We start from the raw sequence: 115,343 nt of genomic DNA, 5'->3' as shown, positions 1-115,343 counted from the left end.
GAATGCTTGTATGAGGCAAAAAATAGTGGCAGAAACCGTACACACGTGACAGAAAGTGTCGTCGGATAGACAAGGCGTATCGGAATCCCGATGCGCTGTTTTCATGTGAAAAACTGTAGACCACGAGATGGCCTACAGTCATAGAGTTGTATGTTCGTCAGCATGCGGTTCCCACGCATCCAAAAAGTTATGGGGCGGGTGAACGCCCTCGAGCGTCCGAAATTCGTAATCTCGCTCTTTCGCATAGCGGATGATTGTATCGAGTGCTTCTGGCGTCATCGAATGATCGTGCGCTAAGATGATGGAAGCAATATTGGCGGCACGATTCGCCTCGAGTCGATTGAACACGCGTTGTTCGACGCGGGCATTGTCTTGTTTATATACATGATCGAGACTACCGACATTCCAGTCCCAAATCTCAAAACCGGCATCGGTCATCACTTGCCAATGCGCAGGCGTCATGCCTTCATCACTCCCGTAAATCGTCCGGGCCATATTCGTATGGATACCGGTCACCTCGTAAACGAGACGTTGTACGTCTTTCATTTGACGGACGGCCGTCATCGGTGATGCATAAAACTCCTCACGCTTGTGTGTCATCCCGTGTAAAGCAATCAAGTGACCCTCATCGACGATGCGGTGAAGGAGATGCTCATTCCCCTCGATATTCTTCCCAAGGATGAAGAAAGTGGCCTTTACCTGATGCTTCTTCAAAATATCGAGCAGCTTTCCGGTTTTCCAGTTCGGTCCATCATCAAGCGTCAGATAGATGAGGCTCGGGTCGTTATACGCTTTCGGTTCCGGGATCGCCGCCTGTGACAAAGTACCAATCAACAAAAAAATAGACATGAGTAATAGAACGCGTTTCTTCATTCCAACAATAGCTCCCTCGAGTCAAAAAACAAGTGACATATGACACATACCTAATCATATATCCGAGACATCGAGACGATAAATTTGTTCGTCGAGTTCTGTCGTGAGATAGGTGAAATTCAATTTCTTCAATAGCGCGATGGACGCCTCGTTCGTCTCAAGGACGCCGGCCTTTAACACTTCCGCACCTTGGTCGGCCAAGTGACGAATCAATCCCGACATCACCTCGAACGCATAACCTTGGCGAGCGCGTGCGGGTGTGATGGTATAGCCAATCCAATACGTCGTACCTTCTTGGTGGATATACACGTCCCCAATCAACCCATCTGTCGCTTGGTCGATGATAGCGAGTTGCATACCGTGTTGAAGTGATTGTGCGCCGAGTAGTGCGTTCTCGTACTCGGTATAGCTAAGACCTTTGAACGATTGATGCTTCATCCAGTCAAAGTCGTTCCGATACGCCATGAACGGTTCGATATCATGTCGTTCGAACGGTCGGATGAGGCAGCGGGTCGTCGTGAATGTCATCGTGAACCCCTCCTGTATCCTCTTAGTGTACCGTGGATGATCAACAGGGGATAGTCATAGAAAAGCCCCTCAATCCTAAGATTGAAGGGCGTGTTGTCAGTTCGTGACCGACGGTGCTTTATAGTGCTGGACGAGCTTGGTAAACAACCGTGGCTAGTAAAAGTACGGTCTTCCCAAGAAGCTCCCCCTTTAATTTGCGAAGCAAATAAGTGGCGAGTAGTTCACTAGCTTATATGACATTTACAAAAAACGTTATCACGACAAATGATAGACCAAGCAAGATGAATGCATATCCTAAGACTTTTGGTCTGAAAAAAGATAGAAAAAAACTGAACAGGATTTCAGTTCCGTCTGTCGGTGATCCGGTCTCTTTAGACTTCGTCTGATCTTTTGACCTAATGAGCAATACGCCAAAGAAGAAAAAGGGGATTGCCGCAATCAAAGAATCAAGGATGTTACTCATTCGATTTTACCTCGTCTTTCATCATCTAGAATGGATTTCTAATCATGAAAAGTATAACATCTCTTTCGCTCTAAGAATCTAACCTAGAAAAAAGATTAATTGTGTGGATCAATAAATAAGGCCGAGTTCGCGATGAACTCGGCCTCTTCTTAAACATGCTTCCGCTGAAACGCTGAAATAGCTTCATATTCTTCCGACAGGTGACGCGACAGGCGAATGTAAATCGGTAAGAGCTCCCGATATACATTCGTCGCTTCCATGTTCGGTGTATGCTCGTGGGTCACTTGAGGCACTTCTTGGAATTCCTCGATGTCCCCGAAGGCATACTCTCCGAGCATGATTGCCCCAAGACATGAACTCTCGTGACTTTCCGGCACGACGACCGGTGTATCGAAGATGTCTGCCATCATTTGGCGCCAGAGGCTCGATTGGGCAAAGCCACCCGTCGCATGGATGCGGTTCGGTGCGCCCGTCAACTCGTCGAGTGCGAGCATGACCGTATAGAGGTTGAAGATGACGCCTTCTAACACAGCGCGGATGAAGTGCTCCCGTTTATGGTGAATGCTAAGCCCGAAGAAGGAACCCCGTGCATTTGAATCCCAAAGTGGAGCGCGTTCGCCCATCAAATACGGATGGAACAGGAGACCGTCCGCACCCGGTTTGACCGTCTCGGCGATTCGGGTCAACACGTCGTATGCGTCAATCCCGAGCCGTTTCGCTGTCTCGACCTCACTTGCTGCGAACTCGTCACGAAGCCAGCGGAGGATGATGCCACCGTTATTGACCGGTCCACCGATCACCCAATGCTTGTCCGTCAGCGCATAACAGAAGATGCGACCTTTCGGATCTTCGACCGGTTCTGAGACGACCGTCCGGATGGCGCCGCTCGTCCCAATCGTCACGGCGACGACTCCTTGTTCGAAGGCACCGACACCGAGGTTCGAGAGCACGCCGTCACTTGCCCCGATGACGAGCGGGAAGTCCCAACCGATCGTCTCGGTCACTTCAGGTGTCACATGTAAAATTTCTGTCGTCGGCACGAGTTCGGATAAATGATCTGGTGTCACACCGGCGACTTCAAGTGCTTCCGTGTCCCAACCCTGTTGTTTCAAATTGAACAATCCCGTTGCCGAGGCGATAGAGTGGTCGACGACGAAGCGTCCCGTCAATCGATAGAAGACATACTCTTTGATGGAGACGAACTTGACTGTCTGTTCAAAGACGTCAGGATGTTCCGTTTTCAACCAGCGCAATTTCGACAGCGGTGCCATCGGATGAACCGGAGTCCCCGTGCGCATATGGAGCGCACTCGCATCAAAGTCGCGTTTGATGTCTTGCGTATATGGATTCGCCCGACTATCGGCCCACGTGATGCTGTTCGTGAGCGGACGTCCTGAGGCATCGAGTGCAATCAAGCTGTGCATCGCCGAACTGAACGATGCGAAGCGAATCGGACCGTCCGCTTTGGCGCGGACCGCCGAGACGGCTTCGAGCACGGCCCCATAGATGACGACCGGGTCTTGCTCGGCCGTCTCCGTATCGGGCGTGAGAAGCGGATACAACACGTTATGTACCGCCAGTTGTTGATGACCGTTGAACAGGACGGCTTTCGTACTCGTCGTCCCGATATCGACCCCAATCGTAAACACACAATCACTTCCTAACTTAGATGATGAATAGGCTAATCAAGAACACGACGGCGAAGCCGGTGAGTCCGATAATTGTTTCCATGATCGTCCATGACTTGAGCGTGTCTTTCACGTCGAGACCGAAGTAACGGTTGACGAGCCAGAAGCCCGAGTCGTTGACGTGTGAGAGGACTGTCGCCCCTGAAGCGATGGCGATAACAATCAAACCGAGTGCCGCGCCCGTGATGTTTTGGATTTCAAGTAGCGGTGTGATGAGTCCTGCTGCTGTGACCATCGAGACCGTTGCCGATCCTTGGGCGACGCGGACGACCGTTGCAATCAAGAAGGCGAGTACGATTGCCGGAAGTGGTGAACCAGCCATCATTTCACCGAGGACGTCACCGACACCTGAGTCGATGAGGACTTGTTTGAACACGCCACCGGCCCCAGTGACGAGGATGATGATCCCGGCTGGTTCGAGTGCTTTCGTTGCAATCTCTTGTACTTCGTCACGTGAATACCCACGGCGTGTCCCGAGGAAGACGAACGTGAGAAGCGTTGCAATCGTCAAGGCGACGAACGGGTGTCCGAGGAACGTCAAGAAGTCACGGACGGCGTTGCCTTCATCCAAGAGTACCGCTGAGAGCGTATTCGCCAAGATTAACACGAGCGGGATCAAGATGAGCGACAAAATCATTTTAAAGCTTGGCAATTCTTTCGATGTGTCGATTTCTTCAAATTCCATGTAGTCCGGAATCGTCACATGAATCTTCTTAGCAATATACTTCCCAAAAACGGGACCGGCTAAAATCATTGCTGGAATCCCGGCGAGGACACCGAATAAGATGACCCAACCGAGGTCGGCACCGATCAAGTTCGCAACAGCGATCGGACCAGGTGTCGGCGGGATGAAGCTGTGCGTGACCGCGAGGCCCGCGAGGAGCGGAATCCCATAGTAGAGAAGCGAACGTCCCGTCTTTTTGGCGAGGCCGTATACGATTGGGACGAGAATGATAAACCCGACATCGAAGAAGACCGGAACGGCGACGATGAACCCGGTAATCCCGAGCGCCCATTGTGCCTTATCTTCCCCGAACTTACTGACGAGAGTCTGGGCGAGGCGTTCCGCGCCACCTGACACTTCAAGCATTTTCCCGAACATCGCACCGAGACCGACGACGACGGCGACGAAGCCGAGCGTTCCGCCCATCCCGTTTTGAATGGAAGCGATGACGTCCCCAAGCGGCATGCCGGCTGCGACCCCGACGATGAGACTGACAAGTAACAATGAAACGAATGCGTGAAGCTTTGTGCGAATGACTAAAAATAAGAGCAAGAAAATCCCGGCTAAGGCGATCAAAATAAGTGTTGAGCCAGACATTGAGTATTCCCCCTAAATTCCGAATATGTAACCGTTTACAGTTTTTGACAAAGGAAAAGGCCATTTCCCCGTGACCTTTTCCGCATACTTTACTTCTTAACGACCGCGTGACCACCGAACTCGTTGCGGAGCGCGGCGACGACTTTACCTGAGAACGTATCGTCTTCAAGTGAGCGGTAGCGCATCATGAGCGACAAGGCGATGACCGGTGCGGCTGCCTGAAGGTCAAGCGCCGTCTCGATCGTCCATTTGCCTTCACCTGATGAATGCATGACTCCACGGATTTCATCGAGCTTCGCATCTTTCTTGAAGGCGTTCTCCGTGAGCTCCATGAGCCAAGAGCGAACGACCGAACCGTGATTCCAGACGCGTGCGACTTGTTCGTAGTCGTAATCGAACGGGCTCTTCTCTAAGATGTCGAATCCTTCCGCGATAGCCTGCATCATCCCGTACTCGATTCCATTATGAATCATTTTCAAGAAGTGACCGCTTCCGGCAGGTCCTGTATACAGGTAGCCGTTCTCGACAGACAAGTCTTTGAAGATTGGCTCGATTGTCGGCCATGCGTCCGCGTCACCCCCGACCATCGTACAGGCACCGTTTCGTGCACCGTCTGTCCCGCCGCTCGTTCCGCAATCAAAGAACTTGATGTCCTTCTCGGCAAACTGTTCGGCGCGTGCGACCGAGAGCTTGTAGTTCGAGTTGCCACCGTCGATGACGATGTCACCCGGTTCGAGTCGCTCATATAGCTCCGCGAGTACCGCTTCCGTGACGTCTCCGGCAGGGACCATCGCCCAGATGACGCGTGGCGTCGACAACTTGCTCACGACATCTTCGAGTGTCGGCACGATTGTGAACGCGTCCGATGTGACGTCCCCGACGTCCGTCCCGACGACTGTATGTCCATGGTCACTCAAGTTGAGGGCCAAGTTGTACCCCATTTTTCCTAAACCAATCAAACCAATTTCCATATTGTCACCCCTGAAAAAGAATTTTTTTCCGTCTCTAGATTCATCATATCAAAATAAATTCGATTTACAAGTCTAATCACGGAATTTTTTTCTTTTTTCGAATATAAAAATTCGACCCCCAAGGTGGAGGTCGAATAATTTAACTCGATGATGCTTTCTTATATTGCTGGAAGAAGACGTCGATGTCTTCCGCCGGCAATGGTCGATTGTAGTAATACCCTTGCGCCTGGTTGCACGATTCGGCTTTTAGGAAAGCGACTTGATTCTCCGTCTCGACACCTTCTGCGATGACGTTCAAATCAAGCTCATGCGCCATGCGGATGATCGTTTTGACGAGGGCGGCGTCCTTCTCGTCACTTTCGATATTCTTCGTGAAGTGCTGGTCAATCTTCAGCGTATCAATCGGGAACAGCTTCAAGTAGCTGAGAGACGAGTAGCCCGTACCGAAGTCGTCGATCGAAAGGTGCACACCGAGGGCGACGAGCTCGTGCATCGTCTCGATGGCACGGTCCGCGCTCTGGATGACGCTCTCGGTCAACTCGAGTTCTAAATACTGTGCCTCGAGACCGGACGCGTCAAGGGCGCGGCTGACGACTTCCGGTAAGTCTTTTTGCGCGAACTGAATGGCCGAGATGTTGACGGCGACCCGGAACGGGGGGATGCCGGCATCTTGCCACGCTTTGTTTTGGCGACACGCCTCATTCAAGACGAACTCGCCGAGACGGTGGATGCTTCCCGTCTCTTCGGCGATCGGAATGAACTCACCAGGGGAAATCATCCCGAGTTCTGGATGGTGCCAGCGGACGAGCGCCTCCATGCCGATGATGCTCTCCGTCTCCAACTGGATTTGCGGTTGATAGTGGACGGTGAACTCGCCACGCCCGATTCCTTTTCGGAGTGCCATCGACAAGTTCGAACGACGGGACACAGATTCGTTCAATTCGTTCGTGAAGAATTGATAGCCGTTTTTCCCGTCTGCCTTCGCCCGATACATGGCGATATCGGCGTTTTTGATTAAATCCTCTGCCGTATCCCCGTCGGACGGGTGAAGACTGATTCCAATGGAAGCTCCGGTGAACACTTCCTCGTTCTCGAGTTCGAACGGTGGGTTCAAGACGTTAATCAACTCTTGCGCGCGATGGGCCGCGAGGTTACTTTTCGTATACGGTGACAAGATGATGAACTCATCTCCGCCGAGACGGGCGAGCGTGTCCGACTTTTGAATCGTCGACTGGATCCGGGTCGTCACTTGCTTCAAGAATTGGTCGCCGATCGAGTGACCGAACCGATCGTTGATGACTTTGAAGTTATCGAGGTCGATATAGTATAGGGCGAACGGTTCTTGCTGGGATTGACCGAGTAGCGCATCGAGGCGGTCGCTGAATAGACGGCGGTTCGGGAGACCGGTGAGCGGGTCCAAATAGACGAGGTCGTTGATTTGCGCCTCGATTCGTTTCCGTTCACTGATGTCACGGATGATGCTACTGAAGAAGATGCCCTTGTCCGTCTTCCATGTACCAAGTGACATCTCAATCGGGACTTCGACACCGTCTTTTCGTAAGCCGATCAGTTCGACCGTTTGACCGATGACACGTTTCTCACCCGTCTTCTCGTAACGTTGCATCCCGCGTTCGTGCGCATCACGGAAGCGTTCCGGAATGATGGCGACAATCGATTGCCCGACCATCTCCTCATACGTATATCCGAACAAGTCAGTCGCTCCTTGATTCCATTGGAGGATGACACGGGTATGGTCGGCGACGATGATGGCATCAGACGCCGATTCGATGATCGATTCAAACTTCATCTCGAGTTCTTCAGACTGTGCCTCGAGCTGTGATGCCGTCCTAAGAGAGATATACATGATCACGAACAAGGTCATGACGCTCGCTGCGATGACGTAGGCGAGAAGAGTGCTATCGACCGCATAACTGCTCATCGACTTGCTGACTCCTTCCGTCGGCGTGAAACGGGCGGCACCCATCCCAACGTAGTGCATTCCGGAAACAGCGACACCGATCAAGACCGAACTGGCGAGACGGCGCCAATGGAACCGCGAGACGTTCGGGATATAAAAGAGAATATACAGTCCGACGAGCGATGCTACATAAGCAACAAGTGCAGACGCGATCCACATGACCGGGTCATAGGTGAGGATGGCGTTCATCTGCATCGCTTCCATCCCGATGTAATGCATCGAGACGACCCCGACACTGATCAAGAATGCGCAAAAGACGAGTTGCGTCGGTCGTGTCTCCGGATGGCTGATGATCCAGAAGGCGAGACCGGAGGCGACGACGGCCGGTACGATTGACAATAAGACAATCCCGAGATGATACGTCACATCATCGTTTAGGTGAAACGCCAGCATGCCGATAAAGTGCATCGCCCAAATCCCGAGCCCGAGACTGAAGGCCCCGGCTGCGACCCAGCTGAATCGTGAGGCGTATTTCGCATATTTCAAACGACTGCTAATATCGAGGGCGACACCGGCAGCGAAGATGGCAACGGCGATGGAAAGAATGACGAGTGGTAAGTTGTGCGAGCTACTGAGGTGATGTTCGATTCGAAACAGTCCTTTCGATTTCAAATGGTACAAAGAGTGAACTAGTCAAAAAGTGCTTAATTAGAGTAGCACATGAATCAATCCCACTTCCTGTCTCCTTTTGTAAGGTGGGTCAATCTTTTAGACGAATCACACATTGCGGAATTTTTTTCGAAACGGTATCGTTAGATGAAGAAGAGAAAGGGTGATTCTTGATGGAAACGATGAACGGGACGGCCCGCATCCGTGGTGCCTATTCGACACTCAGCAAGAAAGAACAGCGTATTGCCGACTACATCTTAAAACAACCAGAACAAATCATTCATCATACGATCAATCAAGTGGCAGATGACCTTGACGTCGCCGAATCGACAGTGTTCCGCTTTTGTCAGCGCGTCGGCTTCAAAGGCTATCAGGCGCTCAAAATCGCACTCGCCTCGGATGTCGTCGCACCGCTCCAAGACATCCATGAAGACATCACGGAGGCGGACACGGCGCTTGAAATCGCGGAGAAAATTTTTTCGACGAACGGGAAGACAATCGAGTCGACGCGTCAGATTTTAGAAGGGGACTCCTTGGAGAAAACCGTTGAATTGTTCCTCGGGGCACGCCGCATCGAATTCTTCGGGAGCGGTGGGTCAGCGGTCGTCGCGTTAGACGCATACCACAAGTTCGTCCGAAGCGGGCTACAAGTGAGCGCCATCCTCGAGTCACACATGCAGCTCATGTCGGCCTCACAATTGACGACAGAAGACGTCGCCGTCGTCATCTCGCATTCCGGGGCTTCTAAGGAAACACTCGATATCGCCAAACTCCTAAAAGAGAAAGGTGTCCCGACGATCGCCATCACGAACTATGCGAAATCACCACTCTCGAAGATTGCCGACGTCTCGCTTTATACGGTGTCTCAAGAGACGGCGTTCCGTTCAGAGGCGCTCGCTTCCCGAATCGCGGAGCTCAGCTTGATCGATGCCTTGTTTACAGCTGTCATGATGCGACGTGGGGACGCGGCACGTGCGTCTCTCCAACAGATGCGTGAGGCGATTTCAATGCGCCGAATCTAGAGAAAACAGGGTTAACTTCTACAAAAAGGTGGAAATTATAAACTCTGAGGGCAAAGCGAGGCTTAGAGAGAGAAGGTGGACCGATGAACCATATTGATTTTTTATCTTCCGACCACTACAACGAGTTCAAACGGTTAGCACAGCGGCTCACGGATCCTGGCAGTACCAGTCGTGAATACTTCGCCGCACTATATGTACTTGCGGGTCATTCGCATATCCGAGAATGTTTGCTTCCTTATATTGACCTCGAAGCAGGGAAGATTCGAACCTCCACAATCATCGATGATAATACGTTCGATAAACGAGAGTTTGTTCTCGCCAAACTCGTCATTCATTTGTATAACTCAAAAGAATGGGTCCTTCCGACCGAGTTGATCGCCTTACCGGAAGAAGACTATAAACTAGCGATGCAGGCGATCACGCTTTGCCGAAATGAACAATTTGACGGGGTCACGATCCCGAGCGACTGATGACACCCTGTTCCGTTTCCGACAGGGTGTTTTTCGTTTAGTGAAAAAGGAGGAGAGACCGTGTCACTCAATACATCGATGTTGGCTATTCTGCTCATACTGTTTATCGTAGTGATGACCGGACCCCCGTTGTTACTTTTCTATTTCTGGCGACGGGACCGACACCAGCGTGAACACTCCGTCCTCCGCAACTTCCCGATTCTCGGTAAGCTTCGATACATGTTCGAGAAGATGGGACCGGAGCTTCGTCAATATTTGTTTTTGAATGACAATGAGGCAAAACCGTTCTCGCGAAACGAATATGAAGCGGCCGTCATTGCCGGGAAATATAAGTCGCGCATCATCGGCTTCGGTTCGGAGCGAGACTTTGACGCGGGTGGGTTCTATCTTCAAAACGCCCTTTATCCGACGAATCGGAACGAGCTACGGATCGACAATTCAACGAAAGTGTCGACATGGGTGTATGAACTCGATGAGGATAACCTCTTCACCCGAAAAGAGCATCTCGTCGAACGTGACATCTCTCCGTACTTATTGACAGAAGAAGACACCATCATTATCGGGAAAGAGACGTGTCGGGAGCCGTTCTACGTCCGCGGGCTCGTCGGGCAGTCAGCGATGAGCTTCGGTTCGCTCGGTGACAAGGCAATCACGGCCCTTTCCATCGGACTCGGCCGGGCGGGCGGGACATGGATGAACACGGGGGAAGGCGGTCTTTCGGACTATCATTTGAAAGGAAATGTCGACATCATCTGCCAAATCGGTCCGGCACTATTTGGTGTCCGGGATGAAGACGGGGCGTTTTCGGTGGAAGCGTTCAAACAGAAGAGTGCGCTCCCGCAAGTGAAGGCGTTCGAATTGAAACTCGCGCAAGGGGCGAAGACGCGTGGGGGACATATCGATGGCTCGAAAGTGACCGAGGAGATTGCCCGCATCCGACACGTGCGTGTCGGTGAGACGATTGACAGCCCGAACCGATTCTCCGAGTTTCAGACGCACAAGGAACTGTTGGGCTTCATCGAAAAGTTGCGTGAGATTGGTGGGAAGCCGGTCGGCATCAAGCTCGTCGTCGGCAATATACAGGACATGGAATCGCTCGTCGAAGCGATGGCGACGTCTCAAATCGTGCCAGACTTCATCACGATTGATGGGAGTGAAGGCGGAACAGGGGCGACGTATCAGGAACTCGCCGATACGGTCGGGTTGCCATTGAAGGCGGCACTCCCATACGTCCATCGCTTGTTGATCGACCACGGTCTTCGTGACCGGATCAAACTGTTCGCCTCGGGGAAACTCATCACGGCGGACAAGGTGGCGATTGCTCTCGCCCTCGGTGCCGACCTCGTCAACATCGCCCGCGGGCTCATGTTCAACGTCGGCTGCATCCAGGCGCAGGTGTGTCATACGAACCGTTGTCCGGTCGGTGTCGCGACGACCGACCCGAAACTGCAGCGTGCTCTTGTCGTCGACGAGAAGAGCTTTCGGGTCACGAACTATATCATCTCGCTTCGGGAAGGACTGTATAATATGACGGCCGCCGCAGGGGTCCGTTCCCCGACGGAACTGTCACGAGAACACGTGATTTATCAGGAGCCGGACGGGCGTGTAAGAACAATCGAATAAAACATTCACTGCGTTTTAGCAGTAGCTTTATAGCTTCTTTGAACGAACGATTCGAATAAAATAGGATTTTCTAACAACCGTTGACCACGCAAACACATTCGTCGTGGGCGCAACTTGGCGTGACTAGGGGTGACAAAATAATCATCCGGATACGTGCGAAGTACCTGACGAATGACCTCTCGAATCGAAACCGGGTCATCTTTCACCCATTGCTCATGCATCGACGGGACATTGTCGAGAATGAGTTGAATCTGGTCGTCGTTACGAATGAACGGATTCACACAGACGCGTCTGGTTTGAGCTCCTTGGAACACATGAAACGTGTGGGTGAGGGTATCGTCATCAATCGAACCGATGACATATCCCGTTTCCCATGCTTTACCGCAACCATCCCATACAGAAAAGAGGTGTCCCGGATATACGATTGTCGTATTCGATCGCTCCATCACTTCATACCGATGGTGATCCCCGAGCGCGACATAGGCAAAAACATGAGGGTGAAGTCGAGTATTCGAAAAGGCACTTGCACGCCCATGACTAAGTAGCAGGTTAGGGTGTGATGGTTCGAGCGGAGGAATGTGATTGAGGGCTTCGACTAATCCGACCTGGTTCGACGTGCAACTAACCCCGTATATGCCGACTCCTAGAGCCGGGTCGAAGCGATATCCTGGTTCGACAAAACAATGGACGTGGGTAACCGTCTCCCACACTTTCTTGTCACGATGGCGATTGACGTCATGTTCGCCAAAGACGATATAGATGGACGCACCGAGGAATGTCCATTCTTCTAAATAAGGCATAAGGTCATATGAATCACTGACCTCGATGTCTCCGGCAATCAGTACCGCAGCGATCTCGTGTTCACGAATAACTGATGCGAGTTGCTGGAGTTTGTCGCGTTGAATGTCAAAGCTAGACCGTTCCGCATGAATCGCATCTCCTGTATATCGAGCGTGATGTAGGTCGGCAATATGTAAAAAGTTTGGCATGTGGTTCAACTCCTCAACCTAGCAGTTCTGCCTCACATGAACAAAATCCTTCAAAAGGTACTAAGAAATGGAGTGAACGGGAACACGTAACTGTTGGAGATTATTCGAGGAGGGATTCCATGAAAGCTCTATTTTTGAACTGCACGTTAAAAGGTGGCGACACGACGTCGCATACAGAAGGACTGATTCGTGACATCTTGCCGCATTTTGACGCGCTTGGGGTCGAGTCGGAAATCGTTCGGATCGTCGACTATCACGTCGAGTTCGGGGTGACAGAAGATGAAGGGGACGGGGATGAATGGCCACAGATTTTTGAGAAAGTGAAAGGGGCAGACATCGTCGTCATCGGGACACCCCTTTGGCTCGGGGAGAAGAGTAGTGTCGCGACGCAAGTGGTCGAGCGGTTATACGGGGGCAGCGGCTTGACGAACAAGTCAGGTCAGGCGATCTACTACAACAAAGTCGGCGGGGTGGTCGTCACCGGGAATGAGGACGGGGCGAAACACGCATGTGCTGGTATTCTTTATGCCTTATCCCACATCGGTTTCACCGTGCCACCGAATGTCGATACGTATTGGGTCGGGGAAGCAGGACCAGGTGATTCGTATATCGATGCCGGGCGTGACAATGCGTTCACGAAGTCACACGGGAAGACGATGGCGTATAACCTCGTCCATTTCGCGCGCATGTTGAAGGTACACCCGATTCCGGCAGAAGGAAATACGATGGAGTGAAGAGTGGCCTCGGCATACGCCGAGGCCATATGGATTACTCCTTCTTCTCCACCGCATGTCCCCCGAACTCATTTCGGAGCGCGGCGACGACTTTACCGGAGAACGTGTCGTCTTGGAGCGAGCGTTGGCGCATCATGAGCGAGAGGGCGATGACCGGCGTCGGCACGTCATACTCGAGCGCCGTCTCGACCGTCCATTTGCCTTCACCCGATGCATGCATGACCCCGCGGATGTCATCGAGCTTCGCATCTTTGGAGAAGGCGCTCTCGGTCAGTTCCATGAGCCATGAACGGATGACAGAGCCGTGATTCCAGACACGGGCGACATCCTCATATTCATAGTCAAACGGGCTTTTCTCGAGCACTTCGAACCCTTCAGCGATTGCCTGCATCATGCCATACTCGATCCCGTTATGGACCATCTTCAGGAAATGACCACTCCCACTCGGACCGGCGTACAGATACCCGTTGTCGGTCGAGACGTCTTGGAACAGCTGCTCGATTTTTCCGAACGCTTCCAAATCCCCACCAATCATCGTACAGGCCCCGTTCCGTGCCCCGTCCATGCCGCCACTCGTCCCGACATCAAAGAAATAGATGAGCTTTTCTTTAAAGTGCTCAGCGCGACGCATCGACTCCTTATAGTTCGAGTTGCCCCCGTCGATGACGATGTCCCCAGGGGAGAGAGCTTCATATAAAACGTTCAACACATGTTCGGTCACGTCTCCTGCCGGTACCATCACCCAGATGACGCGTGGCGCCTTCAGTGCAGCGACGACTTCTTCTAAAGACTGTTTTGTCTCGAACTGACTCGTCGAGACGTTCCCCGGGTCATAGCCATAGACGCGATGCCCGTTGTCCGTCAAGTTCAGTGCCAAGTTCAGCCCCATCTTCCCGAGCCCGATCATTCCGATTTCCATTCGTTCCACCCCATTTGTTAGATTGGTTGTCTTAATAGGGTTACCCGAAACAATCGGGATTCAAAAGAGCGGTTTGATCGGGTCGACGCGATAAGCGAGGATACGGGACACCGGAATCATCTCACCATCCGATAATGAAATCTGTCCCGTCAATGAGTTTAAGGATTGGAGGGTCTGTTCAAATGTTTGATAGGCGTCATATTCGGAACTGCCATACACGATAAACTCACAAGTTTGTTTTTGGTCTAAAAAACACGTCACGATGAAGCGCATCGATTAATCCCCTTATTCATCAAATGGGTTACTATTACATTTATTTTAATGATTCATACATATTTTACAAAAAATAAAACAAATGAACCATTATGTTTTCTGAAAATAAGGAAAAGGAACTATGAAAAACGATAAACTTTCGACATTCTTTCCATATTGGCGCAAAAAAATGTGATCAATTTTGAAATCGTGACCAAATGTGTAGGGCTGTTGTAGGACATGCAGGCATTTCACTCGAAGGGCGTATGTTATGATGGACAGCATCTTATTAAACTTTCAAAAAGTCTTGTCGATACTAGCGATATGAGAAATCGACAACGTCCGACAAGTATTCACCTCTTTTATAAAAAAGCGGAAAACTCTGTCGATTCAGCGTGATAAAATGAAACCTGTGTCAATTATGGTCAATCGGGGATAGAAAGGTGCTTATGTCATGGAAGAGCAACAGCCTAAAAAGAGAGTCAAGAAACGTCGTCGTAAAGTGTCACCCGCGAAGCGCATCGCCATCATCGCAGGTGCTGTGATTGGAGTGTTCCTGCTCATTGGAGCCGGGATGGCCTACTATTTGTATAATCAAGTCGATTCAACAGTCGACCGTTTGAACGAATCGGCCGGGCTCAGCCCAGAACGGATGAACCAACAGACAATCTCGGATAAAAAACCGGTCTCGGTGTTACTGCTTGGGGTCGACCGTCGCGCGGACGAACAGGGACGCAGCGACTCGATCATCGTCATGACGCTCAACCCGAACTCGGATGAGAGCGCGATGCTGAGCATCCCGCGTGATACGAAGACGGAGATCGTCGGGAAAGGGACGACTGACAAGATCAACCATGCTTACGCGTTCGGCGGCGCCGAGATGGCGATGGATACGGTCGAAAACTTCCTCGGCATCCCAATCGATTATGTCGCGGAAGTCGATATGAAAGGCTTTCAGGACGCGGTCAACTTATTCGGCGGCGTCGAAGTGACGAACAAGTTCGCCTTCACGTCAGGTGAATATTCGTTCGAACCGGGGACGGTCAACCTTGACGGAGCAGAAGCGCTCGCTTATACACGGATGCGCTACGATGACCCGAGCGGAGACTTCGGTCGCCAGGAACGTCAACGTGACGTCATTACGGCGCTCGTCAATAAAGGAACGGATAGCTTCTCGATCGCACGATTCAACAACATGCTCGACGTCCTCGGCAACAATGCCAAGACGAACGTGACGTTCAAAGACATTCGAACGCTCTCGAGCGACTACATGACGGCTTTCAAAAACCAAAGCGTTCTTCGTCTTGAAGGCAGCGGCGGCAAAGAGAGCGACGGCATCTACTATTGGAACCCGGACGAGGCATCACTCGACGAAGTGAAGTCGTACCTCGGACAATTGATGGAACAATGACAGCGGCACTCGATTCGGATGAATCGGGTGCTTTCCTTTGTGGCATAATAAAAAGAAAAAGGAGTGACGGCCGTGCTCGATCGACTGACCCGACTCGCCATCGATGTGAGACATCGCTTCAAGGACCATCATATTAACGACTATAGCGCCACGCTCGCCTTCTTTTGGTTTCTCGCCATCTTCCCGATGTTCTTCGTGCTGTTCGCCGTCATGGCGTGGTTCAAGATCGATCAGGCGTTATTGATCGAACAGATCGAGACGCTCGTGCCGGGGTCGAGCGTGCGGGAATTGTTGTCGATCGTCTACGACGTCAGTGGCAACTTGAATAGCGGGCTCGTGTCGGTCAGTGCTATCATCGCCTTTTGGTCGGCCTCGAACGGGACGGCCCGTCTCGTCAAACTGACCGTCTTCGCTTATGGGGAGACAGAGGCGCGCGGATATGTGTGGCGCCGACTGATCGGCTTGATGACAATCCTTGCCGGCAGTATCGGTGCCGTCATCCTCATCGTCTTCCACGTCTTCGGACAGGAGTTCCTCGATTTATTGTATGCGCTCTATCCTCAGGTCGAGGAGTTCGATCGTCTCTCGACGCTCACGCGTTATACGATCTCGACAATCATCTTGATTTTTGCGTTCTCGTTTTTCTATAAAATTGCCCCACAACAACGTGTCCGATTTATCGAGACATTACCGGGTGCCATTTTCGCCGTCATCTCCTGGCAACTCATCTCGACAGGCTATAGCGTCTATGTCGAGCGGTTCTCGATCCTTGGGGATACGTACGGCACGATCGGGGTCGTCATCCTGCTTCAAATCTGGCTCTATTTGACGGCGGCGACGATGCTCATCGGGGCGGAAATCAATGCCGCCTGGCCACAGCATATGCACCGGACCCCGATGAAGACTCATTTCCCATAAGAATTGGAAAGAAATGATTAGCATTTTTTGGAGACATGCTATAATCCAATGTGGAGCTCGGGAAAAGAAATACAAACTGGACTTATGAAAGAAGGTGGCCCGATATGGCAAAACATCAGAAGAAATCAAAGTGGAAATGGATCCTTGGCATCACAGCGGGCGTACTGACACTTATGCTTGTCGCAGGCGGCTTGTTCGTCTGGTCGATGGTCGACGAGGTCAATGACACGGTGACAAAAGTAAATGATAACTTACAGATCAGTCCGGAACGAAAACAAGTCGAGACGATTGAAGAGAAGCGCTCGGTGTCCGTGCTGTTACTCGGGATCGACAGACGGGGCACGGAACAAGGGCGAAGTGACTCGATCATCGTCCTGACGATGAACCCGGATACGAACGAAGGGGCGATCCTCAGCATCCCGCGTGACACGAAGACGGAGATCGTCGGTCGTGGCTATCGCGATAAGATCAACCACGCCTATGCGTTCGGCGGTGCCGAGATGGCGATGGACACGGTTGAGAACTTTTTAGATATCCCGATTGATTACGTCGTCGAGGCGGACATGGAGGCGTTCACGGAAGTCGTCGATGCGCTCGGCGGGATCACCGTCATGAACAAGTTCGCCTTCAGCTCGGACGGCTATTCGTTCCCGGTCGGTGAAGTGACGCTCGACGGAGAGAAGGCGCTCGCCTATACACGGATGCGCTATGACGACCCGAACGGGGACTTCGGTCGCCAAGAACGACAGCGCGATGTCGTCTCGGCCATCATCGAGAAGGGGCGCACGGACTTCTCGCTTGAGAAAGTGACGAACCTATTAGACGTCGTCGGCAACCGGGCGAAGACGAACATCGAGTTCAAGGAACTTGTGACGCTCTCGACCGACTATATGGGTGCGTTCCGCAACGCAAGCACGCTCCGCATCGAAGGCGGCGGGGGACTCGAGTCGGACGGCATCTATTATTGGAACCCGGAACCGGCGTCACTCGACGGGATCCAGACCGAACTGAAGCGCTTGATGGAATAAGTCGTCCGATTAGGGCGGCTTTTTTTGTTTTGAAATCGGTGAGAAGTGAAAAAAGGTAGAGAGACAGGAGAAGGAGGGAAACGTATGGATTGGCAACAGATTGAACCGATTCTGAATAAATGGGGTGGCGATGAACAGGCGTGGCATCGTCTATTTGACAAGTGGGAAAGTCACGGCTGGCATGATCACGAAGCGCCGAGCGAGAAGACGAACGTTCTACTTGTCGATGCGAGTCTCGTCACGACGGACGGGAAGCCTGATATGGGGGCACTTCATGACGTCCTAGCTAAGCATGTCGCGGGTACAATCAGCGACTTGCATCTCGTTTCGCTCTTTCCTTACATTGGGCGCCAGACGGACACGGCGGTCGACCCACGCATCCGGTTGTATGAGGACTTAGGGGAGTTAAGCGACGACTTTCAACTCATGTACGAACTCGACCCGGTCGCATACAACGTCGAACAGTTCGACGTACTCTCGGAGACGGACGCACTCATCGAGCGGCTCGCCTATGGGGCGACAAAAATCAGAGTCCATGCCCAGTCGTTCCGAGGGATGACACGTGAAGAAGTACAGGACGTACTCAACCTGTGGCATATCGTCTTGCATCACTATAAGCCGAACGGGCAGCTCATTCTCGCTGAGGACGCGCTCGATGAAGCAGAGCCGTATCTCGATGTCGTGGACGCCGTCTGTCACTTCGATCTAGCAAGTCACGTGACGCTCGCACTCGCGCAAGGGAAGGCGACGCGACTGACCGAATGGGCGCGAAAGATGACGGCACCGCCTGAAGGGAAGACGTACTTCCATTTCTTGTCGAGCGCCGAGCGCGACCCATTCGAGAAGAATCTATTGGACAATCATGAGCCGATGCTCCTAGCGGCCCATAGTATCTTGTTCTCGCTTCAAGGGATTCCGTCTGTTGACTATCGGACGCTATTCGGGGTGAGCGGACCAACGGACGAGGAAGAACTCGTCCAATCGCTGAAGAAAGACGAGACACGACTGAATCGCTTCTCGGGGATCATAGGTCAGCTCAACGTGAAACGGACAGAGCCGGCATTGTCACCCTATGCGACCCAACGGATCATAGACGTCGACCCGCACGTGTTCGCCGTCGAGCGGGAAGAGAAAGGGCGTACGGTGCGTCTCTATACGAACGTGAGTGAGAGCGAAGTTGAATTGGATGTTCAAGGAACGAACCTGTTCACGGGGGAACGAATTGAGAAAATCACATTGTCTCCGTATAGTTATGTATGGGTACGCGAATAGGTCTTTTGAATCAATAATGAATTTTCGTTCATAGGTGTATTGACTCATATGATGAATAGGCGGAAAATGGAAGAGTAGGAAGTTTGTACACATCAATAGTCAGTCATCAAAGGAGCGGATTTCCAATGGATTCATCTTTCTTTCTCATGATGTTTCGGTTGACGATGCAATCATTTCTATACTGGATGATCGCGATTTTATTCTTAGCTTTTGGCACATACCTCATCTTCTACCTGTTGGATCGAGAGCGTGCGAACGTGTATCGGACGTGGTGGCGGATTAGTTTCTACGCGGCCTTCCTCGGTTTCACGGTACTTGGGTATGTGTGGGAGAAATTCATGATGGTCGATGTATGGAAATTTATTGTAGTCGCCTTGCTCGTCGTGGTCATCGACTTCGGGCTCATGTCAAGAAAAGGAAAGATGAATCAAAAAAATCAGCTGACGGAAGAACAATCGTTCTGACGCCAGCTGATTTTTTTAGTTATATCCGTTTGGGTTGTTCGACTGCCAGTTCCAGGCGTCGCGGCACATGTCGCGAATGTCATGCTTCGCTTCGAAGCCGAGCATCTGTTTCGACTTCGTCGGGTCGGCAAAACATGTGGCGATGTCACCAGGACGACGATCCGTCACGTTGTACGGCACCGTCTTGCCACTCTCTTGTTCGAACGCACGGACAAGGTCAAGAACACTATAGCCTGTCCCTGTTCCGAGGTTGAACGCCTCGACACCTTTCTGGTCCATGATGTAGTCGAGCGCCTGCAAATGACCTGATGCGAGGTCGACGACGTGAATATAGTCTCGTACGCCTGTTCCGTCCGGTGTGTCATAGTCGTCACCGAAGACGCTCAGTTCGTTCAACTTGCCGACAGCGACTTGCGTAATATACGGCATGAGGTTGTTCGGCACGTCGAACGGGTCTTCGCCGATCTGACCGGATGGATGTGCCCCGATCGGGTTGAAGTAGCGAAGGAGGGCGATGCTCCATTCTGAGTCGGCGACGGCGACATCACGTAAGATGTCCTCGATCATGAGCTTCGATCGGCCATACGGGTTCGTCGCGCTGAGCGGGAACGACTCGTCGATCGGTGTCCGTTCCGGCATCCCATACACGGTCGCCGACGAACTGAAGACGATCCGTTTCACATCGAATGCCTGCATGACTTCTAACAGGACGGTCGTGCCGACGACGTTGTTTTCGTAATAGCGGAGCGGTTCTCTCACCGACTCACCGACAGCTTTCAGCCCTGCGAAGTGGATGACGGCATCGATCGTATGTGTCAAGAAAATCTGTTCGAGTAATGCTCGGTCGAGGATGTCACCGAGATAGAAGGTGACTTCTTTTCCGGTCATCGCCTCGACCCGGTTCAATGCCTCGCGGCTACTGTTTGATAAGTTGTCGAGTACGATCACCTCGTGCCCGGCTTCAAGTAATTGGATGACAGTATGCGTACCGATATAGCCGGCACCACCCGTCACAAGAATCGTTTGAGTCATATGGAATACTCCTTTATTTGTCTAATTTCGTCAGACGAACGCGCGTCGAGTCGTCTTCGCCGATGAAGAGGCGTAGTGAGTAAGTGTCACTTTCATAGACAACACCATCCTCTGTCTCGTACGTCGGTTCACCGAGCTCGAGGAACGTCTCTTTCGTCTGATCCGTGTTCGACCAGTCGATTGCCTCGACTTGCTCGTTCTTCATCGTGAAGAAGAGACCACGGTAGACGAGATACTCATGTAGGGCGTCTGAGTCGAAGCCACTTGCGGCACCAATATTTCCGACCAATTCATTCTCGTTCATCCCGAAGTAAGCTTCCGGCGACTCGTCAAATAACGTCTGATTGACGGAAGTCGACAACCAGTCCAATACGTCAGCATCACTGATGGAGGCAGCCGACCATTCGGTGACGACTTCATCGCGTGACACCCAACCCGTCAACTCATTCAGACCAAGGTCGAGTAGGAGGGCATCGTCGCGTTCTTCGATGACGTCATAACGGTCCCCGATGTCGGCGACGTAGACGACATTTTCGCTATCCGGTTCACTGAGGAGCGGGGCATTTTTGACGCCAATCCACACTTCTTCCATTGCCTTCGTTTCGGCGACCGGTTCAGCTTCTGGTGTGACGGGTTCTTCGGTAGCAGTCGGTGTCGATGATGATGTGATGAGGTCAGATACCATCGGATAAGCCGCATACCCACCGACGGATAAAAGAATGATGGCGAGTAGTCCGATTAACCAACCACGACTTTTCTTTCGACGTGGACGAGCCGGTTTGATTTCACGATGAGATTTCATACGCTCCGTCCGTGAAGGGATCGTCGACTCCGGGACGTAACGTGGTTTCATCGTTGTTGCTTCAGTGGATGTTTCGGTTTCCGGTTCTGTCGTTTCTTCGGGAGACGGTTCAACCACCGCCTTAGGGACGACCGGTTCGGCAACGCGTTGTGGTGTTGGCTTTACAGCTTGTGGGACGATTGCTTCCGAGTGAAGCATCTCACTCTTCTCGAGAAGAGCGACGTAATAGGTCAAAAGGTCTACGTCCGTCTTCCCTTCTTTCAACCAGTTCGAAAAGTCCGCACCAGATTTTTCTTCAACAGAGAGCGAATCGTTTATCTCTCCAGTCAGTTCATGATAAGAGGCGGCAAGTGATTTGCCGTCTGCTAAATTTGTCTCAATACGTTGCTGGACGATGTCTCGTGTCTGTCGGTCGAGTGTGGCGTACAGCTGGAGTAGGCGCTCACTTACATGCACTAGGGGGTCTCCTCCTTTGTTAAGTTCTTCCTTTCAAAGTTTAGCAGATTTACATGTCAAAAAACCCATTTTTTTAAAAACGGGTCATCAACCGATGAAAATTTTGCTATACTGTTTTGGTATTGTCATTTTAAATATTATCTGCGGGAATTTTCCAGCAGTGAATTTACCGGCACAAAGGAGAGAAGGACGGAATATGAACGAAGAAACGATTTCCCTCGGAGAATTATTCTCCATCTTGAAGCGGAGCAAGTGGCTCATCGCTAGTTTAACCATCATGGCGGCACTCATTGCCTTTTTAGTGAGCTCATTTGTGATCAGCCCGACGTATGAGGCGTCGACGCAAGTGCTCGTCGCACCAAAAGAATCACAAAACAACATGATTGACAGCAGTCAAATCCAATCGTCGGTCACACTCGTCAACACGTATCGTGTCATCATTCAAAGTCCTGCCATTCTCGAGCAAGTGCAAGAAAATGTTGTCGGGGCACCTGAGAACATCAGTAATTTGATCTCGGTGAATAGTGAACAAAACTCACAAGTTATCAACATCGCCGTCCAACATACGAACCCGGTCATCGCGACAGATATCGCCAATGAGATTGGGCGTGTCTTCTCGAAAGAAGTACCTGAACTCATGAGCGTCGACAATGTCAAGGTGTTATCGGATGCGAACGTCCCGATGCTTCCGGTCAAACCGAACATTTTACTCAATACAGCGATTGCAGCCGTACTCGGAATGATGATTGGTGTCGCGATCGCGTTCCTTAAAGTCGTCCTCGATCGTCGCATCAAGACAGAACAAGATGTCGAGACGATTCTCGAGCTTCCGGTTCTCGGGTCCATCCCGGTCATCGATCGTGTCGAGATGCAGCAACAACGTCAAGCGAAGGTGAAGGGGGAAGAGGTCCGTGTTTAAGTTTGGAAAAAAGAAATCAAAACATATTCAGTACGATAAGACAGGTCGTGACTTGATCACGGTCTATAAACCGAAGTCGCCAATCTCGGAGCAGTATCGGACGATCCGAACGAACCTCGAGTTCACCGCAGTGGATGACGAGTTACAGACAGTTGCGATTACATCCTCGTCGTCAGGCGAAGGGAAGTCGACGACTGCGTCCAACTTGGCCGTCGTCTATGCCCAACAAGGCAAACGCGTCTTATTGATGGACTGTGACATGCGCCGTCCGACGGCTCACTTCACGTTCCGTCTTTCGAACGGGATTGGGCTCTCGACCGTCCTTGCGAAGAAGACGACACTTGATAAAGCGATCCACTCGACGCAAGTCGAAAACTTGGAACTGATGGCAGCGGGGCCAATCCCGCCGAACCCGTCTGAGTTACTCTCGTCGAAAATGATGGACCGTACACTCGAAGAGTTGAAACAGCATTATGACGTCATCATCTTGGACGCACCACCGATGATGCAAGTCGCAGACACACGCCTGTTGGCACGCAAAGTAGACGGCGTCGTCCTCGTCGTTGGTTGTGACAAGTCAGACCGTCAGATGGTCGTCAAAGCGAAAGAGCAATTGGTCCTTGCAGATGCCCACATCCTCGGAGTCGTTCTCAACAAGCGCGAGCCACAAGGCAGCGACGATTACTACTATTACTACGCGTACGAATAAAAGGAGAATCACGTCATGATTGATATCCATTGTCATCTTCTCCCGGCCGTCGATGACGGTCCGGGAACGGTCGAACAAACAATCGAGATGGCGAGACGCGCCGTAGAGGAAGGGGTGACCGCAATCGTGGTCACCCCCCACGCGTTTCACCCTCAATTCGAGACAGAAGACTTGAACGTCCAAGAAGCCACCGCAACACTTCAAAACGTCTTGCATCAAGAAGGAATCAAGCTCGACATTTATCCAGGTCAAGAGATTCGCGTGTTCGGTGATCTCGTTCAAGCACTTGAAGACGGGGAAGCCCTCTCACTCGCTGGCTCACGCTACGTCCTCGTCGAGTTTCCGAGCGATACGGTCCCGGCGTATGCCGAGCAATTATTCTTCCGATTACAGGCAGAAGGCTATACACCGGTCATCGCTCACCCAGAACGAAATAAAGAACTCACAACGAATCCGAAACGATTGATGGACTTTGTCTCATCAGGTGCCTTGTCGCAAGTGACGACGAGCAGCTTAAAGGGAGAGTTCGGTCAAAATGTGAAGGAGATTGCGTTTGTCTTTTTACGTAATGGCTTGAGCCAACTTGTCGCCTCGGATGCCCATAGTATAGGACGTCGTACGTTTTACTGGGAAGCCGCAAGACAAGCGGTGACGGAAGAACTAGGAGCGGGACGTTGGGAGACGTTGATGGAGAACGCAGAAGCGGTCCTAAAAGATGAATTTGTTTTCGTTGATCCACCGATTTTACCGACGAAGAACTGGCGAGGGAAATGGAAGAAGTAATTCCCCTATTTTTACATAATATGTTGACAATTAATGACTATTATGATTTTTGTCGACACTTGTCGAACGAAAATAGGTTTTAATTCCCTTACCTTGGTTTTTTCATTAGGTCAAAAGTGTTAACCTTAGAATATATTTTTGTAAGGATGTTAAATGCATCCTTTTTTCTATGATTATCTAAATCATACAGATTCATTCATGGGAGGGGCATCATGGTACATAAACAAGTGAAAAAGGCAGTCATCCCGGCAGCGGGTCTTGGCACACGTTTCTTACCGGCGACAAAGGCGATGCCAAAAGAGATGTTACCCATCGTCGATAAGCCGACCATCCAATACATTATTGAAGAAGCAGTCGCTTCGGGGATTGAAGATATTTTAATCGTCACGGGGAAAGGTAAGCGAGCGATTGAGGATCACTTTGATTCAGTACCTGAACTCGAACAAACGCTTATTGAAAAAGGGAAATCAGAATTTTTGGCGCTCGTCGAAGAGACGACAAATATTAACATCCATTTCATTCGTCAATCAAAGCCGATGGGACTCGGTCATGCCGTGCTTCAGGCGAAAGCGTTTGTCGGGGAAGAGCCGTTTGTGGTCATGCTTGGAGACGATATCGTTCAGGCGGAAGTACCTTGTACGCGCCAATTGATTGAGCAGTATGAAAAGACAGCGAGTTCGATTATTGGTGTTCAACCCGTAACAAGTGATGTCACGCATCGTTATGGGATTGTGGACCCTCAAGAATCGTTAGAAAGTGGTTTACATAAAGTGGCTTCTTTCGTTGAAAAACCTGCACCTGGGACGGAACCATCAAATTTGGCGATTCTCGGACGCTATCTATTCACGCCTCAAATCTTCAAATACTTGGAGACACAGGAGGCCGGGACGGGTGGCGAGATTCAGCTGACGGATGCGATTACTCGATTGAATGAGAAGCAACGTGTATTCGCTTATGAATTTGACGGCAAACGCTATGACGTCGGTGAAAAATTAGGATTTATTCAAACAACACTTGAATTTGCTTTACAGAGAGAAGAACTAAGAGATGAAATTTTGAATTTAATGGAAAGAATATTGGATAAAGTAGAATCATAATAGCTTTATATTTTAATATATTTAATTAATTTATGTGTAGAGGAGATTGAGAATGTCTATAGTTAGAACAGATAATGAATTTAATAATTTTTACGAAGAGTATGCGGTTTCTACTCAAAATATTTATGAAAAAGGAAATAATTATAACGTCTATGAGCAAGTGTTTTTCAGAGCTTTTGATATTTTATTTGCTATACTAGCGTTCATAGTCTCGGTACCAATTATGCTAGTTACAATTCTTTTGATTAGATTAGAGAGTCCAGGTTCTGCATTTTATGTACAAAAAAGAGTTGGATTAAATGGTAACTACTTCAACATGTATAAATTCCGTTCGATGCACATAAATGCTGAAATTGATGGACCGCAATGGGCTAAAAAAGATGATAATCGTGTTACTAAAGTTGGGAAAATTATTAGAAAAATGAGAATTGATGAATTACCTCAACTATTAAATGTTTTAGTAGGAGATATGAGTTTGATTGGACCTAGACCAGAAAGACCGAACTTTACTGCTGAATTTAATAATGACATTCCGGATTTTGTTCTTAGACTCTCCGTAAAACCTGGATTGACCGGTTGGGCACAAGTAAATGGGGGTTATGAAATTACTCCCCATGACAAATTATTATTAGATCTGTATTACGTGAAACACAAATCTTTAAAATTAGACATCTTGATAATAATAAAAACTATCAAAGTTATTTTTACTGGTGAAGGAGCAAGGTGATTTATTATGCAAAACAAGTGCAATTTGAAAGTTTTGTATATCGGTGATTTTTTGAAAAAGAATGGACCTAGTTGGGTTGATATTTCCCTAACGAATGAATTGGAAAAAATAAATGGATTGATACTGAGTAAAGTTCAAATCAATTTTAAATTTGATGATTATTTAAATAATATCTCTTCAAATGATATCGTTCATATTTCTGGTATTTCTTTCAAAGGACTCTGTTATATGATTGTTGCAAAAATACTTAAGAAAAAAACATCTATGACTTCTCATGGAAGCTTAAAAGTGACGAAAAAGATAGTCAAGGTTAAAAAATATAGAGAAATTATGGAAAGTTCAATTTTTTTATTCAGTGATTTAATAGTAGGGGTATCAGAAAAATATGCGGCTCTATTAAAAAGTAGTTATCCTAAACGTCAACATAAAATAAAGGCAATCAATAATGGGATAGAGATTCAAAATAATATCCAAGTCATGGAAGCTGAGATAAGTAATAATGAGAAATTTATTATTACTTTTGGAGGCGGAAGATCTGATAAAGGTGTTCTTGGTGTATGTGAAGCGATTGAAGAGTTAAACAAAAAAAGAGAGCAAAGGAACAAGGAGTATAAGCTAATTGTTATTGGAGAAGATGGTCCATTTACAGATAAGATTAAAGAATATCCTTTTGTTCAATATAAAGGGTTTGTAAATAAAAAGACTGTTCAAGACTATATTTTAGTTTCCGGTTTATATATTCAAAATAGTTGGTTAGAAACATTTTGTATGTCCGCATTAGAGGCTCTTCATTTGGAGAAATCTGTAATTTTGTCAAAAAACGTATTTCTCCCAATACATCTAAACTCAGAAAGATACTTTGACTATAATAATAAGACCATGATCAGAAATAAAATTGAAAAATTCTATGAGGTTAAAGATGAAAACGTAGATTTAACTAAATTGAATTGGAAAATTAGCGCAAATAAATATCTATCAGAGTGGTCTAAACTTAAAAATAGTGATAGAAATGAGAAATAAAACAATTATCAACAAATAGAATGGATATATTATGAAACAAACTATAATAATTATTTTTTGTGTAACATTGATATCAAAAGTTTTAGGTTTTTTTAGAGATATAGTATTGGCATTTAGCTTTGGGGCATCTACCACTAGTGATATATATTTAATTTCTTTGACTATTCCGGAAGTATTGTTTGCTTTTGTAGCTGTAGGTATTTCAACGAGCTATATACCAATAATAAACTTAATTGAAAATAAACATGGTGAGAAAAGAGTAATTGAGTTTACGAATAGTTTAATCAATTCGCTTATAGTTATTGCTACAATTATTATTATGCTTACTGTTATTTTTACCGAACAGATTATCATTGTTTTTGCATCTGGTTTTCAAGGTGCCGTACTTGAAACCGCAATTTTATATACAAGAATTACTGTCATAAGTATATATTTTAGTGGCGTAATATATGTATATAAAAGCCTACTTCAATTTAAAAATATACATGTAATATCGGCATCATTAGGAATACCATTAAATATTATTATTATCTTTTCGATATTAGGTGCTAGTAAATTCGATGAGATATATCTACCATTTGGATTTGTATTAGCTGTTTTACTTCAACTTATTATATTATCGATATTTGTATATAAAAATAAGTACTATTATCAACCTAAAGTGAATTTTAGAGATAAGTATTTAAAACGCATGATGTTTTTATCATTGCCTATAATTATGGGACTTTCAATTAATCAAATTAATATACTTGTAGATCGAACACTTGCTTCTCAAATAGTAGAAGGTGGAATTGCGGCCTTAAATTATGCTAATAAATTAAATGTTTTTGTTCAGGGAATTTTTATAATTACTATATCGAATTTAATTTATCCTTCGATTTCCAAGATGGCACTTAAAAAAAATTTTATTGGTTTCAATAAAGTTATTAACGATTCAATATCAAATGTCTTGATTATTTTGGCGCCGTCGACTGTAATATTTATGCTCTTTTCTTATGAAATTATTGAATTACTATTTGGATACGGTGCTTTTGATGAAAAAGCAATCATCTTAACTTCAGAAGCATTATTTTATTATTCCTTAGGAATGATTGGATTTGGTTTAAGAGAAGTATTATCTAGAGGATTTTATGCTTTTGAAGATACAAAAACACCTATGAAAAATGCTGCCATTTCAGTTGCAATTAATATTTTGTTGAACTTTGTATTATCTAAGTATATGGGATTAAATGGACTAGCATTAGCAACTAGTATTTCTGCTTCTATCGGAACTATCTTGCTATATTTTAGCTTTAAAAAAAGCTATAGTGATGGTTCTGGAAAAGTTATAAAAATAATTTTTAAGCCGATAATAGGATCGATAGTGATGGGTATTAGTTGTAATTTTATAAATAAGATATTATTGTTCTATGTCAATTCTTTTATTGCATTGCTAATTTCAATATCAATGGGATTAGGTATTTACTTACTTTCTTTATGGGTGATGAATGTCCCACAAGTAACAAATTTCATCAGAAGTTTGAAACAAAAAAATAAATATTGATAATGCTAATAGTGAATGAGAGAAAATTGAGGTGATAGTTTGAAAACGTATTACGAGGACATAGATTTTTTTCATATAATTCTATATCCATTTTATTTAATATTAGTATATTGGTTGTTGATGTTATTATCAAATAAACTATTATTAAAAGATACTTTTACTAAATATTACTACATTGTATTGGTTTTACTTTACTCTAGTATTCTTTTATTTGATTTATACTTAAATTTCATTCCTTTTTTCCCAGACACCTTGCTGTACACGGGATTTATAGAGAATAGTTACAACTCATTTACTAAGCTTCCACTTGAATTGATTAGTTTTAAGTATTTCTCTTATATATTTTCTTGGGTTTCTATTAATAATAGTTTTTTATATTTGACATTTAACTTATTTATTAATCAAATAGCGATAATTATATATTGGAAAGCATGGATGGAATACAAAAGTAATACCATCAAAAAATCCGAACAAAGAGTTTTTTTGATAATTTCGTTTTTCTACCCATTGTCCATTTTATACTCTTTAGTTCCCTTAAGAGAATCTTATTTTGTATTTGCATTTAGTGTATTTTTATACGGTTTTATACAGAAAAAACCTTCAGTAATATTGTTAATTGGGTTAGTCTTAGTGTTTTTATTTAGGAGAGAAGTATTTGCATTATCAGTACTATTGGTGTTTTTGAAGTATATTTTTGCTAAAGACAATTCGATAAATTCAAAAAAATTTTTACTAAGTGTTTGTATTCTTCCTGTAATAGTTTTTATTGGAGATTTAATATCTACAAAGTTACTAAACATCAGTATTTCTCCAGCTTCTTTAAGTAGTTTTAGAAATTACCAACAGATCACGTATATGGACTCAGGTATGACTTATCCAACTGTAAATTGGGATACATGGTTAGATTTATTAATAGACTTACCTGGTATACTTGTGCAATTTATTTATGCGCCGTTACCAATCATTGTCCATACAGATTTTTATTCTAGTATAGCGTATTTGATTGACGCAATATTTATGCTGATATTAACGCTGACATTAATAATAATTTGGAGGAGAAATGATAGGAATAGTCTTTGGTGGATAGTTATTTGTATATTTTTGATTGTTAGTTCTTTGTTTGAATACTATTTGTTAGGAGCTATTCGACATAGATACTTTATAACTATTATGTTGTTTCCTATAATTGCAGAAGGTTTTGTTCGGAAAGGAAGAAATTATGTTAGTTGAAGTGTTAATGTCTACTATGGATAAAAAGGATATAAAAGAAATTGATTTTAAAAAAAAGAATATAAATTCCGATGTTTTGATTATTAATCAATATAATAATATGGAATCTGTTTCTTTAAATAATAATGTTAGAATGCTAAATTTTCCTGAAAAAGGGCTATCTAAAAGTAGAAACAGAGCTATAGAGAACGCCGTAGGAGAAATTTGTATAATATCCGATGATGATGTTGTTTATGTTGAAAATTTTAGTGAAATAGTGAGTGAAGCTTTTGCCAATAACGATGCCGATGTGATTACTTTCCAAGTTATTACTCCTTGTGGAGAAAAATATAAAAAATATGCAGATAAATCGTTTGCTCATACTAACAAATCAATTTTAAAAGTGTCCTCCATTGAAATAGCATTTAATAGAAAGAGAATAAATAAAGCTGGAATTAAGTTTAATGAGAATTTTGGTTTAGGAGCAAAATTCTCATCAGGAGAAGAAAATCTGTTTTTGCGAGATTGTATAAAAAAGGGTCTCGCAATTAAATATGTTCCTTTACCAATAGTAATTCATAAAAAAGAAAGTTCAGGAACTTTGAATAATGATCAGATATTTATTTCGAAAGGTGCTCTTTTTAAAGAACTATTTGGATGGAGAAGTTATTTTGTAAATATTTTATTTGCTATTTTAAAGTACTCTGAATATAAAAAGATTTTTAGTTTGCGAAAAGCTCTTTATCTACTTTTTAAAGGTAATTTAATTTATAGTGGAAATTTTAATTTTTGGAGGGGCTAAGTTGGAATTTAGTGATAAGGTGTCAATTATAACTCCTGTTTATAATTCTGAAAAATTCATTAAAGAAATGATCAGTTCGGTTCAGAATCAATCATTTGAGAATTGGGAATTAATCATTATTGATGATTGTTCAAATGATAATTCTTCAAATATAATTTTAGAGCTTCAGTCAAAAGATGATAGGATTCTATATCATAGGCTTATAAAAAATTCAGGTGCTGCTATTGCTAGAAATACAGGATTAGAATTAGCGAAAGGAAGATTCATAGCTTTTTTGGATAGCGATGACTTATGGGAAGATAACAAATTAGAAGTTCAAATTAGTTATATGAAACAAAATAATATTGGATTCTCATTTTCAGCCTATTCTACGATTTCAGAAACAGGGGAACTATCATCAAAAAATGTAAATGTACCTTTAGTTATGGACTACTCTAAACTACTGAAAAATACAATAATTGGATGTTTGACGGTGGTTATAGATCGTACAAAAATTGGTGATTTTAGAATGCCTAATGTCAGAGCTGGGCAAGACACCGCTACTTGGTTAGCTATTTTAAAAAAAGGTCATAAAGCATATGGAATACAGGAATCGTTAGCAAAATATCGTATTGTTAAAGGGTCTTTGTCGGGCAATAACTTAAGTTCTTTAAAAAGAACCTGGAATGTATATAAGAATATTGAAAAGCTTCCTATACATAAGTTGATTTTTTATTATTGTTTCTATATTCTAAATGCTACTTATAAGAGGATGTTTAAATATTGAAAGTTAAAGATTTTTAGTAAGGAGATAATCATGAAAATCACAGTAGTTGGTACAGGGTATGTAGGTCTTTCCATGGCCGTATTACTTGCACAAAATAATGAAGTCGTAGCATTGGATATTATTAAAGAAAAAGTTGACATGATTAATGCAAAACGGTCACCAATCGTTGATTCAAAAATTCAAGACTTTCTTCAAAATAGAAAGTTGAGCTTAAATGCAACTATAGATAATCTGATGGCAATCAAAGATGCCGAATATGTTGTTATTGCAACACCAACAGACTATGATCCGGTTCTTAACTATTTCAACACCCGAACAGTTGAGAGTGTAATAGCAACAGTTTTAGCGATTAATCCAGACGCCATTATGGTAATAAAATCGACTGTACCTGTAGGCTATACGGAGGAAGTCAAAGCGAAGTTTGATACTGAAAATATCATCTTCTCTCCAGAGTTCTTGCGTGAAGGTCAAGCGTTACATGACAATCTCTATCCCTCACGTATTGTGGTTGGTGAGCAGTCAGAGCGTGCTGAAGTCTTTGCAAACTTATTAAAAGACGCTGCAATTAAAGAAGATATTGAAGTACTGTTAACTGACTCGACTGAAGCAGAAGCGATTAAGTTATTCTCGAACACCTATTTGGCTATGCGCGTTGCATTCTTTAATGAATTGGATACTTATGCTGAAGTTCGAGGTTTGAATTCGAAACAAATTATCGAGGGCGTTGGTCTTGATCCACGAATTGGTTCTCACTACAATAATCCTTCGTTTGGTTATGGTGGGTATTGTTTACCGAAAGATACGAAGCAACTTCTTGCTAACTACGAAGATGTGCCAAACAACATCATTGGTGCAATTGTTGATGCGAACCGTACACGTAAAGATTTTGTGGCAGAATCAATTTTGAAACAAAATCCAAAACGTGTTGGAGTCTATCGTTTGACGATGAAAACAGATTCGGACAATTTCCGTGCGTCTTCAATCCAAGGGATTATGAAGCGTATTAAGGCGAAAGGTGTCGAAGTTGTTGTATATGAACCTGTGTTAAAAGATGACACGTTCTACAATTCGCCAGTCATCAATGATTTTGAGCAATTTAAAGAAACTGCGGATGTTATTGTCACTAATCGATTGCATCCTGAACTTGAAGATGTTGCTGATAAAGTGTACACACGTGACCTATATAGTCGTGATTAAATAAAGCAGTATGCAGAGCAGTTTGATCAACTGCCCTGCATTTTTTAAAAACAAAATTGGACTAACTAACTATTTTAATATATCGGAGATCATAGACCTACTAAATAACTTAAAGGTCATTTCTGTTTCTTCAAAACCTTATCCACGTCACGATTTTTCTTGTTCAACACTTCAATCGTTTCTTGATTTTGTTCTTTCGAAATGTGCAGATACAACTCGGTCGTCTCGGTCGAAGCATGACCGAGTAATCGGCTGATCTTTGTGATTTTGACATCGGCGTTATAAAGCTCCGTTGCGAAGCTGTGACGGAGGACATGGCTCGTGATTCCGAAGCCGAGCTGTTCCTCTGATACTTTCAGGAGATATTCATTCACATAGTTCGCGCGGACTTTTGAGCCGTTCGGCATGATAAACAAGTATCGCGAGTCCTTGTCTGATTTTGGCCGCTCGACCTGAATATAGCGCTCCAACGATTTACGGATCCGTTCGGTCATCGGCACTTCCCGCATTTTATTCCCTTTCCCGTGTCGAATGATGATGTCGTTCGACTCAAACGATACATCCTCGAGTTTTAAATCTAACGTCTCACTGATTCGGAAACCAGCATCGCAGCCGATCAAAAAGATGTTATACAATGTCGCATTGTGTGCATGATGTAGCAGCAAATTCACTTGTTCTCGGCTTAAAATGATGGATTGTCGTTTTGCTTCGGCACCGGGTACATTGACGAGTACGAACGGATTACGTGTGATCCATCCTCGTTTGACCGAGTAGGACATGAACGACTTGAGTACACTCACATATTTTTTAATCGTGTTGAACGCTAGCTCTTCGTCTACAAGTTTGTCTCGATAAGGGAACGCGTGGTCAGTTTCATCCACGTCTTTCAGATACACCACATTCGACTGCTGCATCATCTGCTCGAATCGACGTAACGTGTTCCGATACGTCTTCACCGTCTCGGGTGAACGTTGTTGCCGCATCTCTACATCTTCCAAGTAATTTGTAATGGCGTCTTTGATTTGAATTGGGTTCATTATTAATCACTCCTTCGAATATAACTCTTCTCGCAACTCACGTTGAACGTCGGCCTTATATGCGCGCAATCGGCTTGCGGAGTAGTCGAGTGTCTGTTCCGTGCCGTCAATCAGGTGACAGAGAAGTTCGAAGTGGCGTGGGGATAGGTTCTTTCGTTGTTCGTCGAGCCAGTCAAACAGATGACGCTCGGATGTCATACATTGTTCGGGGAGCCGTTCGGCCGCGACCTCATGTTTCAAGTGCCGTGCGTTCTTTTGTTGATGGTTCAAGATTGCCCCACGGATGCGCTGGAAGCAGTACGTCTTCGATAGCGTACAGCCTCGGTTCAATGCTTCCCATAGGGCGATGCGGGCAATTTGGACACAGTCGTCCTGCTCGTTCGGGTGGATGTTCAAGTGGCGGATGACGTAATGGATCATCGGCTCCCATTCTACGATTTTTTCGTCAATCGTTTTCATCTTCGATTCTTTTCCGAGCGCTCTTTCGTATTCCTAGGTTAGAGCGAGTATAAACGCTATTCCCCCCGCCTAGCGACCGCCCTTATCACACATAAGCCCAAGGGATATCTCCGGTAACATGGGGATTAAGGTGACAGAGGCGTTAGGCATTGGTGTAACAACGACAGAAAGGAGAAGAATAGCGTTTCTTTCCTGATGGCGTTGTATTAACCAGGTGAAGCATTCGATGTGATCAATCAGTGGAATTTCGTAATGAAAAAATGCTTGTCACAATTGGAAATACTTGAAGATAAGTTCAATCGTGTTGCCGACAATCTTTGAAGCAAAGCGATATAGGATTGACGCTATATCTTTTATACTTAACGTATACAATCATCTTCGACTTTGATTAGGCGACCCGATATCACACTTTGGAAAATAAAATTTCCAAGACTGGTACGTGTTTATGTCCGTGATTAGCTATGAAAAAATAGAATTGTGAAATACCCAATTGAAGCGGGTATAAGTACGATTGTGTGCCATGTCACTTAAAGAAATTCTGCTTTCTTAAAAAAAGATGTGCTATGATGTCTTTTGAAATGTATAGACCAATTTCATAAGCTTTATGAAGCAAGTTCAGAACTTCGATTTATAATCATTCAAGACGTTCACCTTTGAGCGATTTCTTGATGTGAAAATGGGGGAATGAATCATGATCTTAACATGCACACCAGTCTTTCAGGAACGACTTTGGGGAGGGCGTAAGCTCGAGACGACGTTCGAGTATGACCTGCCGCAAGGAAACATCGGCGAGTGTTGGGGCATCTCGGCCCATCCGAACGGGATGAGCGTCGTCACTTCCGGTCAATTTGCAGGGCAGACGCTCGCTGATTTGTGGAAGGAGAAACGCGAATTGTTTGGGGCGTACACGCTCGACAGCTTCCCGCTCCTCGTCAAACTGCTCGATGCGGCGGACGACCTGTCCGTACAGGTCCACCCGAACGATGAGGAAGCGATGCGTCTAGAAGGAGAGCCATACGGGAAGACGGAATGTTGGTACGTCGTCGAGGCCGAGCCGGGCGCGGAATTGATTCTCGGACATACGGCGGAGACGAAAGAACAGTTGGCCGAAGCGATCGCGCACGGTGAGTGGGACACGTTGTTACGTCGTCAACCGGTCAAGGCAGGCGATTTCATTTTCGTGCCGAGCGGGACGATCCATGCGATCGGGGAAGGGATTGTCATCCTCGAGACGCAACAATCTTCAGACACGACGTATCGGGTATATGACTTTGATCGGACAGACGACGAAGGGAATGCCCGCGAGCTCCATCTCGATCAAGCGATTGAAGTGACGACGGTACCGGATACACCGACAATCGTCCATCCGACGACGAAAGACGTGACGAGTGGTACGGTTCAGACATTGATCGAGACGGACGAGTTCAACGTCTATCGGATGGACGTCACAGACGGGTTTGTGCTCAGACCACTGGACCGCTTCCGTCTCATCACTGTGTTGAACGGAGAGGGCACGTTGGACGGGGTCCCGCTCGAGAAGGGCGACCATCTCGTCGTGACGGTGAGCGAGCAACCGCGCGTCGTAAAGGGTAGCATGGAGTTAATTGTAAGCGATTGCAATTTAAAGTGAGTAGGACACCACACTGGAAAGGGGAGCTACATATGTTTGGAGCGATTGAATTAGGGGGGACGAAAATCGTCTGTGGCATCGGGACGGAGACAGGGGACGTCATCCGTCACGCGTCCATCCCGACGACGGACCCGGAAGAGACGATGGCAAGCGTGTTCGCGTTCTTTGAAGGAGAAACGATCGAGGCGCTCGGTGTCGGCACGTTCGGTCCGGTCGACTTGAATCCGTCGAGTGAGACGTATGGATGCATCACGACGACACCGAAAATAAAGTGGGCGAACTATCCACTCTATGACGTGTTGAAGGCACATTTTCAAGTTCCGATCGTGCTCGATACCGACGTGAACGGAGCGGCATTCGGAGAGATGGCGTTTGGCGGGGCGACGGACGTTTCGAGTTGTCTCTACATGACGGTCGGTACCGGAATCGGAGCGGGTGCCGTGATTGACGGGGAACTCGTCCACGGGATGGGGCATCCAGAGATGGGGCACATGATGGTCCGTCGTCACCCGGATGATCTGTCGAACGGTGTCTGTCCGTATCACGGAGACTGTCTTGAAGGATTGGCATCAGGTCCAGCCATCGAGGCGAGACATGGCAAGAAGGCGCACTTGCTCGACCCGAGCGACCCGGCGTGGGACATCGAGGCGGATTATTTGGCACAGGCGCTCGTCAACATCGCCCTCATTCTCGCCCCGGAGCGGATGATTCTTGGCGGTGGTGTCATGAAGCAGTCACACCTGTTCCCGAAAGTGCGTGAAGCGTTTCGACAGAAGATGAACGGCTATATCCAAAATCCGTATGTGAATGAGTTGGAGACGTATATCGTCCCACCGACACTCGGTGATTTCGCCGGATTAAAAGGGGCTCTCGCCCTCGCCATCAAGAAAGGAGATGTCGTCCATGCCGGGCGTTGATGTGTCGGTCCGTGAGTTAGAGGCTTACCGCTCGAGCGTCACGATGCCAGACGACTTTGATTTGTTTTGGGAACGAGAACTCGAGACGTTGCGGGAGGTCCCGATGCAGATTGAGCGGAATCCGATCCCCGCTTACGTCCGGAACGTCGAGATGGAAGAAATCCGTTACTTGTCGCATGGGGCGATTGTACATAAGGCGACGTTCGTCAAACCGACAGCGATTGACCGCTCGCTTCCCGTCGTCGTCCTCTATCACGGGTATAACTGGAATACGCACGAGCCTCACATCGCCATGAAATATGTCGTACAAGGGATGGCCGTGCTGCTCGTGGAGACACGTGACCAAGGAATGGACCCGGAGCAATCCGTGCTCATGCCTTTGGGAGGTGCTGCCGGATGGATGACGCGAGGGATTTTCAAGAAAGAGACGTATTATTATACGCGGGTCATGCTCGACGCGGTCCGTGCGCTCGATGTCGCCCTTATGCTGTCAGGTGCGAAATCAGCAATCGTCGAAGGGGGGAGCCAGGGTGGTGGTATCGCCCTTGGGGTCAGCGCCTTGCATCCGAAAGTGAAGGCCGCATTGGTTGATATCCCATTCCTTTGTGATATGCCGCGAGGGGTCGAGCTCGCGACGGACGGCCCGTACATAGAAATCTCGCACTACTTCAAAGTACACGATCCTCTTCACGAGTCGGAAGCGAGAGTGTACGATACGCTTCGTTATGTCGACGGGATCAATTTTGCGAGACGCATCACCTGTCCTGTCATGGTCGGGGTCGGTCTTTTAGATGAGGTCTGCCCTCCGTCGACAGGGTATGCGCTATTCCGTGAACTTTCCGGTGAGAAGGCGTTCCGTGTCTATCCGGAATATGGACACGGCCTCTCGAGCCGCCACGAGGAAGAAAAACTGAAGTTCATCGCCCTGTTATTGTGAGTACTCCGTCATTTTGACGGAGTTTTTTTCATTCTGGGTGAACAAGTCAGACTTCATTGACATATTGGGACGAAGGAACTAGTCATTCATGCAGACAAATGTAAGACGGGAAGCTCTATTCTTGAAATGAAAATAATTTTCAATAAATTCCATAAAAGTAAAATGATTATTTTTACCTATCACCCTCTATGCTATGTTGTTTTTTGTAAGCGGTTACTTACTAGAAGAGGGAGTGAATGGGATGAACAAACGTAACGTAGTTGGTACGGCACTTAGCCTCACGTTGTTGGGAAGTTTATTACCGATGCAAGGAGCGGCAGCTGAAGAGGTGACGAAAGTCATCGATGCCTCTGGTGATGAGATGCGTGTCGGGGGCATCAACAAACTCGCGAACCAGCAGCAACTCATCATCTTCAACGATCAGTTCAGCTACTACACGGAGACGAACCCGGCGAGTACGGAAGTCGTGCTAGAAAAAGTCGGGATCAATACGTACACGGTAGCGGAGAAACGAGGCGGAAACAGTCCGATCCCAGAGAACGGTCTCGTCCTGTCGACGGGGAAAGACACGACGGAAGCGGTCGCTTCGTTCTTGCGTCAGCTCGAAGTCGGGGAGCGCATCATGCTCGAGGAGCCGGTCGTCAAACAAGAAGAACGCACGGCGAACGCGGTCGACCCAACGCGAACGTCGAACCCGGACGGGGCACCGTTCGATGGATTCCGTGGCCCGGACCAGTTGATCGTCTATACGCCTGCGTTCGGAGAGTCTACGAAGACGAATGTATATGGCTATGAGATCACGGTCGAGGACGGCTATGTGACGAAGCTTGGTGGCGGGAATTCAAGCATCCCAGATAACGGATTCGTCGTCAGTGGGCATGGTGTCAGCTCGGCATTCCTCTCAGGGAACAGCATCATCGGGGCGAAAGTCGACGTGACGGACGGGGTCGTTACGATCACACAGGATGTGGACAGCTATGCGTTCCAAAGTGAGAAGGCGATTGAGAAGGCCGAACAGTCGATTGCAAAAGCGCGTGCGGAATGGATTGACGTCCCGCTCGACTTGGCGGATGAGGCGCTCCGTTCCGCTCGGACATATTTAGATCAGGCGAATGGGGAGTCAGACCCGGTCATCGCCTTAGACGCTGTAAGGCAAGCGACGCAGCGTGCGTATGATGCCTATTATTACTCCATCGACTCAGGTGTCGCCGAGCAACGTGCGGTGTGGCATCGTCCGAAAGAATCGACGTTAGCAGGCGTCGAGACCGTCTTAGATCGAATGGAAAAGGCCGGGTTCAATGCGGTCTATCTCGAGACGACGTTCTGGGGATACCCAATCTATCCGAGTGCGGTCCAGGAACAGTATGGACTTCCCACCCAGCACCCGAACTTCAAAAACGGTGATTTCGGTGAGCACGGCACCGACATTCTCGCCGCCTATATCGCGGAAGCGAAAGAGCGAGGCATGACGATTCACGCATGGACAGATGGATTCATGGTCGGGGAAGCGAGCCTAGGTGTCCCATCTCAGTTCAAACAGTATCCGGAATGGGCAGCCGTACAACGGACGAATATGACCGGACAGCCGGCGCCGGACACGTCGAGCCGCTATTACTGGCTAGATATCATGCAGCCTGAAGTGCAAGACTATATGCTTGCGCTCTATGAGGAGATGGAATCGACTTACGACATCAAAGGGTTGAACATCGATTACATGCGACTCCCCCATCATGGTTTTGACAAAGCGTATGGATTTAGCGAACCGACACGAGCGCTCTATGAGCAAGTGAGCGGCATCGATCCGGTTGATTTGAAGAAGGATACGCCGGAATGGGAGGCGTTCCAAACATGGGTACGCGAACGGGAGAATGAATTCGTCGACAAGTTACATGACGTCTCCAAACAAAATAATTCGAAGTTCATGCTGACGGCGACGCCAGAACCAGGAGCGGAAGAAGTGTATATCAGTGACTGGAAAGAAGACATCGATGCCGTCATCCCACAAGCATACGGACATGACTTCAATAGCATTCAAAAGACGGTCCAGGCGAGTAAGAAGCTGATGCCGGAAGGGACGATGTACTTCACTGGGATTTACTCGTTCTATCACCACTTAAGCGAGGGGGCGGCGGTAGACGATGTCCTGTCGGCGAAGTTTGGCACATCGGGTGTGAACATGTTCGCATTCGGTCAAGCGAGCGCGCCATCCGTCGATGCGCTAGGGAAAGGTCCTTGGCGCGAGACGGCCGTCAACCCGGGGGAAGAGCCGCTCCTCGCCATCGAAGCCTTGTTAAAAGACACGCGCCGCGAGATGAACAGCCTGTATATGCCAAAAGGGGCAATGGATAAAAAAGCTGGTCGTGCTCTCGCCAAAGAGATTCAGCGTCTTGAGAAGGCGGCGAGAAAACAGTCGCTCACCATTGAGGACGTACAACGAATCGACCAGTCGCTAGAAGTCATGAAAACAAACAAGCAACTCGAGCCGGTGTTATATGACCGTTTACAGTCACGAACGGCTGACATGAAACAATGGTTACAATACGCCATCGACCGTCAAGGGTTCTAACCGTTGGACTCGTCTCTGAAAAAGGGGCGAGTTTTCATTTAGAAAATTATTTTCATTTTGATTTTAGTATTGCAAATAGATTTCTAAGACGATATGATGAATTTGTGAAAACGCTTTCTATTTTATCTCGGGGAGGAAATGAAAGATGAAAAAACGTACGAAACAACTCGCGGCGAGCGCATCGATCGCTGCCTTGTCAGTCGGCTTGATGGCTTGTAGCAATGAAGAGTCTGGTAGCAGTTCGGCATCGAGTGACGGGGAACTGTCGGGGAAGGTGACGATGTGGACGGCCTCACTCGCAGGGGAGCCATTCGATTCGTATTTTGACGAGATTGAAAAAGAGTTTGAAGAGATGCATCCAGACGTGGATGTCGTCATCGAAGACGTGCCACAAAATGAAATGGAGCAAAAAGTACTGACGTCGTTGACGGGTAGTGACGTCCCAGACGTCGTCAACTTGAACCCACACTATATGTCGAACATCGCGGCACAAGGTGGATTGCTCGAACTCGACGACATGTTGTCGGAAGAAGCGAAAACGGCTTATGTGGATGGTCCATACAAGTCTGGTATGTTCGAAGACAAACTGTACGCCCTTCCTTGGTACTTGACGACGACCGTCTCTTGGTACAACGGCGATCATTTCGAACAGGCAGGCATCAAAGAAGTCCCGACTTCGACAGAAGGCATTTACGAAGCGTCGAAAATGTTGACGGACAAGACGGGTAAACCGGCGTTCTATCCGGTCATCAATGACGGAAACGCCATCATGGAGAAGATGGTCTCCATCGCGGGTGAACCGATCGTCGAAGATGGAAAAGCGACGTTCGCTGACAATGCGAACATCATCAACTATTTCGAGACGATGCAAAAAATGTATGACGAAGGGTTGATCCCGCAAGAAGCGGCTGAAGGCTCGATCAAGACAGGTCAAGAACTCTACATGGCAGGCAACACGTCATTACTCGAAGGTGGCGTCACATTCCTCGGACCGGTCGAGAGCGGCGCACCGGACATTTATGAAGTCTCAAAAGCAGGACAGCCGCTTGAAGCATCAGACGCACCGGTCAACGTTGCAGTCATGAACTTCGCCGTACCGGCGAAGACGAAGAATAAAGAGGCAGCGGTCGCATTCGCCGAGTTTGTCACGAATGCCGACAATCAGCTCGAATTCGCGAAGACGGCAGGAACGGTCCTCCCATCTACGAAAGCGTCACTCGAGGATGACTACTTCACGAATCCGGGAGACTCACCGAAAGCGCTCGGGATGATGCAAGCTTCAAAATCACTCGAACGTGCCGAAGTTCTCGTCCCACCGACAGAGAACAGTGCAGAACTACGTGAAGCGACGAAGAATATCTTCGTTCAAAACTTACAAGGGAAAATGTCAGGTAAAGAAGCAGTAGAAGCACTTGCGAAAGCTTGGGATGACGCGTTCGAGAAATCTGGAGAGAGCGTGACGTTCTAAACGTTGAGAGCTGAATCAAAAGGAGACCCCTCTTTTGGTTCAGCTCGTTTTATTGGAAGGAGACCTGAAGATGAATAAAGAGAATATAGCACTCCCTGTATCGACCACGAAAACGAAGGTCGTCAGACGGAAGAAGAAAAACCTCCTCACCCCTTGGCTGTTCCTACTCCCATCGATTGTTGTGCTCGGCACGTTCCTCGTCATTCCAATCGTCGAGGCGTTCCACTGGAGTTTGTTGGACTATAAAATCATTGCGGGGACTGGAGAGTTCGTCGGACTCGCCAACTTCAAAGAGATTTTTACAGATACGTCGTTCTGGCTCGCCTTATGGAATACGATTTTATTTTTGATCATCGTTCTTCCATTGAATATCTTTTTGCCAATGATTTTAGCAGTTCTCGTCAATCAGGCCATCAAAGGTGTCTCGACGTTCCGCATCCTGTATTACTTGCCGGTCGTCACGCCGATGGTCGTCGCCGCGCTCATGTGGAAGATGCTTTATTCACAGAGTGGACCGATCTCATCGATCTTCGTATCGCTCGGCCTGTTTGACAATCCGACAAACTTACTCGTCCAAAGCTCGACCGCTCTCGTCGCCGTATCCGCGATCACGGTGTGGAAAGGCTTGGGCTACTACATGATCATCTATTTGGCAGGACTTCAGTCGATTTCGAAAGACGTCTATGAATCTGCTGAGATTGACGGGGCGAACGCCTTCCAAAAATTCTGGCGTATCACCGTACCGATGCTCACACCATCTGTCACCCTCGTCTCGGTCATGACGATCATTGCCGGGATGAAAGTGTTCGAAGAAATCGCCTTGACGACAGGTGGCGGTCCGGCTGGCGCGACGACGACGCTCGTCATGTACATCTACAACAAGTTCATGTCACTGGACGTCAGTATCGCATCCGCCGCTGGTGTCGTCCTGCTCCTTCTCGCAATCGGCGCTTCGTTGCTTCAGATGAAGTTGACGAGTTCACGAGAAGAAGATTTACGGGCATAAAGGAGAAGTGAAGATGAAACGTAAACAAACGACACAAAAAATCATGTTGTATCTATTGATGATTTTCATTTCGGTCATCACGGTCGGACCGTTCCTCATCACGTTGTTCATGGCACTCAAGTCGCCAGGGGAAAGCATTTACGGGACGGTCTATCCGACAGACCCGACACTCGCGAACTTCACCGATTCGTTCTCGAAAGCGAACTTCGGTCTCTATTTTTTGAATACGTTCATCGTGACGGCGATCGCCATCCCGTTGAACTTGCTCTTCTGTAGTCTGGCGGCATATCCACTCGCACGGATGGACTTCCGGGGAAGAGGCGTCGTCCTCTCGCTCATCATCGCGACGATGATGGTCCCGTTCCAACTGTACATGGCACCACTTTTCCAACTCGCGGGAGAGCTCGGTCTACGCAACTCTTACATCGGTCTCGTCGTGATGCAGGTGGCGACCGCGTTTGGGATTTACTTGATGCGTCAAGCGTACTTACGCATCCCGAAAGAGCTTGAAGAGTCAGCATACTTGGACGGGGCGAACCGTTTCCAAGTCTGGTATCGCGTGGCGTTGCCGCTCGTGAAACCGACACTCGTCACGTTGGCGATCTTCACGTTCATGGGGACGTGGGGTGACTACTTGTGGCCACTCCTCAACTCGACGGAGAGTAGCATGTACACCCTCTCAATCGGATTGGCGCAACTGTCACAAAACTTCGATGGCTCGAACTTGAAATTGATTAGTGCGGCCTCGATCTTGACGACGATCCCGACATTGATTTTATTCATGGCGCTCCAAAAATACTTTATCTCCGGTGCGACAGATGGCGCCGTGAAAGGTTAAGAGAGAAAGGACGCGGAAGAGATGATTCATTACGCAGGACACGAAATCAAGGTAGTACGAGAAGTCGGGTGTGTCGTCGTTGGCGGCGGGACGTCTGGCGTGACGGCAGCCTATACGGCAGCGAACGAAGGAATTGATACACTTCTCATTGAAAAGACGATCGCACTCGGGGGGACGCAGACAAACGCGCTCGTCTCTCCGATGATGCCGACACACGTACAGCCTCGGGGCGTCAACCGTCACATACTAGACCGACTGGAAGAACGTGGCGTCAAAACGGACGATGGGACGACAAACTGTCGCTGGTTCAACGTCGAGACGCTCACCTCGGTGCTAGACGATTTGTTGGAACAGGTCGGATGTCAGGTGTTATACGATGCGGTCGTCATCGATGTGTTGAAAGACGAGGATACGATCACCCATCTGATCGTCCAGACATGTGCCGGCCTCATCGCGATTCGGACGAAGGCGGTCATCGATGCTTCAGCGGACGCCGTCCTCGCCCGTGTGTCGGACATCCCGACGTCTTCTGGGGATGAGAACGGACATAATCAACAGATGACATTCCGTTTTGAGATGGGCGGTGTCGACCTCGCTCGTGTCCGAGACTATGTGCTCGGACTCGGCGAAACGTTCTGTCAGATCGAGGACCCGGACTTTTTCGAGATCGTCATGGTCCCCGGGAAAGGGCACGTGCTCGAAGGGTTATTCCGGGATGGGTTGGAAACAGGCGAACTCACGACCGACGACTTGAAATACTTCCAAGGGTTCACACAACCGGGCAAACCGGGTGTCTTCTCTTTTAATTGTCCCCACATCCCTGGATTGACGGATACGACCGACCCGTTCGCCCGCTCCGAAGCGGTGCGGATCGGGCGACAGATGATGCAGCGTCTTAGCCGATTCTTGGTCCGTCATTTACCAGGATTTGAGTCGGCGTTCTTATTAAAAGAAGCGACACAGCTCGGCATCCGTGAGTCGTATCGAATTCAAGGGAAGTATGTGTTATCCGAGACGGACTATGCGAATCGGGCCCGTTTCCATGACGCGATCGCCAAAGGTGACTGGTACGTCGATGTGCATCGCGTCAAAGGGGATGAGGCGTTACCGAAGAAATATACGGCGGGTGAATATTATGAGATCCCGTACCGTGCCCTCATCGTGAACGAAGTGACGAATGTCATCTTCGCCGGACGACACATCTCGAGCACGTTCTTGATGCAAGCCTCCCTTCGGATTCAACCGACGTTACGAGACGTCGGGGAAGCGACGGGACTCGCCGTCGCACTCGCATTGGAAACGAAAACGGCACTGAATGAACTCGACGGTGCGTTGATTCGGGAACGAATGGAGGTCCTCCAATGAAACAAGTACATGTATTGAATCATACGCATTGGGACCGGGAATGGTATGAATCGTTCGAATCGTTCCGCTTCAAACTGACGGAAGGGCTGCGCTATGTCGTCGACCGGCTTCAGACTGGACAATTCGATAACTTCTTCTTAGACGGACAGACGATCGTGCTCGACGATTACCGGGAAGTGGTCAGTGCGGACGAATATGAGCAGCTCGTCGAGTGGATCCGGGCAGGCAAAATCGAGGTCGGACCGTGGTACTTACTCGCCGACGAGTTTTTAGTGGCAGGAGAGTCGCTCATTCAAAACTTGAAGATCGGGACGAAGATGGCACGTGAACTGGGTTCGAAACATGATATCGGTTATTTGCCGGATACGTTCGGACATATCGGGCAGATGCCACAGATTCTAGAGCAGTTCGGGATTGGTCACGCCATCCTCTGGCGTGGCGCCGTATCGGATTCATTCGAGAATACGTGGATCGCGCCGAACGGGTCGCACGTCAAGACGTTCGTCCTACCTTTGTTCGAAGGCTATTATCAGACGTTCTTAAAGCACGAGGCATTTCAAAAAGAGATGGATGACTATTTGACACGTAACGAACCGTTCGTGAAAAGTGGTCATTATCTGGTCATGAACGGGGCCGACCATACGTTTACGGCACCGGACATCAAGGACCGGCTCGATGCTATCGATTTGCCGATCCGTCAATCACTCATGTCTGACTACATGGACGCGGTGGCGACACATCGTCCGACCGCCAAGATACACGGTGAACAGCGGGACCCATCGAAAATCTTCATCCTACCAGGTGTTCTCTCGACAAGGACGTATCTGAAGCGTGACAATCAACTCGTTGAAGATGAAGCGCTCAACACACTCGGGTTTTTGAACGCCTTCCTCGGAACGGAGACACGAAATGATTCATTCCGAGAGTATGTGTGGAAACTGATTTTACAAAACCAACCGCACGACAGCATCTGCGGATGTAGCATCGATGCCGTCCATGACGAGATGGAGACGCGTTCAGCACGTGCCCTTGCTGCCATGAGACAGTTCGAACAGACGCAGCTCGACAAGTATTATCCGGCACCGTATTTCGGTGAAGGCTATAACGATCAGCTCGTGGTGATCTCGACCGTCCCCATCGAGCGGATGCTTCCGGTAGAAACAACGATTCGCATCCCGAAACGACTCGACCTCGGACAGATCCGTCTCAGCATGAACGGGCGACCGATTGAGGTTGACGTCTTGCGCCGGGAAGAGAAGGAAGTGTTTCTACGACACATTTTGGCAGAGCCGCATTACGATGAGTATGTCGAGTATGACGTCGTCTTTTCGATCCCGGTCGAAGGGGCAGGAGCCTATGTGTGCGAGATTGAACGGATTGAAGCAGAAGTCGCACGGCCCGACCAAACAGATGACGCCATCGAGAATGCGTTCGTCAAAGTCGAAGTAGACGGTGATGGCCTGACAATCACTGATGTAGCGAGCGGGACACACTATCCAGGACAGCATATCTTCTACTCGAGTCTCGATGCAGGAGACACGTATAACTATTCACCGCCACGAGAAGACCGTTTGACGCAAGCGACGCTACGCCATGCTACGGTGGAGCGTGGTCAAGCCCATCAAACGATGCGTCTCGAATATGCGTTGACGGTCCCAACTTCTTTGGATGATTCACGTCAAACAGGAAGCGAACAGATGGTGACGATGCCGATCACGACGACGGTCACACTTTACGAACACGACCCGCTCATCCGCTTCAAGACGACGGTAGATAACAAGGCACAAGACCACAAGCTCCGTGTCGCCTTTGATGTTGGAACGTGCGAAGTCACGACAGCGGACACGGCGTTTGATTGGAACGAACGGGAGACGATGCGGGACAAGCGATTTGATGCCGAGAAAAATGAAGAGTGCGTCATGGCGCAAGCACCGACGTATTCGTTCGTTCAGGCGAATGCGCACACCCTCGTCCATCGCGGTTTACAAGAATACGAAGTGAGCACATATGACGGCCGAGACGTCGTGGAGCTGACGATGCTCCGTGCGGTCGGCTGGCTGTCGCGACGGGACTTGCGCACGCGTGGAAACGGGGCAGGACCAGGATTTGAAGTCCCGAGTGCACAATGTCTACGTGCAGACACGTTCGAATATGGACTTGTGTTGAACCGAGAGAACGAGTCGGCGACACACATCACGAGCTTCCGTCGGCGACCGATTGTGCATCAAACACGCGCAGCGACAGCGAAGCATTGGTTCACGATGACAGGTGGCGTATTCTCGAGTGTGACAGGAATCGAACCGAATGTGAGTGAGATTCGTCTATTCAATCCGACGACAGAACATGTTTCGGTTACCATGACGTTCGCACAACAGGTAACATTAGAGAGAGTAACGTTAACAGGAGACGTCATCGAACGAGTGGGCGAAACGTTCACGGTCCGACCGAAAGACATCGTGACGATCCGGGTGACGAGCGAAGAGAAATAGACTTTAACGAAGAAGGTGACAAAGATGAGAAAATTCGTAGCGCTCGACATTGGCGGGTCGTTTATCAAGTACGGTGTGTTGACGGAAGATGCGATCTTTATCGAAAAGCACGAGAGTATGACCGAGGCCAATCAAGGCGGGGCTCACATCTTAGAGAAGGTGACGGGCTTCATCCGTGACTTGCAGACGCGTCACGACGTACAAGGTATCTGCATTTCGACGGCAGGACAAGTCGATTCGAAAGAAGGAGTCGTTGTCTATGCCTCGAAATTGATTCCGGCCTACACGGGCACGCGACTAAAAGAAACGTTAGAGGCGACGTTCAGTCTGCCGGTCGAGGTCGAAAACGATGTGAACTGTGCCGGACTGGCCGAGTCATGGATCGGAAGCGGCAAAGGAGCGAAAAGCTTATTCTGTCTGACAATCGGAACAGGAATCGGAGGCAGTTACATTCTCGACAACAAGCTCCATACGGGACATAGCTTCAGTGGGGGCGAGATCGGATACATCCCGATCGAAGGATATGCGTTCGAAGAATTGGCGTCGACGCGTGTCCTCATCGAACGTGTTGAAGCGAGAACGGAACAGACGGGACTGAACGGGAAAGACGTGTTCGAGATGGCGCATGCGGGCAATCCGATTGCCATCGAAGAAATCGACCGCCTCGTCTATTACTTGTCAAAAGGGATCGCGACGGTGACGTATATGATGAACCCAGAAAAAATCATCATCGGTGGCGGAATCACGGCGCAAAAAGACTACCTGTATCCTCGCATCATGAAGCAACTCGCTGCCGACATCATCCCGGCCATCTTGGAGAAGACGACGATTGAGATTGCCCGCAACTTGAACAACGCGGGCATGATTGGGGCGCTTCGTCACTTCTTGCTCCAGGAATCGATGCGACCACTCCGTAGCATCACAACGATTATCGAGTCGAACCATCATCGCTTCACGAAGCGAGAACAGCTCGTCGCAGACTTTATCATCCAGAACCTCGAGGCCGTCCCAAACAAGACGATCACGGAGATGTCTCGTCAGATCAACGTCTCGGAAGCGACGATCACCCGTTTTTGTCAAAAGCTCGAATTCGGGTCATATAACAAGTTACGCCTACTCGCCAAAGAGGCGACCGTCAGCAATCGCTACTACGGTCCCTCGAATATCGATGGGCTCGATGATATCAATGAAGCGTACTTTATGATGATGAAGAAATACGAGTCGTTGTACGACCAAAAAGCGATGAATCGACTGAAGGAAGTGCTTGAATCGACGAACCAGGTCGTCTTATACGCGACAGATGAGTGGTCACCGCTCTTACCCGCCATCAAGACGAAGCTCCTCGAATTTGGCGTCATGACGGACGGATTCTCGGGCGCGCAAGCGATTCAATTATCGAAACGGGCGATTCGTCCAGAGACACTCGTCATCGGGCTCAGTCGCGATGGCTACAGTGAAGAGGTCATCGACGGATTGACACATGCGAAGCGAATCGGTGCTGTCACGGTCGGTCTATCGACACAGAGCGATTCACCGCTCTTCTCTGTCTCTGACATCCGCTTGACCGTCGCCTCGACGGAAAACGCGAATGTGACCTCCATTCGAGAAGTGGCCCTGTTTTATCTATTAGATGTCATCACGCACACGGTTCGGGTGGAAGAGCCGAGCAGTGAGACGATTTGAGGTGTGGCGATGAAAATCGTATATGTACCGATTGATGAACGACCGTGTAATGTCGATGTGGTGCAGCGGATCGTCGGGGTGACCGACGAGGTGACGTTGCTCACGCCACCCGATCATTTATATGGATATAAAAAAGAAGCAGCCGACCAATTAGGGATGCGGGAATGGGTGCAACGTGTCAACGACTGCGATGCTCTCGTTCTCAGCGCGGACATGCTTTGCTATGGCGGGCTATTGCCTTCACGCCTTCATCACATGACAGACACGGACCGGGATACCTTCATCGAGTGGATCCGGACACTTCAGAGTGAGACGAAGGCACCGCTTTATGTCGCGACGATGATCATGCGCACGCCGAAGTATAGTTCGGATGACGAAGAACCTGACTATTATGGACAATTTGGTGCGGAGATCTATCGACGTGCCTGGTTACAGGACCTGGACGAACGGGACGGATTGACTATGGAGGAACAGGATGAACTCGCGAACTTGAATGAGTTGATTCCGACTGAGTATGTCGTGGACTACGAGACGAGACGTGCCTTCAACCGATCCATCAACGAGGCGATGATTCAACTCGTTGAGGAAGGGGTCATCGAACGATTGTTCATCCCGCAAGACGATAGTGCCGAATACGGCTATACGTCGATTGACCAGACGGACGTATTAAGACAAATTCAAGAGCGGCGTGTCTTCACGAAGGTCCATATGTATCCGGGAGCGGATGAAGTGGGTGCCACGATGGTCACTCGGGCCTTTTTAGACCGTCAGGGAACAGCGCCGCGTGTGTATCCGATGTGGAGTAGTGTCCTCGGTCCGACGTTGATCCCGATGTATGAGGACCGACCGTTCATCGAAAGCATGTATGCTCATCTGGACGCGATTGGACTACACCTCGTGGAGACAATGGAAGAGGCGGATTTTGTTCTGGCTTATAACGTACCGGGACGTACGATGCAAGAATCGTGGGATCAAGACGAGCGTGATGTGACGTACACGAGTTTTCGTCACATGCGTCAATTCGTCACCAAGATTGAATCTGCGCTTACGCAAGGGAAACGAGTCATCGTCGCCGACAGCGCCTATGCCAACGGTGGGGATCAGGAGTTGATCATGTGGCTCGATGAGTTGAATCTTCTCGAACAGTTAGACTCTTATAAAGGTTGGAACACGAATGGGAATACGCTCGGGACGACGCTTGCGCAAGGGGTGTTTGCTCAAGTTGGAAAACGAGAACGGATTCGTGAGAACGTCCTCTATCACGTGCTTGACGATTTCGTCTATCAAGCGAAAGTTCGGATGAAGATGACGAATATCGTGTTACCAGAGTATGGAGCCAGCTATTTCGATTTAGGCGGACATGCTGTAGCGATTTCGCAAGAGCGTGACCGTATGATGACGGAAGTGGCGCGACATGTGCTCCGTCATTCATTCCAAGAATCATGGACATTCAACACATCGGCACCATGGAACCGTATGTTTGAGTGCCGATTAGAGTTTGGAGGAACAACCCAATGATTGAACGATTAAGAAATCAGTTGATTGTGTCCTGTCAGGCACTCCCGGATGAACCACTCCACGGTTCGACCATCATGGCCCGCATGGCCATCGCCGCAAAAGAAGGTGGGGCGAGTGGGATTCGTGCGAACGGAATCGAAGATATTCAGGCGATTCAAGCTGTCGTTGATTTACCAATCATCGGAATCATCAAACGGGAATACGTTGGTTCTGATGTCTACATCACACCGACGATAGAAGAAGTCGATGCACTCGTATCTGCAGGTGTTGACTTGATTGCCCTCGATGCGACAAACCGTGATCGACCGGACGGCTCAACGATTGCGACATTCTTCCCGCTATTAAAAGAGAAGTATCCGAATCAATGCTTTATGGCAGATTGCGCCACACTAGAAGATGCGGTCCGTGCTGAACTGTTAGGATTCGACGTCGTCGCACCGACTCTTTTCGGGTATACCGCGGAGACGGCTGGGAAGAAAGTGTATGAAGGTGATTTTCAATTTTTAAGGGAGATGGTGCAAATCGTCTCGATTCCTGTCATTGCAGAAGGGAATGTGATCACACCGGAACACGCGCGACGTGTCCTTGAAATTGGGGCACATGCGGTCGTCGTCGGTGGCGCCATCACAAGACCGCAACAGATTGCGAAGCGGTTTGTGGAAGGGATTTCAATGTGAACTGAAACATGTAAAGAATAGGTTGGGTGGTGGACAGGATATTGTCGATTGCCCAGGCTATTTTTTTATATGATCAAACAAAAGCAAAAGCGCTTTCGGTCATTTCAGACATGCTATACTAAAAGAAAATGACAGGAATAGGTGGAATGGTCATGGGGAACACAACACCACGCAACTCCAAATGGATGAGATCCTATAATCGGGCGCTCATCCTTCGGCTCATCCGGCTCCATCAGCCGGTGTCCCGCGTTGAGCTCGCCAAGAAGACGAGTTTGACAAAGCCGACAATCTCAAACATCGTCAACGAACTAAAAGAAGAAGGACTGATCAATGAGCGGGAGCTCGGTGTCTCGAGTGGGGGACGACGCCCGATCATGCTCGAGCTCGCGGCGAGCGACCGTTTCGTCATCGGCATCGATGCGACACAGCGGAAGCTGCATGGGGTCGTCACGAACATCCATGGGGAACTGCTCGACGAGGCATGGCATGACGAACGGTTCGACACGAACGAAGAGTTCATCGACGCCATCGTCGCGCTCTACATAACGTTGAACGACCGCACGAAAGGGGACGTCATCGGACTCGGTGTCTCTGTCCACGGGATGGTCGAGGCAGGTGACGGGGTCGTCTTGTTCGCGCCACGTTTTCACTTGCACGACATCCCGCTCAAGCGCGAACTCGAGAAACGACTCGGTCAGCACGTCTTCGTCGAGAACGACGTACGGACGCTCGCTCTCGGCGAACTGTATTTTGGGGAAGCCATCGGCATCGAGGAGTTCTTTTATGTGTATGCCGGGTACGGGATCGGGGGAGCGTATGTCCACGCAGGCGAGTTGATCGATGGGGAGCATCATATCGCCGGTGAGATCGGACATATGCGCATCATGCTCGACGGACCGATTTGTTCATGCGGCAACCGGGGCTGTTTAGAGGCGGTCGCAGGTGAGCGTGCCATCTTGAACGAGGCCCGTCAACTCGCACATGATCTGACGCTCGACGATCTTCGTGATTCCGTAAGCTCGAATCAAGACGTTCAAAAGCTGTATGAACGTGCCGGTGAATATATCGGCATCGCCACGCTCAATATGATCCATCTGTTGAATCCGGGTCGTATTCTTCTCGGGGGACCACTCTTCAACTATGCGCCGGACGTCGTGACGAACATCCAGGAGCGTGTCGCCCAGACGGCGCTCACCCTCGATGCCCGTCAGACCGACATCCGTGTCGTCCCGTGGAATGTTAGCCAAGGGGCACTCGGGGCCGCGGCACTCATCACGAACGAGATGTTCGGTGAAATCCAATGAAACAACGAGTCGTCTTTCTCTTGCAGAAAGGCGATTTTTCATTTCTTCATAAGAAAGCGTTTACAACATAAACAAGGGCATGCTATAGTCTATGTGTAGTTAGATAATAAATTTAATTTACTAAGTAAGGGGTGACACTCTCAACGACACGTTTGGAGGGGTAGCGATGCAAAAAGAGACACCATTGAAAGACCAGTTCCACGCGATCTTCGGTCGCTACGGGGCGACCCGATTGTTCGCACGACACGACTTCGCCTTCGACGAAATGGAAGCGTTCACAGGCGAGGAGACGAGCATGATCATCACGCGCTCTAGACGCGACGGCATCTTTCGTCTCTATGACGAGGAGACGCGTGACATCCGATTATTCCGGGCATCGACGCTCTCTCGTGACGTGTCGTTCAACGACATGGACGGCTTGTTCGAACTGTTGCTCTGGCGATTGAAAGAACAAGACGCATTGCCGTTCGGGGCGGACCTTTACGTCGTCGGCCCATACATAGACGGACCGAAGCTCGATTTGGAACTGATCACGTACACGTTGACACGGCTCGGGGATCGCCCGATGCCAGACCATCTTATTCGGGAGTTATGCCATCGTATCGTGGCGTGACAACACATTCAAAGGAGAATGAACATGAAAAAAACGACGATTGCACTCGCATCATCTGTCTTAATGCTCTCATCTTTACTCGCTGCGTGCGGCGATGACGAACAAGCGGCGGCGACAACGGAAGACGGCAAGCCGGTCATCACATGGTGGGGCTGGGCGCCACAACCTGAAGTCGGGGAAGAAATAGCGAAGGCGTTCAACGAATCGCAAGACGACTACGTCGTCAAATTCAAGCGTCTCGAAGATTACGAGCAACAGCTCCAAGTCGCGATGCTCGGCGGTGACGGTCCGGACATCATCGGTCTCAAAGAGCCGATGATCCCACAATACAAGGATCGCCTCGTGCCAGCGAAAGACTATATGGACAAAGCGGCCGGCGAAGGCTGGAAAGAAAAATTGATCGAGCTCGGCATCGAACAGACGACGGTCGAAGGCGAACAGTACGCGGTACCAGTCGGCTTCACAGGACAGGCATACCTCATGTACAACAAGACGCTCCTCGACAAATACGGCGTGACACCGCCGAAGACATATGACGAGACGGTCGCGGCAATCGACAAGATCAACGCCTCAGGCGACAAAGTCATCCCGATGCAACTCGGTGCGAAAGACGCATGGGTCGGCGTCGACGTCTTCAATGTCTTGAGTCATCAGGTCGCACCAGGCTATATCCAGGACGTGCTCGCCGGTGACGCGAAGTGGACGGACAAAGAGATGGTCGAGACGGCTGAACTTTGGCAACAACTATACGAAGACAAAGTGTTCCAAGAAGGGGCATTGGGTCTCGCGACATACATGGACGGCATGAACAATTTCTTCGACAAGAAAGCCGCGATGTGGATCATCGGTTCATGGGAAGCCCACTCGATGACGACGGTCGAGAAGCGCGACAAGTGGAACAACTTCGAAGACGAGATCGGCTTCGTCCCGATGCCTAACCTTGCAGGTGGCACAGAACAACCGGTCATCGCATCGATCGACATGGCACTCGGTGTCAACAAAGAGTCGAAACAACAAGAAGGTGCGGCTGCCTTCATCGCTTATATGACGCAAGGCGAAGGACAAGCGCTCTACATGGAGAAGTTTGAGATGGCACCAGCTGTCAAAGACATCGAAGTGGCATACGAAGACAAGTTCACGAACGACGTCGAGCGTGAGTCTTACGAAATCTTGAACGAGACGGTGAAGAACGCTGTCGCGGGACGCGGAATCCGTGACCCGAAAGTGTACGACGCACTTGGGAAAGAACTTCAAAACATCGCTGCCGGACAAGATGCGAAAGAAGCACTCGCACGCATCCAGGCGATTGCGGACCAAGGTAAATAATCGAACGAGCGCCAGTAGCCAGACTCACTGGCGCTCGATTTTTTGAATCTGAAAGTGAGGGAACCTTATGCAACAAGCAACCGATTTGAACAAGTCCAAGCCGAAGCTCGCGTCGGTGCCACCGAGCGCGCCGAACCCGATCCGGAAGAAAGAGCGGATGAAGCAAAACTTGATCGGCTGGGCGTTCGTCGCCCCGACCGTCCTGTTCGTCATCGCCTTCATCTATTACGGCATCTTCTATAACGCCTATCACTCGCTCTTCTCGTGGGACGGGATCTCGTTTGAGAAAGTGTATGTCGGCTTCGAGAACTTCGCACGGATGTTCCAAGACCCAGAATTTTATAATGCGCTCAAGAACACGGGCATCTTCACGATCTTGACGGTCACGATTCAGGCGGGTCTCGGGCTCGTGTTGGCCTATTTGCTTCACACGAAAGGCGCGGGCCGGACGTTCTTCAAATCGGTGTTCTTCTTCCCGGTCGTCTTGAGCCCGGTCGTCCTCGGGGCGGCGTTCACGCAAATCTTTGACTTCCAGTTCGGCTACATCAACGAATTCCTTCGCATGATCGGTCTCGGTGCTTTGGAGCAGAACTGGCTCGGTGACCAGGATGTCGCGCTCTACGCCATTATCTTGATCAACATCTTCCAGTGGACGGGCTCGTCGATGATCATGTATTACATGGCGATGCTCGCGATTGAACGGGAAGTGTTCGAGGCGGCCAATATCGACGGGGCGGGCTTCTGGCGCACGCTGTGGAGCGTCGTCTTCCCGAACTTGAAAGGGACGACGTTCACGCTGACGATCCTCGGGGTCATCGGTGGTCTGAAGACGTTCGATATCGTCTGGATCTCGACGCAAGGTGGACCGGGTAACTCGACGGAGGTCATCTCGACGTACTTGTTCCGGAAATCGATGCTTCATCAAGAGGTCGGATACGCTAGTGCTGTCGCCATCATCTTGCTCGCGATCGCACTCGGTATCACGTACTTCCAGATGCGTGTACAGAAGAAAATGGACTAAGGGGGAGTAGCTATGGAACTGCAAACGAAAAAAGGAAGATGGTTCACCAATATTGGTCTGTCACTCATGGCGGTCCTCTGGTTGTTCCCGATCTTCGTCATGTTCAAGGAAAGCTTACGTGTCAACGGCTTTGAAAACTATATCGCGACGCTTCAAAACCCGAACTTCCCACAGTTCGTCATCAACAGCTTCATCGTCGCCTTCTTTATGATTCTCATTTCGATCTCGCTTCTCGCTTTTGCGGCGTTTGGCTTCTCGAAGCTCCAGTTCGCTGGGAAGCGACTATTGTTCAATCTCGTCTTGGCAGGATTGATGCTACCGGTCGCCTCGCTCATCGTGCCGCTCTTCTTCACATTGCGTACGCTTGACGGGCTCAACAGCTATTGGGGATTGATTGGTGCCGAGATCGCCTTCTTCCTCCCGTTCGGGCTCATGCTCATCAAGAGCTACTTCGACGAATTGCCGAACGAATTAATGGAAGCGGCGCATATCGACGGGGCGTCGACGTTCCAAATCTTCTATAAAGTCATGATGCCGCTCGCCAAGCCGGCGCTCGCGACGGCGACGATCTACGCGTTCCTCAACTCGTGGAACGAGTACTTGATGGTCCTCACGTTCATGACGGACCCGGCCAAGCAGACGGTGACGATGGCACCGACCTTCTTCACGGAAGCACTCGGTGGGGACCCTGGTAAACTGTACGCCTCGCTCGTCTTGATCAGCTTGCCGACGATGGTGTTTTATATCTTCTTCCAACGCTTCTTACAAAAAGGCATGACTTCGGGAGCGGTCAAATAATCGATTGAGGTGAACAGCATGTATTTAGGAGTAGATTACTATCCAGAACAGACGGACCGTGCGCTTTGGGATGAGGACGTCCGCTTGATGAAAGAGCTCGGCGTCAACGTCATCCGTATGGCCGAATTCGCCTGGACGATGATGGAGCCGGCAGACGGTGAGTTCGACTTCTCATTTTGGGACGAGGTCGTCGAGACGTTCGGCGAACACTTTGACATCGTCCTCGGCACACCGACGGCGACACCACCCGCATGGCTCATCGAGAAGTATCCGGACATCCTCCCGGTGACGAAAGACGGTGTCCGCATCAGTTTCGGTGCCCGTCGTCATTATACGGTCAACAGCCCCGTCTACCGCGAGTACTGTGAACGCATCACCCGCAAGATGGCGGAACGGTACGGTCGTCACCCACGCGTGATCGGCTGGCAGACGGACAACGAGTATGGACATGAACAGTCGGACCGTTCGTACGGCGACGTCGATCAAGTGGCGTTCCAGGAATGGCTGAAAGAACGTTACGAGACGCTCGACGCGCTCAACGCGGCTTGGGGGACCGTCTTCTGGAGCCATACATATACGGCATGGACACAGATTCCGGTTCCTCGCACCGTGTTCCAAGAACATAACCCGTCGCTTCTCGTCGATTTCGATCGTTTCTGTTCGGACGCGTATCGCTCGTTCAACAAACTCCAAGTCGACACGCTCCGTCCGCTCATCCACGAGGACGCGTTCATCACGCATAACCTGGTGTATAGCGACATGGCGATCAACCAGCAACAGATGGCTCAAGATCTCGACTACGTCTCGTTCGACAACTACCCGGTGTGGGGCGGATTGCCGGAGCCGAACCGTTTCGAGAAGACAGCGCACGATCATGATCTTTGCCGCTCGTCGAAACAAGGAAAAGGGTTCTGGGTGATGGAGCAGCTCAGTGGGGCACAAGGATGGAGCCGCATCGGCTACTTGCCGAGACCAGGACATATCCGTCTTTGGACACATCAAGCCGTCGCCCGTGGCGCCGAGGCAATCGTCTACTTCCGATTCCGTGCCGCTGACTTCGGGACAGAAGAGTTCTGTCATGGCATCATCGACCATGACGGAAAGCCGAAACGGAAGTTCGAAGAGGTGAAGCACGTCATGTCAGAGCTTCACGCGCATGGCGACATGATCAACACGGCTGCGTATAAGTCAGACGTCGCCGTCTATTTCGACCAAGAGAACTTATGGGCGTGGACGCATCAACCGCACTCGGACGCGTTCAACTTCAAACAAGAGTTCGTCCGCTTCTATGGTGCGGCCGTCCGTCAAGGCGTCAACACGGATATCGTCTTCCCAGGGGATGCGCTCGACTCATATAAACTCGTCATCGTCCCGCTCTATTTCTTAGGGAATGACGTGTTCGATGAGACGCTCATCGACTATATCGAGAACGGTGGGAACGTCATCTTCACGTATCGTACTGGGGTGAAAGACCCGATTAACCGTTGTCACAACTTGACGCTCCCAGGCAAGTTCGCCGAGTACGCGGGTATCGAGATTGACGAGTATGAGAGCTTACAAGCCGTCCAGTCGAACGAGGTCCGCCTCGGCGACCAAGTGTCTGAGGCGAACATCTGGTGCGACTTGATTACACCAAAGGGTGCCGAGGTGTTAGCGACTTACGGGCAGGCGTTCTATAAAGGGACGGCGGCGATCACGCGCCACACGTATAAAGGCGACGTGACGTATATTGGCTCATCGGTCGACGACGCGATGCTCGACACAGTCTATCACGAGGCACTCACACGCGCCGGCATTGACGCGCACCGACTCCCGGACGATGTCGAGAAAGTCGACCGTCACGGGAACGGGCAGTTGATCCGTTTCTATATGAACCATTCGACCGAGGTCACGTCATCCGTCGAACTTGACGACATGTGGCAGACGCTAGACGGGGAGACGGTGACGGGCAGGCTCGAACTCGAACCGCTCGCGGTCGTCCTACTCAAACGGGAGGTGAAAGCATGATCGTTCGTCACGACAATCGGTTCGCCCTCATCGGGACGAATCTTACCTACGTGTTTGATGTCGATGCACGCGGTCGTCTCGTCCATCAATATCTCGGCGGACGCCTACATGAGTCCGACATCAAAGAACTACCGGATACGCGGGTGTTGCATTCGTCGTTCGAGACACCGGAAGGGGTGGCCGCTTACGAGTTCACCTCGTTCGGCGATCTCGTCTATACGGAACCGACGTTGAAAAGTCATACCGAGACGGAACGGTTGCATGCGTTCGCACTCCGTGATGCACGGATCGATGGAGAGACGCTCGAGATCGATTTGGTCGACTCGATTCAGTCCCTTCACGTGACGCTTCAGTTCACACTCTACCCGGCGTACGACATCATCGCCCGCCGCATGACCATCAAAGCAGGAGAGACGGTCACGCTCGAGAGCGCGCAGTCGTTCAGCCTCGGACTCATCGAGCGCGACATGCGACTCCGTCATTTCAGCGGGGCGTGGACGAGCGAGTTCCAGCTTCAAGAAGGGCCGCTCCTTCCAGGTAAGAAGACGATCGAGAGTCGTCGCGGGTTGACGAGCCATCAAAGCAACCCGTGGTTCGCACTCGACAGTGACGCCACAGAGACACAGGGAGAAGTCGTCTACGGCTTCCTCGGACATTCCGGCAACTGGGCAATCCATTTTGAGAAAGACCAGTTCGGCTTCACGCAAGTGACAGGCGGGATCAACCCGTTCGATTTCGCGAAGACGCTTCAAGCGGGTGAGTCGTTCACGACGCCAACCGGTTATATCGGTTATACACAACGCGGATTCGGCGGCATGAGCCAGAACGCCCACGACTTTGAGCGCGACGTCATCATGCCGGAAGTGACGCGTGACGTGTTGCGCCCGGTCCTCTACAACTCGTGGGAGGCGACCTACTTTGACGTCAGCGAGGACGGTCAAAAACGTCTCGTCGACGAGGCGGCCGCCATTGGCTGTGAGTTGTTCGTTGTCGATGACGGTTGGTTCGGTGAGCGCCATTCGGACGCGGCCGGACTCGGGGATTGGCACGTCAACGAGACGAAGTTTCCGAACGGGCTCGACCCGCTCGTCCGCTACGTCGAGGAGAAAGGTCTCCAGTTCGGGCTATGGGTCGAACCGGAGATGGTCAACCCGGACTCCGACCTGTACCGGGCTCATCCGGAATGGATTTACTATACGGACGGACGCCCGTCGACGACATCTCGGAATCAGTTCGTCTTGAACCTCGCCTTGCCTGAAGTTGAGGCGCACGTGACGAAATGGCTCGATGAGTTACTCGGACGACACGACATCCGTTATATCAAGTGGGACATGAACCGTGCCTTCTCCGAGCCGGACAGCCCACATCTACGTGACGCCAAGGAACTGTGGCTCCGTCACGCGGAAGCGGTGTATCGCATCCTCGACACGTTGCGTGAAAGACACCCGAACGTCGCGTTCGAATCATGCGCCGGCGGCGGTGGACGGATCGACCTCGGTGTCCTCTCGCGCGTCGAACAGGTTTGGACGAGCGACAACACGGACGCACTCGACCGTCTCACCATCCAGGAAGGCTTCTCATACGCCTATAACGCCAAAATGATGAGCTGCTGGGTGACGGACGCGCCGAACTGGTTGAACAATCGTTCGTTGCCACTCGGATATCGGTTCGTCAGTGCCATGCAAGGGACGCTCGGTATCGGCGGCAACCTGCTCGAATGGACGAAAGAAGAATTGGCAGAGGCGAAAGAATGGATTGCTACGTATAAGACAATCCGTCCGCTTGTGCAGCACGGGACGAGCCATCGTCTCGCTTCACTCAAACGGGACGGCTTCCACGCCGTCGGCTATACGGACGGAGAAGACTACGTCGTCCTCGTCAACGCCGACCGGCGCCAATACGGGAAGAATCGCTTGCGCGTGAAGTTGCGCGGACTCGACCCTGAACGGACGTACAAACTAGAAGGGCGCCGCGTGAGCGGACGCTATTTGATGGAACAAGGCATAAACCTCACACAACAAACAGACTATGACGCGTATTGCCTGGTCATCCACCCGGCATGAGCGATGGAAGGGATGAAGCCGTATGCTTTCATTTGAAATGGAACAGCTGAAACAACAATTCGAGGAGGTGTTCGCCGCATCAGTGGACCGGGTGTTCTTCGCACCGGGTCGCATCAACTTAATCGGCGAGCACACCGACTATAACGGAGGGCACGTCTTCCCATGTGCGATCACGTTCGGGACGTATGGACTCGTGAAGAAGCGGGAGGACGATTTGATTCGTGTCTACTCACGCAACTTTGAGGACGTCGGCATCGTGTCGTTCCCTGTGACGGACGGGACGTATGAGGCGAGCCACGACTGGGCGAACTACGTGAAAGGTGTCGTCACGCTTCTTCGACAAGACGGGCACGATATCCAAGGGTTCGACTTCCTCCTTGCGGGCAATATCCCGAACGGGGCAGGTCTCTCGTCATCGGCTTCCCTCGAACTCGTGACGGCGTTCATGTTGAATGAAGTATACGGTCTCGGTCTCGAACGACTTGACCTCGTCCGACTCGGACAGAAAGTCGAGAACACGTTCATCGGCGTCAACAGCGGTATCATGGATCAGTTCGCCATCGGGATGGGCAAAGCCGGGCAGGCGATGCTCCTCGATTGTGAGACACTCCATCACGACTACGCACCAATCTCACTCGACGGATACGACATCGTCATCATGAACACGAACAAACGACGGGAACTCGCCGATTCGAAATATAACGAACGTCGACGTGAATGTGACACGGCACTCGGGTTGATTCAACCAAAATTCGAAGTGGAGTCACTCGGGCAGCTGTCGATGGAGTCGTTCGAACAAGTCGCGATTGACTTGCCGGCGACGCTCCGCAAACGGGCACGCCACGCCGTCTCGGAGAACGAGCGGACGAAACTTGCGTATACCGCTTTACAAGAAGGACGACTCGAGACGTTCGGTCAGTTGATGAACGCGTCACACGCGTCGCTACGGGACGACTATGAAGTGACAGGGCTTGAGCTCGATACGCTCGTCGCGGCCGCGCAAGCGTGTGACGGTGTCATCGGTGCCCGTATGACGGGGGCCGGATTCGGTGGCTGTGCCATCGCCATCGTCCGACAAAATGAGACGAGCGCGATGATCGAACAGACGTCTGCGAAGTATGAAGAGACAATCGGTTACGCGCCGACATGTTACGTCGCCTCGGTCGGGGACGGCGTCCGAGAACTCGTAGAGGAGGAAGTGAAATGAGTGTACTTGTCGTCGGCGGTGCCGGCTATATCGGATCGCACGCCGTCCGTGCCTTATTGAAAGACGGGGAAGACGTCGTCATCCTCGACAATCTCCAGACGGGACACGTCGAGTCGATCCCGCAAGACGTCCGTTTTTATGAAGGGGACTTACGTGACCGTACGTTCGTGAAAGAGGTATTCGCAAAAGAACGGATCACGGACGTTCTTCATTTTGCGGCGAACTCGCTCGTCGGTGAATCGATGACGGACCCGCTCGCTTACTATGACAATAACGTCTTCGGGACACAGGTGCTTCTCGAGACGATGCGGGACGCGGGGGTGAAACGGATTGTCTTCTCCTCGACGGCCGCGACATACGGTGACCAGACCGTCATGCCGATCGATGAGACGGCGCTGACGAACCCGACGAACACGTACGGGGCGACGAAGCTCGCGATGGAGTCGATGATTCGCTGGTGTGACCAGGCGCACGGCATCCGTTCGGTCGCGCTCCGCTACTTTAACGTCGCCGGAGCGATCGCGACCGGTGAGATTGGGGAAGACCATGACCCTGAGACACACCTCATCCCGATCGTCCTTCAAGTGGCGAACGGACAGCGTGACGCCATCACCGTCTTCGGTGACGATTATGCGACAGAGGACGGCACATGTATCCGCGACTACATCCACGTCCAAGACCTCGTCGACGCGCATCTTCTGGCACTCCGTTATTTACGGGAAGACGGGGTGAGCGACGTGTTCAACCTCGGGACGGCGAACGGATTATCCGTGCTCGAAATTGTTGAAGCGGCACGCCGCGTGACAGGCCATGACATCCCGGTCCGACTCGGGGAACGCCGCGCCGGTGACCCGGCGAAGTTGATCGCCTCGTCCGAAAAGGCACGACGGGTCCTCGGCTGGACACCGACCCGCTCAGATGTCGAGACGATTTTGACGGACGCGTGGAACTGGCACGCAAGCCATCCGTTCGGTTATCAGGCGAAAGAGGTGAGACGATGATCGATGTGACGATTGAAGCACTCGTCGAGGCGACGATTCGTGCAGAGTTGATTGACGAGCAGGACCGGATCTATTCACGGAACCGTGTGCTCGCCACGCTTCATAAACTCGACATGGACGTCCCGACGTCTGTGCCGTCGATAGAAATCCCAGACGCATTAGAGGAGCTGGTCGCATATGCGATCGAACAGGAGTTGATCGAACCAATCCTTGAAGAGAAGGACCGGTTCATGGCTGAGGTGATGAACGTCTTCGTCTCGAAACCTTCTGAAGTGACGCGTCGTTTTAATGAACTTCGCGCGACGGACGTGACAGCGGCAACGAGTTTCTTCTATAAAATGAGTCAAGCGTCAAACTATATCCAGACGCGGCGGATTGCGAACAATATCACGTATCAAGCACAGACCTGCTATGGCACGCTTGACATCACCATCAACTTGTCCAAACCGGAGAAGGACCCACGTGAGATCGCACTCGCCCGGACGCAGCCGACTCCGACGTCGAACTATCCGAAAGGGTTATTGGCGATCGAGAACGAAGGCTACGGCGGACACTTAAAACACCCGGCGCGTGCAAACCATCGCGTCATCCCGCTCACGCTCGGTGGACAGCCATGGTCGTTCCAATATTCACCGTACCTCTACTACAACGAGCACTCGATCTTGTTGTCGAACGAGGTGCGCGACATGGTCATCGACCGGGGCGCGTTCGAGCGTCTGATCGACTTTATTACACAGTTCCCGCACTATTTCGCCGGGTCGAACGCGGACTTGCCGATTGTCGGCGGTTCGATTTTGACGCACGACCATTATCAGGCAGGCCGCTACCGGTTTGCGATGGACGATGCGCGCGTCGTCTCGACGTATCGCTCGGAGCGTTATGACCAGGTCGAGATTGAGACGCTCTACTGGCCGCTCTCGGTCGTCCGTCTCCGTTCCCGTCAACAAGAGCAGCTCGTCATGTTGGCGAATCAGTTGCTCGGCTATTGGCGCGACTATGAGGACGAATCGAGTGAAGTTATCCCGTATACAGATGGCGTCCCGCATAACACAGTCACCCCGATTGCGAGACGACGGGACGGGCGCTACGAGCTCGACCTCGTGCTTCGGAACAATCGGACGAGCGACGCACATCCAGATGGGATTTTCCATCCTCATGCTGACGTGCATCACATCAAGCGTGAGAATATCGGCTTGATTGAAGTGATGGGACTCGCCGTCTTACCAGCACGCCTTAAGACGGAACTCGAACAAGTCGTACGATATGTGGCAGGCGAAGATGTCGAAGTTGAAGCGATGCATCAGCAATGGGCGGACGCGTTACGGAAGAAGGCAGGCGACCCGAAAACAATCGTCGACCAAGCCGTCGTCGACAAGTTCGTGAAAGGACTCGAAGACGCCGGAGTCTTCAAACAGACAGAGACGGGGCAGGAACGGTTTGATGTGTTCATCCGTTCGCTTCTGAGTCATGTCGATAAAGTGGAGTACGGAACACCAAGGTCGGGAATGAGAGAGAAAACGAACTAAAGGTGGTTGTACGAGTGAAACAAGCGACGATTCAAAACACCAACGGCATGAAACTATCCGCCATCGACTATGGCTGTGCGATGACGGAACTGACGGCCCCGGACCGAGACGGTAATCTCGACTCGGTCATCTTGAAATATGGGGACGTCTCTCAATACTTAGAAAACCCGGTCTATCTCGGATCGGTCGTCGGGCGGATTGCCGGAAGGATTCGCGATGCGGAAATCGATGGCGTTGCCTTGACCCCAAGCGAAGCGCCCCATCATATCCACGGAGGCGACAAAGGCATCACGGCCCGTCACTGGGAGATGGATGCCGATGAACAGTGCATTCAGTTCACGTATGTGAGCCCGGACGGGGAGGAAGGATATCCCGGAAACGTCTTTTTCAAAGTGTTATATGAACTGACAGATGACAATGAACTGATCGTCACGATGACGGCGGAGACGGACCAACTAACGTGGGTCAACCTGAACCATCACAACTATTTCAATCTCGGGGGACGCCCGACCATCCACGACCATGAGCTGACGCTACCAGCCGATTCGGTCGGGGTGCTCGATGCGGAATCGCTGCCGACAGGGGAGTTGCGGGATGTGAGCGGAAGTCCGTTTGATTTCCGCGACGGGAAAGTGGTCCGGGAGGCGCTCGAGTCAGGAGACGAGGCGATTGCAAAAGCCGGCGGACTCGATCATCCGTTCATCTTGAAGGACGGGGAGACACGGCTACATGACCCGCTGAGCGGACGGACGATGACGGTCGAGACGAATCAACCCGTCATGGTCGTCTATACGGGTAACTTCCTCAGTGAAGAGACACCGGTGACGCTTGACGGCCGACAAAAACATAGTGCGATTTGTCTCGAGGCACAGGCGTTCCCGGACGCCCCGAACCATCCAGACATCGCGACATCGATTGAACTGAAACCGGGTGAGTTGTATCACTCGCGGACGGTGTATCGGTTTGGGGTGGAATGACGATATTTTGAATATACGGCCAAGCGTTGAGAGGATACGCTTGGCCGTATATTTATGTCTGAGATGATAAATTCTTTTGATTCTAAAAATAGCTTTTACAATTCATACTTCTTTGTGAAATAAAAGGGTGTAAAAATATTTAAATGGTGAATATTATTAATGTGAAACTAAAGTGGATGGAGGATAGGTACATGGGATGGTATGCCGCAATCAAGCGAACGTATTGGACGTGGAGGCTCAGCTCCGAGATTCGACGTGAGATTAAACGCATGGAAGTTGCCTTAGAGTCGTTATCTAAAATTACAAATCACTTGAGAGAGCGCAAAACTCCAATATCACAGTATGAGATTGAAGAAAATCTTTCGCCTTACACAGAACTCCATGATAGTTGTATCAAGGGTGAGATCTTGTCTAAACTCGATATGATTCAGACAAGTATCGAACAAACCACAAGCAAACAAACTCGTCCGCTTGCTACTTTAGAAGCAGATTATCGAAAAAAGTTAGAATCTTTCCTATTTGAATTGAATAATCTTCACTTGGTTGCAAAAGAAGTAAATCAACAGTTAGAGCGTTATTATCGGGAGCTAATCAACTTTCAAGAAGAGATTGAACAGTTAAAGCGTAACTATATTGGAGATGCTGCTAAGCGTTCGTTTCAGGAAAAATACCGTGATGTAGAAGCATTTTTTAAAGGAACAGACATTGAACATGCCCAATCATTTCTTTTAATTTTTGCTGATCTCGAAACTTCGATTCGAACATGGAACGAAGAATTTGTCGTGCGAGAGATGTCTGATATGAAACATCTTTTTGATGATATTGATGGAAAGTCCCTAGATTTACAACAACGAAAAGCTGTTGTTGTGGACGAAGATGCAAACTTGGTGGTTGCCGGTGCAGGATCAGGGAAGACGCTGACCATTTCAGCGAAAGTAAAGTATCTCGTTGATCGAAAAGGAATTCGTCCGGAAGAGATTCTGCTCATCTCATTTACAAACAAGTCAGCAGAAGAAATGGAAGAGCGGATAAAAAATCGCTTGGGAATCAGTGTAGACGTCAAAACGTTCCATGGACTAGGGATGGGGATCATTAGCAAGCATACGAAAATGAAGCCTCAAATAGAGGATAATCTTCATAAAATTATTATGGAATATTGTAAACAGGAGTTTTACCGTCACCCTTTGCTATTACGGAAACTGATTGAATTTTTCGGTTACTATCTCCACATTCCAAAAGGAGTGGGGGATTTTGATACGCTTGGAGAATATCACGAGTATCATAAACATCTTGATTTTAAGACGCTAAAAAACTTGAGTCTCGAAAACAAATATATCGACCGGACGATTGCGGCTCAAAAGCGACAAAACGTGACGATTCGAGATGAAAAAGTGAAAAGTCTTGAAGAAGTCATGATTGCGAACTTTCTCTTTTTACACGGAATAAAGTACGAGTACGAAGCCGACTACGAACATCGAACAGCAGACGAATTTCATCGACAGTATCAACCTGACTTTTATTTGCCTGAATATGGCATTTACATCGAGCACTTTGGGGTCGACAAAAATCAGAGGGCGAAATGGCTTAGTCAGATTGAGGAGATGAAGTATATTGATGGTATGGAGTGGAAACGTGCTCTTCACGAGGTTAACGAAACTACCTTGATTGAGACCTATTCATATTACACGAGTGAAGGTAGATTACTTGAACAACTCGAGAAAAAATTACGGCGACAAGGTGTTTTGTTTAAAGAAGTCGAAGTCGTGGAGATTTTTAATCGCCTATATGATTTCAATAAGAAGTCGTATTTTGAAGAATTCGTCAAATTCACTGGAACCTTTCTCACATTGTTTAAGTCGAACGGATACAAAGAGGAGCAGCTTGATAAATTTGTTAGCGGACTTGATTCGAATAACCCGTTCTTGTATCAGCGTACTAAGTTGTTTTTAGAGATTTTTCGTCCTATCTATAAGTACTATGAGCAGCAATTGCGACAGTCAAATCAAATCGACTTTAACGACATGATTATTGAGGCAACGTCTCTCGTCAAGTCTGGTCAAGTAAATCTAGAATATCGATACATTATCATCGATGAATTCCAAGATATTTCACTCAGTCGTTTCCGTTTAGTCGAGGCTATCCGGCATATGGCGAACGCGAGAGTCATGTGTGTCGGGGACGATTGGCAGTCGATTTATCGTTTTACCGGTGCGGATTTGAGCCTCTTTATCGACTTTGAACGATACTTCGGGAAGAGTGAGATATTGAAAATTGAACGAACGTATCGTAACTCGAGAGAGCTTATCAACGTAGCGGGTACATTTATCATGAAGAACGGGAAGCAAATTCGAAAAGACCTTTCTTCATCCAAGCGAACCCGAACTCCGATTCGAATTTTAGGATTTAAAGGGAAATCTGACCTTGTGCAGTCGCTGACTCGTGTAATTGAAGACATCGTGTTAGAAAACGGTGAAGTAACGAGCCTCTTCTTGATTGGACGAAACAACTTCGACATCAAATTTTTAGAGCACAACGCTGCTTTTCGAGTCTCGTTCTCGAAAAAAGGGGCGGATATCGTTTATGAGAAACATCCAAAACTACAAATTAGTTTCTTGACGGCCCACAGTTCGAAGGGGCTCGAAGCGGAAAATGTCGTGCTAGTCAATGCGGAAAACGGAATAATTGGTTTTCCGAACAAGATGGTGGACGATCCTCTCTTGTCTCTCGTCTTACAAAAACAGGAGGAACTAGAGTTCGGGGAGGAACGTCGCTTGTTTTACGTTGCCCTGACTCGTACGAAGAACGTCACTTATATCTTAACGCCGAACGAACGTATGTCGGTGTTCGTGAAGGAATTGATTCGTGAACAGGAAGTGCCTTACTATGTAGCTACAGAGAACGGGGATAGTACTAAAACTCAACCGACATGTCCACGTTGTATCGAGGGACGATTGGTGATTCGGGAAAGTAAAAAAAAGAATCGCCCGTTCCTTGGATGTAGCCACTATCCCACTTGTTCATATACAGTGAAAGATATGACGATTTTGCATAACCCTATCATTTGTCCATCTTGTGAAGGTTATATGGTATTACGGAGCAGTAAAAACGGAAAATTTTACGGTTGTTCGAATTATCCTGACTGTCAACATACGATGCCGATGACACAATAGTATGTTACGTCGTTCAGAAATCAATAACCTCTCGAAAACCTTTAAATTCATTTGGTATAAGCTCGACATGAGTGGATTGAACTAAATCTTAGTAAACTTTATAAATTGCGGACGGTATATCGGTTTGGGGTGGAGTGACAATAAGACCATTGAACTTGCTTATGACAAGTTCGATGGTCTTTCGTGTTACGTGCGGACAGTATATAAATCTGTTAAGACTTTCGTCACGGTAGTATTGACCGAATGAAATGCCTTGGTGTTAAGGAGTGATGTCATAGCATTTGTGATGATGGTGGCATTCGTCCAATCGGAAACATCGATTGTGTCTGTATAGATCCGAGTAAACTTTTTCCCTTCCTGTTTCCCTGATTTCCAAAACGAGATGTTTTTCGCTTCGAGTGCTTCCAGGAGCGGAAGGCGTTCTGCATAATCAATCGGACCAACCTCGACGTAAAGTTTGAGACGTTTACTACCTTTCCGTTCAAACCAGATAATTAATCCATAATTGAGCCAATAGCGCTTCAATTGATCCATCTGTTCCAAGCCGGTTAGCCAATCGTTCATGACAAAGTGAGGAACACGGGAATGAGCCGAATATGTTGTTATCCCTTGTTCTTTCACAAACTCTAGAAATGCTTGTCGTACGAGGTCGCTTCCGGTTTTGAAGATATAGTCGATTGTCTGACACTTTCGATTATAGATCAGATGTAAGTGATGTTTAATCTCATCGTCGAAAGTAGCGAGCGTTTTCACCGCTTGGCGAAGTTCGACTTGTTTTTGTTTCGACGGATTGGCATTGGCGTACAGTAAGTGAATGGCAGACGCATAGTCTTGATACAGTTGAAGAGCCGTTTCCATCGTCTTTTCATCGTCGACGAGGCGTTCTTCGAGCAGGGCAACATAGTATGATAAGAAGTCATGAATGTTATTCGCAATCGTCGCTTTATTCAGTGTGAGTTCTTGTTTGATAATGTGGAGTACGTCTTCATATGTCAGCATCCAATATGCATCGTGCGACGGTGTATCACCTGACAAAGTCAAAAAGACAGGGAGGATGTTCCATTTAGGATAATGTTTCTTGGCGCTCGTTAAATAACGAGCCAATTGACCTGTTGATTCAACTGCATGTACTTTATTTTCAATCAGTAGGACGATGTTCAGCGTTGGGATTTCAATAAGTAAATCGACTGCCCCATGCCCATTGGTAGACCATTCGCGATGGACGACGATGTCAGATAGTGACGCGTGAGCGAATGATAAGTAAGGAAATGCGTCGATTTTATCATCGTTATCGGCTCTCGTCACAAGATTCATGAGTACTTTTCGTAAGAAAAAGCTTCCTAGTCGATGGTTTTCGTTCGGATCGAATAGCCAAGCGAGAACATTCGAATGGCGAATCTCGTATTTTGCGACGCGAAGCACTTTGAACGGATTGAACTCATTGAATTGTTGATTGAGCATATTGAATTCTGGCGTATTTTCAAGTTGTAGGATGGTATCGAGTGAGTAATTCATGTATTCTCCTTAAAAATCAGTTTTCACCACTGAGTTTTTTCCATTCTTGCTCAAGATGAGCATCGACCGCTTTCCAGTCGTAAACGTCTTCGCCAAGCACATGCTTCAACTCTTGCATCGAGGCGAACGCGAAGCGGCTCCATGCTACATAGTTCAAGCGTGTCGCAAATAAAATGGGTACGTTGCCACTTCGAATATATGCATCCATCCCGTCGGTCAAACATAAAGCGCCGTGCCCGACGAGTAGCATTTTCCGAAGTGTCGGCTTGTTGCCGACTGGAATCGAGGCGAGCCATCCGTTTTTATGATAGAAAAGACTCTTTAATCCCCAAAGTAAACGGATGATGAGCTCATTAAAGATGACGGGTACAGACATCGCGACACCGTGACGAGCATCGTACCCACGCTCGAACACTTTTGTTGAGAAGTCAGCGAAGGAGAGGGTCTTCCCATTATGTGAAACTTGCCCGAAGTCGGCGAATTGGAACAGCTCGAAAAACGGGAGCGGAATTCCGGCGCCGCGACGACCATTATCGTGTCCGCGCACACCACTCGAACCAGACACGTCAGATAAGAGATGACCGAACCAGTTGGCAAACCCAGCAAACAGTTTAGCCAGTAAGTTACCACCTTGTAGCTTTTGCGTACCATCCTCTTTCGGCTCGAGCCGAAGCAGGCGACCATCTGATACGAAGCTTGCTTTCCCTGTGAACTGATCCAAAATCGAGAAAAATAAGCCGATGATGTCCGGAGCGTGGGCGAGCGACTTCAAATGGTGGTCTGATGGACGCATATTGAGCGTCGCTTCACCCATCTTCAAATCTTTTGCGTAACGTGCGTCATAGTTCACTTTAAAGCGTCGTTCCAAAAAACCGATAGCACTCGCAATCGAATCGGGTTGCTTGCGAAGGTTCGCCCCGTTCTTCTTGTCTTGTTTCCAGACGAGATTCGCAAATTTGATGACGACGTTGTCGACCTTTTTATCCGACCAACTTCGAAGTTTACTATCGGTCGGGGAGCCGACGAAGAAGCTGTCGATTAGTCCTGCAACAAGACCGCTGAAGGACGCAATCATGTAATCAAAACGGTCGCATTCTGCTTCCTTCAGCAAGAAATCTTCTTTGAACGTTTTCGCCAAATCATGCCGCTGTCGTGCCGTCAAAAGATGGGCGAACGGGTCGTCGAGTCCTAACACGTCATGACGAGTCACGTATGAATCGAGATTCGTTAAGTAGAGATCCCATGAAACGTCCGAGACTTGCACTGATTCGAGGTCCTCGAATGTCGGGACGGCTAATGGCGCCAACTGAGATGTGGCTGTTTGTGGCATCTGGCCATTCATCAGTCGCATCATGTCCTCGAATAAGTTGTCGAGCGCTACCGATTGAGCGTCCTGCGTGTCTTCAAGTTGATTCAAATGGGTATGGATGTCGCCTAGACGTTGCTCAGCCTTCGCCGCTTGGTGTTGTTGGACGAGTAAAGCTTTTGCTTTATCTATCATTTCTTGATCTGATCGGTTCATTTGTCACCGAAGACGTTCTTCACGAGACGCTTCGCCCCACCTGTCACTTCAGCCAGACCACCGCCGGACATCTCAAAGTAGCCAATCGCTTGAAGGGACTCATGTAACTGTTCCAACTCTTCTAAGGCGAGTGTCTCTTTTAAGATGAGCTCTTCCTCGGTACTGAACGTCAAATCATCGAGTTGAATCGGTTGTGGCGTATAGCATGAGTAGACGTATTCGCGTAGTTTCTGATATGTCGGTTTCGAAGTCAATTCGTCCAATCGGATTGTGCTCAGTTTTGGAGGTAACTGCGTGATGATTTGTTCTTTTTGAGAGTGGACTTGTTTGTCTGCACTAAACTGGGCACTCTGACTGAGCATCTGCAACATATTTGATAACTCATTTATTTTTGCTGAGTTGGCGTTTCCTTGTTGAATCGCGACAACGAGTCGGTTTGAGATTTCATTAATGTCCTCGAGCAGGTAGTTGAGCGTTTGTTGCGTGTTGCGGATGATGGCTTGCAACATAAATTCGCGCTGCTTGTTATTCTCGATATCTTTCATGCCGGTGATTTTCTTCAATCCTTGATACGTGCCGACACCAATGACGACCAATACACCGATACCCGTGAACATGCTCGAGAAGCCGAGCAGTCCGCCCATACCAAGCGAGGCGAGACCAGACGTCAATCCGGCGGCACTCAATCCGACGACCGACCCTGACAAATAAATAGCTGTAAGGGGAACACCGACAGCGGCGGCTTTCGCTGCCAAATCTTTCATCGACTTGGCGATTTCTGAGTCGTTTTTACGGAACGTCAAAATATCTTCGTCGCTTTGAATGGCACTTGAAATGAGTTCAATCTCTTCACGCGAAATGGATAGAACTTCCTTCAATTCTTCAAGAAATTTATTTTCAAACCAAGCCGAGAGTGGACGCTTTAATTTGAATAAATAAAGTAAGTCTTTGAATAACGATTTTTCGACTATGGAGAAATCGATGGTCGTCGACAAATCGCGTAACTCATCAATTAAAGTCATCGTCGGAGTGTGCTCGTCAGGATTACTCAAATAACCTCGGAGCTGTAAACGATAGTCGGAACTGAGGTGAATGCGGGTGACGAGCGACATGAGTTCGCTATATTCTTGCGCATCGATTTGATTGTCGTCGAAGAACGTGAAGTTGGATAAGACTTTCAAATACGTAAGCTTATATGATTCCGGTAAGTCGGCGAGTGGCGTCACTTGAGAAACGTTGACGAGCTCATCTTCTTTATCTTTCAAAGCGGCAATTCCGTTCAATAGTTCGACGACGCCTTCGACGTTATACGTCGCAAGTTTATCCGATAGACTGTAATCGAATTCTTCGGTATGCATGACAATGTGTACTTTTTCTTTTCGCTTATCATTTTTATATGTCACTTCACGGTCCAAATCAACACGCTGCAACTCTTTGTAGTAGACGCAAATCGGTTTTTCGAGCAACGGTTTGAAGTAGAAGCGATCCCCTAAAAACAGCATGCCTTCTTTACCGCTCTTAAAAAGTGTCGAGTCGTACAAGGCAACGACATGTTCCGGGAGCGCATCCTCAGCGTAATTCTTAATAGCTGCATTCAACTTTTTATCAGGTATATTCGGTGCGATATGCGTCCCGTCACCGAGTAGTGTGTATGCGTACTCTTTCAAATATGTATTAATATTCATCAGGCAACACCTTCCATATTCTGTTTATAAAGTTATTATATACTTATACATGATTTGGAGTTGAGAAAATATTTTAACTGGTAAAACAAATGGAGTTTGTACATGAACTCTTTGTCTCTATATTAGAATCGGCTTATATGTAGTAACAGCGCTGAACAGAGAAAAAGCACTGTACGATGAACTAAACCATATCGATGAACGCTCCATAAACCAATCGTTTCTCGCAAAGTATGCTGACGGTATCGAAAAATCTTTATGATCAAGGAAGTTCATCTCCCGAGAGGTCGAGTTTTTCTTTAGGTATAAAGACTTAAAGTAAATATCCATTCCCCTGAATCACAAAAAGATTAAGAGGTTCAATATACCTATATGCTAAATTAGTCATGTAAGACTTCACTGATAATGGCAAAACTATGCGAAAGCTAGTGACGCAAAGCTAAAGGGCCTTTAACATGGCAGCCAGTTTCCAAAGGAGGTTCGTCTCATGAAGAAATTCTTCACGGGGATGTTGGTATTGTTGTTCGCTTTGATTGTGTTGCGACCTGCCGCCGTAGATGCGGCGAGTACGCGTGTCGATACACGGACGGGGAAAGTTGACGTGTATATCTCGAGCCAAGACAAAGGCTCATTCAAGTTAGAGATTCGACAAGGCAAGCAGGTTCGCTATCATGATGTCTACAAGGGGAAAAATCATTTCAATTTAAACTATGGGAACGGGGATTATACATTCGCGCTCTATCAGTCATCGGATGGCAAGCGCTATAAGCGCATCAGCCTCCTTCAGAAAACGGTCCGTCTTACTCATTCATCGGCACCGTATCTCCATTCGACTCAAAACGTTTCCATCGATCATGTGACGTCGCGCCTCGCTTCGTCGCTGTCACGTTCATCCTACTCCACTTCACAGCAAACGCTCGTGACAAGCCGTCATGTCGGCAAGACCATTGCCTATGACTATAAAAAACTCACTAAACTCACTTCTACGTATTTGCCTGATCACGCGACAACGTTACGGACGAAACGTGGGATTTGCTATGACTTCGCTTCGTTGAATGCAGCACTTCTACGCGCGCAAGGCATTCCGACCCGTCTTGTCATGGGTTCCGCAAAGGGAGTGACGGGGTATCATGCTTGGAATGAAGTATTTATTAGTGGAAAGTGGCGCATCATTGATGTGACACGGGATGTGACGGAGAAACGTACGACGACGTTCCGTAGCGCCTCTGACTATCGTGCCTCAATCTATTACTGAACAATGACCAAGGTCCCTTCTTGAGAAGGCGGCCTTTTTTTGGTGTGTTCTTTGAGGCGAGTCTCCTTGTTCCACGTTTGTGATGTCTACAAACAAAGACACAGGAGGAAACGTACATGAAACGATGGTTATCCATTGTCTTGACCGTCTTGCTTGTCGTACAGCCGTTCGCTGTAACTGAACTTGCATATGCGGAAGGAACGGTTGATTCTTCCCAAACAGAGAGCACGGAAGAATCGAACCAATTGCTTGATGAGTCATCTGGAGAAGCGACTCCGGATGCCACCTCACCCGGAGAAGGAGAAACGTCTTCGGAAACGACTCCGACACTTCCGAATGAGAGTGATCCGGAGATAGAAACCGCACCACCGGTTCAACCGAGCGAGGAAGGTGGAGAAACACCAGCTCCAGATGAGCCGAAATCTGGAGAACCGGTAGCGGATCAAAAAGCTTCGAAGGAAGCAGTGCTCGACATCGAGGATGAAATCTTGACCGATTATGTAGTGACCGAGACGACAGAGACCGGGGGGACGGTAGATGTCGTCACGACGGATTCAATCGTCAAAATTGACTACAATTGGGCGCTTGCGAACGGACATCCATATGGAGAAGGATCGACGTACCGATTCCAAATCCCAGAGCAGCTCAAGATGTATCGCGCCGTGACGAACCAACCGTTGAACTTTATCGACGAGGGTGAAACAAAGTCGATGGGCTTATTCAACGTTGATGTGAATGGTAACGCGACAATCGTCTTCAATGAAAATGTGACACAGTTTTCAAATATCGGAGGCAAGCTTCAAGTGCTCACGCAAGTGAAGCAAACGACGACCGTCACGGAAGAGAACACAGTCGTCATCACACCGATTCAAGATCAACAGTCTTATACGCTTGAAGTCGGTGTACCCGCACCGGCGAGAGACATTTCAAAAAATGTCGTTCCAAACCGTGTATATAATCCAGAATCATTGACGTGGACTGTCGAGCTAAACAAAGGACTCAAAGCAATCACGGATGCGAAGATGATTGATGCGATTCCGACGGGGCTAAGTTACTTACCAAAGACGTTACGTGTCGAGCGTTTGGTGATCGACATGTCTGGAAACGTGACGGGAGCAGAACCTTATATCGGATTCACGACGAGTTATGAAAACCAAGAGCTCATCGTATCGCTTGGTGACACGAAGAACGCATACCGTATCACGTTCGACACAGATATTACGGATGAAGAAAAGGCGAGCTTCTTGAACACGGCGAACTTAGTTGGCGAGAAGTACAGCACGCTTCCGGCGACAGCTACGGCAACCGTGAAGCGTGGTGTTGAACTCGAGAAGAGTTCACCGGGCTATGTGGATAGTACCCAAACGATTCGATGGCAATCGAAAATCAACTATCGTCAAAAAGAGTTGACGAATTTGACGGTGACCGACTACTTTACAGACACCCACAAGCTATCGAAGTTGGAGTTATATGAAATCCAATTGGATGCGAACGGGAAAGAGGCGTCGCGTACGAAAGTCGACGTGACACCGACCGATCTCGCTAAGCCAGGGTTTGAAGGATTCACATTTGAGTTGGGTCAAAATAAAACGGCTTACTTGCTTCTCTATGAAACGACAGCCAAAGACCGTCAATTTGAAGCAGGTAAGGTAGACAATACAATCACAGTCGGCCAGTTCACGGACGGAGCTAGTCGTGGGACAAATCAAGCCGTCTTGCGAAAAGGTCATGACGCTCCGAACTACAATACGGAGACGATCAAGTGGAAAGTCAATATCAACCGTGACCAGAAAGTCATGAACAATGCCGTTTACACGGATGTATTCACGAACGGTGGTCTCACGTTAAAACCTGAGACGATCGAGATTAAAGAGACAGGAACGAGTAAAAAGCTTAGCCTTGGCACAGACTATACGGTCGATGAGACGGTGGCCGACGGGAAGAAAGGATTTATCATCACTTTCAATCAATCGCTCACAGTCGCTTATGATTTGTCATACGTCACATCGTTTGACTATGTTCAGCGTGATGACAAATCAATTCAAGAGTTGCGTAACCAAGCGACCATCGATTGGAAAGAGTCCGACGAGTCTGAGCGCTCGATTACGGTGAAAGATCAATTCAAGCCTTCGAAGTATTCTCGTGAGAATGGATTCAAAGGTGGCACGTATCATGCGGTGAATAAAGAGATCACATGGTCGCTCGGCGTGAACTTCCATGAATACGAGACGACAGACTTGAAAGTGATCGACACGTGGTCTCCAGGCCAGACACCTATCAAAGATTCATTGCGTGTCATCCCGATTGAACGAGGGTCTGGACAGGACTCATACCGAGAAATCGGGGAGCCGCTCGAAACGAGTGAGTATACGCTCTCGTGGGACGAGGAAAACAACACATTCACGCTTACTGTAAACGGAACGACACAACAAGCGTATGTCATCGTTTATAAAACCTCTCTCGCAGATCAAGTGACGAAGCCTACTTATACGAACGAGGCGGTCGTCACGATTGACGGGTTAGAGCCCGATCGATTGAGCGCATCCGTATCTGTTCAATTCGGTGGCCAACACATTGGGAAAATGGGGACACAAGATGACACGCTCATCAAATGGACCGTCCCAATCAACTACGGACAATCGACATTGGACAATGTCGTCATCACGGATACGCCTTCTGACAACCAAGAGCTGCTTCATTACGAGTACGAGGTCGACGATGAGAAGGTTGTAGACACGAGTATCGTCGTCTATGAGACAACTGTAGACGCAAAAGGGAATGTTACGCAGACGAACACGGTTGTCCCATCTTCAGACTACGATATCGTCAAAAACGAAGACGGTGGGTTCTCGTTGTCATTTAAGAAGACAATTGATCGCCCTTACGTCCTCACGTATGAGTCGCTCATCCTAGCAGCGGTCGGTGATCGCATCTCTAACGAAATTACAATGACTGCCGATCAAATTGAGGTCGAATCGGAGAAGCGTCAATCAAGCGTCACCGTTCGTTTAACGACTGGATTCGGGTCCGCTTCGGGTGAGCTTGGTGATTTGGTCATTCAAAAACAAGATGCCGACACACAAGCCTCATTACAAGGAGCCGAGTTCGTCTTGAAACTCGGAGAGCGCGTCATTCGCCGAGGTGAGACGGACGCTACAGGAACGCTCACGTTCGAACGACTTCTTTACGGAAAATACTCACTTGAAGAAGTGAAAGCTCCAAACGGATACGTTCATTTCAACAAGGCAAAAACGGTTGAAGTATCCGGTAAAAAAGAAGATGAAAAATTTGAATCGATCATCGTGACCAATCAAAAGGTTCGTCAAGACGTCACGTTGACGAAATACTCAGACTCGACGGCAGGGAACGTGTTACAAGGCGCGACATTCGCACTGTACAAACGAGCTGTCGCACCAGAGCTAGAAGACACGTTGATCTTGACGAAACAAACGGATGAGTCAGGTATCATCTCTGTCGAAAACTTGCTTCCGGGGAACTATTATTTCCTTGAAACGATTGCCCCAGGACATCATTTGCTTGATGACAAAACGGAGCATGGATTCGAAATCAAGGAAAACCAGTTGCAACCAACACTCGTGAGTGTCACGAACCAACCGTTCAAATCCATCGAACTGAAGAAAGTCGACTGGAAAGGTTCGATTCTCACATTGAACGATGACAAGAAGGTTGCAGAGTTTAACCTTGTTCTCGTAAAGGATGAAAAGGAAACGGTTCTTCGAGAAGGGTTGAAGGTTGGATTGAATGAGACGTTGCTCATTGAAGACCTTGACCTCGGTGAATATAAACTCGTCGAAACGAAAGCACCGGACGGTTATATCCTCCCAGAAAATCGTGAAGTCGGAACATCATTCCACATCACGCTCGAGAGTCCGAAACGTCAGCAAGTCGTCGTGAAAAACGAGACGATGAAGACGGTTAAACTGATTAAAGTGGATCAGGATAACAAAACAAAAGTTCTTGAAGGGGCGAAATTTGAGCTCTTGAATGACAAAAAAGAAGTCATTCGTGAAAATATCGTGACCGGTGAAGATGGAACGGTCACAGTAGACCGTCTTGATATCGGGACGTACTACTTCAGAGAAGTAGAGGCACCTATTGGCTATATTCAAGACGCTACACTACAATCGTTTGACGTAAATTACGGGGATGATGGCGTGCAGTCGGTCACCGTGATGAACGAGCAACAAAAAGCTGTGCGTCTCGTGAAGACAGATGCCACATCTGGCGCTACATTAGCCGATGCGACATTCTCTCTCTTCCATAAAGATGATACACTCGTTCAAAAAGGGTTGAAGACTGATGGAAACGGAGAGATTTATGTCGACCAGTTAAATCCGGGCGAGTATTATTTCCGTGAAACGTCAGCGCCAGGCGGTTATATGTTGGACTCGAAAAAGTACCCGTTCACGCTCGTTCGCGGAACAAATGACGTCGTCTTGGTCGAAGCGACGAATGACCCATATAAAGCCGTCCAGATGACGAAAGTCGATTCGGAGTCTGGCGAACGACTCGCGGGTGCCACATTCAAACTTGTCGATGAACTAGGAAATCTGGTTCGTGAAGAGCTCGTGACGGATGAACGTGGTGAGATTTATGTTGGAGGCCTCACGCCGGGAACATACGCGTTCATTGAAACGAAAGCGCCGGCAGGTTACTTGTTAGATTCGAAAGAGCAACCATTCAGCGTGTTCGCTCTTCAATCAGTGCCATCGACATTGACGGTGACGAACGAACAGAAAAAAGCCGTCCGCCTCACGAAGACAGACCAAGCAACGAGCGCGTTACTCCCAGGGGCGACATTCAACTTGCTTGACGCATCGGGAGAGGTGATTCAAGAAAACCTCGTCACAGATGCGAATGGTGAGATTTACGTTCGCGATTTAGAGCCGGGCACGTATTCGTTCGTCGAGACGAACGCGCCGGCAGGATATATATTGGATGAAACAGCGCATACGTTCACAGTCGTGCGCGGTACGAATGAAGTCATTGCCATCAATGTGACCAATGACCCGTATAAGACAGTCCGTCTGACGAAAGTAGACGGAGAAACGAACAAACCACTCGCCGGTGCGACGTTTGATTTGGTGGATGCTGACGGATTGATCATTCAAAAAGGACTCGTCACGGATGCATCCGGTTTGATTGAAGTCAACAACCTCAAGACGGGGGACTATGTCTTCAAGGAAACGAAAGCACCGGCAGGATATATGCTCGACGAGACGAAACATACCTTCACGTTCAAAGAAGGCGATGTGTCACAATCATTGACCGTCGAGAATCAACGCATCAAGTCGTTGCTCATTCAGAAAGTGGATGACACAACGAAAAAACCGTTGAAAGGTGCAACATTCGACGTGCTTGATGAGACAGGTAAACGTGTCGCGACGGTGACAACGAATGCATCGGGTGAAACGAACGTAACAAACCTTGCGCTCGGTATGTACACTGTTGTGGAAACGAAAGCACCGATTGGTTACCTTCTTGATGAGACGCCGCAGCCGGTTCGTTTTGAGGCAGGTAAAAACGATACGGTGACACTCATCATCGAAAACACGATGGATCCTGACTACGAATTTGGAGATTCAGAAATTCCGGGTGGCTCAGGAACCGGTGATTCAGGTACGGATCCGGACGTGACGTTTGAAGAGGATGATGTTCCGACAGGAGCCGGTAAGCCGTCTATGACAGACCGGCTTCCGTTCCTTGGGACAAATCCTTCGAATGGTCTATGGATTGGATTGCTCTTACTACTAGTCGGAGCTGGATTCATCTGGTCGGCGAGAAAACGAAAAACCGCATGATGGAACAGGCTTTGCGCGATGATGAATGCGCAGAGCCTGTTTTTGTCTAGTTGATGTAAATTTAGATACTATTATGGGCTATAATGACAATTGAAGTGACTACTAGTGTGAAGGTGGATCTATGAGTCCAGTGATGATTGGAACGGCTTTGTTATTGATTTGTTTACCTTTGGGTTGTCTGTTAGGCATGCGCGCCTTTCAGATGTTTCGGATTCATACGCGATTACGTGCAGGCTTGTTCTCGGTCCGTCATGCGTTACGTGCTGCGAAACATCACCCTGGTCGTCAGTTTGACATACTCGATCCCATTTATCGTGGTGTCATTTTTCAGCTCAACGGAAGGAATTTGATGAAGCGCCCTCAACTCGAGCAAGCCGTCCATGACGAGCTGAATCGTGTGTTGAAATATGGATGGTTGTCTTCCCTGGCTCTTGTCGGAAGATGGGCGCTTGCGATGATTTTTTTCGGAATTGCCAGCGTGAGTGGGAATATCGTCGCGCAAGAAACGAAGTCGTTTGACGTGGCGAACTGGTTTGGTCCACAACACGTCGAAAGTGAGACGACCGTGCTCGGTAAGACGTTCAAACTCCCATACGAGATTGATTCAGCCGAAACGCTCGGGACGGCTATCGCCTATCATATGACCCGCTTCGATGAGACATTCACGACTCCCTACACAGGGGAGACGGGAGACATGCAACAGACGATGGACGCGGCGTGGGAATGGATTGAGCGACATCACATCTATGTGTATCGCCTCTCACGTGGAGGGGAAACAAAATGGATCGAGCAGAATGGCGTCTTCAACTTAAAGATGAAACTGAACTACGACATGACGGCTTCCGAGGCCGCACAAGTACAAGAACGCGTCAACGAAGTGATTCGCGACATGCCGCGTGATTTGGACGAGGTCGGCAAGGTCAAATACGTGAACGACTATGTCGTCTCGCACACTGCCTATAATCTAGATAGTCTGGCCAGTCCATATACGCCGTATTCGATCTTGTTCAACGGGGAAGGGGTGTGTGAAGGCTATGCACTGACGACGCTTTTATTGTTAGAGGCGGCAGGCATCGAAGCACGTTATATTTCTGGGGAGGTCGCAAGCGGTCTCCATGCGTGGAACCTCGTTCGAGTGAACAACGAATGGTACCATCTCGATACGACGTGGAACGACCCGGTCCCGAACCAGCCTGGGAATGGCCGGACGGATTATTTCCTTATCTCGGACGCAACGCTTCGCGCGGACCATACATGGGAATTCGGTCGTTACCCCGTGACAGCCACGCAAAATATTCAATTGTGAGAGCGAAAGGTGATTCCTTTCGCTTTTTTCATACGAAAAGGACCGATCGTTTAATCGGTCCTTTGACTATTCAGGAGTTGACCACATCAGGCGATTGGTCCCTCTTGTAGGATAATTCATGATTTTGTGAAAAGGGTGTTTTCTACATCTTTAAGTGATTTTTTTATTGCGTCGCATATAGAGTAGGATGATGATAATCAATCCGATTAACACGATGAATCCGACGAAGTACCATTTCGAATCGACAGAAATCGATGATTGTTCATCGGATGTCGCATTTGCATTTGAGTTCTCACTAGCCACACTCGAGCTATTCGTAAAAATAGATCCATTCTGGTTTTTTACCGCCACACTAAACGTCTCGCTCGGAAAAGAAAGTGTTTGAATCAAGTTCGGGTCGATTGCATCTTTGGTGGAAACAACAATCATCGCCTTGTCCTCGTTCCATGGAGAGGGCTGAATCCAAGCAAATTCGGAAGACGTCTCTGGGATGAAACCATACTGTGCCAAATCAATTTGCTCGTCCTTCGTGACAATCCAATTTTCTTTTTGTTCATTGAACAAAGGGCTTTCCTCTGGATTTCCAATAAAGAAAATCGAACGATTGCTCACCATTTCTTCAGTCACTTCGCTAGAACGAACGAATTCGACTTGTTCTGTCAAAGGTGTGATCGGTAAGCCACTCATGACGTCTGCCATGTTTTGCAATGATTTCTCGTTCGCTTCATCCGGAACAACGAACAAGATGCCAGAATCCATCGTGAAGAGGCTGGCCATATTTAAAAAGACCTCATTATTTGCCTGTCCACTGTTCACGGGTAACTTGACTTGACTGTCACTCGAAACGAAAATCCAACGATCTAAATCACTTGCGTTACATGGTGCCTCTGAGCGCAATCCGTTTGCCTCAAATGATACATCTAAGAACGTTGCTTTTTTAAGTGTCGAAGCATCAACACGGATGACATGATGTCGCCATTCGTCATCGGTCTCCATGTCTGTTAAAGGAATTGAATGAGGAATACCGTTTACCCATGCAATCAATTCAGGCGAGAGGGCACCTTCTCGTTCCGCTACTAAATTTTCTGAGGCTTTGAAACGCACATCTAGCTCAACTACGGATTGCTTATCGATAACAGGGAGTGGATAAAAGTAGTTCGGACTAACGGCTTGACTCCCGCTTAACATCAAATCTGAGGCACCAAGTGTACGTAAATTAATCGTATCTCCGCTCTTTTGAATGGACGGTGCGCTCGTTAATATCAATTGTTCCCCGTTCAGTTGCTGCCGTTGTTGGACGAGCAATAGATGGTCTAACGTTCCTTCGAAAGCATCAGCATTTTCAGCGAGTACAAACATTGCATCAGCGGATTTTCCATCACTCACAAGACGGGCTTGTTCAAACAAAACTTCTTCATTTTTAGGGAGTGTCTTTAATTCTTGAATAAAATCTTTGACGGGACCATTGAAGGAGTCCGTTTGACCTACGAAAACGTAACGACCATCTAATGACTTTACCTGTTCTTCATATTGAAGGGTCACATAATCTGGATCGGTCGCATCGCCCTTTAATTGTCTGTAAAGAAGAAGACCTGCTTCTAATGAATCTATTTTAGGTGAACTCGGAAGAACAACGGTTAACTTTTGATTTGTCGTCTGAGTGAACGGATTGGGATAGTCATTTAAGGATAGTTCAGCCTTGTTTCCGACTGAAACAAAACTAGATGGCCGAACGGTTAACCAACTTCCCGATGTATTCCCGGTATCACACATCCGCCCCTCTATAATTCCTGTGAATCGAACTGTCACTTCATGTGTGCCTTTTGTTAAATGCTGATTTTGTAGAGGTACTTTCACATTTCCTTGCGAAGTTTTCTTCGTCAACGCTACTGATTTCAATGGTTCACCATCAACATCGATTGTAAGGGCTGAGGGCGGGATCAATAATTCAGAATGCACCCAGTCAAGTGATAAGTATTTCGCTGAACCAGCTGTCTCGTCACCCACCATCGTGTATGTATATGTCCGTGAAGAGGTCTCCCCGGGCAACACGTCATCATTTGTTGTCAGCAGACGCCCACCGATATCACTTGTTGATACGATTGGTAGAGATGAAGGGATACTGCTTGCGGCTTGAGCAGAAGTTGTCGATAAAATCAAAAGCGTACTTAGTAAATACGGCATGTAAGGTTTCATAGTGTGCTCCTCTTTAGTCGAAACGGTCTGTTTTGTACCATTTGACTTCTTGATTGAATACTATACGTTTTGTTTCAAGATAGAGTGAATAAATGACAAGTAAAATCCAAAGTTGGCTATATGTGAAGTACATCAAAATCACGGTGAAAAAGTTTTGTACGTTGAATTCAGAACGCTCGATACTGAGTGTGACAAATACTTCGGTCACAAATAGCAAAAAGGCGAGAATCCATAAGATGAGTGTGATGTTTCCGACTTCAAGACCGATATCGATAAACAAATTAATGATGAATAAACTGTTCGAGAGAATGACTCCAAAGAAGAACAGGAAGTAAGTGAAGAAGAAGTAAATAATGTCGAACACGATTTTTTTTCGCTTCAATGAAAACAGCTGACTCATGAATTTTAGAACTACATACTGATTTCCACGAGCCCATCGTGTTCGTTGTTTCCACCAAACGTTAAGTGTCTGAGGCTCCTGTTCCCAAGTAATCGCAGCAGGGAAGAAACGAATGTGCCATCCGAGCTCATAAACACGAATGGTTAGTTCTGTATCTTCCGCAAGTGCAGCTTCATCCCATCCCCCCAGTTCTTCGATGATCGAGCGACGGATTGCAAAGTTTGTTCCAGGGATTGTTGCGATATTGAACCATTTCCATCTACCGGCTTGAGCCATCCATTGAAAACAAATCGTTTCAATGTTGATTAAACGAGTGAGAAGTGTCTCATACGCATTTGTCACTCGGAATTTCCCTACGACCGCACCAGCTTTCGGATCATTCAATAATCCCATGACTAAATGATAGACACTGTCTTTTTCAGGTGTATTATCAGCATCATAGACAACAATCACATCTCCGGTAGACTGAGTTAATCCATAGTTAAGGGCAGATGATTTCCCTTTCCCTGCATACGCGGGTGTAGTTTGTACGACATGGATGAAGTCGTACTTGTCTGCGAACTCTTGAGCGATTTCGCCCGTTCGATCTGACGAGTTGTCATTAATTAATATGACTTCAAGTTTGTCATGCGGGTAGGCGATTCGTGACATCGCTCGTAAAGTCGCGGCTACCACAACAGCTTCGTTATGAGCCGGAATCAAAACAGAGACTTTTGGTAAGTCTTGCATATGCTTTGACCATTCAGGGATAGGATTTCGAAATGTTATGAAGTGCCAAAACCCACCTTGCATTAAAAACATATGGTATAAAAGCATCACCCAAATCATGACGAGTGAAAATAAGAAGAGTATGTTTGCCATGATTACCCACGCTCCTTAAAGAGTCGTTTTTTACGTTGCGTGCGCAAGTAAAGTGTATATATTAAAAAAGTAAGGACTGCTACTAGCGTAATAAGGGCGAGTGCCAAAAGTGAACGTTCAAGAAATGATGTCGGGAGATACAGCTTTAGTTGATTGATTAATGGAGAACGGTCATCCCGCAATACGAGGGTGCCATCCACACTTGTGACCAATACGTCTGCTGTGCTCACCTGCTCATCTTGCTCACGCAAATTGAACCATCGGAAACCAGGAGTCGATTCCATCATGTCCACGAGAGCAGGTAAGTGCTCTATTCCGATGTAAGGATGGTAAAATCCACCAATCATCGAGTCCCGGACAATCATCATCTCATCACGTGCTCGACGCATTTCCTCGACGGGTCTAGGCAGGTCGGTACGCACATATCCGATTGTTTCCGGATACAGTGTCATCCCATGTAACAGAGTAGGCTTTGAGATGTAAGGCGTGGTCCCCATGACTTCCCAGTCGGTGTTGCTCCACTGTACTTGTCCGAAAATATTCGAAAATTGCTCTGATGCTAATTTATAGCCAGAGTGCGACATTGTGTAGTGAGGTGCTTCAAAACCTAAGGGATGCAGGTCAAGCGAGACGAGCTCATGAATGGAGCGTGTCAATTTCGAACGAATGTAGTTCGTTTCGCCTTCAAGGACCGTTTCCATGTACTGTTGATAGTCATAGTCGTTACTGAACGCTTCTTGTTGCTTTAGTATCGGGGGCGTCTCATTTGAAGGAACGAGAACAGGTTGATTGTTTTCGACATCCCAAAATTCGAAACCCTCTCCCGTTTCAGAAGAGCGATATTGATGGGTGTATCCATGTGAAATCACCGTAGCTCCGCGTTCTTCGAGCCGATTGATCACTTTGAGCAGTTCCGGACGGTCAGTATAGTGAACATTTTGTCCGCTATCGGGATCGACATACACTGCGATCACGGCTAAGAGGATTGGGATATCACGGTCTAACAAGTAATCGCCGACCTTTTCAAGAAGAACCGGATCTGTACTTGGATTAATATCCTCTAATCGAAGGTAGCCCAGATGTTCATTTTTTGCTTCGACCTTAAAAAAGTCATATAAACTGTCTGCCACGAGTAGGGAAGACCGGTTCAAGAGGTTATAGGCTCCCGAGTAAAAATGAGTATCGGTTTGAATAATCAACGGCCGTTTCGTATTTTTCTCAATCAAACTCGCGTGCACGATTGAATCATCATGATTTACCGAAAAAACAGTATCGGCTAACTCAAAGTTCAAATTTGTATCCGTTCGCGTTTGATGAAACTTTGAGACACCTTGAATACGTGTAGTGTCAAGTTTCTCGAAGACATTGAGTTGATTTACATTGTATCCAATGCCATAGAGGGGAATGTTTGACTGATTGATTTGTTCACGAGTCGATTCAGGGATTGAAGAGGGATTCACACCGTAGTAGAAAAGATGACTCGTCTTACTAAGTGAATCCGTCATTACTTCTGTATCGCGAATGATATCAATATTTTCAGAGAATCGAGAAACGAGTGCATCTAATTTGTATACTTCTGGCGGTGTATCATTCGATTGAGAACTATAAATAATTGTAACGTGAGATCCTTGTGCGTGGACCAGTTGTGGCATACAAAGGAACGCAAATAAAAAGAAGAACACTTTATAGCGCATAGCTCTTCAACTCGTTTCGCATGAGACCTAAAACGTCCTTTGTTGATTCAACGCCAGATTGGTTTGTGACGGTATAATGGGCAATATGATTCGTGAATGAAATCGTTTTTCCGTTCGAGAGGTGATAGTCCCCAATCATTTTTCTGAAGCGGTTCAAAATGATTTCCATATTTTCTTCTGAAGCATACGGTAAAATGAGAGCGAACTCCTCAGTGGATAATCGAAATTTTTTATCTGTCGTTCGTGTGGATTGATGTAACCGTTCACTAAAAAACGTTAAGAACCGCGTCGATTCTTCTGCACCATACAATCCTTTAAAATCCGATAAATGATCAATTTTGTACAAAAGAACGGTGAACGATTCACCATGACGATTTGTCCGGTCGATTTCTAATTGAAGCTCTAATTCGAAACGATCGGCATTGTCGAGTCCGGTCTCATCATCAATTGCGACGAGGCGTCTGACTTTTTCGAGTAATGCGATATTGGATTGACTCAATTGGTTGATTCGCTCGTAGATGCTCCCGCTCAAAATCACAAGACCGATAAGCCAAAGTCCATAGTAGAAGAGAGTGGCTTCTGAAAAAAGGAAGGTTTGGTCACCAGGACGAAAGAAGATATTCCAAAAATAAAGACTTCCGAATAAAAATAAGATGAATAAGGTAGTGAATAAACCAGCTCGCATTCCTGCAAACAAACTAATACATACGGCTAGGGCGATGAGCACCATTCCCTCGTTTTGTACTTTTCCTAAATCGGGCACATACATAAACAATACGGCGACGGCAAGGAGCAAAAGACCGATTTGTACACTAATCAGACTCGTTTTACGGAATGAGGTATCCATTCTCAAGTCCCCCTTCTGCTAGTAATGGTAATAAGTTATCAAATGAGTGTGTCTCTTTTGTTGAGATGTCAAGATACCCTCCGAAATATTCAGATGAAGAATCTGAGACCATCGATGACTGTAGACGTGCCATCACTTCTTCCGCGAACTCACGCTCGTCGCGTTCGAGTAAATAAAAAACAGCTAACGCATAGACGGCTTGAGATTCATAATCAACAATTCGTTCTTTTGTCACTCGGTCGTACCGACCAAACACCGGACCTTGATTAAAGGCATCTTTAAAAAACATATAGAAAGAGTTTGTCGATAATCCGAATTGTTCATAACGAAGAGCGACATAGAGTTGGTCAATCATATTGATTTCATCATCGAATTGATACGTTTTCTCGGGAATAGAATAGGACTTTGCAAAGAATGGCTCGCTCAAAGGCGCATTTTCAAGTAGTTTCTTACTGTTTTCGTATAAATCATTTGATGATGACATAAGACGGAGTGCGGATTCATCTAAATAACTAAGGGTCAACACATCACCTGTTTCATTTGTAGACCGATTGATATAATCGACGGGAAGCCCGTCTTTTACTGCATATGTCGTCAGTGGCTCGGCGATGCGTTTGGCTAAGTCGGCGTATGACCTCTCGTCAAATACATCTGCTGCCTGATATAAAGCATGAACGATTCGAGCATCATCAATCCATGCATTGGCCGGACTTTGGGTGATCGTGTCATCGCTTTGTTCGAGTCGCCAACTGACTAGATTAGAGTCATCCAAAAAATAGTGTTTGAGCACATCGACTTGCTGGGCAAATTCGTCTTCACGTTTTTGTTGAACTAAAAATAGGAAGTAAAGACCGAGGGACTCAGACAAAAATTCATGGTCCCGATTGGTGATATCTGTTTGAATCAAACTCTTGTTCGTCATTAAATGTTTTCGAATAAACGATTCAGTTGGGAATTGACTGTTATACTTTTTGGACGGTTTTGGTTCATCTGTGAAACAACCAGATAATAAAAAAAGACATGAAAGTGAGGCAAAAACGAGATATCGCATGAAAATCTCCTTATCAACTTGTCGTAAGTCATGGAATCAGGTAGACAAACAGTAATTCATTACTTGAAAGGTCTGTCCCATTCTAGAATCCATATATTATTAGAATTTATTTTTCATGATTGAATGTCAATACATAAGTCATTTGGTTATTTATACGGGCAGTGGCTAAAAAATCATTACTATATATATATCGGTATTTAATTTAAATAAATTAAGAGGAATTTAGAATTTGGGACGCTAAAAATCTTTTATCAACTTTTTTAGTGTATAAGAACTGAAGCATAGAAACACCTCGTAAAATTCGGATTGGAAATCCAGATTTTACGAGGTGTTTTTAACGTTCTTCTGCAGCTTTTATAAATATTTCTCATAAGGGGTTCTATTTTTCTGAATTGATGCTGGCGTTCCATATGCGATTATACCAGAAGGCAAATCTTTGACGACGGTCGCACCAGCACCGACAACGGTATCGGATTCAATGAGAATATTATGAATGACCGTCGCCCCCATTCCGACAAAGGATCGTTCATTAAGTCGAACATTCCCTCCGAGGTGAGCACCTGGCGCAACGGAAGAGAAAGGTGCGAGATGGCAATTATGATCGACAGAAGACATCGTATTGACGACGTTGTGTGCCTCAAGAACCGTATTTGAATTGATGACACTCCCTGCCATCACAGCTACTCCTGGACCAATGGTTACATTTTTGCCGATGATGGCACTTGGATGAACGGCAGAGATGAATTCAAAATCTGAAGCCTTATCTAAAATTTTTTGTGCAACGATTGAGCGTTGAACATTGTCTCCGATTCCGATAATGCCCTTTCGGATCATGATGTTTGAGCCAATGACTCCTAGAACTGGATATCCGTAAATCATTTTCCCAATCAAGTTTGGACTATCATCATAGATTCCTGCGATTCGATAGATTCCGATTAGTTCTAACAAATCGATTAATACTTGAGCGTGTCCGCCTGCACCAAAAATCACAATCCATTCCATATGAAAGCCCCTCCTTTTTTGTATAAACATGCTGCAATGTTCATCGGTAAAGACAATATTGCCGATTCTCTTGATTTCAAACAAAACGGAAAAGAAGTTGTAAGTTTATTTTCGGTACCATTTAAAAAACAGTAGTGCGTTGCAAAAAAGTTTCATGAATTTCTGTTTGATTGTTTTTGGCAATGGCTAATTCGAAAGGGTAACAATTTCTGGGAGGAGGTTATGATGATGTCACTGACGTTCATGTATATTACCAATCAGCCGAAGGTCGCGCAGTTGGCTGAACAAAACGGAGTGGATTGGATTTTTGTTGATTTAGAATTAAACGGTAAAGTCGAGCGCCAGGGGCACTTGGACACGGTGATTTCTAGGCATACGATGCATGACGTCAGTCGCGTCCGGTCTGTATTAAAGCATGCCAAATTACTTGTCCGACTTAATCCGATTCACTCGGGCTCGGCGTATGAGGTGAAGGAAGCCATTTCGCGTGGGGCGGACATTTTGATGCTTCCTTATTATAAGACGGTTGAGGAAGTGGAACGCTTCATCGAATTGGTGGAAGGACGTGTAAAGGTTTGCCTCCTTTGTGAGACAAGGGAAGCGGTCGAGTGCATGCCTGACGTCCTTCGACTAACTGGAATTGACTATATTCATATCGGGCTAAACGACCTTCATTTGAGTTATCAGCAGAACTTTTTGTTTGAACCGCTCACGAATGGACTCGTTGAAGCGATTGTCACTCAAATTCATGAAGCAGGAATTCCTTATGGGTTTGGTGGCATTGCCCGTATCGGGGAAGGGCACATTCCGGCGGAAAAAATCATTGCAGAGCATAAGCGTCTTGGTTCGTCATTGGTCATCCTGTCCCGTAGTTTTTGTCACCTCGGATCTGTTGAAAAAATAACGGCTAATCAGGCTCAACTATTCCAAGAAGGGGTATGGAGAATTAGAGCATATGAACAACAGCTCGAATCGATGCCATCGGAATGGTTTGAGCTGAATCGTCTGATCTTGACGCGAGACGTGCAAGCCATCACTTCGGATAGACAGCAAAAGAAGGGGATTTTTTCATGAACATTTGGGTGACGGGGATGCGTTTATCTCCAGAACAACAAAAACAGTTGGAAGAACGGGGACATGAGGTCACAGTTCTTCAGAAAGAGTCAGAAATTCAAGGACGAGATGTATCTGAAGTAGAAGTGCTCGTCTGTCAGAACGTGTTTGCCTACCGAGCACTTGAAGATTTTCCTCGATTGAAGGTCGTTCAAGCCGTAAGCGCCGGGCTCGACCGCTTGCCGGTCGCAACATTAGAGAAACGGGACATTCACGTCTATAACGCCGGTGATACATATGCCGTGCCAATGGCGGAATGGGTCGTCTGGCAATTGCTCGACTTTATAAAACATGGTGCTGCGTTTCGGGAAAAACAACAAAATCGTCAGTGGGAAAAAGAACGGCGTCTGCGCGAGTTGAGTGGGAAGACCGCTGTCCTTCTCGGCGTGGGGAACGTCAGCAAGGCGATTGCGAAACGATTACATGCTTTCGAGATGCGCGTCATCGGTGTCGGTCGTCGACCGAAAGACGTTCCATTTGTCGATCGATATGTGTTGATGGATGAACTCCATGAGGTCTTACAAGAAAGTGACGTCATCATTCTCGCGTTGCCACTCACGGATGAAACGTATCATCTGATTGATGAGGCGGCCATTGCGGCAATGAAAGAGGATGCGATCCTCATGAACGTCGCCAGAGGGGCGATCATCGACGAGAGTGCACTCGTCGAAGCGCTTCGAGAAGGTAAGTTTTTCGGTGTCGCACTAGATGTGTTTGAGACAGAGCCGATTCAACCTGACCATCCACTCTATGAATTTGAATGGGTGAGTCTCACGCCGCATAACTCCTATGTGTCGGACCGTGGGAATGAGCGGCTGTTCCGTAACGTGATGATGAATCTAGATCAAGAGGAACAAGAAATCACATAAGGACCGTCTCTTTGCGGTCATAGCGATTGACGAATCAGGTACGCTGGTTCGTCTTTTTGTGTTCTACAAGTGGGGGAGTCAGCAGTTTGATAATTCACTAAAAAATTATTCATCACTCTTTCTAGTTCGGATTTATCCCAAAATTTGAATGGGAAGAACGAGATATAGTCACTCATCGCGGATTGCTTGATGAGAAAACAACGAAGGAGTGTGAATGCATATGCGTCATACGAACCCGCTCGTTAGCATCATCGTGCCCGTCTACAACACGAGCGCTTATTTACGTCAGTGTTTGACGAGTCTGGTAAACCAGACCTATCCAAACCTTGAAATCATCGTCATCAACGATGGTAGCACCGATCAAAGTCTCGACATCATGTTGGAATATGATGACGACTCTCGTGTGAAACTGATTGATCAGACGAACCGCGGGTGCTCGTTTTGTCGCGACCGGGGGATGCGGATGGCGACAGGTGAGTATTTGATGTTCATCGATAGTGACGATTGGTTGGACATGGATGCGATTCGTCTGTTGGTGGAACATGCCGAGCACGAGCAGGCCGATGCCGTCATGGGGACATACGTCCGTGAGTATGAGGGTCGCTCGTTACCGAAACGAATCTTCGATGCGGATTTTCTGTCCTATGATGCGAAGGATACGAGACGGTTCGTGCATCGACGTTTGTTCGGACTCGTCGGGGAGGAGCTTGCCTTCCCAGAAACGGTCGATGCGCTCAACTCGAACTGCATTACGCTCTATCATCGAGACCTGATTCGACATTTGTCATTTTCGAGTCCGTACGGGACGTTCGTCGATCTTTACTTCCAAATTCAAGCGCTCGAAAATTGTCAGCGTTTCATCTACATCGATTACCCCGTCTACCACTATCGGAAAACAAACGCACAGTCAGAAACTAGCGTATATCACCGCAATTTTATCGAGTCACGACTGGAATTCTTTCAAATGCTAAAAGATTATATCGAGGAGCATGAACTCGGAGAGGATTACCATCGCGCTTTATATAATCGAATCGCTCTGAGCATGATCGGGATTGGTTTGAACGAACTCGTTTCGAATAAACCGTTCTATGCCCAGGCAGAGACGTTGAAGCAAGTGTTGCGTCAAAAGGAATACAAAGACGCCTATGCCCAAATCGATATGCGCTATTTTGATTTGAAATGGCGTTCCTTCTTTCAACTATGTAAATTCGAGCAAACGGTACCTCTCGTTCTGATGCTCCGCGGTGTCGACTACTTACGTAAACGTGTATAGGGAGGATCACCCGATGAAACAAGTCCTAATGGTCGCGTCCGTCATATCGATGATTGAGAGCTTTAACCGAGATAACATCCGAACCCTGCAAGACATGGGATATGAGGTACATGTCGCCACGAACTATAAATGGGGCAGCATGTATAGTGATGAAAAACTTGAACGTGTCAAACAGAGTTTAGAATCAGAAGGTGTGACCCTGTTTCAGATTGATTTTCATCGAGATATTAAAAAGATGAACAATCATATCCGTGCCTATCAACAGCTGAAGCGAGTCATGACCCTTCATACGTATACGTTCATCCACTGTCATTCCCCGATTGGCGGGGTGGTCGGACGGTTAGTCGCCAGACAGACGAACACACCCTGTATGTATACGGCACATGGCTTTCATTTTTTCAAAGGAAGTCCGTCCCTGAATTGGATGTTGTACTATCCGGTGGAGCGAACGCTTGCCAGATTGACGGATACGATTGTGACAATCAACGAAGAAGACTATTCAAGAGCTCAGACGTTCAAGACGTCCCATACGTATCGCATCCCAGGAATCGGGGTCGACACGAAGCGAATCGAGCAGGTAAAAATCAATCGTCCGCAGAAGCGACGTTCTTTTGGCGTCGAGGCCGAAGCGGACTTTGTCCTTCTATCGGTAGGCGAACTGAATGAGAATAAAAACCATGAGACCATTATTCGAGCTATTTCCTCCTTACATGACCCGACCATTCGATACTGGATTGCAGGAACTGGAGATGGAAGAGAGCGCCTCGAACAGGTCATTCAGGAATTAGGACTGGAGGATCGGGTAAGGCTCCTCGGTTTTCGGGATGATGTATTCGAAATCATGAAAGCGGCGGATTGCTTCGTCTTTCCATCGAAGCGGGAAGGACTCGGGATGGCGGCACTTGAGGCAATGGCGGCGGGGTTACCCATCATCACATCGAATATCCATGGAATCAACGACTATTCAGTTGACGGGGTGACCGGGTTTAAATGTGCCCCGAACGACGTAGAAGGATTTGCGCGTGCGATTCAAACGATGCGTTTTGATTTCGACTTATCACGTCAGATGGGCTTACGGAACACGGAATCGGCTAAGGCCTATGATATCGAACGCTCCCATGCGGAAATGAAAAACATCTACGATACGTTCACCGAAAGACGACCTTCCTGATAGTTTATAAAAAGATGGTCAACATTTCTTTTGGATTGTCAGAGGGGCAAGGGTAAGTAGTAACCACACAACGATTCAATCTACTAGAAACTGCAGCTACGTACTTTGAAGGAGGGTTCACACGTGAATAGTCAGACCATGCTTCTGGCGGATTTACTCGCCGTTTTTAAAAAGAGTAAACTCCTGATTTTCTTGACCGTTTTGATTGGGGGCGGAACAGCCTACTATTTAAGTCAGTATGTCGTCGAACCAACTTACGAGGCATCGACACAAGTACTCATTGTTCCGAAACAAGAGGTAGGGTCAAACATTGTCGACAGCACCCAAATTTCCTCTTCTCTCTCGCTGATCAACACATATCGAGTCATCATGCGGAGTCCTGCCATTTTGAATGAAGTGAAAACACAAGTACCGAATGCACCAACAGATATCAGTGAGATTCTCCTCGTCGAGAGTGAGGAAGAGTCACAAGTCATCAACATTGTTGTCTCACACAGTGACCCGGTTGTCGCAACGGACATTGCAAATGTCATTACTGAAGTGTTTGCGAATGAGATTCCGGACTTGATGAACATCGACAACGTACGTGTCTTGTCTGTTGCCGAAGTTCCGGCATTCCCGGTGTCACCCAATATGTTGATTTATACGGCAATCGGAGTGGTGCTCGGCTTTGTCGTCGGAAGTGTGCTCGCACTCGTTCGCTACACGTTCGATAAGCGAGTTCGGGATGAGAAAGAGGCCGAACAACTCCTCTCCCTACCGGTCATCGGTAACATTCCTGTCATCGAAAAGCGAGACATGGCCGCGAAGCGGTCTAAACAAGAACCTGTGAAAGAAGTAAATCCTTCCGTGAAAGGGGATGAAAAGCATGTTTCATCTGCCAAAGACACAAGACAAAGCTCGTGAGACGAGACGAAGTTTAATCACGCTTGTCAATCCGCAGTCTCCCATTGCGGAACAGTATCGAACGATTCGGACCAATCTACAATTTACGTCACTCGGGGCGGACTTACGGTCGGTTGTCGTGACGTCTGCCTCGCCTGGCGAAGGGAAGTCGACGACGGCTTCGAACCTTGCCATCGTCTATGCACAACTAGGGAAGCGTGTCTTGCTCATGGATTGTGACATGCGAAAGCCGACTGCCCATTTCACGTTTCAACTACCTGGCCAATTAGGACTCTCGACGATTCTGGCGAAACGGACGACCCTAGAGCGTTCGATCCAATCGACGCAAGTGCCGAAGCTGCACCTTCTTCCTGCGGGACCGATTCCACCGAACCCTTCGGAGTTGTTGGCTTCCCCGATGATGAAGACGCTATTAGAAGAACTTAAACACATGTATGACATGGTCATTATCGACGCTCCTCCTCTCATGCAGGTGGCGGATAGCCGAATTCTTGCAAGTGAGGCCGACGGAACGATTCTCGTCATCAGCTGTGAAACGTCAAACCGTGACTATGTCCTCAAGGCAAAAGAACAGCTGGAGTTATCAGGAGCCAATCTCCTCGGTCTCGTCATGAACAAACGTGAAAGAGGAAAAGATCGGTATTATCACTATAAGTATGATTGAATCGCTTGAAGGAGGAGAGGGCGATGCGGATTGTTCACATAAATGCGATCCATGAAGTGATGAGTACGGGCCGAATCTGTAAAGAACTCTCGACCATCGCCAATCAATCCGGTCATGAGAGTTATGTGGCCTATGCGCGCGGACCTGAGACGGGGTCGGGATTTCGGATTGGTTCTCCATTCGATCAAAAACGTCACGCGCTCTTGTCTCGTGTCACAGGAAAACAAGGGTATTCATCCAAGCGTGCCACGTCGGAGTTGATTGCACACTTTGAAGCGAATCGACCGGAAGTCGTGCATCTCCATAATTTGCACTCGAACTATATTCATCTGGAGACGTTGATGACATGGCTTGCGAAAACGGACACACCGACCGTATTGACCTTACATGATTGTTGGTTCTACACCGGGAAATGTACCCATTATACGAGTACCGGCTGTGATCGCTGGCAACATGGCTGTGGAGATTGTCCGAGACTCGCGCTTGATAATCCGAGTTGGGGGCTTGACCGTACCGCACTCATGTGGCGAGACAAACAGAGCTGGTTTCGTGCCATTCCTCGTCTTGCGGTCATCGGGGTATCAGACTGGATCACGACGGAAGCACGCTTCTCATTCCTCGGGCAAGCTGCCATCATCCGACGTATTTACAACTGGATTGATCCGACGATATTTTATCCGAGGGAGACGAACCGTTTACGCCACCGACTAGGACTGAACGACCGCTTCGTCTTGCTTGGGGTCGCTAGCTTATGGGACGACTCCAAAGGGTTAAATAAATGGATCGAAGTAGCGGAACAATTGGAGGATGCCACCGTAATTTTGGTAGGGTCTTTACCGAATAGACGGTTACCGGAGAACGTGATTCACATTCCTTCGACAAACGACGCCTCGGAACTTGCTGAATATTATGCACTTGCTGACGTCTTCTTAAATCTATCGGAAGAAGAATCTTTTGGGAAAGTGACCGCCGAAGCAATGGCTTGCGGCACTCCAGCAATTGTCTTGGACGGGACGGCAAACCCTGAACTCGTTCCGACATCTTGCGGGATTGTCGTCCCGAGTCATAGTCAAGATTACCTGATGGATGCCATCGCGCGTATCAGACGAGACGGGAAAGACATGTATACGGAAGCATGTGTCCAACATGCGCATCATGCCTTCCGATTGGAAGATCGTTGCAACGATTATTTGAACGTCTACGAGGAGTTAATTGATCAGAAAGGAAGGGATTCTTTATGGCACAGCCATTCGTCTCCATCATCATCCCCGTCTACAATGGAGCAGACTATTTGAGCGAGACAATCGAAAGTGCACTCGCCCAGACGTATGAGCACGTTGAAGTAATCGTGGTGAACGACGGCTCTAACGATGGGGGGGCGACTGCTGCCATCGCTAAAAGATATGGCGATGCCATTCGCTACTTTGAAAAACCGAACGGTGGGGTATCGACCGCTTTGAATCTAGGGATTTCAAAGATGCGAGGTGATTGGTTTTCGTGGCTCAGTCACGATGATTTATATGAGCCTGATAAAATCAAGACGCAAGTGCATCATTTGAATCAATTGGGCGAAACATCGTCCAACTTTATCCTAGGGTGTGGGACAAAGCTCATCGATGGGGAGGGCAATCCGATTTATCGTCCTCGCCGTAAGCCGAAAGGACACTTTACGCCCGAAGAGATGTTTGCCTATCAATTGCTGGAAACGTGCCTGAGCGGATGTGCGTTGTTGATTCCGAAGCATGCGCTTGAAGAGGTGGGCGGATTCCCGACATCGTATCGCTATATCCAAGATTGGGTCTGTTTTACGGAACTGGCACTTGCGGGATACCAGTTCAAGATGACGACCGAACCACACGAGAAGTCGCGCATCCATGCGAAACAACAGACGAAAAAAATTAGCGATCTTGCACCGATTGAGACGGCACGTTTCTTCGAGGATCTACTCATTCGGTTGGATGCGAAAACGAGCGAACCGACACAGGCGATTCGCACCGTGTTCCATGCGATTTATCGTTCCACTTCGAGAGAGACGAGGGACGATTTAATGAAACGGTACGGAGGGGACCGACATATGAGTCCGTTCATGCAAAAAAGACTCCAAGTCACATCATTTTTCTATCACTACCTCGTGACGGCTTATCGAGGAATGGTAAATCTGCGCTATCGTTGACGCACGTAAAGGAGGAGACCGTATGTGGATTTATCTTGTGAACATCTTGTCGTTGATTGCGTGGGCGGCACTCCTCTTACGTGATGATGGGATCAAACACGGCAAGCTCTTATTCGTGTCGATTGCTACGTCCCAATGGATTATCTTGTCAGGATTCCGCGACTTTAGTGTGGGAGATGACACGATGGCGTACAAATGGATGTTCGACGAAACGACACGCATCTCATGGGAGCGCCTTGCCAATCATTTTGTCGGTGTCATGACTGGTGCAGAGGAAGGCAAAGATCCAGGTTACTATTTGATTCAAAAAGTGATTCAACTCGTGACTGAGAACTATCAATGGTACTTATTGATTGTGGCCTTACTGTTTCTTATTCCGTTCGGCATTTGGATTTATCGAAATTCGACGGAACCGTTGCTCAGTTTCCTCATTTTTTCAACGCTGTTTTATTCCTTTTTTGCGATTACCGGCATTCGTCAAACGATTGCCACCGCCTTGGCAGTGCTGGTCGGGTACTATTTTATTCAAAACCGAAGATTTTGGCCCTTTATCGGAATCATTTTGTTGGCGGCGACCATTCATAAATCCGCACTCGTGTTCCTCCCGTTCTACTTTTTGGCGACGAAAGCCATCACGTCGCGATATTTACTGGTGATGGGTGCATTGATTCCGTTCCTCTTCATTTTTCGGATGCCGTTGTTCGAACTGTTCCGTTCCATCAGCGGGTACGAAGAATATGATTACTATACGGGTGCAGGCACATATAACTTCTCATTGCTACTCGTCATGATTACTGTCGTCGCACTTTGGCGGCGTGAACAGATGATTGAGGCCAATCCGAACGTGACGCACTACTTGAACGCTTTGTTGTTGGCGTTATGCTTTTTACCGCTCACGTTTATCAATCCCTCGATGATGCGAATTGTTCAATACTTCTCGATCTTCATCATGCTCTTGATTCCAGAAATACTCCGATCGTTCGATCGAAGAGAACGACTTCTCGTGTATTATGTGGCCATCAGTATGCTATTGTTCCTATTCGTTCGCAATGAACCAGTCTATCTGTTCTTTTGGCAACAGAAGTAAGGGGGGAGTCACGTGGCGACAAAAGTTGAATTTGATGAACAGGCGAGTACCCGACAAATCAAGATTGGCGTAATGATGTCGTATGTCGCCATCGGATTTAATATTTTGGCAGGACTCTTTTATACGCCTTGGATGATTGCGGAGATCGGGAAAGCGAACTATGGGCTGTATATGCTGTCACTCTCGCTCGTCAGCATTTTCGCACTCGACTTTGGATTGGAGGCAGCGGTCTCTCGCTTTCTCTCTAAATACCACGCATTAGGTGACCAAAAAGGGGCTGCCAAATTTTTAGGGGTGGCATTCAAACTATTTATAGCAGTTGCCATTTTGATTGGAATCGCATTGGTCGGGGTCTATTTCATGATTGATACGATTTATGCGAGTTTGTCCGCATCTGAAGTGGAGACGTTAAAAATACTGTTTATCATGGTCGGCTTCTACATTGTCGTCTTGTTCCCGACAAAACCGTTCAATGGGATTATGATTGCAAATGAACGGTTTGTCGTGTTGAACTGGTTCAACCTGTTCGAAAAGATGGCGACGGTCCTGTTGATGGTTGGTGCACTTCTGCTCGGTTATGGCTTATATGCGCTCGTATTTGTCAATGCGCTCGTCGGGATTTCGATCATTATCGGGAAAGGGTTCTATTTGTTCCGCAGGACGGATACGTTGATCGATTTCTTACACAATAGCCGCTCCATGTATCGTGACATTTTTTCATTTTCTTCATGGACGACCGTCATTGCCATCGCCCAACGGTTTATCTTAAACATCACACCGACAATCCTTGGGGCTTTGGCGAGTAGTGCCTCCATCGCTTTATTCTCAATCGGGATGGTCATTGAAGGATACGTATGGACAATCTCATCTGCCATCGGCTCTCTTTTCTTACCGAAAGTGACAAGGATGACGACTCATAATCGTCAATCTGAGCTCGAGGATCTGTTGATTCGAGTCGGACGAATTCAGCTGTATATCGCCGGATTAATCATCGTCGGGTTTGCCACGATTGGTCGTGAGTTTATCGGTTTATGGGTCGGTGAATCGTTCTTCCCTTCATATATTGTAGCGCTTCTTTTGATTCTTCCTGGACTGATCACGTTTACACAGGAGATTGCCCAAACGACCTTGATCGCTGAAAATAAAATTAAGTATCGGGCGTTTGCTTCTCTCATTGTCGCAATCGTTAGTGTGGTTTTATCGCTTCTATTATCTCCACAATATGGTGCGATTGGTGCAGGAATCGCAATCTTCGTTGGGAATATAGTGGGTTCGATCGTCTTCATGAACATCGTATACATGCGTGTCCTCAAGCTTAACATGTGGCGTTTCTTCTATAAATGTCATTTAAAAATTGCACCAGCCCTTCTATTCCTTGGGGCTATGGGGATGATTCTTCAACGGTACTTCCCTGTCGACTCGCTAATCTACTTCTTACTGAAAGCAGCATTTCTCGGAATCCTTTATTTCATATTCCTCTGGCTATTCACGTTTCGGGATGACGAAAAGAGACTCTTGCAGGGTCTGGTTAGCTATCGACGAAAGGCATCTTGAAAAAGATGTCTTTTTTCATTTCAGCAAACTTTCAACATGTCATGTTTCAAAAAAATGATAATCCGTTCCTTCCTATTTTTATGATTTGTCGGGTAACACGTTACTATCAACCCAATTGCAGTCAATTATTTTCCAATCTTTCACCATGTTTAGTCATCAGGAAAAGGAGAGGGTTTGCGATGTTTACGGGTAAAACCTTATTGATTACGGGAGGTACTGGATCGTTCGGAAATGCAGTCATGCAACGATTTCTGAAAACAGATATAAAAGAGATTCGCATCTTCTCTCGAGACGAAAAGAAGCAGGACGATATGCGCAAGTTGTACCAAGACGATAAGCTCAAATTTTATATCGGGGACGTCCGAGATGTGAACAGCGTCCGTAATGCCATGTACGGTGTCGACTACGTCTTTCATGCAGCAGCGTTGAAACAAGTGCCTTCCTGTGAGTTCTTCCCACTCGAAGCCGTCAAAACGAACGTACTCGGGACTGATAATGTCTTGACGGCAGCAGTCGAGCAACACGTCAAAAAAGTCATCTGCCTGTCGACCGATAAAGCGGCCTATCCAATTAACGCGATGGGCATTTCGAAGGCGATGATGGAAAAAGTGTTTGTCGCGAAAGCAAAAGCGGTTCGTCCCGATCAGACGCTCATTTGTGGCACGCGATATGGCAATGTGATGGCCTCTCGTGGCTCAGTCATTCCACTCTTCGTCGAACAAATCAAGCGGGGTGAACCTTTGACGGTGACCGACCCGTTCATGACACGTTTTCTAATGAGTTTGGAAGATGCAGTCGAACTCGTCGTCTTCGCTTTCACTCATGCGCACGCGGGAGACATCATGGTTCAAAAAGCCCCAGCCTCGACGATTGGAACGTTGGCACAAGCACTCATCGAACTGTTTGGTGTCGATAATCCGATCAAAGTGATTGGGACACGCCATGGAGAAAAGCAATACGAGACACTCTTGACGCGTGAAGAAAACGTGGTGTCGGAGGATATGGGTGGATTCTATCGTGTCCCAGCTGACACGCGGGACCTCAACTATGAAAAATACTTTAGCGAGGGTAGTAAAAAATTGACCGTCGAGGGTGAATATAATTCAGCCAATACTGAACAATTGAACGTCGAACAAGTGAAGCAATTGCTCATGAAACTTCCTTATATCCAACAAGAGTTGAAAAGTTGGGTGAAGGTCTCATGAACATCTTACTTACAGGAGCGAACGGGTTCGTCGGGAAAAATTTGAGAGCAGCATTGGAAACGGAAGGGCATAACGTGTTCGCCCAAACACGTGAGACGGACGAGGAAACGTTCATGACCTACTGTCGCAATGCGGAGTTCATCTATCATCTGGCTGGTGTGAATCGACCGAAAGAGGAGAACGAGTTTTTTGAAGGGAATGTCGGCTTCACCGCGCATCTTCTCGAGATTCTTACACAAGCGAAGAATCAGGCGCCAATCGTTTATGCGTCCTCGGTGCAAGCCGAACTCGACAACCCATACGGACAAAGTAAGCGGGAAGCCGAACGATTGTTGTTCGAAGAGGGTGAACGAACAGGGCGTCGTGTGATGATCTATCGCTTGCCGAACTTGTTCGGCAAATGGAGTCGCCCTCATTATAACAGCGTCGTCTCCACATTTTGTGACCGTGTCGCTAAGGGAGAACCGATTGAGATTCATGACCCGAAACGTACGGTAACACTCGCTTATATCGATGACGTGATGAAGTCGTTCCTTCATGTATTATCTAATCCGACCGATACGGGTTATCAACATGTGCCGACACACGAGCCGATTTCTTTAGGACGACTGGCTGACTTGCTCTATACGTTCCGAGACAGTCGCAACACGCTTTCCATTCCCGCGTTAGACGATGCGTTCACAAAGCAGCTGTACAGTACGTATCTGAGCTATTTACCGGTCGATGCGTTCGGATATGACTTATTGAAGCATGAGGATGAGCGTGGATCGTTCACCGAATTTATTCGGACGCCAGACCGTGGACAGGTTTCGGTCAATGTGGCGAAGCCGGGAATCACGAAAGGGAACCATTGGCATCATACGAAAAATGAAAAGTTTTTAGTCGTCAGTGGAGAAGCGAAGATTCATTTTCGAAAAGTGGGCGAACAGGAAGTCCACTCTTACTTCGTGACGGGTGAGATGATGCGTGTCGTCGATATACCTGTCGGCTATACACACAGCATTGAGAATGTCGGGACGGGAGACTTGGTGACGGTCATGTGGGTAAACGAAGTGTTCAACCCGGACGAGCCAGATACTTACTTCATGGAGGTGCAAGATGAAACGACTCAAAGTGATGACCATCGTCGGGACGAGACCCGAGATCATACGCCTATCGGCCGTCATTCATAAACTCGAGCAATCTGAAGCCATCGAGCATATCCTTGTTCATACCGGACAAAATTATGATTACGAGTTAAACGAGGTGTTCTTTCAAGACTTCGGCCTAAGAAAACCAGACCATTTTCTCAATACGGCGACAGGGAGTCCCATGGAGACGATTGGTAACATCTTGATCCATATCGACCCAGTTCTCGAACAGGAACGCCCAGACGCGGTATTGATTCTAGGCGATACGAACTCTTGCCTTTGTGCCATCGCCGCCAAGCGTCGAAAAATCCCAATCTTCCATATGGAAGCAGGCAACCGTTGTTTTGACCAACGCGTACCGGAAGAGACGAATCGAAAGATTGTCGATCATACGGCAGATATCAACATGCCGTATAGCGATATCGCCAGAGAGTATCTTCTTCGGGAAGGGTTGCCACCTGAGCGAGTCATCAAAACGGGTAGCCCGATGTATGAGGTCTTGCATCGACAACTAAAAAACATCGAACAATCCGATGTGGTGGCGCGACTAGGTTTGGAGCATGATCGTTACTTTGTTGTTTCTGCCCATCGTGATGAAAATATCAGCTCCGATGAAAATTTCTTCGATCTCATTGACACCCTGAACGCGATTGCCGAGACGTACAATCTGCCTCTTGTCATCTCGACCCATCCGCGAACGGCGAAACGGATTGGAGAAACGGGTGTGACTCTCCACCCGAACATTCGCACGCTGAAACCGCTTGGATTCAATGACTACGTTCAATTACAGCTTCATGCAAAAGCAGTGCTGAGCGATAGCGGAACCATTAGTGAAGAGAGTTCGATTCTTGGCATTAAAGGACTGAATATCCGTCAAGCACATGAACGCCCGGAAGCCATGGAGGAAGGGGCGGTCATGATGGTCGGATTGAAGCAAGATCGGGTGCTCCAAGCCCTTCGGATTTTAAGTGAAGCAGAGCAAACGACGAGACTTGTAGACGATTATGCGATGCCAAACGTATCTGAAAAAGTATTGCGTATTATCTTGTCGTATACCGACTATGTGATGCGGGAAGTATGGAAGCAAAACGTGACGCTCACTGAAAAGAAAGAGGTGTAAATCGTGACGAAACAACGCTTGGTCTTCATATCAAATATCGCAGCACCATATCAGGTCAAATTTTGTGAGGCGTTACAACCCTATTATGCGACAGAATTTTGGTTTTATGAACAGTTGACGGACCGACGCCCTGACTGGTGGGCCATGCCTTTAGGGCCACATTGTAAAATTCTAAAGGGATCGGTTTACTCGAATCGATTTGATTACTCCTCACTCGATGTATTTGTTCAACTGATTCGATTCCGACCGCATATTTTAATGCTAGGAGGGTTTTCGGCATTTCACTTTCTCCTCCTTCATTTAGGAAAACTACTCGGCATCCGGGTTGTGTTCTTGAGTGAACCGCTTCGAAACGTGTCGCACGAGGATGCCGGAGAAAATACGCTATGGACGAAAGAGAATCCGTCACGAAAAGTGAAATGGATGCGTCGATTATTCAAGAAAGCAGATCTTATCTTTGGGATGGGGGAAGTGGCTAAGAATCAATTCATTGAAGAGATTGGATTTTCGGAACAGCAGGTCGTCAATGCTCCATACCCAATCGACATCGAAGCACATATTGACCACCCTCTGCGTCAAAAGAAACAACACGATCCCATTCAAATTTTGTTCGCCAATCGATTGATTGATCGCTATCAACCACTTGTCGCGCTCGAAGCCTATAAAAGTTTGAAAGCAGAATATCCTCATATTTCTCTCGCTATGAATCGAGATGGACATTTGGCTGAGGCGTGTCGACGCTACATCAAAGAAGAACAACTAGAGGATGTCTTCTTTTTGGAAAATATTGAGTCGTGGGATTCTTTGCATAAAGTGTATCAAGCAGCTGACATCCTGGTTCTCCCGGCAACGTATTCGAATGGTAATTTGACGATCATTGAATCCTGTGCTTCCGGGATGGGGATTGTCGTCAGTCATGAGGTCAACAATGTCGCAAGGCACCTTCATGAAAATGTGAATTGTTACAAGTGCGATCCGACGGCTGAATCACTTGCGACACAACTCCGAAAATACCTTGATCACCCCGAACGATTGACCGAACATGGGGAACGCTCTAAAGAACTGATCGTCCACCGTCTAAATGTCAATACAGCCAAAACATATGCTGAGTTACTTTATCCATTTAATCGCAAAGGAGACGCCAATCATGCTCAAACTCATGTTACTCGGAGGGGCAATGCATCAAGTTCCGGTCATACTCAAGGCTAAGGAACTAGGGATTTTCACAATCCTTTGTGATTATTTACCGGATAATCCAGGTCGTCTCGTCGTTGATCGGTACTATCCGGTCAGCTCCCTTGACCGAGAGAGCGTGCTCGACATTGCAAGACGAGAACAAATTGATGGGATTTTGGCATACGCATCAGATCCAGCCGCTCGAACCGCGGCGTTTGTAGGAGAAGCATTAGGTTTAAAGACCAACCCACTTCAAGTCGTCGAGACGTTAACAAACAAAGCGAAATTTCGGGCGTTTTTACAAGATCATGGTTTCGCCGTCCCAAGAACGTATGCGTTCACAGATGTGGAGTCGGCCGTAATCACGTTGCGAGACATGGAAGGGGAGTTCGTCATTAAACCCGCAGATACATCCGGTAGTAAAGGAATTAGTAAATGGTGCTATGAGGATGGTGTAGACCGACTCCGCCAACAAGTTTCTGCTGCTTTCGACATATCATTCGGAGATGAGGTAGTCGCAGAAGAATTCGTTCGACGGGACGGTTATCAAGTTGGTGGAGACGGATTTATCGTGAATGGACAATTAGTGTTTCGATGCTTCGGCAACAATCACTTCAACGAACGAGGGGTGAATCCTTTCGCTCCAATAAGTTTGAGTTTCCCGAGTATCCATCCTCCACATATACTTGACCGGGTGCATGAGACGTTGCAACGGATGATCACACAAGTCGGACTTCAACACGGACCACTCAACTTTGACATCTTTGTCAAAGGTGATGACATCTATTTGATGGATATTGGACCACGAAACGGTGGGAATTATATTCCTCAAATCATTGAGCAAGCAACGGGAGTCGATCTGGTCAAAGCGACCATTGATTTGGCACTCAATCGTCCAGTCTCGCTCGAAATGAAACCTGTCACCGTGCCAAACGCATATTTCACTTTAACAAGTCAACAAGCAGGGCATTTCATGGGACTCAGTTTCATGAAAGACGATTACACGATCATGCAAACCAATTTATATCAAGCGATTGGAGCGGAAATTTCTCGTTTTGATCGGTCGAATCGGGCAATCGGAATCCTATTCCTTCAATTCGAAGATGTTGATGCGATGCTTCGACTTCTAGATGATCCTGAGCGATGGATGACACTTCATATCGTTTCTAACGAAGAAATAGAAGTAGTAGATGTCCGAGAATCATCTTCATCCGTACAAATCGTTCGTACCGAGTAAGTTCGAAGTCAGATTTGGCTTTGTTCAAATGAGATAGGGGGCGACACAAGCATGAATCATTCAAACGTAGAATTGCACGCACTTGTCGATAATCACCGACCGAATGAGGAGGGAGAATATGTTACACATCGTTGATATTCAATCGAGTACACCACCGTTACCATCGCGTGACCCCGTCATTCCGGTCATTCAGTCGGCACTCCCTCCATTTGAAGAATATGTGGAAGAGATTCGGTCGTTATGGGAATCTAAATGGCTGACGAACAGTGGGACGAAGCATCAACAACTCGAACAAGCATTGAAAGACTATTTGAATGTCGAACAGGTAGCACTTTTCACGAACGGTCACTTGGCATTAGAGACGGCGATTGAGGCGCTCGAGTTGACAGGAGAAGTCATCACGACACCGTTTACGTTCGCCTCGACGACACACGCGTTGGTCCGAAAAGGATTGACACCGGTCTTTGGAGACATTCGGGCAGACAACTATACGCTGGATGCTTCAAAAATCGAGCGGTTGATCACCTCGAAAACATCCGCCATTCTACCCGTGCACGTATATGGAAATGTTTGTGATGTCGAAGCCATTGAGGCGATTGCGAAAAAACATCACTTGAAGGTGATTTACGATGCGGCCCATACGTTCGGTGTCACGGTGAACGGACGCGGAATCGGAACGTTCGGGGATGTGTCGATGTTCAGTTTTCATGCGACGAAAGTGTTCCATACGATTGAAGGCGGAGCACTTACATTCAATGACCCAGAACTAAAAAAACGCTTCGAACGACTAAAGAACTTCGGCATTACCGGTCCTGAAACGGTCAAAGAACCAGGTGGAAATGCTAAGATGAATGAATTTCAGGCGGCGATGGGGTTATGTAATCTACGCCATATCGATGAAATGATGGCGAAGCGGAAGCAAATTCGGGAACAATACGACGCCTCATTGAAAGGAATTCCGGGCATTCGCGTTCTCGAACTTCAGCCAGGCGTCCATCCAAACCATTCGTACTATCCAATCGTGTTCACGGATGCGGTTAACCGCCGAGACGAGATGGAAGAGGTGCTGGCGGCAAAAGGTGTCTTGACGAGAAAGTATTTTTATCCCCTCGTCACGGACTATGACTGGATGGAAAATCGATTTGCGAGCCGACGGACACCGATCGCTCAACAAATCGCCGATCGCGTCCTTACGTTGCCACTCTATCCTGATTTGACACCGACCGACGTCACACGCATTTGTGACATTTTGAGAGAAGGGATGATGACACCATGAAAGGGATCATACTAGCGGGCGGGAACGGAACGCGCCTCTATCCGATGACGAAAGCCGTATCTAAGCAACTGTTGCCGATTTACGACAAACCGCTCATCTACTATCCAATGTCGGTGTTGATGTTAGCAGGTATCCGTGAAGTGTTGATCATCTCCACACCACAAGACATCGGAGGGTATGAACGCCTCTTCGGTGACGGACATCAACTTGGGATTGAAATCACGTACAAAGTTCAAACGAAGCCGGTCGGATTGGCAGATGCGTTTATCTTAGGGGAGGACTTTATCGGAGATGATTCGGTTTGCCTCATCTTAGGGGACAATGTCTTCTATGGGCCTGACTTGACCCGATTCTTAAGAAATGCACAAGCCAAAACGACGGGAGCGACAGTGTTCGGTTATCCGGTCAAAGACCCTCGTGCCTTTGGTGTCGTCGAGTTTGATGAAGACCGCCGCGTCGTCTCCATCGAAGAAAAGCCAAGCGTCCCTAAATCCAATTATGCGGTTCCTGGACTATATTTCTATGACAATCAAGTCGTCACATTTGCGAAACAGGTCAAACCGTCTCCTCGGGGAGAGCTTGAAATCACGTCGATCAACAATATGTATTTAGAGCGTGGAGAATTGAATGTTGTCTTGTTTGGTCGGGGCATGGCTTGGCTTGATACGGGAACGCCGGAAGGAATGATCAAAGCCTCGATTTTCGTTCAAACGGTACAAGAACGACAAGGTTATTACATCGCCTGTCTTGAAGAGATTGCCTGGCGACGTGGCTTCATTACACGCGAACAGTTGCAAGATATCGGCTTGACCCTCAAGATGACCGACTATGGTCAATATTTAATCTCACTCGCAGAGGAAGGGGAACAGACGCATGCATACGATCCTAGTGACTGGCGGAGCCGGGTTCATCGGTTCAAATTTCATAAAACACTTTCGGGCGAAACATCCAACGTCCCGCATTCTTAATGTCGATGTCTTGACGTATGCGGGCAATCTCGAAAACATCAAAGAGTTTGAGAACGATTCATTGTATGTTTTCCGAAAAGTGGACATCCGAGATCGCGCGGCCATCGATGAACTATTCACGTTGTTCGAAGTGGATGAAGTCGTTCACTTCGCAGCTGAATCGCATGTCGACCGAAGCATCCTTGAACCAGAATTGTTTTTATCTACAAACATCCTCGGCACACAAGTACTGCTCGATGTGGCGAAACGTCATTGGAAACGTTTCCCGGATGACAAATATAGCCGAGAATATCGGGAAGGCGTCTGCTTTGTCCATGTCTCGACAGATGAAGTGTATGGGTCGCTCGGGGAAACCGGCTACTTTACAGAAGACTCACCGATTGCACCGAATAGTCCATACTCAGCCTCAAAAGCAAGTTCAGACCTTCTTGTCCGTTCATACCACGAAACGTATGGACTTCCTGTTAAAACGACACGATGCAGCAATAACTATGGGCCTTATCAGTTCCCAGAAAAATTGATTCCACTCATGGTTCACAACTGCATGACGGGCAAGTTGCTCCCCGTTTACGGAGATGGTGGACATGTTCGTGACTGGTTACACGTAGCGGACCATTGCGAGGCCATCGACCTTGTTCGACAACATGGACGATTCGGGGAAGTCTATAACATTGGAGGTCATAATGAAAAGACGAACTTGGACCTCGTTCGTACCATTTTAAAAGCGTTCAATCAATCAGAAGACATGATTCAATTCGTGACCGATCGCCCGGGGCATGACCGGCGCTATGCGATTGATGCTTCGAAAATGCGTGACGAGCTCGGGTGGACACCACGCTATCGTTTTGAACAAGGGATTGAAGAGACGATTGACTGGTATCGTACACATCCAGAATGGGTGGAACGAATCGTTTCGGGTGAATATCGCAGTTATTATGACTCCATGTACTCTTCCTTATGAGAAAGGACGATTCAACATGTATGAACAGTACATTAAACGACCACAAGACGTCATCTTGGCGTCACTCGCTCTTTTGGTGTTGAGTCCCGTCATGTTGATTGTCGGTCTGATGATTCGACTCAAACTAGGTAGTCCTATTTTCTTCAAGCAACAACGTCCAGGGAAAGACGGAGTCGTCTTCGAGATGATCAAGTTTCGGACGATGACAAATGAACGGGATGAGAACGGTGCGTTGCTCCCAGATGAAATGCGTTTCACGCCATTCGGTCTGACCCTTCGTTCTCTCAGTATCGATGAGTTACCTAGCCTCATCAATATTATAAAAGGGGACATCGCGATTGTCGGTCCACGTCCGCTTCTTGTCGAATATTTGCCACGCTATAATGAGCGTCAGAAACGGCGACATGAGGTGAGCCCTGGATTGACAGGTCTCGCACAAGTGAGTGGACGCAATTTATTATCGTGGGAAGATCGGTTCGAACTCGATGTCTACTATGTAGACCATGTGACGTTTCGGCATGACTGGTGGATTATCGCCCGAACGGTGTACAAAGTATTGATTCGTGACGGCATTACCCCTGAAAAAACGGCAACGATGGAGGAATTCATGGGAGATCAGACGATGCAACAAAATAACATGTTAACAAATATCGCTACCGTAAAGTATGAAAAAGGAGGAAGCTGACATGGTGATGGTAAGCGTCAATTGCATCACATACAACCATGAACCTTACATCGCCAAAACGATTGAAGGATTCTTGATGCAGGAAACGGATTTCGAAGTGGAAATTCTGATTCATGAAGATGCCTCAACCGACCGGACAGCGGAGATCGTTCGAAGTTACGAAGCGAAATATCCTGACAAAATTCGGGTAATCTATCAACAAGAAAACCAATTCTCCAAAGGTGTGTATGTCAATTTGTTAAATGACGAAAGGGCTTGTGGGAAATATATCGCACTTTGTGACGGGGATGACTATTGGACGGATCCAAAGAAGTTACAAAAACAGGTCGATTATATGGAAGCCCATCCCGACTGTACGCTTTGTTTTCATGATGCATATGTGGAAACGAACGGCACGCTGCATCCCGAATGGCGTGTGATTCCATGGATGCCTGAGAACAAGAAATATGCGTCGAGTGAGCCTCGGACATATAACGCCGGAGAGTTACAATTACTCGGTTTTATTCCGACGATGTCCATGCTGTATCGGAATGGGCATACCGATCGCTTATTAGACTGGGTCTGGGACACGCCGGCGATTGACGGAGCTATCAAACTCCACGTTGCCAGTCAAGGATACGCCTACTATATGCCGGAAGTGATGAGTGTGTATCGTTACGGTGTTGTCGGATCGGTCACAACGATGTGGAGCAAGACCAATCGCGCAATTGATATTGAGAGAACAGAGAAGTTCATTCGATTCCTAGATGCGTTTGATTCATACACGGATAAAAAGTTTCATCCAGAAATCGAAATTTCTCGTCTCTCCTTCGAAGTTTCACTGCATCGTCTCAAACGTGATTACAAAGCGCTGAAGGCATCCCGCTATGATCAATACTTGGAACGCTTTACAGGAAGAGAGCGACTGCGCCCTTATATGATGTTACGGCACCCTGTATTAACAGAATGGTTGATTCGCATGCGTTCCTTACGGTTGAGTTAATCGAACAAAAGGGGATGACGAAGTTGAAGCTAGGCATCATGCAGCCTTACTACTTTCCTTATCTCGGATACTTTCAATTGATGAATGCAGTGGATACATTTGTCATTCTCGATAACGTCCAATTTGTGAAGAGAGGCTGGATTCAACGTAACCGCATCTTACTAGAAGGCGGAATGAAGCAAATTCATATGAAAATCGATCACATGACGCAACATAAAAAAATTTGTGAACACAATCGCATCATTGATTTGGTGCATGAACATTATCAAATACGCTTACTCAGTCATGCGTATAAGCATGCCCCTTATTATGGAGAGGTCATGCCGATGATTGAGCGAATCATGAATGACGAGGAACCGAATGTTGCCGTCTATCTCGAGAAGTTATTGACCGAAATACGCAACTATCTGGAACTGGATACTGAATTACTAGTCGCCTCCTCACTCGATTATGATAAATCGTTGAAACGTGAGGAGCTAGTCATCGAAATTTGTCGATCTTTAAATACGGACCATTATATCAATGCCATTGGAGGGCAAGCACTGTACGAAAAAGACATGTTTGCAAAATCAGGCATCCCGCTGGATTTTATAAAGATGGACCGAATCGAATATCCGCAATTCACACATCCGTTCGTCCCTGATTTGTCGATGATCGATGTCATGATGTTCAATTCAAAGTCGAAGATGCGCGATTTGCTGAATGCGTATACGCTCATTTGAACGCTACTATCCAAGTCAAACACGGAAAGGAAGAAGAGGATGGAAACGTTGAACACCTCATTTGAATGGATCAATCGACGTCTTTTCTTCAGTCCTCAAAGGGATGCATCGCTCGATTGGATGGACGCGTTCGCACAAGGACCGTGTGTTCTCGAACGTGATACCTACTTACGGATCTATTTCAGTTGTCGACCGAAGCCAGTTGATGGTCGTTATGTCAGTTATAGCGGTTATGTGGATGTCTCAAAGGATGATTTTTCAATTCTTCGGGTGAGTGAGCGCCCCGTACTCGAACTTGGGGAACGCGGCACATTCGATGAGTTTGGTGTCTATCCCTTTTCGGTGATTGACGTGGGGGATGAAGTTCACGCCTATTACGGGGGGTGGACGCGCACTGTATCCGTCCCGTTCAATGTGAACATTGGAAAAGCAGTCAGCAGCGATGGCGGACGCACGTTCGAGCGCGTTGGTCCGGGACCGATTCTATCTTACACGCTAGACGAACCGTTCATTTTGAGTGGTCCGAAGATTCGTCGTTTCAATGACACGTGGTATCTGTTCTATATTGCCGGACGAGAATGGATTTTGGATGGGGAACGTCCTGAATCGGTCTATAAGATTCGTCTTGCGACGTCAACAGATGGGGTAACTTGGGTGAAAGCCGGGCGAGACTTGATTGAGAGTGTGCTCCCGGACGAGGCGCAGGCAAGTCCGGATGTGTTTTATGAGGATGGTCTTTATCACATGTTTTTCTGTTATCGTGATGCGACAGACTACCGGAAAAACCCTGAACGGACGTATCGGATTGGCTATGCATCGTCCCCGGACTTGATGGACTGGACACGGGACGACTCGGTCATGCAGTTCACACGTTCTGAATCAGGGTTTGATGATGAGATGGTCGCCTATCCACATACGTTCATGTTAAACGGGAAACGATATTTGCTTTATCTAGGTAATGAAGTAGGAAGGGAAGGTTTCGGGATCGCTGAGCGGAAGGAGGAGACGAGATGAAGTGGAAGAAGCTTGGACATCTCTTCGATCCGACAGAATACGGATTCTTCGGAGATTACTCAGCGTTCGCCCAATCCCCGCAGGCGCTCGTCTTCGATGAATTTGTCCGAATCTACTTTTCTACTCGTGAGCCAGATGGTGAACAGTTCAAGAGTCATATCCGTTATATCGATATGTCCCATGATTTCGAATTGATTCGTGTGTCTACAGATCAAGTCATCCCACTTGGGAAGTTAGGTACTTTCGATGAGCATGGAATTTTTCCGTTTCATGTCACCCGGACACTGAATGGGCTGTATGGCTATACGAGTGGTTGGAGCCGCCGTGACTCCGTATCGGTCGAGACGGGAATTGGATTGTCGATCAGTTATGATGATGGATTGACGTTCGAGCGACTCGGGGACGGACCCGTGCTGTCGGCAAGTGTCGATGAACCTTTTCTCGTCGGTGATCCATTTGTCGTCACACGTGAACAACAGTATATGTTCTACATTTACGGAACGACATGGAAGGAAGGTGCGGACGGGGTATCGGAGCGAACATATAAGATTGCTTTGGCCACGTCAGAGGATGGGCAGACGTTCAACCGGCGGGGGAGAATCATCCCAGACACGATTCAAGATGAGAGTCAGGCACTTCCGACTGTGTTTGAGTGGGATGGACGTTATCATATGATCTTTTGCTTCCGAGACACGTTCGGATTTCGGACTGACCCGTTGCGTGGATACCGGCTCGGCTATGCGTATTCCGATAATCTAGTTGAATGGACAAGGGACGATGCAGCGTTAGGATTCGAGAGAAGCGATAGCGGTTGGGACGCGGATATGGAATGCTATCCGCACGTATTTGAAATGAAAGGTCGCCATTATCTTCTTTATAACGGGAATGAGTTTGGTCGACGTGGATTTGGTTTAGCCGTCTTGGAGGGATGATGATGAAACGTAACTTTGGAACAGTTTCCGACTATATGACTCACTTCGAGGCTTGTGATCAATTGTTTCCGACGAATTTATCGGATCGGGTCGATTTACAAGCATATTCGATGAAACTGCACGATCGGGCAACTTCATTTGAGATATGGCAGGACAATCACATCGTCGGATTACTCTCTGCATACATGGATACAGATATCGTATTCATCAGCCATATTTGTGTATTGCCTGAAGCGCCGGCTGGAAGCGGACATGAATTATTTGAAGGATTACTCATCGAGTCAGCACTTGCCGGGAAAGATCGAATTCGTTTACACGTCGAACCGACGAACACAAAGGCGATTACCTTTTATACTCGACACGGATTCACCGAAATCGATCAAACGGACGGAGTACTTTTGATGGAGCGGATCGTGTTGCAGAGACAGCTATCCCCCAAAAAAGAGTGACAGCATGAATCATCTTTGATTGTATGAGACTTGAGCTAAATCCCCGTCAATCACACGGGGATTTTTGCATGCATGCAGGAAATTCACAAGCTTTCTCGAATAGTGCAAAAAGAAAAAGCATCCGACCGAGGTCAAACACTTTTCTTCATTTGCTGTTTTCGGTCGCGTTGCACTTTCCAAATCACTGACGCAATGACAATCAGGATTGGAGCGAATACCCATGGCCGAGCTTCTAAGATTGAAACGAGTTCAAAGATGGAGAGCCAACCACTCACCATGATCAATACGAGTAAAAAGGTTTTCAGTCCCCCCCGGACTGGAAGCCAAAAATAAATCAATAATGTTACCAAAAAGAAAGCGATTAAGCCCATGTGGTTTGTCCTTTCACCCATCATTTTGACTCATTATAGCAAAGAACATTGAGAGAGTGTTAGAAGCTTCACTTCGCGAGCATATTTGAGTACGCTTAGGAAAGATGATTGAAGGAGGAACTGATGTGAAATTTGGAATAATAGGCTTAGGATATGTTGGATTGGCAACACTATGCGGATTGGCCAAAGCCGGTCATGAAGTCATCGGGGTCGAGACGCACCAAGGGAAGTTAGGTCTCCTGAAGAGTGGTCACCCTCCATTCCACGAACCGGGCATGGCGGACGTGTTACAAGAACACGCCGATCAAATCACGTTGACCGACGAAATCGCGGATGCGGAGCACGTCGACTATTTGGTTCTCGCGGTCGGCACACCGAGCAAACCCGATGGAAGTTGCGACCTTTTTTATATCGAGACGGCTCTTTCCGAATTGAAGACGAAGCATAAAATCGTCATTCGTAGCTCGGTCCCACCTGGCACGACGGATTTGTTGAAGATCATGTATCCTTCTCATACGTTTGCAATCGTACCTGAGTTTTTACAAGAAGGGCGTGCCCTTGCGGATGTCATGAAACCACATCGTGTCGTCATCGGATGTGAGGACCTTGAGGTTTGCGAAGAGTTGGCGGGGATTTATGGCCGACTTGGTGTTCCGCTCATCTGCACGACGCCAATCAATGCCGAGCTCATCAAATATGCTTCGAACGCCTTTTTGGCGACAAAAATCAGCTTCATGAACGACTTGTCTCGTCTAGCCGATGAGGCAGGGGCTGACATCACGACGATTGCGGACGGGATGGGGCTCGATCCACGGATTGGGCGTTCGTTCCTCAACGCTGGAATCGGATATGGGGGCTCTTGTTTCCCGAAAGATATGGATGCGCTTCTTCATGTCGCAAAAGAAAACAACGTCAATCTTCGCGTCATCAAGGCGGCAGCGAAAGTGAACGAAA

At 48.0% G+C, this 115,343-nt stretch carries 96 protein-coding genes and 1 riboswitch (2 of these 97 cut by a window edge); of the genes, 73 read left to right on the top strand and 23 right to left on the bottom strand.

The features are described 5' to 3' along the window. Positions 1-69, top strand: the final stretch of a protein-coding gene (locus KNO86_RS06715) for a GGDEF domain-containing protein (RefSeq protein WP_214694390.1). The gene continues 1,002 nt to the left of window position 1, outside the view; 69 of the gene's 1,071 nt are visible here — the last part of the coding sequence; the start codon falls outside the window, past its left edge; its stop codon occupies positions 67-69. Positions 70-138: 69 nt separating this feature from the next. On the opposite strand, the gene KNO86_RS06710 is transcribed toward KNO86_RS06715, so the two are convergent. The 6 genes from KNO86_RS06710 to KNO86_RS06685 all read right to left on the bottom strand — a co-directional run bounded on the left by KNO86_RS06710 (position 139) and on the right by KNO86_RS06685 (position 8,443). Continuing rightward, a complete protein-coding gene (locus KNO86_RS06710; RefSeq protein ID WP_214694388.1) occupies positions 139-873 on the bottom strand; it encodes a polysaccharide deacetylase family protein in 735 nt (244 codons plus the stop codon). Positions 874-927: 54 nt separating this feature from the next. Further along, positions 928-1,401: a GNAT family N-acetyltransferase gene (locus KNO86_RS06705; RefSeq protein WP_214694379.1), complete on the bottom strand. Its 474-nt coding sequence runs from the start codon at positions 1,399-1,401 to the stop codon at positions 928-930. 612 nt (positions 1,402-2,013) lie between these two features. Further along, on the bottom strand, positions 2,014-3,513 hold the full coding sequence (gntK, locus tag KNO86_RS06700) for a gluconokinase (RefSeq protein WP_214694378.1): 1,500 nt from the start codon (positions 3,511-3,513) through the stop codon (positions 2,014-2,016). Between the two features lie 16 nt (positions 3,514-3,529). Continuing rightward, entirely contained in the window at positions 3,530-4,873 is a 1,344-nt protein-coding gene (locus KNO86_RS06695; RefSeq protein WP_074036021.1) for a GntT/GntP/DsdX family permease, read from the bottom strand. A gap of 89 nt (positions 4,874-4,962) precedes the next feature. Further along, positions 4,963-5,844, bottom strand: coding sequence for a phosphogluconate dehydrogenase (NAD(+)-dependent, decarboxylating) (gene gnd / locus KNO86_RS06690; protein WP_214694376.1), 882 nt, complete (start codon positions 5,842-5,844; stop codon positions 4,963-4,965). 139 nt (positions 5,845-5,983) lie between these two features. Further along, entirely contained in the window at positions 5,984-8,443 is a 2,460-nt protein-coding gene (locus KNO86_RS06685; protein WP_214694374.1) for a bifunctional diguanylate cyclase/phosphodiesterase, read from the bottom strand. 161 nt (positions 8,444-8,604) lie between these two features. Between KNO86_RS06685 and KNO86_RS06680 the strand changes: the two genes are divergently transcribed. The 3 genes from KNO86_RS06680 (at position 8,605) to KNO86_RS06670 (ending at position 11,546) form a co-directional block, all read left to right on the top strand. Next, on the top strand, positions 8,605-9,453 hold the full coding sequence (locus tag KNO86_RS06680) for a MurR/RpiR family transcriptional regulator (protein WP_214694372.1): 849 nt from the start codon (positions 8,605-8,607) through the stop codon (positions 9,451-9,453). 83 nt (positions 9,454-9,536) lie between these two features. After that, positions 9,537-9,923: a hypothetical protein gene (locus KNO86_RS06675; RefSeq protein ID WP_214694370.1), complete on the top strand. Its 387-nt coding sequence runs from the start codon at positions 9,537-9,539 to the stop codon at positions 9,921-9,923. A gap of 78 nt (positions 9,924-10,001) precedes the next feature. Next, entirely contained in the window at positions 10,002-11,546 is a 1,545-nt protein-coding gene (locus KNO86_RS06670; RefSeq protein ID WP_214695116.1) for an FMN-binding glutamate synthase family protein, read from the top strand. Between the two features lie 5 nt (positions 11,547-11,551). Here KNO86_RS06670 and KNO86_RS06665 read toward each other — a convergent pair whose 3' ends face one another. After that, the gene (locus KNO86_RS06665; protein WP_214694364.1) at positions 11,552-12,535 is read right to left on the bottom strand and encodes a metallophosphoesterase family protein; all 984 of its coding nucleotides are present in this window, start codon (positions 12,533-12,535) and stop codon (positions 11,552-11,554) included. A 119-nt stretch (positions 12,536-12,654) separates the two neighbouring features. Between KNO86_RS06665 and KNO86_RS06660 the strand changes: the two genes are divergently transcribed. Beyond that, complete coding sequence (locus KNO86_RS06660) at positions 12,655-13,269, top strand: flavodoxin family protein (RefSeq protein WP_214694362.1); 615 nt, start codon at positions 12,655-12,657, stop codon at positions 13,267-13,269. A gap of 34 nt (positions 13,270-13,303) precedes the next feature. On the opposite strand, the gene gnd (KNO86_RS06655) is transcribed toward KNO86_RS06660, so the two are convergent. Together gnd (KNO86_RS06655) and KNO86_RS06650 are read right to left on the bottom strand one after the other, a co-directional pair. Further along, complete coding sequence (gnd, locus tag KNO86_RS06655) at positions 13,304-14,197, bottom strand: phosphogluconate dehydrogenase (NAD(+)-dependent, decarboxylating) (RefSeq protein WP_353047685.1); 894 nt, start codon at positions 14,195-14,197, stop codon at positions 13,304-13,306. A gap of 51 nt (positions 14,198-14,248) precedes the next feature. Then, positions 14,249-14,461 (bottom strand): hypothetical protein, encoded by a 213-nt coding sequence (locus tag KNO86_RS06650; protein WP_074036075.1) that lies wholly within the window; start codon positions 14,459-14,461, stop codon positions 14,249-14,251. Between the two features lie 433 nt (positions 14,462-14,894). Here KNO86_RS06650 and KNO86_RS06645 point away from each other — a divergent pair, with 433 nt between their 5' ends. The 5 genes from KNO86_RS06645 to KNO86_RS06625 all read left to right on the top strand — a co-directional run bounded on the left by KNO86_RS06645 (position 14,895) and on the right by KNO86_RS06625 (position 19,533). Then, positions 14,895-15,851: an LCP family glycopolymer transferase gene (locus KNO86_RS06645; protein WP_214694358.1), complete on the top strand. Its 957-nt coding sequence runs from the start codon at positions 14,895-14,897 to the stop codon at positions 15,849-15,851. Positions 15,852-15,923: 72 nt separating this feature from the next. Next, the gene (locus tag KNO86_RS06640) at positions 15,924-16,769 is read left to right on the top strand and encodes a YihY/virulence factor BrkB family protein (RefSeq protein WP_214694356.1); all 846 of its coding nucleotides are present in this window, start codon (positions 15,924-15,926) and stop codon (positions 16,767-16,769) included. A 104-nt stretch (positions 16,770-16,873) separates the two neighbouring features. Next, positions 16,874-17,797: an LCP family glycopolymer transferase gene (locus KNO86_RS06635; RefSeq protein WP_214694354.1), complete on the top strand. Its 924-nt coding sequence runs from the start codon at positions 16,874-16,876 to the stop codon at positions 17,795-17,797. A gap of 84 nt (positions 17,798-17,881) precedes the next feature. Further along, complete coding sequence (locus KNO86_RS06630; RefSeq protein ID WP_214694352.1) at positions 17,882-19,069, top strand: alpha-amylase family glycosyl hydrolase; 1,188 nt, start codon at positions 17,882-17,884, stop codon at positions 19,067-19,069. A 125-nt stretch (positions 19,070-19,194) separates the two neighbouring features. Further along, positions 19,195-19,533 carry a hypothetical protein gene (locus KNO86_RS06625; protein ID WP_214694350.1) on the top strand — a complete coding sequence of 113 codons (339 nt, stop codon included), beginning with the start codon at positions 19,195-19,197 and terminating at the stop codon, positions 19,531-19,533. Between the two features lie 15 nt (positions 19,534-19,548). Here KNO86_RS06625 and galE (KNO86_RS06620) read toward each other — a convergent pair whose 3' ends face one another. Both galE (KNO86_RS06620) and KNO86_RS06615 read right to left on the bottom strand, forming a co-directional pair. After that, positions 19,549-20,565: a UDP-glucose 4-epimerase GalE gene (gene galE / locus KNO86_RS06620; RefSeq protein ID WP_214694348.1), complete on the bottom strand. Its 1,017-nt coding sequence runs from the start codon at positions 20,563-20,565 to the stop codon at positions 19,549-19,551. Between the two features lie 13 nt (positions 20,566-20,578). Then, a complete protein-coding gene (locus KNO86_RS06615) occupies positions 20,579-21,823 on the bottom strand; it encodes a hypothetical protein (RefSeq protein WP_214694347.1) in 1,245 nt (414 codons plus the stop codon). A 196-nt stretch (positions 21,824-22,019) separates the two neighbouring features. Between KNO86_RS06615 and KNO86_RS06610 the strand changes: the two genes are divergently transcribed. From KNO86_RS06610 to KNO86_RS06560, 11 genes are all read left to right on the top strand, one after another. Next, positions 22,020-22,742, top strand: coding sequence for a YveK family protein (locus KNO86_RS06610; RefSeq protein ID WP_214694345.1), 723 nt, complete (start codon positions 22,020-22,022; stop codon positions 22,740-22,742). Next, a complete protein-coding gene (locus KNO86_RS06605; RefSeq protein ID WP_214694343.1) occupies positions 22,735-23,451 on the top strand; it encodes a CpsD/CapB family tyrosine-protein kinase in 717 nt (238 codons plus the stop codon). The genes KNO86_RS06610 and KNO86_RS06605 overlap by 8 nt, the downstream gene beginning before the upstream one ends. 15 nt (positions 23,452-23,466) lie before the next feature. Then, positions 23,467-24,234 (top strand): tyrosine-protein phosphatase, encoded by a 768-nt coding sequence (locus KNO86_RS06600; RefSeq protein ID WP_214694342.1) that lies wholly within the window; start codon positions 23,467-23,469, stop codon positions 24,232-24,234. 212 nt (positions 24,235-24,446) lie between these two features. Beyond that, positions 24,447-25,331 (top strand): UTP--glucose-1-phosphate uridylyltransferase GalU, encoded by an 885-nt coding sequence (galU, locus tag KNO86_RS06595; RefSeq protein WP_214694332.1) that lies wholly within the window; start codon positions 24,447-24,449, stop codon positions 25,329-25,331. Positions 25,332-25,383: 52 nt separating this feature from the next. Continuing rightward, positions 25,384-26,058 (top strand): sugar transferase, encoded by a 675-nt coding sequence (locus KNO86_RS06590; RefSeq protein ID WP_214694331.1) that lies wholly within the window; start codon positions 25,384-25,386, stop codon positions 26,056-26,058. Positions 26,059-26,064: 6 nt separating this feature from the next. After that, positions 26,065-27,078: a glycosyltransferase family 4 protein gene (locus KNO86_RS06585; protein WP_214694329.1), complete on the top strand. Its 1,014-nt coding sequence runs from the start codon at positions 26,065-26,067 to the stop codon at positions 27,076-27,078. 31 nt (positions 27,079-27,109) lie between these two features. Continuing rightward, a complete protein-coding gene (gene murJ, locus KNO86_RS06580) occupies positions 27,110-28,621 on the top strand; it encodes a murein biosynthesis integral membrane protein MurJ (protein WP_214694327.1) in 1,512 nt (503 codons plus the stop codon). A gap of 435 nt (positions 28,622-29,056) precedes the next feature. Further along, a complete protein-coding gene (locus KNO86_RS06575; protein WP_214694321.1) occupies positions 29,057-29,851 on the top strand; it encodes a hypothetical protein in 795 nt (264 codons plus the stop codon). Further along, complete coding sequence (locus tag KNO86_RS06570) at positions 29,841-30,632, top strand: glycosyltransferase (protein ID WP_214694319.1); 792 nt, start codon at positions 29,841-29,843, stop codon at positions 30,630-30,632. The genes KNO86_RS06575 and KNO86_RS06570 overlap by 11 nt, the downstream gene beginning before the upstream one ends. Position 30,633: 1 nt before the next feature. Next, positions 30,634-31,398, top strand: a complete 765-nt coding sequence (locus KNO86_RS06565; RefSeq protein ID WP_251126947.1) for a glycosyltransferase family 2 protein — start codon at positions 30,634-30,636, stop codon at positions 31,396-31,398. A 30-nt stretch (positions 31,399-31,428) separates the two neighbouring features. Then, positions 31,429-32,595, top strand: coding sequence for a nucleotide sugar dehydrogenase (locus KNO86_RS06560; protein WP_214694317.1), 1,167 nt, complete (start codon positions 31,429-31,431; stop codon positions 32,593-32,595). Positions 32,596-32,711: 116 nt separating this feature from the next. Here the strand turns inward: KNO86_RS06560 and KNO86_RS06555 are convergent, their stop codons facing one another. Together KNO86_RS06555 and KNO86_RS06550 are read right to left on the bottom strand one after the other, a co-directional pair. Next, the gene (locus KNO86_RS06555; RefSeq protein WP_214694315.1) at positions 32,712-33,632 is read right to left on the bottom strand and encodes a tyrosine-type recombinase/integrase; all 921 of its coding nucleotides are present in this window, start codon (positions 33,630-33,632) and stop codon (positions 32,712-32,714) included. Between the two features lie 6 nt (positions 33,633-33,638). After that, positions 33,639-34,091 carry a sigma factor gene (locus KNO86_RS06550; protein WP_214694313.1) on the bottom strand — a complete coding sequence of 151 codons (453 nt, stop codon included), beginning with the start codon at positions 34,089-34,091 and terminating at the stop codon, positions 33,639-33,641. A 691-nt stretch (positions 34,092-34,782) separates the two neighbouring features. Here KNO86_RS06550 and manA point away from each other — a divergent pair. The 24 genes from manA to KNO86_RS06430 all read left to right on the top strand — a co-directional run bounded on the left by manA (position 34,783) and on the right by KNO86_RS06430 (position 68,198). After that, on the top strand, positions 34,783-35,721 hold the full coding sequence (manA, locus tag KNO86_RS06545) for a mannose-6-phosphate isomerase, class I (RefSeq protein WP_214694311.1): 939 nt from the start codon (positions 34,783-34,785) through the stop codon (positions 35,719-35,721). A gap of 32 nt (positions 35,722-35,753) precedes the next feature. After that, positions 35,754-36,638: an ROK family protein gene (locus tag KNO86_RS06540; protein ID WP_214694309.1), complete on the top strand. Its 885-nt coding sequence runs from the start codon at positions 35,754-35,756 to the stop codon at positions 36,636-36,638. After that, complete coding sequence (locus KNO86_RS06535) at positions 36,625-37,575, top strand: acetylxylan esterase (RefSeq protein WP_214694307.1); 951 nt, start codon at positions 36,625-36,627, stop codon at positions 37,573-37,575. Before KNO86_RS06540 ends, KNO86_RS06535 begins: the two co-directional genes overlap by 14 nt. A 241-nt stretch (positions 37,576-37,816) precedes the next feature. Next, positions 37,817-40,141 (top strand): glycoside hydrolase family 10-like protein, encoded by a 2,325-nt coding sequence (locus KNO86_RS06530; protein ID WP_214694305.1) that lies wholly within the window; start codon positions 37,817-37,819, stop codon positions 40,139-40,141. 145 nt (positions 40,142-40,286) lie between these two features. After that, positions 40,287-41,609, top strand: coding sequence for an ABC transporter substrate-binding protein (locus KNO86_RS06525; RefSeq protein WP_214694303.1), 1,323 nt, complete (start codon positions 40,287-40,289; stop codon positions 41,607-41,609). Positions 41,610-41,679: 70 nt separating this feature from the next. Beyond that, positions 41,680-42,615: a carbohydrate ABC transporter permease gene (locus KNO86_RS06520; RefSeq protein ID WP_214694301.1), complete on the top strand. Its 936-nt coding sequence runs from the start codon at positions 41,680-41,682 to the stop codon at positions 42,613-42,615. Between the two features lie 13 nt (positions 42,616-42,628). Continuing rightward, positions 42,629-43,453 carry a carbohydrate ABC transporter permease gene (locus KNO86_RS06515; protein ID WP_026825194.1) on the top strand — a complete coding sequence of 275 codons (825 nt, stop codon included), beginning with the start codon at positions 42,629-42,631 and terminating at the stop codon, positions 43,451-43,453. A gap of 21 nt (positions 43,454-43,474) precedes the next feature. Then, a complete protein-coding gene (locus KNO86_RS06510) occupies positions 43,475-44,818 on the top strand; it encodes an FAD-dependent oxidoreductase (protein WP_214694299.1) in 1,344 nt (447 codons plus the stop codon). Continuing rightward, entirely contained in the window at positions 44,815-47,307 is a 2,493-nt protein-coding gene (locus tag KNO86_RS06505; RefSeq protein ID WP_214694297.1) for a glycoside hydrolase family 38 N-terminal domain-containing protein, read from the top strand. The genes KNO86_RS06510 and KNO86_RS06505 overlap by 4 nt, the downstream gene beginning before the upstream one ends. A gap of 24 nt (positions 47,308-47,331) precedes the next feature. Beyond that, complete coding sequence (locus KNO86_RS06500) at positions 47,332-48,990, top strand: ROK family protein (RefSeq protein ID WP_214694290.1); 1,659 nt, start codon at positions 47,332-47,334, stop codon at positions 48,988-48,990. Positions 48,991-48,999: 9 nt separating this feature from the next. Further along, positions 49,000-50,508, top strand: a complete 1,509-nt coding sequence (locus KNO86_RS06495; protein WP_214694288.1) for a DUF4127 family protein — start codon at positions 49,000-49,002, stop codon at positions 50,506-50,508. Then, positions 50,505-51,185 carry an N-acetylmannosamine-6-phosphate 2-epimerase gene (locus KNO86_RS06490; RefSeq protein ID WP_214694286.1) on the top strand — a complete coding sequence of 227 codons (681 nt, stop codon included), beginning with the start codon at positions 50,505-50,507 and terminating at the stop codon, positions 51,183-51,185. Before KNO86_RS06495 ends, KNO86_RS06490 begins: the two co-directional genes overlap by 4 nt. A gap of 152 nt (positions 51,186-51,337) precedes the next feature. Beyond that, complete coding sequence (locus tag KNO86_RS06485; protein WP_214694284.1) at positions 51,338-52,489, top strand: ROK family transcriptional regulator; 1,152 nt, start codon at positions 51,338-51,340, stop codon at positions 52,487-52,489. Positions 52,490-52,655: 166 nt separating this feature from the next. Next, positions 52,656-53,102, top strand: a complete 447-nt coding sequence (locus KNO86_RS06480; protein ID WP_214694282.1) for a hypothetical protein — start codon at positions 52,656-52,658, stop codon at positions 53,100-53,102. Positions 53,103-53,126: 24 nt separating this feature from the next. Continuing rightward, the gene (locus KNO86_RS06475; protein WP_251126946.1) at positions 53,127-54,428 is read left to right on the top strand and encodes an ABC transporter substrate-binding protein; all 1,302 of its coding nucleotides are present in this window, start codon (positions 53,127-53,129) and stop codon (positions 54,426-54,428) included. A gap of 67 nt (positions 54,429-54,495) precedes the next feature. Continuing rightward, positions 54,496-55,449: a carbohydrate ABC transporter permease gene (locus KNO86_RS06470; protein WP_214694278.1), complete on the top strand. Its 954-nt coding sequence runs from the start codon at positions 54,496-54,498 to the stop codon at positions 55,447-55,449. A gap of 12 nt (positions 55,450-55,461) precedes the next feature. Then, a complete protein-coding gene (locus KNO86_RS06465) occupies positions 55,462-56,247 on the top strand; it encodes a carbohydrate ABC transporter permease (RefSeq protein ID WP_214694276.1) in 786 nt (261 codons plus the stop codon). Between the two features lie 18 nt (positions 56,248-56,265). Continuing rightward, a complete protein-coding gene (locus KNO86_RS06460; protein ID WP_214694274.1) occupies positions 56,266-58,254 on the top strand; it encodes a beta-galactosidase in 1,989 nt (662 codons plus the stop codon). Continuing rightward, on the top strand, positions 58,251-60,317 hold the full coding sequence (locus KNO86_RS06455; RefSeq protein WP_214694273.1) for an alpha-galactosidase: 2,067 nt from the start codon (positions 58,251-58,253) through the stop codon (positions 60,315-60,317). Before KNO86_RS06460 ends, KNO86_RS06455 begins: the two co-directional genes overlap by 4 nt. A gap of 22 nt (positions 60,318-60,339) precedes the next feature. Then, a complete protein-coding gene (locus tag KNO86_RS06450) occupies positions 60,340-61,524 on the top strand; it encodes a galactokinase (protein ID WP_214694271.1) in 1,185 nt (394 codons plus the stop codon). Further along, positions 61,521-62,525 carry a UDP-glucose 4-epimerase GalE gene (gene galE / locus KNO86_RS06445; RefSeq protein ID WP_214694270.1) on the top strand — a complete coding sequence of 335 codons (1,005 nt, stop codon included), beginning with the start codon at positions 61,521-61,523 and terminating at the stop codon, positions 62,523-62,525. The genes KNO86_RS06450 and galE (KNO86_RS06445) overlap by 4 nt, the downstream gene beginning before the upstream one ends. Then, entirely contained in the window at positions 62,522-64,051 is a 1,530-nt protein-coding gene (locus tag KNO86_RS06440) for a UDP-glucose--hexose-1-phosphate uridylyltransferase (protein WP_214694269.1), read from the top strand. Before galE (KNO86_RS06445) ends, KNO86_RS06440 begins: the two co-directional genes overlap by 4 nt. 14 nt (positions 64,052-64,065) lie before the next feature. Next, on the top strand, positions 64,066-65,028 hold the full coding sequence (locus KNO86_RS06435) for an aldose epimerase family protein (RefSeq protein WP_214694268.1): 963 nt from the start codon (positions 64,066-64,068) through the stop codon (positions 65,026-65,028). 191 nt (positions 65,029-65,219) lie between these two features. Then, on the top strand, positions 65,220-68,198 hold the full coding sequence (locus KNO86_RS06430; RefSeq protein ID WP_214694260.1) for a UvrD-helicase domain-containing protein: 2,979 nt from the start codon (positions 65,220-65,222) through the stop codon (positions 68,196-68,198). 186 nt (positions 68,199-68,384) lie between these two features. Here KNO86_RS06430 and KNO86_RS06425 read toward each other — a convergent pair whose 3' ends face one another. From KNO86_RS06425 to KNO86_RS06415, 3 genes are read right to left on the bottom strand one after another with little or no spacing between them, the layout of a single operon-like run. Further along, positions 68,385-69,713: a PDDEXK-like family protein gene (locus KNO86_RS06425; RefSeq protein ID WP_214694258.1), complete on the bottom strand. Its 1,329-nt coding sequence runs from the start codon at positions 69,711-69,713 to the stop codon at positions 68,385-68,387. 16 nt (positions 69,714-69,729) lie between these two features. Then, complete coding sequence (locus KNO86_RS06420) at positions 69,730-71,214, bottom strand: hypothetical protein (RefSeq protein WP_214694256.1); 1,485 nt, start codon at positions 71,212-71,214, stop codon at positions 69,730-69,732. A 17-nt stretch (positions 71,215-71,231) separates the two neighbouring features. Beyond that, a complete protein-coding gene (locus tag KNO86_RS06415) occupies positions 71,232-72,920 on the bottom strand; it encodes a hypothetical protein (protein WP_214694254.1) in 1,689 nt (562 codons plus the stop codon). A gap of 394 nt (positions 72,921-73,314) precedes the next feature. After that, positions 73,315-73,391, top strand: a riboswitch (cyclic di-GMP riboswitch). Positions 73,392-73,404: 13 nt separating this feature from the next. On the opposite strand from KNO86_RS06415, the gene KNO86_RS06410 reads away from it, so the two are divergent. From KNO86_RS06410 to KNO86_RS06400, 3 genes are all read left to right on the top strand, one after another. After that, a complete protein-coding gene (locus KNO86_RS06410; RefSeq protein ID WP_214694252.1) occupies positions 73,405-74,172 on the top strand; it encodes a transglutaminase-like domain-containing protein in 768 nt (255 codons plus the stop codon). 116 nt (positions 74,173-74,288) lie between these two features. Further along, positions 74,289-79,994 (top strand): SpaA isopeptide-forming pilin-related protein, encoded by a 5,706-nt coding sequence (locus tag KNO86_RS06405; protein WP_214694250.1) that lies wholly within the window; start codon positions 74,289-74,291, stop codon positions 79,992-79,994. Positions 79,995-80,115: 121 nt separating this feature from the next. Further along, positions 80,116-81,300, top strand: coding sequence for a transglutaminase domain-containing protein (locus KNO86_RS06400; protein WP_214694248.1), 1,185 nt, complete (start codon positions 80,116-80,118; stop codon positions 81,298-81,300). Positions 81,301-81,450: 150 nt separating this feature from the next. Here KNO86_RS06400 and KNO86_RS06395 read toward each other — a convergent pair whose 3' ends face one another. The 6 genes from KNO86_RS06395 to KNO86_RS06370 all read right to left on the bottom strand — a co-directional run bounded on the left by KNO86_RS06395 (position 81,451) and on the right by KNO86_RS06370 (position 89,351). Beyond that, positions 81,451-83,496, bottom strand: coding sequence for a cellulose biosynthesis cyclic di-GMP-binding regulatory protein BcsB (locus tag KNO86_RS06395; RefSeq protein ID WP_214694246.1), 2,046 nt, complete (start codon positions 83,494-83,496; stop codon positions 81,451-81,453). Positions 83,497-83,509: 13 nt separating this feature from the next. Next, positions 83,510-84,757, bottom strand: coding sequence for a glycosyltransferase family 2 protein (locus KNO86_RS06390; RefSeq protein ID WP_214694244.1), 1,248 nt, complete (start codon positions 84,755-84,757; stop codon positions 83,510-83,512). 2 nt (positions 84,758-84,759) lie between these two features. Further along, positions 84,760-86,451, bottom strand: coding sequence for a DUF2334 domain-containing protein (locus KNO86_RS06385; protein ID WP_214694242.1), 1,692 nt, complete (start codon positions 86,449-86,451; stop codon positions 84,760-84,762). Continuing rightward, a complete protein-coding gene (locus KNO86_RS06380) occupies positions 86,441-87,298 on the bottom strand; it encodes a GGDEF domain-containing protein (protein WP_214694240.1) in 858 nt (285 codons plus the stop codon). Before KNO86_RS06380 ends, KNO86_RS06385 begins: the two co-directional genes overlap by 11 nt. Beyond that, complete coding sequence (locus KNO86_RS06375) at positions 87,279-88,349, bottom strand: glycosyl hydrolase lipoprotein (protein WP_214694239.1); 1,071 nt, start codon at positions 88,347-88,349, stop codon at positions 87,279-87,281. Before KNO86_RS06375 ends, KNO86_RS06380 begins: the two co-directional genes overlap by 20 nt. Positions 88,350-88,703: 354 nt before the next feature. After that, the gene (locus tag KNO86_RS06370) at positions 88,704-89,351 is read right to left on the bottom strand and encodes an acetyltransferase (protein ID WP_214694237.1); all 648 of its coding nucleotides are present in this window, start codon (positions 89,349-89,351) and stop codon (positions 88,704-88,706) included. A gap of 228 nt (positions 89,352-89,579) precedes the next feature. On the opposite strand from KNO86_RS06370, the gene KNO86_RS06365 reads away from it, so the two are divergent. From KNO86_RS06365 to KNO86_RS06250, 24 genes are all read left to right on the top strand, one after another. Beyond that, positions 89,580-90,425 carry an aldolase/citrate lyase family protein gene (locus tag KNO86_RS06365; RefSeq protein ID WP_214694235.1) on the top strand — a complete coding sequence of 282 codons (846 nt, stop codon included), beginning with the start codon at positions 89,580-89,582 and terminating at the stop codon, positions 90,423-90,425. Next, positions 90,422-91,333: an NAD(P)-dependent oxidoreductase gene (locus KNO86_RS06360; protein WP_214694233.1), complete on the top strand. Its 912-nt coding sequence runs from the start codon at positions 90,422-90,424 to the stop codon at positions 91,331-91,333. Before KNO86_RS06365 ends, KNO86_RS06360 begins: the two co-directional genes overlap by 4 nt. A 220-nt stretch (positions 91,334-91,553) precedes the next feature. Continuing rightward, positions 91,554-92,606 carry a glycosyltransferase family 2 protein gene (locus tag KNO86_RS06355; protein WP_214694231.1) on the top strand — a complete coding sequence of 351 codons (1,053 nt, stop codon included), beginning with the start codon at positions 91,554-91,556 and terminating at the stop codon, positions 92,604-92,606. A 13-nt stretch (positions 92,607-92,619) separates the two neighbouring features. Continuing rightward, a complete protein-coding gene (locus KNO86_RS06350; protein WP_214694229.1) occupies positions 92,620-93,777 on the top strand; it encodes a glycosyltransferase family 4 protein in 1,158 nt (385 codons plus the stop codon). 123 nt (positions 93,778-93,900) lie between these two features. Next, positions 93,901-94,683: a YveK family protein gene (locus KNO86_RS06345; RefSeq protein ID WP_214694228.1), complete on the top strand. Its 783-nt coding sequence runs from the start codon at positions 93,901-93,903 to the stop codon at positions 94,681-94,683. Continuing rightward, positions 94,646-95,347, top strand: coding sequence for a CpsD/CapB family tyrosine-protein kinase (locus tag KNO86_RS06340; RefSeq protein WP_214694226.1), 702 nt, complete (start codon positions 94,646-94,648; stop codon positions 95,345-95,347). Before KNO86_RS06345 ends, KNO86_RS06340 begins: the two co-directional genes overlap by 38 nt. 23 nt (positions 95,348-95,370) lie before the next feature. Continuing rightward, complete coding sequence (locus KNO86_RS06335; protein ID WP_214694225.1) at positions 95,371-96,642, top strand: glycosyltransferase; 1,272 nt, start codon at positions 95,371-95,373, stop codon at positions 96,640-96,642. Then, on the top strand, positions 96,585-97,520 hold the full coding sequence (locus KNO86_RS06330; protein WP_214694219.1) for a glycosyltransferase family 2 protein: 936 nt from the start codon (positions 96,585-96,587) through the stop codon (positions 97,518-97,520). The genes KNO86_RS06335 and KNO86_RS06330 overlap by 58 nt, the downstream gene beginning before the upstream one ends. Positions 97,521-97,542: 22 nt before the next feature. Next, a complete protein-coding gene (locus KNO86_RS06325) occupies positions 97,543-98,607 on the top strand; it encodes an EpsG family protein (protein WP_214694211.1) in 1,065 nt (354 codons plus the stop codon). A gap of 12 nt (positions 98,608-98,619) precedes the next feature. Beyond that, positions 98,620-100,161: an oligosaccharide flippase family protein gene (locus KNO86_RS06320; RefSeq protein WP_214694209.1), complete on the top strand. Its 1,542-nt coding sequence runs from the start codon at positions 98,620-98,622 to the stop codon at positions 100,159-100,161. A 179-nt stretch (positions 100,162-100,340) separates the two neighbouring features. Then, positions 100,341-101,366 carry a polysaccharide biosynthesis protein gene (locus tag KNO86_RS06315; protein ID WP_214694200.1) on the top strand — a complete coding sequence of 342 codons (1,026 nt, stop codon included), beginning with the start codon at positions 100,341-100,343 and terminating at the stop codon, positions 101,364-101,366. Beyond that, positions 101,363-102,538, top strand: coding sequence for a polysaccharide biosynthesis C-terminal domain-containing protein (locus KNO86_RS06310; RefSeq protein ID WP_214694193.1), 1,176 nt, complete (start codon positions 101,363-101,365; stop codon positions 102,536-102,538). Before KNO86_RS06315 ends, KNO86_RS06310 begins: the two co-directional genes overlap by 4 nt. After that, a complete protein-coding gene (gene wecB / locus KNO86_RS06305; protein WP_214694171.1) occupies positions 102,465-103,616 on the top strand; it encodes a non-hydrolyzing UDP-N-acetylglucosamine 2-epimerase in 1,152 nt (383 codons plus the stop codon). The genes KNO86_RS06310 and wecB overlap by 74 nt, the downstream gene beginning before the upstream one ends. Before the next feature lie 3 nt (positions 103,617-103,619). Next, the gene (locus KNO86_RS06300; RefSeq protein ID WP_214694169.1) at positions 103,620-104,825 is read left to right on the top strand and encodes a glycosyltransferase family 4 protein; all 1,206 of its coding nucleotides are present in this window, start codon (positions 103,620-103,622) and stop codon (positions 104,823-104,825) included. After that, entirely contained in the window at positions 104,764-106,029 is a 1,266-nt protein-coding gene (locus KNO86_RS06295; protein WP_251126945.1) for an ATP-grasp domain-containing protein, read from the top strand. Before KNO86_RS06300 ends, KNO86_RS06295 begins: the two co-directional genes overlap by 62 nt. A gap of 118 nt (positions 106,030-106,147) precedes the next feature. Beyond that, the gene (locus KNO86_RS06290) at positions 106,148-107,305 is read left to right on the top strand and encodes a DegT/DnrJ/EryC1/StrS family aminotransferase (protein WP_214694167.1); all 1,158 of its coding nucleotides are present in this window, start codon (positions 106,148-106,150) and stop codon (positions 107,303-107,305) included. Next, positions 107,302-108,273: a glucose-1-phosphate thymidylyltransferase RfbA gene (rfbA, locus tag KNO86_RS06285; protein WP_214694165.1), complete on the top strand. Its 972-nt coding sequence runs from the start codon at positions 107,302-107,304 to the stop codon at positions 108,271-108,273. The genes KNO86_RS06290 and rfbA overlap by 4 nt, the downstream gene beginning before the upstream one ends. Next, complete coding sequence (rfbB, locus tag KNO86_RS06280; protein WP_214694163.1) at positions 108,179-109,234, top strand: dTDP-glucose 4,6-dehydratase; 1,056 nt, start codon at positions 108,179-108,181, stop codon at positions 109,232-109,234. Before rfbA ends, rfbB begins: the two co-directional genes overlap by 95 nt. Positions 109,235-109,250: 16 nt before the next feature. Beyond that, positions 109,251-109,919 (top strand): sugar transferase, encoded by a 669-nt coding sequence (locus KNO86_RS06275; protein WP_214694161.1) that lies wholly within the window; start codon positions 109,251-109,253, stop codon positions 109,917-109,919. A gap of 1 nt (position 109,920) precedes the next feature. Next, positions 109,921-110,901: a glycosyltransferase gene (locus tag KNO86_RS06270; RefSeq protein ID WP_214694159.1), complete on the top strand. Its 981-nt coding sequence runs from the start codon at positions 109,921-109,923 to the stop codon at positions 110,899-110,901. 23 nt (positions 110,902-110,924) lie between these two features. Next, positions 110,925-111,623, top strand: a complete 699-nt coding sequence (locus tag KNO86_RS06265; protein ID WP_251126944.1) for a WbqC family protein — start codon at positions 110,925-110,927, stop codon at positions 111,621-111,623. A 39-nt stretch (positions 111,624-111,662) separates the two neighbouring features. Beyond that, entirely contained in the window at positions 111,663-112,637 is a 975-nt protein-coding gene (locus KNO86_RS06260) for a glycoside hydrolase family protein (protein ID WP_214694157.1), read from the top strand. After that, the gene (locus KNO86_RS06255) at positions 112,634-113,569 is read left to right on the top strand and encodes a glycoside hydrolase family protein (RefSeq protein ID WP_214694155.1); all 936 of its coding nucleotides are present in this window, start codon (positions 112,634-112,636) and stop codon (positions 113,567-113,569) included. Before KNO86_RS06260 ends, KNO86_RS06255 begins: the two co-directional genes overlap by 4 nt. A gap of 2 nt (positions 113,570-113,571) precedes the next feature. Then, positions 113,572-114,018: a GNAT family N-acetyltransferase gene (locus tag KNO86_RS06250; RefSeq protein WP_214694154.1), complete on the top strand. Its 447-nt coding sequence runs from the start codon at positions 113,572-113,574 to the stop codon at positions 114,016-114,018. A 131-nt stretch (positions 114,019-114,149) separates the two neighbouring features. Here KNO86_RS06250 and KNO86_RS06245 read toward each other — a convergent pair whose 3' ends face one another. Then, on the bottom strand, positions 114,150-114,410 hold the full coding sequence (locus KNO86_RS06245; protein WP_214694152.1) for a hypothetical protein: 261 nt from the start codon (positions 114,408-114,410) through the stop codon (positions 114,150-114,152). 104 nt (positions 114,411-114,514) lie between these two features. Between KNO86_RS06245 and KNO86_RS06240 the strand changes: the two genes are divergently transcribed. Then, positions 114,515-115,343: the 5' portion of a UDP-glucose dehydrogenase family protein gene (locus tag KNO86_RS06240; protein ID WP_214694150.1), read on the top strand. Its footprint extends 413 nt past the window's final position; only the first 829 of its 1,242 coding nucleotides appear in the window; the start codon lies at positions 114,515-114,517; its stop codon lies beyond the right edge, outside the window.

The organism is Exiguobacterium sp. s160, assembly GCF_018617575.1.
GTDB lineage: Bacteria > Bacillota > Bacilli > Exiguobacteriales > Exiguobacteriaceae > Exiguobacterium > Exiguobacterium aestuarii_A.
This window is presented reverse-complemented; position numbering and strand designations above follow the sequence as displayed.

Excerpts from the sequence above, each read along its gene's own strand:
- KNO86_RS06465 (WP_214694276.1), top strand. The coding sequence starts at position 55,462 with ATGGAACTGCAAACGAAAAAAGGAAGATGGTTCACCAATATTGGTCTG.
- KNO86_RS06470 (WP_214694278.1), top strand. The coding sequence starts at position 54,496 with ATGCAACAAGCAACCGATTTGAACAAGTCCAAGCCGAAGCTCGCGTCG.
- KNO86_RS06375 (WP_214694239.1), bottom strand. The coding sequence starts at position 88,349 with ATGCGATATCTCGTTTTTGCCTCACTTTCATGTCTTTTTTTATTATCT.
- KNO86_RS06625 (WP_214694350.1), top strand. The coding sequence starts at position 19,195 with ATGGATTCATCTTTCTTTCTCATGATGTTTCGGTTGACGATGCAATCA.
- KNO86_RS06405 (WP_214694250.1), top strand. The coding sequence starts at position 74,289 with ATGAAACGATGGTTATCCATTGTCTTGACCGTCTTGCTTGTCGTACAG.
- KNO86_RS06490 (WP_214694286.1), top strand. The coding sequence starts at position 50,505 with ATGATTGAACGATTAAGAAATCAGTTGATTGTGTCCTGTCAGGCACTC.
- KNO86_RS06250 (WP_214694154.1), top strand. The coding sequence starts at position 113,572 with ATGAAACGTAACTTTGGAACAGTTTCCGACTATATGACTCACTTCGAG.
- wecB (WP_214694171.1), top strand. The coding sequence starts at position 102,465 with ATGAAACGACTCAAAGTGATGACCATCGTCGGGACGAGACCCGAGATC.
- KNO86_RS06390 (WP_214694244.1), bottom strand. The coding sequence starts at position 84,757 with ATGGCAAACATACTCTTCTTATTTTCACTCGTCATGATTTGGGTGATG.
- KNO86_RS06510 (WP_214694299.1), top strand. The coding sequence starts at position 43,475 with ATGATTCATTACGCAGGACACGAAATCAAGGTAGTACGAGAAGTCGGG.
- gnd (WP_214694376.1), bottom strand. The coding sequence starts at position 5,844 with ATGGAAATTGGTTTGATTGGTTTAGGAAAAATGGGGTACAACTTGGCC.
- KNO86_RS06385 (WP_214694242.1), bottom strand. The coding sequence starts at position 86,451 with ATGCGCTATAAAGTGTTCTTCTTTTTATTTGCGTTCCTTTGTATGCCA.
- KNO86_RS06515 (WP_026825194.1), top strand. The coding sequence starts at position 42,629 with ATGAAACGTAAACAAACGACACAAAAAATCATGTTGTATCTATTGATG.
- KNO86_RS06520 (WP_214694301.1), top strand. The coding sequence starts at position 41,680 with ATGAATAAAGAGAATATAGCACTCCCTGTATCGACCACGAAAACGAAG.
- KNO86_RS06505 (WP_214694297.1), top strand. The coding sequence starts at position 44,815 with ATGAAACAAGTACATGTATTGAATCATACGCATTGGGACCGGGAATGG.
- KNO86_RS06555 (WP_214694315.1), bottom strand. The coding sequence starts at position 33,632 with ATGAACCCAATTCAAATCAAAGACGCCATTACAAATTACTTGGAAGAT.
- KNO86_RS06330 (WP_214694219.1), top strand. The coding sequence starts at position 96,585 with ATGGCACAGCCATTCGTCTCCATCATCATCCCCGTCTACAATGGAGCA.
- KNO86_RS06440 (WP_214694269.1), top strand. The coding sequence starts at position 62,522 with ATGATCGATGTGACGATTGAAGCACTCGTCGAGGCGACGATTCGTGCA.
- KNO86_RS06410 (WP_214694252.1), top strand. The coding sequence starts at position 73,405 with ATGAAGAAATTCTTCACGGGGATGTTGGTATTGTTGTTCGCTTTGATT.
- KNO86_RS06400 (WP_214694248.1), top strand. The coding sequence starts at position 80,116 with ATGAGTCCAGTGATGATTGGAACGGCTTTGTTATTGATTTGTTTACCT.
- manA (WP_214694311.1), top strand. The coding sequence starts at position 34,783 with ATGATCTTAACATGCACACCAGTCTTTCAGGAACGACTTTGGGGAGGG.
- KNO86_RS06670 (WP_214695116.1), top strand. The coding sequence starts at position 10,002 with ATGTTGGCTATTCTGCTCATACTGTTTATCGTAGTGATGACCGGACCC.
- KNO86_RS06350 (WP_214694229.1), top strand. The coding sequence starts at position 92,620 with ATGAAACAAGTCCTAATGGTCGCGTCCGTCATATCGATGATTGAGAGC.
- KNO86_RS06695 (WP_074036021.1), bottom strand. The coding sequence starts at position 4,873 with ATGTCTGGCTCAACACTTATTTTGATCGCCTTAGCCGGGATTTTCTTG.
- KNO86_RS06495 (WP_214694288.1), top strand. The coding sequence starts at position 49,000 with ATGAAAATCGTATATGTACCGATTGATGAACGACCGTGTAATGTCGAT.
- KNO86_RS06680 (WP_214694372.1), top strand. The coding sequence starts at position 8,605 with ATGGAAACGATGAACGGGACGGCCCGCATCCGTGGTGCCTATTCGACA.
- KNO86_RS06485 (WP_214694284.1), top strand. The coding sequence starts at position 51,338 with ATGGGGAACACAACACCACGCAACTCCAAATGGATGAGATCCTATAAT.
- KNO86_RS06540 (WP_214694309.1), top strand. The coding sequence starts at position 35,754 with ATGTTTGGAGCGATTGAATTAGGGGGGACGAAAATCGTCTGTGGCATC.
- KNO86_RS06275 (WP_214694161.1), top strand. The coding sequence starts at position 109,251 with ATGTATGAACAGTACATTAAACGACCACAAGACGTCATCTTGGCGTCA.
- KNO86_RS06600 (WP_214694342.1), top strand. The coding sequence starts at position 23,467 with ATGATTGATATCCATTGTCATCTTCTCCCGGCCGTCGATGACGGTCCG.
- KNO86_RS06675 (WP_214694370.1), top strand. The coding sequence starts at position 9,537 with ATGAACCATATTGATTTTTTATCTTCCGACCACTACAACGAGTTCAAA.
- KNO86_RS06560 (WP_214694317.1), top strand. The coding sequence starts at position 31,429 with ATGAAAATCACAGTAGTTGGTACAGGGTATGTAGGTCTTTCCATGGCC.
- KNO86_RS06380 (WP_214694240.1), bottom strand. The coding sequence starts at position 87,298 with ATGGATACCTCATTCCGTAAAACGAGTCTGATTAGTGTACAAATCGGT.
- KNO86_RS06325 (WP_214694211.1), top strand. The coding sequence starts at position 97,543 with ATGTGGATTTATCTTGTGAACATCTTGTCGTTGATTGCGTGGGCGGCA.
- KNO86_RS06475 (WP_251126946.1), top strand. The coding sequence starts at position 53,127 with ATGAAAAAAACGACGATTGCACTCGCATCATCTGTCTTAATGCTCTCA.
- murJ (WP_214694327.1), top strand. The coding sequence starts at position 27,110 with ATGAAACAAACTATAATAATTATTTTTTGTGTAACATTGATATCAAAA.
- KNO86_RS06420 (WP_214694256.1), bottom strand. The coding sequence starts at position 71,214 with ATGATAGATAAAGCAAAAGCTTTACTCGTCCAACAACACCAAGCGGCG.
- KNO86_RS06310 (WP_214694193.1), top strand. The coding sequence starts at position 101,363 with ATGAACATCTTACTTACAGGAGCGAACGGGTTCGTCGGGAAAAATTTG.
- KNO86_RS06660 (WP_214694362.1), top strand. The coding sequence starts at position 12,655 with ATGAAAGCTCTATTTTTGAACTGCACGTTAAAAGGTGGCGACACGACG.
- KNO86_RS06365 (WP_214694235.1), top strand. The coding sequence starts at position 89,580 with ATGTCACTGACGTTCATGTATATTACCAATCAGCCGAAGGTCGCGCAG.
- galU (WP_214694332.1), top strand. The coding sequence starts at position 24,447 with ATGGTACATAAACAAGTGAAAAAGGCAGTCATCCCGGCAGCGGGTCTT.
- KNO86_RS06550 (WP_214694313.1), bottom strand. The coding sequence starts at position 34,091 with ATGAAAACGATTGACGAAAAAATCGTAGAATGGGAGCCGATGATCCAT.
- KNO86_RS06395 (WP_214694246.1), bottom strand. The coding sequence starts at position 83,496 with ATGAAACCTTACATGCCGTATTTACTAAGTACGCTTTTGATTTTATCG.
- KNO86_RS06455 (WP_214694273.1), top strand. The coding sequence starts at position 58,251 with ATGATCGTTCGTCACGACAATCGGTTCGCCCTCATCGGGACGAATCTT.
- KNO86_RS06340 (WP_214694226.1), top strand. The coding sequence starts at position 94,646 with ATGTTTCATCTGCCAAAGACACAAGACAAAGCTCGTGAGACGAGACGA.
- KNO86_RS06370 (WP_214694237.1), bottom strand. The coding sequence starts at position 89,351 with ATGGAATGGATTGTGATTTTTGGTGCAGGCGGACACGCTCAAGTATTA.
- rfbA (WP_214694165.1), top strand. The coding sequence starts at position 107,302 with ATGAAAGGGATCATACTAGCGGGCGGGAACGGAACGCGCCTCTATCCG.
- KNO86_RS06255 (WP_214694155.1), top strand. The coding sequence starts at position 112,634 with ATGAAGTGGAAGAAGCTTGGACATCTCTTCGATCCGACAGAATACGGA.
- KNO86_RS06650 (WP_074036075.1), bottom strand. The coding sequence starts at position 14,461 with ATGCGCTTCATCGTGACGTGTTTTTTAGACCAAAAACAAACTTGTGAG.
- KNO86_RS06460 (WP_214694274.1), top strand. The coding sequence starts at position 56,266 with ATGTATTTAGGAGTAGATTACTATCCAGAACAGACGGACCGTGCGCTT.
- KNO86_RS06645 (WP_214694358.1), top strand. The coding sequence starts at position 14,895 with ATGGAAGAGCAACAGCCTAAAAAGAGAGTCAAGAAACGTCGTCGTAAA.
- KNO86_RS06290 (WP_214694167.1), top strand. The coding sequence starts at position 106,148 with ATGTTACACATCGTTGATATTCAATCGAGTACACCACCGTTACCATCG.
- KNO86_RS06590 (WP_214694331.1), top strand. The coding sequence starts at position 25,384 with ATGTCTATAGTTAGAACAGATAATGAATTTAATAATTTTTACGAAGAG.
- KNO86_RS06705 (WP_214694379.1), bottom strand. The coding sequence starts at position 1,401 with ATGACATTCACGACGACCCGCTGCCTCATCCGACCGTTCGAACGACAT.
- KNO86_RS06575 (WP_214694321.1), top strand. The coding sequence starts at position 29,057 with ATGGAATACAAAAGTAATACCATCAAAAAATCCGAACAAAGAGTTTTT.
- KNO86_RS06270 (WP_214694159.1), top strand. The coding sequence starts at position 109,921 with ATGGTGATGGTAAGCGTCAATTGCATCACATACAACCATGAACCTTAC.
- KNO86_RS06665 (WP_214694364.1), bottom strand. The coding sequence starts at position 12,535 with ATGCCAAACTTTTTACATATTGCCGACCTACATCACGCTCGATATACA.
- KNO86_RS06295 (WP_251126945.1), top strand. The coding sequence starts at position 104,764 with ATGCTCAAACTCATGTTACTCGGAGGGGCAATGCATCAAGTTCCGGTC.
- KNO86_RS06570 (WP_214694319.1), top strand. The coding sequence starts at position 29,841 with ATGTTAGTTGAAGTGTTAATGTCTACTATGGATAAAAAGGATATAAAA.
- KNO86_RS06630 (WP_214694352.1), top strand. The coding sequence starts at position 17,882 with ATGGATTGGCAACAGATTGAACCGATTCTGAATAAATGGGGTGGCGAT.
- KNO86_RS06710 (WP_214694388.1), bottom strand. The coding sequence starts at position 873 with ATGAAGAAACGCGTTCTATTACTCATGTCTATTTTTTTGTTGATTGGT.
- KNO86_RS06535 (WP_214694307.1), top strand. The coding sequence starts at position 36,625 with ATGCCGGGCGTTGATGTGTCGGTCCGTGAGTTAGAGGCTTACCGCTCG.
- KNO86_RS06610 (WP_214694345.1), top strand. The coding sequence starts at position 22,020 with ATGAACGAAGAAACGATTTCCCTCGGAGAATTATTCTCCATCTTGAAG.
- KNO86_RS06480 (WP_214694282.1), top strand. The coding sequence starts at position 52,656 with ATGCAAAAAGAGACACCATTGAAAGACCAGTTCCACGCGATCTTCGGT.
- galE (WP_214694348.1), bottom strand. The coding sequence starts at position 20,565 with ATGACTCAAACGATTCTTGTGACGGGTGGTGCCGGCTATATCGGTACG.
- KNO86_RS06430 (WP_214694260.1), top strand. The coding sequence starts at position 65,220 with ATGGGATGGTATGCCGCAATCAAGCGAACGTATTGGACGTGGAGGCTC.
- KNO86_RS06500 (WP_214694290.1), top strand. The coding sequence starts at position 47,332 with ATGAGAAAATTCGTAGCGCTCGACATTGGCGGGTCGTTTATCAAGTAC.
- KNO86_RS06635 (WP_214694354.1), top strand. The coding sequence starts at position 16,874 with ATGGCAAAACATCAGAAGAAATCAAAGTGGAAATGGATCCTTGGCATC.
- KNO86_RS06355 (WP_214694231.1), top strand. The coding sequence starts at position 91,554 with ATGCGTCATACGAACCCGCTCGTTAGCATCATCGTGCCCGTCTACAAC.
- KNO86_RS06425 (WP_214694258.1), bottom strand. The coding sequence starts at position 69,713 with ATGAATTACTCACTCGATACCATCCTACAACTTGAAAATACGCCAGAA.
- KNO86_RS06335 (WP_214694225.1), top strand. The coding sequence starts at position 95,371 with ATGCGGATTGTTCACATAAATGCGATCCATGAAGTGATGAGTACGGGC.
- KNO86_RS06530 (WP_214694305.1), top strand. The coding sequence starts at position 37,817 with ATGAACAAACGTAACGTAGTTGGTACGGCACTTAGCCTCACGTTGTTG.
- KNO86_RS06260 (WP_214694157.1), top strand. The coding sequence starts at position 111,663 with ATGGAAACGTTGAACACCTCATTTGAATGGATCAATCGACGTCTTTTC.
- KNO86_RS06315 (WP_214694200.1), top strand. The coding sequence starts at position 100,341 with ATGTTTACGGGTAAAACCTTATTGATTACGGGAGGTACTGGATCGTTC.
- KNO86_RS06415 (WP_214694254.1), bottom strand. The coding sequence starts at position 72,920 with ATGAATATTAATACATATTTGAAAGAGTACGCATACACACTACTCGGT.
- rfbB (WP_214694163.1), top strand. The coding sequence starts at position 108,179 with ATGCATACGATCCTAGTGACTGGCGGAGCCGGGTTCATCGGTTCAAAT.
- KNO86_RS06585 (WP_214694329.1), top strand. The coding sequence starts at position 26,065 with ATGCAAAACAAGTGCAATTTGAAAGTTTTGTATATCGGTGATTTTTTG.
- KNO86_RS06245 (WP_214694152.1), bottom strand. The coding sequence starts at position 114,410 with ATGGGTGAAAGGACAAACCACATGGGCTTAATCGCTTTCTTTTTGGTA.
- KNO86_RS06525 (WP_214694303.1), top strand. The coding sequence starts at position 40,287 with ATGAAAAAACGTACGAAACAACTCGCGGCGAGCGCATCGATCGCTGCC.
- KNO86_RS06450 (WP_214694271.1), top strand. The coding sequence starts at position 60,340 with ATGCTTTCATTTGAAATGGAACAGCTGAAACAACAATTCGAGGAGGTG.
- KNO86_RS06360 (WP_214694233.1), top strand. The coding sequence starts at position 90,422 with ATGAACATTTGGGTGACGGGGATGCGTTTATCTCCAGAACAACAAAAA.
- galE (WP_214694270.1), top strand. The coding sequence starts at position 61,521 with ATGAGTGTACTTGTCGTCGGCGGTGCCGGCTATATCGGATCGCACGCC.